Origin of the sequence: Methanohalophilus sp. RSK (assembly GCF_003722075.1) — an archaeon.
Classification (GTDB): Archaea; Halobacteriota; Methanosarcinia; order Methanosarcinales; family Methanosarcinaceae; genus Methanohalophilus.
This window is the reverse complement of sequence record NZ_RDSK01000001.1, coordinates 1-115,343: the sequence shown is the minus strand read 5'-3', so window position 1 is coordinate 115,343 and position 115,343 is coordinate 1. Positions and strand designations below refer to the sequence as shown.

Here is a 115,343-nt window from a genome sequence, read left to right as displayed (position 1 = left end):
TATTGGTGAAAGCAGCTCAAATCATTACTGGCAATTATCCAAATTTAAAAGTAGCAATCGTAGGAGATGGGGAATGTAGGCCCAAATTAGAAAAAATATCGGAAAAACTTGGTTTAAATGGTAATGTATACTTTGCTGGTTACCAGAAAAATGTATGGGAATGGTATAATAAAGCTAAATTTTCGGTTTTAACATCTGAAAGAGAAGGATTCCCATATTCGGTAGTTGAATCACTAAAATGTGGAGTTCCAGTCATTACATCAAATTGTGGTGATGTGCAGGATTTGATAGAAGATGGTTACAATGGGATAATTATTAAAATATATGATGATTATAAATCATTTGCAGATAAAATAATTAATATGTTGGATGATGAAAAAAGAGTAGAAGAATATTCTTTTAATTCCGTAGAATCTATGAAGGATATCAATAATGAAAATATAGCTTCTATATGGAGGGAGATTATAAACTCATTCAAACGAGCATAAATATATTTATAGTACAATGTAATACTTGGTATATGAGTGTTTGAATGAAGGTAACCCTACTGTTCTATTTGAGTGTCTGGGATGCGGTAAACCCTTTGTTAGAACCAAAGTTGGTGGTGTTCCGGAAATAATAAATTCTGATGATTACGGGCTGCTGGTTGAACCAGGCGATTCACAGGATTTAACTGACAAAATCGAAATTGCCTTGAATAAAGAATGGGATGAAGAAAAAATCAAGCATTATGGAAACAATTTCACGTGGGAAAATATAGCTTCGCAGATAGTAAATGTGTATTATTCCGTTAGAAAAACATATAAAAATAAAAGAAATTGAAGAGGCTTGTTATGTCCATAGACGATGATATTATTCTGGTTACAGGAGGAGCAGGCTTTATAGGGAGCCATATTGTTGATAAATTGATAGATAGTGGAAAACAGGTCATTGTTTTTGACAATCTAAGTTCCGGCAATATCAAATTCATAGAGAATTATTTTGATGAACCTAATTTCACTTTTATCAATGGAGATCTACTTAATATCAATGAACTCAAAGAAGCGTGTAAAGATGTTAATTTCATATACCATGTTGCTGCTAATCCTGACGTAAAATTGGGTGCATCCGATACAAGAATACACTTTGATCAAAATATTGCAGCTACATATAACCTTCTTGAAGCCATGCGGATTAATAATGTGAAAAATATTGCTTTTACCTCTACTTCAACTGTATATGGAGAAGCAAAAGAAATCCCAACTCCAGAAAATTATGGGCCATTAATTCCCATTTCTCTATATGGAGCCTCAAAATTAGCCTGTGAAGCTTTAATCACTTCGTATTCCCATACGTTTGATATGAAATCATGGATATTTCGTTTTGCAAATATTATTGGAAAACGAAGCAACCATGGAATTATATTTGATTTTATCGAAAAGCTTAGAAACGATCCAAATCAACTTGAAATTCTAGGAGATGGACAACAAGCAAAATCATATTTACATGTAAAAGACTGTGTTGATGGAATATTCTTTGCAATTTCCAATAGCTCAGATAGTGTGAATATCTTTAATATTGGTTCTAAAGATACGATCAAAGCAACTCAAATCGGTGAAATTGTTGCTGAAGAAATGAAACTAAAAAATATTGAATTCAGCTACACTGGTGGAAAAAGAGGATGGAAAGGAGATGTTCCAAGAATGGCACTTTCGATAGAAAAATTAAGATCTCTTGGTTGGAACCCAACGTATTCATCTGAAGAGAGTGTAAAGGAAACGGTACGCTCCATTATGTCAGGATTATGAGCAAGTCACTGTCGACATAGTTAACATGAAAACAATATCAAAAATAATATATAAATACCGTATATGTGGGTTTTTTAATAATGCCATTCCTGTAACTGCAAATATACATAATTTTTCTTTAAGTGGTATTAATCAGATTGAATGTACATCAAAGGAAATACATAATATATTACTTATAAATATACTATTTTGGTGCGGAAAAGGGTGCATATGTCTAAATTAAAAAATGAAATAAATAGATTATACAAACAGTGTTCACAAAATAGTTTGTTGGAAAATATTGCATACATGATTCCTTTTCTTATAATAATAGCTATTTTGTTCACTTTCATATGGTTTTTTTCTCAGGGAAAAGGCATCACAGGTACCAAAGGTTTATTGATGTTAGGCGCTCCCGCTATACTGTCAGCTTTATTTCTAATAAATTCATATAAAAATACAAGAATCATTTCAAATTCATTTCATACAATAAATATTAGCCATAAACTCCCGACATTAATATTTATTTTTTTGTACTGTCTTTCCATTATAGCTCTACTAATAAATGATGGAAGATCGTTAAGTTACTTTATCTTGTTGACAACAATATATTCTATAATTTTCCTCCAGATAATATCAAAAAAAGATGCCAGCAGTTTGATACTAATAGAAATTAGTTTATGTATGCTCAATCTCATATATGGGGTTGTCTTTAAATACCCTCTTTATTTTGGATATACCGACATATTTTATCATTTGTTTATATCTAAAGTAACATATTTGACAGGTTTCGTAATACCAGCAGAACTATCCTTGTCCTATACAAATTTTCCATTATACCACATACTGGTGGCTGAGAGTTCTTATCTAACGGGTGTAGATATCCAAAATACATTATTTTTAATAACCGCTCCTGTTTTTTCAATATTAGTTGTCTTTGTTTATTATGTTTTTTATCGATCAACAGAAAATTCGAAGATTTCTCTTCTAACATCTATGTTGTTTTCCGTGAGCCCTGTAGTCGTAACCTATGGCGCGTATATTATAACACGAACAATAGCGTTTGTAGGCTTTATCATTATTTTATATTTAATTTATGCAAACCTTGATAAGATGATTACAAGAGCTTTGCTTCTGCTTTTGTCTTTTTTTTTACTTCTTGTTCACCAAGTCTCATTTCCACAAATACTATTTCTATTAATTATTTTAGGATTATGCCAACACATTACACAAAAAAGAACATATATACGGTATGAATATATACAATACTTAAGTTTGATATTAATTTTTTATTGGATTTATATTTCAGTTGGTTTCACCGAGAATCTAATCGATATATATGCCCATTCTGAACTATACGAGACAGTTATTGTACTAGAAGGCTCAATTATAAGAGGCGATACATCTCAGGCAATTTGGCGCAATTTAATCGATTATTTAGACATGTCCATTTTTATATTTTTTTCATTTATAGGAATTGGATATTCATTTTGGAACGACAAAAAGAAGATATATACTCCAGTATTCACTTTATTTTCTTTAATTGTACTGCCGTTGTTTGTACCTAACCCACTTCAAGAATTATGGCAAACCATGGACCTGTTTAGGTTTGATCGATTTATGTTATTAATAAGTCCATTTATGGCTTTTGCAATGAGTTATGGCGTTTTTACATTTTACAAACATTATTCCAAAGCATATTTCAAAAAAAAGTCTGTAATGATAATATTACTCATTGTCTCTTTATCCATTTTTACTTTCATATCGATCACAACAAATATTCAGGATGAAAATATGTTGTCATCCCAAGCTCCACGTGAATATTTTACAGAAGAAGAGTTGGCAGGCTTTAGTCATGTATCAAATTTTGTTCCATTTCAATCTCAGTTATATTCAGATTATTTTACTAAAAGATATTTCGGCCCATATAAATTCTTTAATGGCTCTAATATGTACAACTTACCATATTATGATAGTAATGAAATAGACAAACCCTCTGAAATTTCAAAATATAGTGGATATTGGATAATGCGGGACAAAGCATTTAGCCAAGGTGGCCTTTATATTGGACCTGGTCACAATGAATTGTACATTAAATCAAAAGAGACGAACCGGATATTTACGAATAATTTTAAACAGATGAATCAAATATATTCAAATCCACATATATCCATATATTCAAACACACATATAAGTAGCAATTAAGATATAAGAAGAGTGATATAATTATGAAAATATGTATGATTGGTTTATTCCCATTGCCAGGGCGGTCTCCTTCAGTGGGTCCAGATAATGTAGTATATAATTTGATGAAATATCTTCCAAAGGAAAAAGAAGATATTGCTATAGATGTTGTATCAATAAGAGATGACATAGATGATTATTTTATTAATGCAATATCTTCAAATGTACGAATACATTATTTTCCACGTATCAAGTATATAATTCGATCTATTGGCGATGCTATAATTGTTAGAAATTTTTTAAAAACCCACAAATTTGATATAATACATTCCCATTCTCCTATTGCTTTATCTTTTGTGATGGGGACAAAAACACCGAAAGTTGTGACACTCCATGGGATGTATCACTTAGAAAGAAAACATGTAAATTTGCTATCTAAACAAATATTGAACTACAATTTGTTTGTATTAAAACGTAGAATTATTCCTAAATTAGATGGTTTTGTTGCAATTAGTCCATACGTTATAGATGAACTTAAACATATAGGAGTATATGAAAAAGTAAAAAATATATTTCAGATAAACAATCCTATGGATGAATCCTTCTTTAACGTCCCACAAAATTATAGGGACAATATTATATTTTATCCCGCAACAATCACAAAAAGAAAAAATCAACTAGCTGCAATAAATGCTATTGAATTAATAAAGGATGATATAAATGATGTAAAAATCATTTTTACTGGTGGTTTCGAAAATACATATTTAAAAGAAGTAAAGAATACAATTAATGAAAAAAAATTAACTAGTGTAGTGGAATATCGTGGGAGAGTCACAAGGGATGAAATTCTTGAATTGTATCGTAAAGCATCAATTGTTTACCTTCTTTCAAATCAAGAAACACAACCAATGGCTGTAATTGAAGCAATGGCAACAGGGACACCTGTAATAGCATCAAATATAAAAAGCAATGAGTTTTTAATTGAAGATGGTGTAACTGGTTATATTATAAATCCAAATGATTCGGAGAAAATCGCTTAGTGCACAGTTGAGTTGCTATATAATGAACAAAAAAGGAGAGAATTTGGACAACATGCAAAAAAGAATGCAGAAGAAAAATTTCATTCACCTACAATTGCCAAAAAAACACTGGAAATGTATACAACATTAATAAAAAATTCCTAAACATGTCTATGTAGGTTTCATAATATGAAATGCTTTATGGTATATAATGGCTTCCTCAATTCTGGGAATGGTTCTAATACTCATATAATTGAGCTTGCAGAAAATTTGTCAAAAACAATTGACTTGACTTTATTTATTAGAAAAAGTACTCCATCCACACATTCAAATTTAAATATAGTCAATGTTCCTGTCGCAAACATATTTCCTTTTACAGCAATATCTCATCAGTTTATGTTATTGTTTTACTTATTATACTATTCAATAATTAAAAAACCAGATATCATTTATTGCAGGCAGGATGGATTTTCCTTTTCTCCATCGATAGTAAAAATAATTTTAAGAAAACCTTACATAATTGAAATTAATGGCATATTAAGTGATGAAGGAAAACTACTAAAATCATCTCTATTAGGCAGTAAATTGAAATCTTTTAGTGAAAAGATAAATTATCAATTGGCAGATAGAATAATTGCAGTCACAAATGGGGTGAAAGAAGGGATAATAGAACAATATAACATAAATCCCATGAAAATTGATGTGATCAGTAATGGAGCAAATATAAATTTATTTAAACCCCACAATAGAGAAAAATGTAAGTTGGATTTGGACCTAGCCTTAAATAGAAGTTACATTTGTTTTGTAGGAAATTTAGCTCCATGGCAGGGAGTTGAATATTTGATAAAAGCCGCCCCCATGATTATAGAAAAAAAAACTGATACTATGTTTTTAATAGTAGGTGATGGCATCATGAAAAATGATTGGATGAGACTTGCGGAAAAATTGAATATTTCAGATCATTTCCTTTTTACAGGCAGCGTTCCTTATGAAAAAGTTCCTATTTATATTAATGCGAGTGATGTTTGTGTAGTTCCAAAAAAACCTCTCAATTCGGGATATTCTCCGTTGAAACTTTATGAATATATGGCATGCGGGAAACCAATTATAGCTAGTAATATAAATGGCTTTGGTATATTAAAACAAATTAATGGAGGGCTACTAATAAACTCTGAGGACCCTCAAAAATTTAGTCAATCTACTCTCAAATTATTATATGACATTCCTTTGAGGGACGAAATGGGTATTAATGGGCGCGAATATGTGGAAAAACATCAGAGTTGGGAAGTAGTATCAAAAAAAGTGCTTACTGTTTGCAAAGATATAATTGAAGAGAAATACTAATATGACCATCCTCTCCATCATCGGCGCCCGCCCGCAGTTCATTAAATGTGCACCCCTCTCCCGCACCCTGAGGAAAGACCACCAGGAAATCCTGGTGCACACCGGCCAGCACTACGATCAGAACATGTCCGACGTCTTCTTCAGTGATTTAAATATCCCGAAACCCGACTACAATCTGGCAATTGGATCTGCCTCACATGGGGAACAGACAGGCCAGATGCTGATTGAAATCGAGAAAGTGATCCTGAAGGAAGAGCCGGATATGGTACTGGTCTACGGTGATACAAACTCCACAATTGCAGGTGCTCTTACCGCTTCCAAACTCCATATACCGGTGGCTCATGTGGAAGCAGGCCTGCGTTCCTTTGACAGAACCATGCCTGAGGAAATCAACAGAGTGCTCACGGACCATGTTTCCAATCTACTCTTCTGTCCCACAGAAACCGCAGTGAAAAATCTAAAAGCCGAAGGCATCACCACCGGTGTCCACAATGTGGGAGATGTGATGATGGATGCTGTACTCTACAACAGCAAAATAGCAGAGGAAAAATCCACAATCCTTGGAGACCTGAACCTCAATGCAGGCCAGTACCTGCTTGCTACCGTGCACAGGCCTTCAAACACCGATTCCAGGCAAAACCTGACCTCCATTATCAATGCCTTTGTGGAATGTGGAGAAACAATCGTGTTTCCGGTTCATCCCAGGACTGCCAAATACATGAAGCAGTACGGTCTGTGGGAAAAAGCCAGTGCAAATCTTGTGCTTACAGAACCCGTGGGCTATCTGGACATGCTGAAACTCACAGGTAGTGCAAAGAAGGTGCTGACCGACTCCGGAGGGTTGCAGAAGGAGGCCTACATGCTTGGTGTGCCCTGCATTACCCTGCGGGAGAATACCGAGTGGGTGGAGACCGTGGAGGCGGGCTGGAATGTGCTGGTGGGAGCGGAGTATGGGGAGATTTTGGAGAGTATTGGGGGTTTCAAAGGCAACTCCACACAGGCAGATATTTTCGGAGATGGTAATGCCAGTGGGAGGATCTGTGAGATATTGGATCCCAGGTCCTAATCCATCGGCATCAATATCTTTATTAAGACTCTCTTCTTTTAAAGGACAATCTGAAGATTGTTTGCGGTAATTGGGGATATAATGCCTTCAAAAAGTACCAGTGAAAAAAGATTTGCATCAGATGTCCTGACCCTTGTGGGTGGCACGGGTATTGCCCAGATAGTGGCTATTGCAGTTGCACCTATATTGAGTCGTATATATTCCCCTTCTGATTTCGGGATTCTTGCACTTTTTATGTCTTTGAGCGGGATACTGGGAACAATTGCATGTTTCAGATATGAGATGAGTATAATGCTGCCTGATTCAAAGGAAGAGGCAGATACACAGTTGATATTGAGTATTGTGGTGGCATTTCTTTTTTCGGCCATAACGGCAGTTCTGTTCCTTCTATTCAAAAATCCCATTCTGCAACTATTCAATGCACAGGAACTGGGAAACTATGTATATCTCATCCCACTGTTCATTTTTCTGCAGGGCATGTTTCTGTCTTTGAATTTCTGGAATTCCCGCAATAAGAAATTTAAGAATATGTCCCATGCAAGGATATCTGCGTCCCTTTCACAGGCAGGCACACAGGTGGGGGCAGGAGGGCTCGGATATGTAAGTGGTATATCCCTGATTCTCGGGTCCCTGGTAGGCAAAGTTTTTTCCGTTATAACCCTTGTCCATTCGGCTTTCAAAAAAGGAGTATATGTCAGGCAGGTGAATTTTAAAAGTCTTGGTGCCGGAATCAGGCGATATAAAAAATTCCCACTCATAGATACGTGGTCAACCCTGCTTAACTCTCTGTCCTGGCAACTACCTGTTCTGTTGCTTTCAACCTTTTTCAATTCTGCTATTGTAGGTTTTTATTCACTTGGATTTCGCCTGTTGCAGATGCCCATGAGTTTCATTGGCCGTTCGATCTCGCAGGTATTTTACCAGAGAGCCACTGAATCCAAAAAGGAAGGTACTCTGAATGTACTTGTGGAAAATGTATTCAGAATATTGGTACTGATCGGACTGTTTCCAATTCTCATTCTTACTCTGTCAGGAGATGCAATATTCGGTGTAATTCTGGGGATGGAATGGGTGGAAGCAGGAATCTATGTTCAGATTCTGAGTATCTGGGGCTTCATATGGTTTATCTCATCTCCTTTAAGCACCCTTTATGTGGTTTTTGAAAAACAGGAATTCGGATTAAAGTACAATACATTCAACCTGATCACAAGAGCACTCTCCCTTCTCATAGGTGGATATTTAGGGGATGTATATGTGGCTTTAGGATTATTTGCAATATCCGGGATTTTTGTTTACGGCTACCTTTGTCTTAAGATGCTGCACTATGCAGGTGTCAAAAACTCCACTGCCGGCAAAATAGTATTTTCCAATTTTAAGTTGTTCATCCCGGCTGCACTTTTACTTGTTACGCTAAGGTTATTTAGTGACAATCTCTATTTGATTACAGGAGTGGCTGTTTCTCTCTGTATTACCTATTACCTGTACATTTTGAAAACAGATTCACAACTGCAATCCTTACTGGAAATATTGCCAATGGTGCCGGATTCAATGAAAAAGAGAAAGTGAATCGTCGTAGTATTGTTTATATCAAAATATGATGATAAAGTTTAATGATAATATTCCTATCACTTCAATTTACAATTTCATTTATTTTATTGAACAATTTTTTTAAATCATCTATTTCGGATATTTCATCTTTGCTAACAGTATCTGCAATATATTTACCAAATTCGGGTTTTTTGAGATAATCAATGGCCGCACCACTTTCAGTCTTGTACCTCCCAATCATATCTTTCAAAGATTCTGAAAATTTATCATCGTCTCTTAACCTTTCAATTTGTTCTTCTGTCCATTTTTCATTGTCGATTTTAGGCCAATATTCATTGAGACACCTACATATTATTTCATTAGAGAAAACATCCTCAAATTCCTTTTCACCGACATAAACAATATTGTTTAAAAATTCTTCTCCAATGCCTATTTGTTTTAAACTTTGTTTAGTGATATTTTTTACAGAGGAATCGGTATTAGTATCATTATCTAAAAACATAATTGTAGCTTTACTTTTATTTTGGTTGAACAATTTCAAGGTTTTATCCCATGAGCTGTTCCCTTCAAGATTTATTAAAACCACACCGTCTTCTGGCATGCTTCTCTCGTAGTATTTTCTATAAAGCAATGGTAGGGCATTGTACTCCGTCATACCCTCAATAATCAAAAAACAACGTTCAAAAAAAATACTGCTGTTAGTTATACCTGAAATCTCGGAGATACCATCTAAAAAATCTTTTACAATTGAGTCTTCATCTTCTTCTAGATGCTCTACTCTAGAAACCCCATTTTCATTGATAATATGACCAATTATATTTGCAGGTGCACGATCAATCATTGATATTGAATGAGTACAAATAATTGGTTGAACTGCATTACTTGCATCTTCAGACATATTTTTTAAGACATAGAACATCTCTTTTTGTGCCCTATAATCCAAACTTGAATCAGGTTCATCATAACCCCTAATGACTCTTCTATATGATTTCTGAGATCTAATTTCTCGGTCCCACTCCATTATAGCTAAGCACAGTCTTTTTCTTGAACCTTCTCCTATATTATCTATAGGGTGAAATCCGTTTCCGTAATCCACATTTATGTTTGAAAGGTTGAAGCCCGCTGCAAAATCAATTGTATAATCTCCTCCAATATTTTCAACTTTTCCAATAACACTATTTATTTTGTCCTTTAACTCATCCTCTATTTTTTGATCCAATTCTTTTTCGATTTCATCTTTTTTCAGAGCAAGCTCTTCTTTAAGGACTAAATTACCTACTTCATCACTATCATAGAAAAAAGTCCTGTATACTGAATTCAACGTATTTTTGATTATATTTTGTGGATTGCTATAATCAGAACTGCCATAATATTCAAACAAAGGTAAAAATTCAGCAATGTCTTTCCATTTTACCTCTGCCCAGTCTGACCGTATTTCAAAATTGTCAATGTTTTCATTTGTATAGTTACGAATTACTTCTTGAGCATCAGGAACTTTTGTGTAACCGCTAAGATTGAATTCTTCATAAAGATCTTTAAGTGCAGGTGCTTTTAAAGATTCAATTTGATTTAATTCATCTCTTTCAAAAAGAATTTTTTTAACATAAATTCGAGATTCAACGTTATCTGTATCATTTAAAACAAATTCTTTCTTTAAAACTACTTCATTGTTCACAATATATTCTTCGGGAATATCAGTTTCATTAAGTGGAATAAAGGTAAGCTGTATTTCACATATTTTGTGGATATCATCCCCGATAACATGAAAAAAAGTTGATGGGATAGTGTTATTATTTAAAAAATAATCAAGAGCTTGTAAAATAGATGTTTTGCCACTATCGTTTTCTCCCACAAAAATAGACATATTATAAATAGGAATCTGACCACTATCTTTAAAACATTGAAAGTTTTTTAAGCAAATCGAAGTTAATTGCAACTTAACAAACCTTCTTTGTAGAGTATTTATCTCTTATGTTCTTATGGAAATATTTGCCATGTGAAGAGCTACTCATCAATTCATCATAAGCTCTGGCAGGAACCCCTGAATAACGATATATTCCACCATTATTAAATTCTATTTCAAGAATATTAGTTGCTGAATCGTATCCCACTGATTTCAAATTACTTGATGTTACATGTTTGCGTTGCAATTTTTCACCCAATATAAGAAATATATTAATAGTTAAATATGTTTTCATATTTTTATATACAGTAATTTTAAAATCTATGTCTATTCAACCAGAAAATTTCTTGATAAAAGAGCTTTCTCAATATCCCGGTTTTACTAGCATTCAGCTGAAACGCCATCAACCATAGCATCAGCTACAAGGTCAAAAAGACTCCCTTTGATCTGATTCACCTTTGTCTTAAGATTGCCATCTGACCCTTTGAATATACCATACACATAATAAAAAATACAGAACGGAGGATACTAACCAATATCCTCATTTCACCTCATGCCCATTCTTATCCCCTCTACCAATCCCCTTATACACAAACCCTGCATCAATAAAAGCATCCGGCTCCACCACATTCCGGCCATCCACGATCACAGGATGTGTCTGTCCGGACAATTTCTGCAACTGCTGGGGCTTCAGGGAATAATACTGCCTGTGGCCTGCAAAGACCACCACTGCATCCACACCGTCCAGCACTGCATCCAGGTCCTGAGATATCTCCACATCCGGATACTGCAGGACATGCGGATCGTGTACTTTGACCTCTGCGCCTGCATCGATCAATAGATCACGATAGGGTTCGGCCGGGGTATTCCTGGCGTCATCCGAATTATTGAGGAACGCCCAGCCCAGGATTGCCACTTTGGCATCTGCGATATTCTTATCAATACGCTCCAGGGCCTCCACTGTCAGATTGTACATGTGCTCTGGCATGAAATCATTGATATGGCGGGCTGTGACGTAGAGGGACGGTTCCTGCGGGAAATCCAGGTCTGCCTGTTTGGCGATCTGCAGGCCGCGTTCCAGGTGATAGGTATCCTTGGTCAGGCAGTGTCCGCCCACACCGGCTCCCGGGTACAGGATGGCCCGGGTGATGCCTTCGCCTTTGAGACTGGCCACACCTTCCCGCACGTCATAGACATTGATACCCATGGCTTCACAGTACAGGGCCAATTGGTTGATAGCGGCAATCTGCAGGTCTCTGAACGTATTCTCGGAGGTCTTGGTGACCTCGGCTGCAGTGGCGGACATCGGAATTACACGACCCTTTGTGAGCACCGGCTCGTACAGGTCCACAGCCCGCCGGGTACTGACATCATCGATGCCGCCCACGATACGGTCATGCTCCTGGATATTCTGCAACAGACGACCCACCATGACACGCTCCGGTGCATGAGCCAGGGCGAAATCTTCGCCCGCTTTCAAACCGGATTCCTCTTCCAGGATCTCTCTGGCCATGCCTGTAGTGGTTCCGGGAGTGATGGTGGATTCCAGCACCACCAGCATACCGGGCTGCAGATACTGGCCGACATGGCGAATCCCGGCCTCCAGGGCCGAGAAATCAGGCAGCAGATCCTTCGGGTCCTTGAATGGGGTCTGTATGGCCAGGGTAACCGCATCCATCTCGCCGATACGGGAAAAATCGGGAGTGCACTCGAATTTATCTGCTTCAACTACCGTCTGCAATAAATCCTCCAGGCCGGGCTCCTCGCCTTTCAGCGGGCTGTCCCCGCGGTTGAGCAAATCGATCTTGTAGCCGGAGGTGGCAGAATTGCGCTGGAAACCCAGCACCTTGTCGAACTTCGGGGAATCGGCAAACAGGGCTGCTGCGGGAATGCCCACATAGCCCATACCGATAACTCCTATCTTTTTGATCGGCCCACGTTCTTCAAGTAATGATTGTAATTTATCCATGCTATAACCTGTTTTTAATCAGTAAGTATATTTAGTAAAACGAGACCCTGACATCTCAGGCGCAGACCTCATTCAGGCTGACCTCTCCGGCTGCCACGGGATGCATTAATAATTTGGATTCATGGAATTTTTTCATGACTTCATCTATCTTCCTGGAAACCTCAGGAGTATAATAGGCCTCTCCACACTCTTCACATACATAGGCAGAAACGTCTTTGATGGTAAGCACCGTATCTCCCACTTTCACCACAAACTCGGTCTTCCCTTTAACAAGTCTGCCATGGCAGAAACTGCATTTATCAGGTATCATTGGTTCTCCTTCCTTACTTTGTAGTCTATCCATTTATCCTTTGCCGGCGGGTAAACAGTAATAATTCTGATATGGTCCTTACACTGTCCTGCAACCACATGAAGCGCCTTTTTTGCCACAAACCCCAGTAAAAGGGCTGATGGACAGGGTTCATCATCACTATAATCTTCAATAATCTCACCATTAGATATTGCCTGGATTATATCATCAGTTGAAATATTCCTCTGGAACATTCTTATACGTGCATGATCTGAAATTATGAAATCGCCATTCATCAAATATTCTTCAAGGAACTTTTTGTCAACCGCCATATATTCCACCGGTAATCCAACCTCATTTCAGTATTCGATCTGCACCAGTTTTTCCTCAGTATAGGAACGTATGGCACCCAGACACACTTCCAGGGCATGCCTGCCCTCCTCTCCGCAGGGATGGGCAGATTGTCCATTTGCCACACAATGAATGAAATGACTCAATTCGTTTTTCAGGGGTTCGGCCTTTTCCACCTTGGCATTGCGAACCCAGCCTTCGTCATGGATCTCCACGGTCTGGTCGATATAATCCAGATAGGCCACACCTTCCAGCCCTACCACGGTCAATTTACGTACCTTGTGAGGGGTCAGCCAGTTGACCTCCACCAGCCCTGTCAGATCATGATCCAGGCGCAAATGTACACTGGCATGATCCTCGAAGGGATGGATATCCGCCCCTGCTACCGCATGTACCTGATTGACATTCTTATCATAAAGGTGGGAAATAATATCGATATCATGTACTCCTATATCCAGGATCACACCCACATCCCTGATACGCGGATTATAGGGACCCACTCTGCGTGTGGATATGGATACGATCTTGCCCAGGATACCCGAATCAATAATTTCCTTCAGCCGCAGCACTGCCGGATTGAACCGCTCGATATGGCCCACCATGAGATTCCTGTTAACTCCCTTTGCCTTTGCGATCATGGCATTGGCGTTCTCGATGGTATCCGCGATGGGTTTTTCCACAAGCACATCCAGCCCCGCCTCCAGTGCCTCGAACACCACCTGACGATGTAACTTGGTGGGCACCACAATGCTTACGGCATCCAGATCCTGAGCAAATAATTCCTTATAATCGGTAAAACCTGCAGTATTATACTGTTTGGCAAGGGAATTCACTCGTTGCTCATCCACATCCGCAATCCCGGCAAGTTCCACACCCTCCATCTCATGATAGATACGCACATGGTTCTGCCCCATGGCACCTGTACCCACAACACCTACTCGTAACATCGAATCATTCCCAGTTTTTAATAGTTGTAATTATGTGTTCAATATCTTTCTCATCCACTGCCGGATGTACCGGCAGGGACAGTACCTCTTCAGCAGCCTTTTCAGTTTTCGGCAGATTATCCGTATAACCCAGTTCCCTGTACAGGGGCTGCTGATGGATGGGAATCGGGTAATAAATACCGCAACCTACGCCATTATCCTTCAGATAGTCTGCCAGTTTATCCCGATTCTCCGTCCTGACAGTATACTGGTGATAGACATGTTCACATCCCTCCCTTACAACAGGGGTAGTGATATAGTCAAGGTCTTTCAAACCATCTGTCAAATTTTGAGCATTTTTTTGCCGGGCGGAATTGAATTCATCAATTCTATCAAGTTGAACCAGACCGATGGCTGCTGCGATATCCGTCATCCGGTAATTATACCCCATAAGTTCATGCATATAACGCTGTTTTGAGCCATGCGCCCGGATCATTCGTGCCTTCTCTGCCACCTGCGCATCATCAGTGGTGATCATACCACCTTCACTGGTGGTCATGTTCTTGGTGGGATAGAAACTGAAAGAACCTGTGCCAAAGGAACCCACCCTTTTCCCATTAAAGCCAGCCCCATGCGCCTGGCATGCGTCCTCGATCACTGCAAGATTATGATCCTCTGCAATGTCCCCGATTGCCTGCATGTCAGCAGGCTGGCCATACAGATGAACCGGCATGATGGCTTTGGTTTTAGGAGTGATTTTATCCAGGATAGCCTCGGGGTCTATATTGAATGTATCGGGCCGGATATCGGCAAATACGGGAGTTGCACTTGTGGCAAGGATGGAGTTGCCGGTTGCAATGAAAGAAAAAGAAGACGTTATCACCTCATCCCCCTGACCAATACCATTAGCCAGTAAGGATACATGCAGAGCAGCAGTCCCGGAATTCACAGCAATCGCATGCTCCACCCCGGTATATTTAGCAAAAGCCTCTTCAAATTCCACAACTTTGGGGCCTTGCGCGATCATTCCGGACCGTAACACAGAGGAGACGGCTTCAACTTCCGCTTCTCCAATCAGGGGTTTTGCTATGGGGATCATTAGAATATCATGCCTTCATGAGTAATTTTATAAGTATCGTTGTATTAGACAATTCAAATATTATTTAAAGTTTTCAAATCTGCTGCCAGATCTGTAATTGTAGCCGGCGCGCCTATGGCAAGTTTCCAGGGGGGAACGTCCTTTGTGACAAGCGCACCGCCTGCGACCATTGCCCCTTCTCCAACTTCCACTGCCGGCATCAGGGTGGCATTGGCACCAATGGATGAACCTTTGCGCAGCACAGGTCCCTTATTCTCAAATTGTTTGCGTATGGGATACTTATCATTGGCAAGCACTGCGCAGGGACCAATAAAGACATTATCCTCGATGATGACATCCGTAGGAATGTAAACATTACCCTGGATGCTTACATTATTACCTATCGTTACATTGCCATCGATAATGACATTGGTACCTATGAGCACATTATCCCCGATAGTGGTATTCTCCCGGATTATCACATTGTGCCCGGTCTTGAATTTACTACCCGTGCTCACATTGCTGAAAATAGTACAACCCGGCCTGACAATTGATTCAGGACCAATACTGCAGCCGGGAAAATCAGCATCCTCTATTCGGCGGTCATTGTCCAGGACTTCCATCAGGATGCTGTGTTCGGGATAACCCAATATCGTATTCTCCATGACCTTTGAATCTCTGCCCACTGTGGAGGAGCCGTATATTCTGGAAGATGGATGAATTATTGTGTTTATATTCATGATTTGATCAGGCCCGATTGGACTAAACCTATATGTGATATAATTATTTGGATTCAAAATTTCAGAAAAAGTATCAGACAAGCCCTACCACAATAATACTACAACTCCCAAAAATTAAATTAAGCCTGCACACCAACCTTCTCCGGCCGGTCCCCACCCGCCTGCAAACAACATTTCAGAGTACAGTACAATTTCCTGTCAGCCAGTTTTTCGTCCACTTCAAATGTATTCCCGCATACCGGGCAGATTTTCTCGATCAAACGCATTTTAAACCCTCTCCACCAATCAATTGATACGGATAGATCCGACAATCAAATAATAAAGAAGGGATTAAATTACTTAAATCTAGCCGTATATTATAATATTTTGTGTATATACAGAATAGAACTCTTGTTTGAGGAATAATCCTGAGCCAGAAGTACCGGAAAAATTGATGCAGCCCGGTTAACAAAGCCGCCTCCCGATATGAGATGTGCGACATTGCAGGGTTTGCAGAGATCCATCATATCGGCCAGAATACAGAAAACAGTACCTGTATGCAGACGTGAAAATGTCACGATTTTACCCAAAGAATGACAGCAAAAAAAGAAAAAGATGAGGGGTATATGCACCCCGACCCTACCCGAATAGGACCGGGCAAACATTGCTACCTCACTGATTCATAGCCTCAAGAAGCAGCTACATCCACACCCTCCAGCACTGCAATCCAGATCCCGGGAGACCTCCACATCCGGATACTGCAGGACATGCGGATCGTGTACTTTGGCTTTTGCACCTGCATCGATCAATAGATCATGATCGGGTTCAGCCGGTGTATTCCAGGCGCCATCGGAATCATTGAAGAAAGGCCGATCCGGTATGGTTGCATTAATAATGTGATTCCTCTGCATATTGTAAAACCCGATTATACAATTTATCGTCAATACAGAATCCTGTCTCGTTACGAAGTTTATCTAATTCATCCTGAAGAGACCTAATTCTGCCTTCAGACTTCGCACGCATCAAAATACCAATAATTCCGGTTATCCGCAATCCATACAGGTTCGCTACTCTTCTTGCCTCGGACTCATCCAGAAAAACTACATCAGGTTGCTGCTCAATAGCCAGTGCAATAGTTTCAGCCTCTCCGGCATGCAATTCCCGCTTAAGCAATCAAACCACAGACTCGTTTGCAGGTGCCATAATCTTCACCCAACCCAAATTATAGGCTTTCCTCACCTCAAGAGCACCGGATCTGCCATGGCCTTCCTCAACAACCTCCTTCCACACACCAGGCGCAATGAGAATCCTAGCATAAAATTCTTTTAATAACTCCAGGCGACCAATCCCTGCAGAATGGATCAAAGTGGAGGAATCACTGATGGCTTCGGACATAATCAAGATCTTCATCCAAATTTTGTTCAGTATAGTGACGGGAAATTCCATGTCGCCCCAAAAGTTCCTCGAACTCCCATCGGGTCATCCCGGCAAGAGCACAGGCTTTACCGGATGAAAGTATACCACGTTGATACAATGCCAAAGAAAGTTCTTTGTGCAGTTCCCGATCCAAATCCCCGGGGGGCAAATGAATCGCATCTACAACATCATCAGGTATTTTCAATGCAAATGCACTCATTTTTCTTCCTCTGTTCTTTTATCATGGATTATTCTTCATCTATTCATAATTATAGTTGTCCCCATAAACATCAGAACCAAAAACGGGGATAAGTTTCGGATGACTCTGGATTACAATAACAGGGCAAACAACATCAGCATCAAATTGCGGAAAGGCGAATATGAGTTATATGACTATTTATTGACCTGATGAAACCAGTCATTTCATCACTGAACTCACACACCCCTATTGATATCCACCCGTATCACCACGCCGAAGCCGAATAAGTGAATTCATACTCATCCACGGCTGCCTCAGGCAATCCAATATCCCTGAACATCGTCTTGAAAACTGCAGTATATGTTTCTTCAGGGATCCTTTCTCCGGGAGCAGGTTCCACATACAGATCCACACCACCCAGTTTGTCCACCTTCACAGTATAGGTTGGCCCATCTATCTCATGAACTATTCGGTGATTTGGGACCACGCAATTGATCTTGCCCGCAAGCCGCTCCTCATCGTAAAACATAAGAGCAGTACTGCCTTCTCCGTAGGTCAGTGAAAATTCGGAACTGGTGCTCATCTCCTGCAGGTCAGCATACAGGGCAGAAGGTGCAGCAGGCCTGGATACTTCCATTATTGGCCGGCTCTCTGTTTCGATTTCTGCTTTCATTTCCTGCAGGTGACTCCTGGCTGTTTGCTCATCAAACCCAGAGACTGCAACCATCCTGTCGATAATCCACCCGTCATCTGGCAGGTGCTCTACTTTGAAAGGAGAAAAGTAAGGATCCGGTCGGCTGTAATTGAAGAACGTAATGATTGTCTCATCCTCATCTACAAAAAAGATCTCCATTATCGTATCTGCATTATAGTAATAGGTGCTGAATTTCAAAATATAGTCAGTCCCGAGATGTTGCTCAATTTCTGGAAGGTCATCCGGATATATGCCTGCTGAATCCCGGGGTCTGACATTTATAAAGAATGGACCCCGGTCCTGGTAACCTGCCTCTTTTGCATTCTCCAGTATTTTTTCATGATCTATATCTTCAAAGTGTTTCCCGCCGGTTGTATAAATAGGATGCCTGATCGCTGTCTACCAGTACAAAAAAGAACAATCCATAAACAAGAACTATCATGAAAAGCAGCACAGCCAGGCTCAAAAAACCTTTTTCGTGCCCGAATACGTCTTGTTCCTCCATACCTTCACGGCCAATCCTGCCAGAAAAACAACAAAAACAGCAACAGCAATCAATCCAAATATACCCAGCATACCGAACACTTATCCTGTGACTTTATAAAGAGCCTTCTCCTTTTCCATTCTGCTATCTTGCATTTTCCAATTTCCATTTAAAGTTGTATTAATCCAGAATACCTTATTGTCCTGCAATAATTTCCCCATCTTTTTACAGTTGCTTGTTGCATACGTACATACGGATGCTACGCATCGTAGATGATAGTAGAGTATGGAAGGCATGGATATGCCTGTAAAGGGGAAGGCGCAGAGTCGAGAATGTTTGTTGAATATTGTATCATGTAGAATTATTGCGAATACTTTCTTTCATATATTGCAAATATGAGATGATTTTGCAATAAGCGATTGTTTACATGTATTCCTGACAAATTTTTCAAAATAAGCGTTCTTTTCGCTGAAAAGGTTTTGTGGGATAAATTGGAAGTGGGTTTTTGCTCGCAATAATGCAGATGCTGTTATACACCAGCCACCACTCTAATATATGTGCAAATGCATAAAGTTATGTAATTGGTGATTCTATGAAACGTTACACCGTGGCCATACCAGAGGACCTAAAAAAAGAAATTGATGACCTACCCGATATTAACTGGACCCAGGTTGCAAAAGAAAGTATCGAAAAGAAGATACATCTACTGGAAGAATTTGAGAAATATGAGAGGAGCCGTGGAAACTGATGGCTACAATAACAATTCCTATTGAAGATGAATTCTATCAAAAGATACAGGAACTTTCATGGGTCAGATGGTCCAGGGTAGTGCAGGAAGGGATACGCAAACGCAAGATCTTCGAGATCTATATCCGCAACAATACCATCTCCGAATCTGATGCCGCCTTTTGTGAATCTATCGACTGGCATCCCGTTGACGAATTGCCCGTCAAAGACGAAGTCATTGATAAAATAAAATCCGAAGATAAAAGTTCCCGTGTAAAGGTCAATGATGTAGCCGACATATTCAGGTGATGAAAGTGGGCTACTCCCTATACATATTACCCGCCTGCCAGAAAGATATAAAAAAACTGACCAAGAAAGATCATCAACTGAAGATTATTCTCGAAAAGAAAATTACAGAAATTCTTGATAACCCTACTCGATACAAGCCACTGCGTAACGATCTTACCGGATATTATAGGGTTCATGTCATGAGCAGTTTTGTATTGATTTTTGGAGTGGATACAGTAGAAGAAACAGTAACACTGGTACGATTCTCTCATCATGACGATGCCTACGACAGGTGAATTTCCAAATAGAACACACGACCTGCATCACACACCTGGAAAAATAATTATAAAAATAATGGTTACAAAAATAATGATTATACGCTTCTGTAACCGGCCATCAGAAAGACACATAAAGGCCTACCAGCCATTTTCAATTACGATGGATACTCCAGAGAACAGGGATTTCGAGATCATACCCCCAGAACCCGGGGCAGGAGATAATGTCACCATACGCGGGACATCCTCTGCAGAATCAGTGGATATAGCGATTACCTTTACCAGGACCGTGCCTGTAGAGGGTGGAAAATACAAATATCGTATGCCTGACAAAGAAGTACCGGAAAGACCCAATCGTTTAACGGTGAGAGCCCAAAACGTGAGGGATCTTAAGGTCAGGGTAAAGATATTGTTATGGATGACCAGACGTGCAAGGGCTTCAGAGGATGTGGCGGAAATCTGCGAATGCGATGTACCTTCAGGCAAATACGATATCCGCATCGAAGGCCATGCTGCAGAAGGCCATTCCCAGGTGGAACTCACGGTAGCGGCCAGCCGGACCATAAAAGTTGAGAATGGCAGGTTTGAAGAAACCTTTTCTACCAGGGCCATTCCCGCCGATGAATTTGAAGTGACGGTCGCAGAACAGACTGAAATTATCCAGCTGCACTGAAATTTTCACTCCTGGGAATCCTTCCGAAGATAAGAAGAGAGAATGATGTATGAAATTGCAGAATTCCTGGTAACAGGGATCCTTCTCGGTTTTGCTGCAGGCATATCCCCGGGCCCCCTGATGACCATAACAATTTCCGAAAGCCTGCAACACGGCTCAAAAGAAGGTTTCAAGGTTGCTGTTTCTCCCCTCATAACAGACTTGCTGATAGTATCAGGTGTAATATATATACTACTGCATTTCCAGCAGCAGAATTCGGTGATCGCCCTGATCAGCCTGGCAGGAGCACTCTACCTGACACATCTGGGTATTGCCTCCCTCAGGACCAAAAATATCAGTATCGAAGTAACTAACCTGAAGAAGGAATCCCTGAAAAAAGGCATACTGGCAAATTTCCTGAATCCCCATCCCTACCTGTTCTGGATTGCAATCGGAGGACCCATTCTCTTCAGGGCTGCTGAGGTTGACAGGCTCACACAGATAATGTTTGTAATCGGATTCTATGCCCTGCTTGTAGGTTCAAAAATTGTGATTGCCCTGTTTGTAGGCAAAAGCAGGGATTTTTTGAAAAGCAAATATTATCTTCAGCTGTTTCGAAGCCTGGGAGTGCTGTATCTGCTCTTTGTATTGTTTTTCATAGAACAGGGATTGGAATTGCTGGGCTTGCATATCTGGCGGTAAAGGGTGCAGGTACGGAGCAAGTTCGTGGACAAGAGGAAGCAAAATAGAGCCATTATCTCTCAGCCGTACACAAAATAATTATACACCGCAGACAACATTAATCTGAAGGAGTTTGCTTAGAAATGCCTGTGCCAACCAACCCGGATGCTCAAAATTACAGAAACAAACTACGGGAAATGTTGCCGCAGCTGAAAGATCAATATAATGTAAAGTATATTGGACTGTTTGGCTCCTATATAAGAGGAGAGCAAACTCCGGAAAGTGATCTCGACATTCTGGTGGCATTCAGCAAGACTCCCAGCCTTCTTCAATTCATTGATCTGGAAAATTATCTCTCAGATAACCTGGGAATCAAGGTAGATCTGGTTATGAAGGATTCGCTGAAACCCAATATTGGAAAGCATATACTTAATGAGGTCAGGCCAGTTTGATAATTGCTTGAGATGATCAAATCCATGTTAATCGAATATATACAGGCAGCCCTTGCAAGAACCGAATACGAGATAATTGAGGATGATGAGGAACCATACTATGGATGGATACCTGAACTGGAAGGAGTGTGGGCAACAGGTACTTCCCTTGAAGAATGTCGTGAAAATCTGGAGGAAATAACTGGGGAGTGGCTCATTTTAAGGTTGCGTCGAAATCTCCCCATTCCATCACTTGACAATTGTAAAAATCGCTACCTTCGATAACAATTACACCTCTATTTCGAATCCAAGTGGAGTTTAAGCCGATAAATGTCTGAAAAGAAGGCTGGTACACTTATCTCTCACGAGGAACTGAAATTATGAGTAACTCAGAAAAAGTCCCACCAGGACTGAATGAAATCAAACTCCTGATCAAAGAACACCGGAAAGAGATCAGGCAGGAGTACAAAGCCGGGGTTGTCGGAATCTTCGGGTCCTATGCAAGAGGGGAAAAACCGGGAATTGATGTTGATCTACTGGTCAATTTTGATACCGCAACCACCCTGTTTGGCCTTGTAGGACTTGGCGACTACCTTGAGGAACTTCTCGGATTGCCTGTGGACGTCGTGTCAAAACGAGCCCTGCATCCCAGGATGCAAGCTGATGTCCTGAAAGAGATGGTAATTTTATGGGGACTTTTTTGTATTCCTGCCGCAAAATCTTAAATTTGGGAATGTATATTTCCTATTATGGAGATTGCAATCTCAGACGATACAATACCTGTTGCCGAACTGAAAAAGCAGTTGCCCAAGCAGGTAAATCACAATACGCTCAAGACTATTCTGGAATATCTGGAAGAGAGTAACAAGATTGCAGTAAGCATCAAAGGTATTACCTGGATACATAATGATCACCATAGGCTCAACAGAGCAGTATCCAGAGGCATTGAATTATGAAACAGGCCCGGATCGACAATGCGGCCGATTGTACCAATGGCTGCAGGAGAAGGCATCCTATTCCAGAATGAAAATGCTATTGTGGAAGTAATACAGAAACAATAGAATTATTCTTCACGATACAACTTTTGCAAATTTTCCTGAACATGAGGGATAATATAAGGACTCAATGAGTTTTCAGTAACCAAGTCTACTTTTGTCCCGAGTGAATCTTCCAGTTCATTTTCCATTCTTATATGCTCAATCAAACTTTTCTTTTCAGAAAACCTCACAAGCAAATCAATATCACTACCTTTGGTTTGTTCTCCCCTGGAAAAGGAGCCAAAAAGACCCAGAAAAGCAATATCGTTACGCTGGCAAAATGTTATGAGTTGCTCGCCCACATTCCTTTCAAGGCCCAGAGCCTGTGCAAATTCAAATGGATTATTGATCCGATGAGGATTCGTTTGCATTATTATCACTATTTGAATAGGTCATAATAAGTACATTTTGTCAACAACCTTCCACCCTCAAAGGAAGATTTTGACCGGCAATACCTGCAATCTCAAAAAAGTAGTCAGATTTAAATATAGTCAAATCCAACTATAAACTATGGCGGATCAAATATTCATGGTGGGAGGAGAAGTAGAGCCACCTTTCTTCATCGGTCGAGATGAAATCGTCGAAAAAATCAAACTTGACATCACAACTTCTGCACAAAATAATGTGATAATTGGCCCACGTAGAATAGGCAAAAGTTCTCTGCTAAAAAACCTCAAAAAGAGTGTACAAAAAGAAGTGGTTTTTACATCAGTAAACTGTCGTCAAATCACTGATTATGCCGATTTTTTTCGACTAACTACAAATGCACTAATCAAGGCACATGAAGAAAAAAGCAAAATAAAGGGAATTTCTCAAAAATTCTCATACATATTCAAAGGGAAAATTAGTGCAGCTACGCGGTCAATCACCGAAATCGGGGGCAGTATTGAACATATAGGTAATGTATATCTCCGGTTTCGCGAAGACGAAATTGGTGACCAGGAGCTCATGGCGGAAACCTTCGAATTTATAGAACAGTTTGCAGATGAGGTACAATATCCCATCGTTATTGCTTTTGATGAATTCCAGGAATTAAGTAAATTCAGAGACAATATATTCAATTTGTTAAAAAGCCATATGGACAAACAACCACGTGTCAGATACATATTTTCAGGCTCATCCATATCTTTGCTACATGAAGTATTCCTTACTCCAGATTCTCCGTTATACTTAATGGCCGCTAGAATACAGCTCGATCCGATTAAAAAAGATGATGTAAACAAGTATATAAGGTCCAGACTCGCGATTGAAGATATAGAAATCTCAGATAAAGCCCTTGATAAGATATATGAATATACCGATGGTTTCCCATTCTATTTCCAAAAGCTTGGATTCATTCTTTATCAAATGGCTGTTCTGGAGAAGAGAAATTTTATCGATGACAAACAAGTAGATTCTGCGTTTTCTTCAATGCTCAATGAATTTGACAGTGAATTTGAGTTCAGATATTCCAGTAAATTTAGCAGACAACAGCAGGACATCCTGAAAAATCTATCGAAACAGAAAACAAGAAGAATCAGCGAAATTGCCAGAGATATGGATACCCCTGCTTATTCATTGACAACTTCCATGAAGGATTTGTATAATACGATGACAGTTAGAAAAACTAAAAAAGGAACATATGGAATAGTTGATAATGTTTTTCGCATATGGATCAAAAAAAACATATTGGCCGATGTGAATTGAATATCATCTCCCCTTTTTGATCACTTACTTCACAACTTCCCCCAGTCCCGTACACCTACCCGTTTTAAGCACACACCCCACATTGATACAGGTATTGATCCCCGTATGCACATCATCCCCCATTATAACTCCGAGTTTGCGCCTACCTGAATCCACCTTTTCCCCTTTAACCATAACCCGGATAGTGCGCCCGTCATGCCTGAGATTGGCAACCTTGGTCCCGGCTCCGAAATTACAATCCCGGCCGATCACGCTATCGCCCACATAACTCAGGTGTCCGATATTGGTATTATCCATTACCACACAATTCTTGATTTCTACGGCATTACCGATACGCACATTATCCCCGATGGCAGTGGACGGCCGGATAAAACAGTTCGGTCCTATATCGCAGTTCTTTCCAATGATCACAGGACCGATGATGTAGGCACCATTACGGATAACCGTACCTTCCCCCACGACCACCTCTCCCTTTAAGGTAGCATTGGGTTCCACTTCTGCCTCAATATTGCCGGTAAACCCGGCCAACACATACTTGTTGGCAGTGAGCAGATCCCAGGGTCTGCCGATATCGATCCATGCGTCCCTGAACAATTCATAACCCACAATGGCACCGGAATCGATCAGCATCTGTATGGAATCTGTAATTTCAATCTCCCCGCGAGGTGATTCAGGAGTTTTACGGATATAATCAAAAATTGATTGGGGAAACAGATAGATTCCCGCATTGGCCAGATTGGTCGGAGGGTTTTCGGGTTTTTCCACAATTTGGGTCACTTGTTCCCCGGCAGTACAAATAACTCCAAAATTACAGGGATCCTCCACTTCCTTAACTGTCAATACTGCATCTTCCGCCCTGCCAATCAAATTTTTAATCTGGACAGAACTTATCAGCATATCCCCGTTAAGCACAATGAAACTGTCATCCACATACTCTTCAGCACAGCCGATGGCATGTCCCGTCCCGTTCTGTTCTTCCTGGAGAACATACTCGATACTCACATTTTTCTGCGAACCGTTCCCGAAATATTCCCGGATAGAATTTTCCATATAACCGGTAACTATCACAAATTCCCGGATACCTGCAGCCACAGCCTCATCAATGATATGTTCAAATATGGGTTTGTTCCCGATGGGCAGCATTACCTTGGGTCGCCTGTCCGTTAAAGGACGCATTCTTGTCCCCTGCCCCGCTGCCAGAATAACCGCTTTCACTGTATTGCACCCCTTGCAATACTTGCAACTCTATCAAACAAATCATCCACATCCTTCCTGGCCTCCGCCGTGATCCGGATCTTGGATTCGGTACCTGAAGGCCGCACAAGCACCCAGCCATCCTCCAGATCGACCCGAACTCCATCAATGGTAGTAACATCACCCATCATTTCCAGGGATCGTTTGATCTGCTGCATCGCCTGTTCCTTCCTGTCCTCAGGACATTCGATCGTACCCCTGAGGGTAGGATAATGAGGCAGATCCGCAACCATCTTTGATAACGGGCTGTCTGCGATCAAATTCACAATGCAGGCTGCTGCATAGATACCATCGGGGCAATACGACACGTCCGGGAAAATCCAGCTGCCTGAAGGCTCGCCTCCAAAATAAGCGCCTGAAGCCTTGATCTGTTCTGCCACATATACATCCCCAACCCTGCAGCGCAGCACCTCGGTGTCCCCAAGCACATCATCCACTATCATGGAAGTATCCACAGGCACCACAACTTTTTCCTGTTTATCCTGCAGGGCAAACAGGGCAAGCAATTCATCTCCCGAGACAAAATTACCCTGTTCATCCACAACCATCATCCGATCCGCATCACCGTCATGCGCAATCCCGATATCCGCTTCAAACGCAACCACTGCCTTGATAAGTTGACCCAGGTTTTTTTCCACAGGTTCGGGACTACGTGCCGGGAAATATCCATCCGGCTGGCAGTTCAATGTAATAACCTCGCAACCCAGTTTCCGGAGTAGATAAGGAGTGATCGTACTTCCAGCCCCGCAACCACAATCCACGACCACACGTTTGTGACTGGTATCTGTTTTGCTCAAAATCGCTCTGCAATGCCGCTCAACAAAACCTTCCTTATACTTCACATCTCCCACTTCATTCCAGGCAACGGTTGCATACGCGTTATTCTCAATAATATGTTCAATCCGTTCTTGCTGCTGCGAATCAAAAGCCATACCATCGGGATTCCATAATTTGATCCCCACATCCTCTGCAGGATTATGTGATGCCGTGATCATAATCCCGTAATCATAATCCGCAGTGGCAAAAGCCAGAGTGGGTGTACTCATCAAACCCCCCAGGGTAACTTCACAGCCAGTGGCAGACAAGCCTGCGATCAAAGCCTGCTCGATCATATCCGCAGCGATACGCGGATCCTTACCGATCACAACCGAATCGGCGATTGTACCCACAGCCATACCCACATTCAATGCCAGTTCGGGACCGATTACCTTATTGGCCGGCCCCCTGATTCCCGATGATCCGAAAAGTTTCAAAATACACACTCCTTCATTCCACAGTCACACTTTTGGCCAGATTGCGCGGTTTATCTATCTCACAACCCTTTTCCAGGGCGGTATAATAGGCAAGCAGCTGCAAAGCCACCGAGGACAGGACAGGTGATAGCAGGGGATTGGTAGCAGGGACCGGGATTACAATATCGGCATACTTGCCTATCTCCCGATCTCCTTGATCGGCCACTGCAATAACCTCGGCTCCACGTGCCTTGACTTCCTTGATATTGCTCAGCATTTTTTCATAGGTACGATTCTTTGTAACGATCGCCACCACAGGCGTGCCGTTCTCCAGCAGTGCCAGGGGTCCGTGTTTCAATTCACCGGCAGCATACCCTTCCGCATGGATATAGGATATTTCCTTGAGTTTGAGTGCAGCTTCTAAGGCTGCCGGGTAATTGAGCCCTCTGCCAATGAAATAATAGTCTCGACGATCAGCATACTGTGCTGCATGCTTGCGTATAATATCCCTCTGGTTCAATACCTGCTGCACATGTCCGGGTAATTCCCTGAGCGCCTTGATGACATCCTTACCCTCATCCGGCAGGAGATAGTTACGTCGTCTGCCCATATAGATTGCCAGCATGTAAAGAACAATCAATTGAGCCGTGAACGTCTTGGTCGCAGCCACTCCGATCTCAGGCCCGGCATGGGTATAAACTACATTTTCGGCCTCCCGGGTAATGGTGCTGCCCACCACATTGGTTATCGCGATGGTACTTGATTCATACTGTACCACGTTCCTGATCGCAGCCAGGGTATCGGCCGTCTCCCCGGACTGGGTGATTGCAATGGTAAGGGTATTGCAATCCATCACCGGATCCCGGTAGCGAAACTCCGAAGCGGCACTGACATCTGTATGCATCCCGGCCAGGCTCTCCAGCAGGTATTTCCCGAACAATCCCGCATTCCAGGACGTGCCACAGGCAATTATTTCCACCCTGCCAATATTTCTGAGATGGTCATCTGTAAGTTTCAGCTCAGGTAATTGAACATTACCTTCAAGTTCTGATAACTTGCCGGCAAAAGTCTTCTGGAGGGAACGTGTCTGCTCATGGATCTCCTTGAGCATGAAATGGGCATAACCACTCTTTTCTGCCATCTCCACATCCCAGTCAATTGTGGAAACCTGCTTTTCCAGCAATTGGCCTTCCATATCATAGAACTCTACCTTTTCAGGAGTGATTTTCACGATTTCCCTGTCATCCACAAAAATAACATCACGTGTATGGGCCACAAAAGCCGTGGCATCAGAGGACGTGAAAAATGCATTGTCCCCCAGACCCACTATCAGGGGACTGTCTTTCCTGGCAGCGATCAATGTATCCGGATTATTCTTACTCATGACCGCGATCGCGTAGGAGCCTTCCAGCATTGCCATACTTTTGCGTACCGCCTCGAACAGGTCCAGGGAATTACTGTAAAAATGCACCAGATGGGCAATCACTTCGGTATCGGTGTCCGATACGAATTCATAACCCTGCTCTTCCAGCCACTCTTTAAGTTTGAGGTAATTCTCAATTATCCCGTTGTGCACGACCACGATCTCCGAAGAACAGTGCGGATGAGCATTGACATCATTGGGTATCCCGTGTGTGGCCCAGCGTGTATGCCCGATACCTATATTGCCTTCAATTTCCTCAGGCAAGACCTCTGCAAGATTATCGATACTGCCAGCGGCTTTATAGGTCTGCAGATCACCATTCAGGACACTCAACCCGGCAGAATCATAACCCCTGTACTCCAGCCGGCGCAGGCAATCCATTAGCAAAGGACACGCTGCCTCACGTCCCACATATCCTACAATTCCACACATCCGATACACCTCACAGTACCGTGGAATTTGCAGGCAGATGCCTGTCCACTTTTGTTCCTGATCTCACGGAACAGTTATTGCCCACAAGGGTGCCTGCCTCAGTAAGAGTCCTTGAACCAAATTTACAGTCATCTCCGATAACCACGCCGCTTTTTTCCACAGACACAAGTTCATTTTCGATCTCGATATTCACATCGTTGTCCGCTTCACAGATGGAGTAGGGACCTAAATTACAGTTAAACCCTATAATACTTTCAGAGATATGACTGTGAGATTCCACACGTACATTATCCATCAGGATACTGTTCTGGATATCGGAAAAGGGCCCCAACGAAACATTATTCCCTATACTGGTGGAAGGCAATATGGTCACCTGTGGTCCGATATCACAATTATCCCCGATCTTGACCGGTCCCACAATATATGACCCGGCCCTGATAACCGTATTATCCCCGATCTCCACATTCCCTATCAGGGTAGCGGAATCATCAATCACGGAAGTATCACTGAAATTTGATCCACAGTTTGCCAGTAATCTGGCATTGATATCAAGCAGATCCCAGGCATACACCGAATCCATCCACAGGTTCTTAGTTACAGTGACCCTGACATCACGATCCTTTTTCACCATATTCTGCAGGGTACGAGTAATCTCATATTCCCCTCTCCCGGAGATCTCGGTATTCTCTATCTCTGCAATAATATCCCGGTTAAAGGCATAGATACCGGTATTTATCATATGACTTATCTGGCGTTTGGGTTTTTCAAAGATGCCTTTTACCTTTCCCGCAGCACTCATGACCACTCCATAACCGCATACCGTCTCCCTCGGAGTGGTGAGTACAGTGGCATCCCCTGCATGATCTGCGATCAGTTTACTGATAGTCTCTTTTTCAATGATGTTATCCCCATTGAGTACCAGGAAGGATCCATTATCCTCCCCCAGTGCAGGGATGGCCTGGTTGATCGCATGAGCGGTACCCAATTGTGAAGTCTGGTCCACATAAGTAATCATTGCCCCGAAATCATTGCCGTCGCCAAAATAGTTCATAACCTTCTCCTTCTCATAACCCACAACCAGCACTACCTCCTCGATCCCGTTATCCACAAGCGCGGATATTACGTATTCCAGGATGGGACGATTGGCTACCGGTAACATGACCTTTGAACGGGTATTTGTGAGAGGTGTACATCTGACACCTTCCCCTGCGGCAAGAACGATGGCTTTCATGGAATTAACATGAAACGTGAAAGAATTTATAGGTTATCTTTGGGGAGTGTTATTTACACAGGTGATTTTCGAAATCATCCAAATCCAGGGCTAAAAAGTCCAAATTACTTTTACCTTCAATCTTTTTGGCAATCAGACAGTAATGCTCATTCCAGGTACCTTTAACCTTTTTAGTCTTGGATTTTAGTTCCTGGATTATGCGCAGGGCTTCTTTTTCAGAAAGATGCTTCCATTTCACTTCACAGAATAGGCTGTCACGACTGGATTCATTAAAGCCAATCAGATCAATTTCCGTATCCTTCTTCCACCAGTTTCCTATGCCAGTGAACCTCAGGGGTAATTTCTCTTCCCTGTTAAGTTTGATAAGTAATTCTCGGGCTACATCTTCAAAAGCGTATCCGAAATAGGTGTTTATGTCTCTGTAAACAATAGTTTCTGCCATAGCAGGATCTATCTCAAAGGTTCCATAGTGTTTATAGATGAACCGGAACCAGAAATTGAAGAATTTGTCCTGCAAAAAATAACGAGCGTTTCGTGAACTACCTTCTATTACAGGTTCTTTTTTCTGGACGATTTCATACCTATATACAAGCTCATTCAGGTATTTTGCAACTGATGTCACAGGCATTGCCGTATAATCAGCAATATGAGATGGGGTGGCCTTACCTGCAGCAACTGCCTCCAGGATAGAAAAATAACCTTTATGCTGCGAGCCAAATTCCAGAACCAGTATGTTTTTTGCCTCTTCAGTAAGCATTTGAGTTTCCACAAAAAGTTTCCTGAAAACACTTGTAGCATCGGGATCACTAAATTGTGCTGCAAGGAGAAGATATTTGGGCACCCCTCCCAAAATGAAATATGTTTTCATTGCTTCTTCCATATCGAAATTGTTGATCCCATTGAGAAAAGTATAGCTATCAGCAAAGGTAAACGGCTTTACATTGAAAATATAAGTTGCCCTGCCAAACAGCGGTTCCTTGCTCTCTTCAAAGAGTTTTTTCATCATACCTACAAAGGAGCCTATCACGATGAACATGTGTGAGCTATTGCGATGATTCATATCCCAGTATTTTTGGAATTTAGAAAAAAAGTCCGGGTTGACCTTTGCAAAATTCTGGAATTCATCCAGTATGACCACCAGTTTATCCTGCAACCCAAACAATAATGTAAAAAAATCATCAAAACTTTCCAGTCGAGGACGTATACCGGTTATACTTTCAAGTTCCAGTTCGAGATCATTGAGCAGTAATTCTTCACTTTTTGTTTCTACAAATAGATACAGATGATCTTTGTCCTTCACAAACTCCCTGCTAAGTTCAGTTTTTCCCACCCTTCGTCTTCCGTAAAATACAATAAGAGAGGAGGAAGGCGAATTATAGATCTCCTCAAGTTGTGAAAGTTCAGATTTGCGATCGAAGAAATATACCATACAGTATATTACTGAGTAGTATATATTAAAGGATTGTGGCCATATACTTCAATCCCTTCTTTTAAGATAGAGGTTAATGTAGCGTGCAAACTTTTCCAGATCATCTGGATGGTTTTGCAAAGAAAGATACACTTTTTCCATATCAATATCGGCATACATGTGCAGAAGTTCGCCTCTAAAATCTGCTGCAGGGGAGATTTTCCTGGAAAAATCCTGGGGCAAAATACCATTATCGCCCAAAATCATAAAAATTTCTTTATAGGATTCCGGTTTTTTCAGTGATTGTCGGGAAAATATCATCTCTCCAATATCGATCATGCATTCGAGAGAAACTTCCAGATATCTTTCCACTGCTCCTCTAAGGGTGTGGTCCTGAGCGATATCATCAATACTGCAATCCTGATAGCCTTTGAGAATTTCGATATATTCTGCCAGTGATTCCAGTTTAGAATTTATAGTCGAATTCATTGTGCTCTACCCTTATCATCTAGTTTATAGCCTCACTCATATTCAGTACGGATAGAATATAAAGAACAGGGAGCACAGGACAAACAATCCCCAGGCTATTGGTTTGACTTCGCTGCCCTTGCCACTTACCACTTTAAAAAGGGGAAACAGGACAAACCCTGCACACAGACCAATTCCCAGATTATAGGTAGAGCTCATCAGGATTATGACCGCCATTGCAGGGACCATCTCGGTCAGATCATTCATATCTATCTTTCTTATTGATGTCATCATCTGAAAACCGACAATTATCAAAGCAGGAGCTGTGGCGGCTGCCGGGATTACCGAAAAGAGCGGATAGAAGAACAGGCCCAGCATGAAAAGAAGTGCAACCACAATTACAGTAAGCCCGGTCCTGCCTCCCTCTTTTATACCGGTAGCAGATTCGATATAGACACCTGTGGTAGTGGTTCCGACAATTGCTGCGAATACTGTGGCCAGGGAGTCTGCAAGGAAAGGTTTCTCCATATCAGGAAGATTACCCTCTTCATCCATGTATCCGGCCTCCATGGATACACCCACAAGGGTACCCATCGTATCCATCAGATCCATGGTGAACATTGTAAGGATCACGGCAAAGAAACCCCACGATAAAGCCCCGACAATATCCAGCTGCAGGAAAATGGGTGCAAGACTTGGTGGCATGCTAACCATCGAATCCGGCATCCGGGAAACACCTGTCACAAAGCCCAAAAGAGCTGTGGCAATGATACCTATCAGGATCGCACCCCTAACATTTTTGATCATCAGGAAGCTGATCAAAAGAAATCCCAGTACAGCAAGGGCCACAGGCATTGTATCCAGGGCACCTACATGCAGGGGAGAGCCTTCCACGCCCAGCGATACAATACCTGCATTAACAAGCCCGATAAAGGTTATGAACAGACCCAGACCGGCTACAAAACTGTATTTGAGATTATTCGGCACTGCATCGATCATCCTGTCCCTGAAACCCTTACCAAACGTCCTGATAAATGGTTCGTATGTTTATATCTGGATCCTTCACCAATGGTTGAACATTGAAACTAAGGTAGTAATGTGTTAAAATCATTCTTAATATAAATACGGGGAAGGGGCATGAGATCAAAGGGGCTTAAAGCATTCTGTTATACATTCATAGTTACCTTGTTGCTAATTGGACTGGGAAGTATTGCTGTTGCGGATTCCTATGAAGGGAATATTACAATTAACGATGCAAGCATAGGATTTGCCAATCATACAAGTTCTGACACCGAGGGAAACTGGATAGCTGTTAAGGGTGGAGAAGAATTCCGGTTACCGCATCCAATATCTTTTACCTATCAGGGAATAAATGCAACGGATTTCAATTATGGCAGTACACCCATAAATATAACCATGGATGCAGATGACGATTATGCTGTCACCTATCCCTTTGCAAATCATTCAATGTTCACCGATATACCCGGGCAGAACGATGTAGAGCTTGAGTTTTATGGTTCAGATATGTTTGCCAATGATGATGTTGAACTCTACATCATCAATGTAAACCGGGGAGTTATCAGCGACATTAATCAAAACCTGAAAGATGCAGATCTTGCAAGTATACATGATCTGACTGAAAATGCATACAAAAAATACCCGAACGAACAACTTGATGGAAATGGGGATCTTGAAATTACATGTAATGATCTGCAAGCCGGGGATTACATGGCCCTTATGCTGCTCAATACCAGCCAAATGCAGGAATACGATGCTTTCATCCTTTCTGCCACAGGATTTGAAGTACTGGAATATGATTCAGTAATAACTGCATCCCCGGCTGTTAATTTGGATAAGAATATAAATGTGGATGTCAGCCTGCTGAATGCTGCAAATGATACCAGTTACACCTATGGTGCGGTACTTGTAAAGGATAGTGTGTACAAAGCCGATATTGAAATGCAGTGTAATGGTTCAAGGGACAGCACTAATCTGACAGTGAATGAGATCCCTCTGATCCAGGGATGTAATCTTCTGGGAATTGACTCTTCTAATATTGATCGCAATGATGCCCAGAATAAGATAATAGAAATGATAGGGCCTGATAACGGGACTATTATAATGAAAACTGTAGAGGCAGACCAAACCAGTCTCAGTATAACCACAACCGACCTGCCAGAAGATAAATACGTCCTGCTTACAGGAGTATACAAATCCGGGGAAGGTCTTGTTGCATTCGGCCAGCAGGATGTCTTCATTGCCCCGTACAATCCCTATGATATCAATGAGAATTACACTATTGAAATGGAAGAACTTAGTGTATGTATAGACGACTTCTTTGTGGGGGATCTGTCGATTGTCGAAATTTCAGAATTTGTAACCTACTACCTATCAGGGGTTGAATACTATCGCATCTAACGGTAAATCACACGGAAGCGGTGCTAGAGTTTTTATAACAATACTATACGCATTGCTTATGATTGCTGTGGCAATACCTCTCTCCAGTGCTGCTGTCACAGAACTATCCGTATATCCCGATTATCCGGTTGTGGGAGAGGACATAAAAATAAATGGTACTGCTCAACCGGATGAATCGATCGATATAACCGTTTCTTTTAATCAAACTGTCAATGTATCTGATGGCACTTACAAGTACAGGATAGATGATGTTGAAATTCCCGATGGATCCAATACTTTTCAGGTGAAAGGCGAGAACGTTAAAGACCTGAATGTCCGGGTAAAGATACTTTTCTGGATTACCAGGAGCGCAGACGCTGAATCCGGTGTGGCAACAGTATCCCAATCAAACGTACCTTCGGGAAATTATGATATTATAATTGATGGACAGGCAGAGAATGGAGAATCAACTGTCAACCTCACCATTGATGCATCCAGCTCGATAAAGGCAGATACACAGGGTTACTTTGAAGAGACTTATGCCACTAATTCGATACCACCGGGGATATTTGAATTAAGCGCTGGCGAAATTAATGAGATAATTACCCTATATGAGGAACCGGTCGTAATCCCGCCTGAATACAATGAATATGATGCAAACCAGAACTACATAATCGAGATAGGAGAACTTTCTGCAGGGATAGATGACTTTTTTACCGGCCATCTTTCCATCAATAAACTCTCACAGTTGATAGACTATTTCCTGTCAGGGGACAAATATTACTAAAACTGGTTTTGAAGAAAATAATTGATTCTATACTTTCTTTCTTACCATTCGTACATGTAATCCTTTATACTGCCAGCAAGAAATATACTATAGAGGTGGCGGTATGAAGTTTAAAATAAAACTAATTATATTAGTTGCAATCCTTTTTGCAATAATTTCAATAGCAACTGCAGAAAATACAGAAGCAGAAGAATGTTGTCCAGTAGAGATCCCTTCAGCGATAATCACGGTCGAAGCAAACCCTGTGCCTGGTAGTAATGGGAATTATTTTGATTTACAACTGAGTGATGTTCCTGCAGGTTACGATATAAGTAATGGGACATGGACTGGCTGGTGTGCCGACAGTCGTGTGTTCATTACACCTGAAATATTGTATGATACTAATATCTATTGCAGTGAGAATTCCTCAATGCCTGACTACACGAATGACGATGAGCAGTGGGATAAGGTCAATTATGTAATTAACAGATACCGTGATGGAGCCTATGATTCTCAATTCAGTTCAACTACCAACAATTGGAAAGAAGTCCAGGCTGCAATCTGGAATCTTACAGATACAAATCCAAATTACCAAGGATATTTTACAACGGCATCTCAATATATTATCAATGATGCACATGCAAACGGGACTGAATTTTGTCCGGGTGACAATGAAATTGCTATTGTAGTGATTGATCCTTATGGCAGCGACCCAGATGATCATAAACAATTGCTTTTCATTGAAGTAGATGCCATGGTGGATATCGAGAAGTACACCAACGGAGAAGATGCTGACAACAAAACTGGTCCACTGGTACTTAATGGAAACAATGTTGAATGGACCTACAATGTGACTAATACCGGTTATTACAATTTGACAGATGTCAATGTGACCGATGACAAACTTGGACACATCGGAACCATCCCATTGTTACAGCCTGGTGAATCTCAGGAATTCACAGCAAATGGAATTGCTGGCCTGGGACAGTATGCAAACAATGCAACTGTAGTAGGTACACCTCCATCAGGGCCCAATGTCAGTGATTCAGATCCGAGTCATTATTTTGGAGTTAATCCAACAATCGGGGATTTCCTGTGGAATGATACTGCAAATAACAATGGAATTCAGGAAGCTGGCGAACCAGGAATTGCAGGAGTGAATGTCTATCTATATAACTTCAGTGATGACTCACTCCTGGAAACTACAGTAACAAACGCAAGTGGATACTATAACTTCAGTGTTGCAGCCGGAGAGTATTATATAGAATTCGATTTGCTGCCCGGCCACATTTTCAGTCCAGAAAACCAGGGTACTGACAATGAATACGATAGTGACGTTGATCCTGCTATGGGAAGGACCGGGAAAATAGACGTTCAAACAACCGATTTCAATATGACTTTCGATGCAGGAATGTTTGAAGTGATTCCTGGTATTGATATTGAAAAATCTACCAATGGAGAGGATGCAGATGAAGCACCTGGTCCATACATCAGATTGAACTATGAAGTTGTATGGGACTTCAATGTGACCAATACCGGTAATGTCAATCTGACCGATATTGAAGTGACCGATGATGAACTTGGATCGATTGGAACGATTCCATTGTTACAGCCTGGGCAATCCTATGTATTGACCAGAAATTCAACTGCAAGTTTGGGCCAATATGAGAATACTGCTACGGCTGTAGGTGTGCCACCAATTGGTCCCAATGTAACTGATTCGGACATGAGTCATTACTTTGGACACGATTCGCAACCCAATTTTGACGTGCCAACGGCAAATCCCCTGTTAATCATAGGAATGCTGGGGCTTGCTGGTGCAATGGGTTTGAGAAGGAAAGAAAAATGAGAATGGATTAATCAGATCCATTCTTTCTTTTTAAGAGATCAGCAATATCCATCAGAACCAAGGTACCAGTAATCAATTATTTGAGAAATGTTCCCAACATCTAATTTCCCGGCATAATAGTCATCGATCGCTTTTGACACTTCAGTGGTATCTATCACACAATCCTGGTTGAAGTCGTAAGCATGATAGGAGGAATCAGTTTCTTCCACTACTACAGTCCAGGACCACTCCCTGTAATCTGTAGAAACTCCATCATCGGCTATTACCTTAACCTCATAGGTACCAGGCGAAGATTTTGATGTAGTATAGGAGCAAGTCTGTTCGTTGTTGATCTCTTGTACCTCAACCCCATCCATCAGCCAACGTATATTGCATGGTCGATTTGCAGTTACAATAAATTCCTGCATACTTCCAGAATCTGAAGAAAAATCATCCTGTGGACTGCAACTTTCTATGGAAAGGGGCTCTTTTTCATCTGCTGCAGCAGAGTCGCTCCACCCAAAATCCTGTGTAAACATTGCTGTATTGGAATAGGTAACTCCATTATAGGTATAATCACCTACCCAGATCCCAATACCAATCTCATTATAATCTGGATTTAGGATATTAGTCCTGTGCCCCGGAGAATCCATTAGGTTTTCATGTGCTTTCTGTACATCAAAGGGAACGGTCATCGCGATATTTTCGGCTGTTGTGCTCGATTGATAATTAAAATCCTGCAGACGCTGCCAGTAAGATGTGCCATCATAGGAATCATGAGCAAAATAATTATTTTCAATCATCTCCCTGCTATGTGCACTGCTCGCCTCATTTAACAGAGAATTGAATTGTAAAGGAGATACCCCCTGTTCGACACGTTCTTCATTGATCAAATCCAGCATTTGTTTTTCTTCAGCAGAATACAGATTCTCAGCACCCGCCGGAAATATAAAAAATGTAATTGCCAGCAATAATATTAACACAAATTTTAACTTTTCCACCATATAATCTCCTTGAAATGTCTACTACCAATCTAAAAAAACCTATTATTTGTATCCTACTTAATTATATAAAAATGACGAATACATTTGTCATTAATTCAAAATACAGACCATAAAAAGATGATGAATCCAAATCTAACTGATACAAAAGAAAAGACAATTGATTTTCAAACAGTAAATTAGTATTCAAGGATTTGCTGAAGGGATTGGGAAGCTTTGTCCAGATAATCAGGATGAATTAGCTTTCCCATTGGATATCCTATGATTTCCTCTCTTTTGTATCCCAGGATATTATGGACCTGATTGTTGCAGTCAACAATTATACCATCCGCATCGACAGAGGTGACAAGGTTTGCAGCAGTTTCAAAGATGGAACTGTCGTCCTCTTTGGCTTTTAAAGCCTGTTCGTAGGAGTTGTTGATTTCATTGATCTGGGGTATTACATAAAATAGAAACAAAAGGCCAGTTACAAGAACAAAGAACCATCCTTTATAGGTTTGCAGCAGGCTATATAGCCTTATATCAGAACAGCATTTACATCTCATTTGATCTGTGATGATTTTTTCATCTGATTTTTAGATGATTATTGCAACTTATAAAGTTGCTGGCTTTATAGTAAATTCACTAATCAAAAAGAAAATATTATGAGCAGGATTATCCCGCTCACTTTTACACTTTAGTTTCTTTTCCGCATTATGAGTGTTGTAACAACCATAAAAATGGTTAAACCAGAAATAACGAGGGGATTTTCATCTGGGCACCTTACTTTTCTAATTTGATACAATCTGGAAACCCAACATTGCATAAAGGGTCAATTACACATTTGTTGCTTCTGCAATTATCCTTACCCAAACCCCTAACATGTATAGCCCAATTGCGGCAGTATAAATATCTCCCTGTCAATCTACTCTCCGGGATTAAAACCTCAAGAATTGGGGAGAGAAATAAATGATAGAGAAAGTCGTACTGTACAAACAAGGGAAAAATATTGACCCGGCAATTGTCTTTTCAGCCATTTTGGACAATAAAGGGAAAGTGCGTCGCAACAGGATGTATCGGCTCTATTCGGGCCACGGCTACAATCGGGGGTGAGTGAAAAATCTAAAATGGCCCTTCTACAACCTCCTTCCTGTGTTTTGGATTGTTAAAGCTCTGTTTCAAGGGCTTTTTCTTTTTCTTTTTCTTTTTCCGCTGATACCCTTATGTAGCATCAGTACAAATTTCAGTACATGAAGCAGACAAACAATTTTCCGGACGTTACTGCAGCCCTTGCAAAAAACCGATGTGAAGCCTACCTCATTGTTGCCGATTCTTCCAATGCCGATCTTTATTTTGCCACGAAATTCCTTGCAGGCGACCCTTTCTGTTACATCCAGACCCGCAATTCCAGGGAAATGATGCTCATATCGGATATGGAAAAGGGCAGGGCCCAGAAGGAAAGCAGGATCGAGGAGATCGTGCCTTTGAGTTTCTGTGATTACAAAAAACGCATCAAAGAAACAGCCGACCCGGGCAGGGCCTACGGGGAATGTATCGGCCAATTACTGCAAAAGGAAGGTGTGCGGCATGTAGCAGTACCCCGGGATTTTCCCATTTATACTGCCCAGGTGCTCAAGGAAATGGGTTTTACCGTCAATCCGATCCAGAGTCCCTTACGAAAATTGCGTGAGGTCAAGGAAAAGGGGGAGGTCAATCTTATCAGGCAGGTCCAGCAGGCCAACGAAGAGGCAATGCAGGCAGCCATTGAAACCATCCGGACCGCTGAGATCGATGACAATAAACTCTTCCTTGAAGGTCAACCCCTGACAGCATCCAGGGTACGCAGGATTATTGAACACTCCCTGCTTGATCATGATTGTCGGGCCCATGGAACCATTGTGGCCTGTGGCAAGGGTGCAGCCGATCCGCACTGGCATGGTGAGGGACAGCTGCTGGCAAACGAACCCATTGTGATCGACATCTTCCCGCAGCATAAATTGCATCACTACTGCGGCGACATGACCCGTACCGTTACCAGGGGAGAAGCTACAGAACAATTACAGCAGATGTACGATGCAGTGCTTGCAACCCAGGAAAAGGCTATGGGAATGCTCAAACCCGGTGTCGCAGCAAATGATGTGCATCAGGCGGTCTGTGATGTGTTCGAAGAAAGGGGATATTCCACAGATGCTGAAAAAGGTGAGGGTTACATCCATTCCACAGGGCATGGTGTCGGACTGGAAGTGCATGAAGCACCCTCGATCGGTTTAAGGGAAATACCCCTGCAGCCGGGCAATATCATTACAATCGAGCCGGGGCTATACTACCCACAGATCGGCGGGATACGGCTGGAAGACCTGGTCCTGATTACAGAGAACGGTTACGAGAACCTGAACACTTTTAAAAAGGAATTTGTAGTATAACATTAATCTCCAGAATCATAACAGGTGATGAGCATGCAGGATAAAGTTCAGGAAATTGAGGAGATTCTCGATAAATATCTAACCGCCGGTAAGATTCTGTCACAGGTACGGGGAGAAGCCGCGGATAAAATTAAGGTAGGAGCAAAGCTGCTGGATGTAGCCGAGTTTGTGGAACAGCGTACAATGGAGCTTGGAGGCAAGCCCGCTTTCCCCTGCAATCTTTCACGTAATGACGAAGCCGCCCATGCAACTCCGATGGCAGGGGATACGGAAGTCTTTGGCAAGGATATAGTCAAACTGGATATGGGAGTACATGTAGATGGCTATATTGCCGATGCCGCCCTGACCGTTGACCTTTCAGGAAATAAGGATATGGCAGATGCTTCCAGAGAGGCACTGTATGCAGCCATAGATACTGTCAAAAACGGTGTGAATACTGCAGATATTGGAGCGGTTATCGAGGATACAATCCGTGACAAGGGATTCAAACCGGTTGCAAATCTCACGGGTCACGGTCTTGCACGTTATCAGGCACATACCCCGCCAAGTATTCCCAATCGCCATATCGGACAGGGGATGGAGCTTCAGGCAGGCGATATCATAGCCATCGAGCCCTTTGCGACAGATGGTGCGGGTAAGATCTCAGATGGCAGTTTCACGGAAATCTACCAGTTCATACAGAAAAAGCCCATACGTATGCCTGCCGCCCGCAAGCTGCTCAAGGAAGTGAAAGAGTACAGCACCCTCCCCTTTGCCAAAAGATGGCTGACCTCTCCCAAAATAGACCTTGCCCTGATGCAGCTTGAAAAGGCTGAAATCATCACTTCCTTCCCAGTACTGAAAGAGGTGGGTGGAGGAATGGTATCCCAGGCCGAGCATACTCTGATTGTAACCGAAGACGGATGCGAGATAACTACTCGTTGAGGTGTCTGTTTTGCGTAAACTTGTGGTTGCAATACTTATCCTGCTGATGCTACTTATCCTGATCATGCCCGCATCCGGCCAGATGACCTGGAACAATCACATAATACTCAAAAACAACAGCATGGAATGGAATTACAACGAAAGTTACACAAATTCATCCGCCATTCTTTACAGAGATTATATCGATTCACAGCTGGGAGACGACAGCGGGCTTGTCAACGCCTGGGAAATATTGAAAATGGATGTCAAAGTGCGCAGTTACCTCAAAGGAGAACTGGAAGAGGAGATGGATGTACAGATCAATGGTTCCTCTGAAAATATCCAGGTGACAGATATCGCAGCACAGCTGGATTTTGAAACTCTGGGTGACATCAACAAGACAGACAGGATAGAAAACAGTTACAGTGTCGACTATATTTTTGATGCACCAGTTCTCAATTCCGGCACGAACTTTACCTTCAGGGGACAGAATCACTCAGAAGTGGTGATCGAACTTGCCGATACAGTGGAGATAAATTCTACAGCAGGAATGGAGAACGTTACTGTTTCAGAAGGAGAAAATACTACTTTTGTGAGGGGCAATATCGGGAATACATCATATTTTTCTCTTTAGCTTGAATAACCGGGTGAGCAAAATGATAATAGAACAGATCAAACTGGAAAATGGTACAGCACAGGGTCTCAAATGGGAATTTGAAAACGCTTCCCTGCTCCTGATCAAAGCCGAAAAGGGTTATGTGATGTGTGGTTATCTCAATATGGAAACCGCAGACAAGCTGGGAGATGTGGCTGCTGTGGTAAGCGGAGTGGACAATTTTGAGGATGTACTGCAGGCTTCTCTGAAATCTGTGAGCAAAAAAGCCCTTGATATCGCAGTTGAGGAAGGGATGACCGGCAGACAGGCTCTTGAAAAGATGTTCTAATATGCGTTACGCTTTTGAACTTTCCGGAGACCATGAAGAAATCGCTGCAGACGAGGCTGTGGCCTGTCTGGCTACTGAAGGTCTCAAACCGGTATACACGCAACATTATGATCACTGTCTTGTGGTGGAACTTGAAGAGCCGGATGCCGAAATTAGGTTGGAAAAAATCGCCGGAAAACTGGCCATGTGCCATCATATCCTGCGAGTGGCTTTCATCTGTAAGAATGAACCCGAAACCATTATTTCCAGTGCAGAAAACTGTGACATCAAACCCCATCTTTCTGCGGGCCAGACCTTTGTAGTACGTGCCCGGAAGGTCAATCACCATACTGCCGTGGAAGGCTCTTATCTGGAACAGAGGGTAGGCGGAGCTGTTTTCAGGAAGGGTTACAGGGCCAATCTCAACCAACCCGATGTTACCCTGCGGCTCATACTGACCGAAAAATGCGTGTGTGGCTCTGTCATTGCATCCATAGACCGCAAGGCCTTCCATGCACGTGCACCCCACAAGAAACCCTTTTTCTATCCAGGGGTACTCATGCCCATTACAGCCCGGGCGCTGGTAAACCTTGCAGGGGTAAACAAGGATACCGGACTGCTGGATCCGTTCTGCGGTACTGCCGGCATACTCGTGGAAGCGGCCATGCTGGGCTCAAAGGTAATCGGTCTGGAAGCACGCAATGAAATCATACAGGGAGCAAAATTGAATCTGGAATATTTCGGCGGCGATTATAACCTGTTGTAGGGAGATGCATGTAAATTACCCCTCAAAGACAGCTGTATTGATTCAGTGATCACCGATCCTCCTTATGGCAGGTCTGCCATGATCAAGGCAGAATCCATCCGGCATTTATACGAAGAATCCTTCGCAGAAATGTACAGGGTTCTCAAACCCGGCAGTAAAACAGTAATTGTGTCAGAGATGGAGATTAACAGGATCGCACTGGATGCGGGATTTACCATAGTGAAACAGTACAGCCAGAGAATACACAGAAGCCTGACCCGCAATATCACAATTTTGCAAAAAAATAATCAGTAAAATGTCTTTTTAATTAGATGCCAGTATGCTGCAAGTTCCAGGTCATATTCCTTTCGTTGAGGATATCTGGCTTCTACCAGGTTCCAGAATCTCTTATTGTGCTTAAACTCGATAAGGTGCAAAAGTTCATGATACACAATATATTCTATCAGACTATCCGGCAGATACATCATGTGCCGGTTGAAAACAAGTTTCTTGTTACTGCTGCAGCTGGCCCATTTCCTCTTCATTTTCCTGAAAGTTAAATCCCTGACCTCTACTTCCAGTTCCTGTTGCAGCCTTTGTACAATACTTTCGATTAAACTGTAAAAGTGAGGCTCAGCACGCTTTTTCTCCAGCCTTTTTTCCCCGACTAGAGCAATAACCCGCTGCAAATACAGATGTTTGTTATAAATCCAGTCTGTATTTTTCCCGACAAAGGCTGCAGCATTACCATATCCTTTGGGAACTATTACCCGCAACATTCCGTCCTTAAACTCCAACCTTGCGTATTTGACGGGACGGTGAACTATCTCATAATCTATTACAGCATCCCTGATATGTAACTGCATCATTGAGCCTTTGGTTCTTTAGGCAAAAACTGGTCCATTACCTCGGCTAACACTTGGTGATAAACAAGATATTCCTCTATTCTTTCACGGGAGCGACGCATGGAGTAACCGTCATCAACCCACTGGACCGAATCGCCATAATTCACATCTGTCAGGATAAGTCCGTAGGGTTTTGCAGGTTTAATACCCTCTTCATAGGAAGCAGGGTCCAGCATGTTTTCCAGCCATTCCAGATCCCTCGCACCACTGCCCACAAGCAACAGGACAGTTACAACCTTGCGAATCATTTTCCACAGGAAACTATTGGCCGTGATGTCGATTCGGAGCAGGTTTCCGGCAAGTCTCACATCGATCTTCTCTATTCTGCGAATGGTACTGCGCCCGTTATCCCTGAAACAAAAATTAGCAAAATCATGACTGCCTTCAAGGATGCTGCAAGCGGCTCTTATTTTTGAAATATCGGCATCCATTGCAGGTGTTATGTAGCGATAGGTACGATTTCGGGCATATCTTCTGGGATGAAAATCACTGTCAACTTCAGCACGGGACCATGCCCATATATCCCCCGGTAATTTGGAATTGATCACCCTGGGAATAGCCAGCTTGGGTTTATCGGTATCAAAAGCCACCACCTGTCCCATGGCATGCACCCCGGTATCCGTACGCCCGGCACTTACAAACCTGGCAGAGGAAGGATCCTCGATAATCTCAAGGGACTGCAGGGCTTCAAAAAGTTTCCCTTCCACCGTGGATACTCCGGGCTGTACCTGAGAACCACGATATGAAGAGCCAATATAAGCGATTTTGAGAGCAACTCTCATACAGGATCACTTGTGCCCAATTACACCTTTTTCCTATTATAAATTTCCCACAACGCAAGTACCGCTATTATAAACAGGCATCCGAAGAAAAACCATACGCCTATGTGGGATAGGAAATCCGCAGACACCAGACTACTGGTATCTCCTGCACCTGCAAGGGATTCTGCCGCCATATTACTACCTGCATCTGCAGATTCACCGGCTACCCTGGCAGCTTCTGTGGTTGCATTTGCGGGAGCCTTGGCAGCAAAAAGGGCCGTGTCATTGCTGGTATTGCCAGCCGGCATCTCAGACATCATCGCAGGGGCAACCGGTGGCATGGTCTGACCCAGAGGTTCAAAATCCCTGAGATATTCAATACCCAGTGCTGCAAAAAGAGCCGCTCCTGCCATTGCCACATATTTGCGCAGCATGCCGAGGATACTGGAGCGATCGGTTTTACTGCTACCCGGAACCACCACGATCATTTTTTGCACGGGTTCATATATCTTGATCTCCCTGCCCTTGCGACTCCATTTGGTCTCCTTTACCTGTATGAGTTCGCTCTCCAGCAAGCCATCCAGATTGTACTTGATAGTGGTAAGGGGCATATCAAGCTCTTCGGCTATCGAAGTTGCAGACATGGGCTGTCTTGCGAGTAATTCCAGGATCTTCAGGGATTTCTCATTGGAAAGGGTCTGGGTGATTTTACGTGAATCTTCATTTAAAGGTAAAACCAATACTTTTTCCGTATTGTCATCGTTTTCCATACAAAGGAGTATCAATCAATAAACTAATAAATTTAGTGTAATGTGCGGAACGTTTTGTAGTAATCCTTAGATTTAAATATTACTTCCGACAATGTGATGTAACTTTTAAGGCGATATCATGATCACGAAAAAGCAAATTTCCGACATCCTGAAAGACTACAATACCGATGACCTGGCGATTGCAACGGTATGTTCTCATTCCAGCCTCCAGATATTCCATGGAGCCAGGAAAGAGGGGCTAAAAACAATCGGAATTTGCATAGGTGAACCTCCGCGCTTTTATAATGCCTATCCCTTAGCCAAACCCGATGAGTTCATTTCCGTTGACAGTTACAAGAATATCCCCGATATCGCCCCCCTTTTAAGACAGAAAAACGCCGTAATAATACCACATGGCTCCTTTGTGGAATACATGGGTGCCGAGAAATTCCTTAATCTTGAAGTGCCCAGCTTTGGTAACCGTGCTGTACTCAATTGGGAATCAGACCGCACAAAAGAGCGGGAATGGCTGGAGGGAGCAGGAATCCACATGCCCCGACTTGTAGAACCCGAGGACATCCACGGTCCTGTAATGGTTAAATATCACGGTGCCAAGGGAGGACGGGGTTTCTTCATTGCCAAGAACTATGAGGAATTTTTGGAAAATATCGATGAAAGTGAGAAGTACACCATCCAGGAGTTCATTGTAGGCACACGCTATTATCTGCACTTCTTCTATTCACCCCTCAAGCAAGAAGGATACAACCTCAGTAACGGAACACTTGAACTGCTGAGCATGGACAGGCGTGTCGAATCCAATGCCGATGAAATTTTCCGCCTGGGTTCTCCCAAAGAGCTTGAGGAAGCAAACGTGCAGCCTACCTATGTTGTTACCGGCAATATCCCCCTGGTAGCCAGAGAATCCCTGATGCCCAAGATATTTTCCCTCGGGGAACAGGTTGTAGAAGAATCCCTCGAACTGTTTGGCGGCATGATCGGATCCTTCTGCCTGGAAACGGTTTTTACAGACCAGCTTGAGATCAAGGTCTTCGAGATTTCAGCCAGGATAGTAGCAGGAACCAATATATACACCAATGGTTCGCCATATTCCGATTTCATAGAAGAAGGATTATCCACGGGCAAACGTATTTCCCAGGAAGTCAAACTTGCAGCAGAACAGGAAAAGCTGGAAGTAATCCTTTCCTGAAAAACCCAGGAAGACAATAATTCAGTCTTTCTTTTTTTGTTTTTTATTACTTATGTACCAATAGCCATGCTAAGCTTTGAAAAAGACGACCAAAAAGGAGGGGGTTGTTGAGGAATACTCGATGATGGGGGGATGAGTTTTGGAGGATCAGTACTGCAATACTCAATTGGGGAGTTTGGGGGTATTTTCGCAGTATTCCTCAACTATTCCTCACAAATAATCTATAATATATATAGTTTCTTATTTTTCATTATGTTTTTAAATGTCCAAAGTACTCCATATTAAAACTAGGGTTGACTTTCAATTATTGAGGATTGACGAATCATTTACAAAACCCATATTTTTCTCAACTCTCTGCAGGGTTGTTTCATTTGTGACATTAAGAGTGGCTGCATTATCCTCCAGAAAGGTACCCAGACCGCAGGATTGGTTGAGAATTTGACTGTACCTCTCAGTCACAGGTTGCAGGCCTGGAGATGGACTGAAAGATTGCATTGTTTCTTTGGATTCCCTGCAGTGAGTAGTAAGATTGCCAGCAGCTCTTTCCAGTGCTACCAAGTCCCGGACTTCAAGAGCCTGTTTGATATCGGCATAATCGGAATGAATGACATCGAGTGAACCTTTCATCCATTTCAGGTACTCAACATCTTCCTTGCTTTGAGCCACGGTTTCATTAGCATCATTCACCGTGTCCCCTATGTCAGAACACCCTGAACTAAACAGTACTAAAATTAATAACAAAAAAAGCAGGCTTCTCCTCTGCACGATCTTTCCTCATGCAAAGGAGAGGTGTGAAATACTGATATAATTTACGGGATATACATCATGCAGACGTGTAAACCTTTACGTTTGCAGGACTTTTGGTGATATTACCTTTTTTAACACCGATCAGGGTATCGATTCCTTTGTTGGATGCTATATCCAGTATACGCTGGGTAACAACACCGTCAAATACCACACTTTTCACATTCTCTTCTGAATTCTTCAACGTATTCACAAGGTCACGTACAGGTGTTTCATTGACAACCTTATCATCCTGGTCTAGCAGGCGTGCTCCAAGAGTACCTGCAAGAGATTCCGAATGAGGACTTAAACGTTTCAGAACGGGATGTTGCGAGGATGTAGGTTTTGACCTGGAAGGTTTTGGCTTTTCTTTTTTAATGGGTGGCTCAGCAATCTTTTTAATTTTGGCAGCGGGATTTCTGGCACGATCTGGTTTGACCCTTTTTTCACGTTTTGGAACCCTCGCAATACGGCCACCCTTTTTAGGACCTGAAGAGCTGGGTGTTTTGGCTTTTTCAGCAGGTTGATCGATAGAATAGGCTTCCATTGCCTGTTCTACCGGTACTTTCTGGCGAAGGGCACGTATGATTTGCCGCTGTACAAGATCCTCAACACTTTTACCATCAGGAGCACGTGCCACATAATCGATATCTGCTACCTGCAGCAGTTCCTTGATAATAAGCTTGCCTCCCCTGTCACCATCGGTAAATGCAGTTACGGTCTTTTTCCGTGTAAGTTCTGCAACCTCAGGAGGCACATTGGTACCACCCACACAGATTGCATTCTTAATACCATAACGCAGCAGGTTCAGTACATCGGCACGTCCTTCTACCACTACAATGGCATCGGAATCGAGTACATTGGGACCGCAGGGTATGTTCTTTTTCTTGCCAAAGAACTGCATCTCCTCAACGCGTACGGATTGACGTACTTCGTCAGCGATTTCCTGGGATTCAGGCAGGTTGGCATCAAACATACCTGTGAGAATGAACTTGGCCCTTTCAACTATGTGTTTGCGTTTGGTCGCACGCACATCCTCTATATTGCTAACTTCGATATTCGCAGAACAGGGACCTACCCTGTCAATGGTTTCCAGGGATGCTGCAAGGATTGATGTCTCTATCCTGTCCAGACTGGAAGGAATGTGTATGTTACCTTTGGTCTTTCCACCCTTGGTGCTTACAACGACTTCGATCCTACCGATCCTGCCGGTCTTCTGGAGATCACGCAGATCAAGATCAGACCCCAGCAAACCTTCAGTCTGTCCGAAGATAGCTCCTACAATATCAGGGCGCTCTATCACCCCGTCAGCATTGATTTTTGAATGAATGATATACTTTGTTGTATCAGTACTTTGCATTGTTGATTCACTCCTTATTCTTAGAGAATGCAGTAAAATAGCGATCAGAACAAAGTAAAACAGAATCAATATTTCCAGAAGTCACCACATCAAGCCCGGATAATGCCGGCTCTATGTTTTTGTCCCCCACGGACAAATGTTGTACCAACAGTCCGAATAGACACATAAGACTGCGAACTAACTTGTTTAAGTTCAATTTTGCTTGTGTGATTGGATCTTATATAAATTATCCAATGTTATATAACCGACCCTATCGGAAATATATGCTTCTATGAGTGATGAAATCTGATAATGCTTCCGTTTTATTGATCATTGGCCACCCATATTGGCAACCAATCGTAATGATCCTAATTTATCTGCATTGGCTGATTATTCATTAGATCATAACACCTAATGAAATTTGATAATCTTAATAATGATCATACATTTATAATGATCAATTCTAGTTGGATTTTGTCCTTTAAGAACTTTATGGTACTTACCAAAGAACAAAAAAGCAGACTTAAAGAAAAGTGTATATACATCTCCAGTAGAAATACGGGGGTCTGCTGCTAATTCTGTTTTTTTAGATCGTCAGAAAAACTTATTCATCTGCAACTTCTATGTACTCAGGTAAAACTTCTTTGCTGAGTGCTATCTCGTCGTTGGCACAGAGGAACTCATATCCATCTTTTGCAGCACTGGCTGCATCTATCTTAAGTATAACCGGATTATCGGTATGCACCGAAGCCGCCTGTCTTGCTCGCTGGCTGGTATTACTCAGATGAATATAGGTCTGCCTGTAAGGTTTGATGCCGTTTTCCAGAAGCATATCAACCTCTTCCTGACTGACACCATAATAGAGTACATCAGAATCATACAGGGGATAATCAAGATCCACATCTATAGAATGGCCATAGCGAGCACGTATGAAAGAGTCATCAATTTCATATCTCTGTTTGGGATCAGATTCCACAAGGGACACCAGACGCAGCTTCCCTGCCCACTTGTACCGTTTTTTCATTGCCTCACAAAAAGCATCAAGCTCGATCCACCCCTGGGCATCCATATCAAGCCCTACATCATCCGGAAAATGCCTGAGGACACCGGAAACGAAACGCCCCAGTCTCATCTCATGCTCATCATCGAGCATAAATTTACCTCTATCCCCGCATTGGGGGCATTCCTCACCACGGAAATAGCCGTGTTCTTCACACTTTCGGATCATGATATCAGGAAAAGGATGGAACTTATGGTTAATTATATTATCGGAATGACAGGTTTCGTTAGGTTTATCACATCCGCCCTGCAATGAAGACTAAACCAATCATTGTTTATAAAAAATTACAGGTGTGCTGATGGACGATATTGATACAGTATATGAAAAACTGGAAGGCATAATTTCCAGGGAAGAATTTGAAGCAAAGGTAGAGGAGAAAATAGAGGAAATGCATAACCTCTGTGATGTCCAGACAGCCGCCCTGCTGGTAGCACATAACCTCGGTGCTACGGATGCGGGCGTTGAAATGATTAAGATTGCGGATATAAATGAGGCATCCTCAAATGTGAATTTCACAGGAAAGGCCGTCTCTGTTTTTGAGCCAAAGGAATTCAGCCGTGACGACGGCACCACAGGCAGGGTTGGAAATATTATAGTGGCAGACGAAACAGGTTCGATCAGGGTAACCCTCTGGGACGATCTTGCAGACCTTTTAAAGACCGGTGATATCAGTGCCGGTAAGAGTTACAATATCAGTGGTTATGCCAAAGAAGGTTATTCAGGAATTGAAGTCAATATCGGCAGGGGAGGCGGCATTTCTGAAAGTGAGGAAAATGTCGAGGCAAATATCAACCTCTCAGGTATCTCGGACATAAAGGATGGGGATTCTGATGTAAATGTCGTTGGAATGGTCCTGGATGTATCAAATGTGCGTACATTCCAGAAACGCGATGGTTCTGAAGGACGGGTACGCAACATAACAATAGGCGACGAAACCGGCAAGATCCGGATTACCCTGTGGGATGGGCGTACCGAACTTGCAGATAAACTGGAAACCGGGGATAGTGTGGAAATAATCAATGGTTATGCCCGGCTTAACAACTACAGCCAGGAAGTAGAGATACAGGTAGGAAACCACAGCAGTCTGCGCAAAACCGACAGGGAAGTGGAGTTCGAAGAAGATTATACCCCGATTGCCGACATAATCCCCGGCCAGCCCTACTCAGTCAAAGGAGCAGTGTCCGGTATGGGAGACCTCAAGGAATTTACCCGCAGCAATGGCAGTGAAGGGAAGGTTTCCAATATATATGTCTCCGATGAAACGGGCAGGATCAGGATTGCTCTCTGGGATGAAAGGGCCGAACTTGTGGACAAAGTCGATATAGATACACCGATCAAGATCATCGATGCTTTTGCTAAATCCGGTTTCAATGAGGAAGTGGAGCTCAATGCCGGAGGACGAAGTAAAGTAATGGTTGACTGAAAAAGTGAGTTTTGTCTTCAATTTTGCTACAGACATAGCTGTATCGATAAAGTTTAAGTAATCGCTTGACAAAATACATTTACCCCCTTTGTGTTTTTATGGTCAAAATCACATTGGGGGCCTCTTGTTATAAAAATGATAATGTATTAGTGGAAGTTAGAGGAAAGGGTTTCTACAGAGCCCATTTCCCTATAAATAATATTTGGTATCAATAACCTTCAGGCATGCTTATTTTCATGTTCAACACTTCACCATATTCTATATGAAGTTCTTTTGAATGCAAAATGAACATCTATATAAGGCATAAACAGAAATATTCTATATAGGAGTGTGATGCAATGGTCGTGCAGGAGCATAACAGCGAAGACTCGTCTTATGGGGGAATCGAGAGTCAAATACCTGTGGGGGATCTTATGTCCCACAATGTTGTGAGCTTAGATGCTACCTGCAACATTTTTGAGGTTGCCAGGGATATGATGGCTAAAGGTACCGGCAGCGTCATAATAAGCAGGGAAAATAAACCTATTGGCATAATCACAGAGCGTGATATTGTTGGCAAGGTGGTACAACAGGACCAAACACCCAGCTCTGTCCCGGCAACAGAGATCATGTCATCTCCGATTATAATGGTAGAGGGTTCTACTACCGTTATAGACGCATCCAGGCTGATGGTAAAATCGAATATACGTAGACTTGCAGTCAATAAGGGGGACGATATTGTTGGTATTATTACAGATAGGGACATCCTTACAATTTCTCCGGGTCTTAATACTATTTTAGAGAACCTCATTGAAATGAACCGGGAAACAGGGATTCCTGAAGAGAGCTATCTGGAAAGAGGAATATGCCAGCGTTGTGGTTCATATGTAGATGAACTCACAAACATAAACGGGCTGGCCCTTTGTGAAGACTGCAAGGAAGAAGAAGGATACTACGACTAAAAAACCATCAAACCAACGCCGCAAATCAAGGGGGATTTTTGCACGCAGATAAATGAAACTATGTCAGGGGATGCAGTATATCTGCACGAAAGTGACACTGTGACCCATGCTCGCCAGTTGATGAGAGATCATTTTCTAAGAGGAATTCCTGTTGTGAACGACAACGGGAAGGTTTCGGGAATGATCACTGATCAGGATATATTGAAAGTGACATCCACAAAATCAAATGTCACTGTTGCCGGTTTTGTGAACCCGGTCCCACAGATAACACCTGAGACTGATATTCAAAGGGCCGCTTCCTTGCTACTGGAAGCAAAACTTGAAAGATGTCCTGTGGTTAAAAGTTCGATTGAACAAAACCTGGCAGGAATTGTAAGCAATACCGATCTTCTTGGCAAAATGGTGAATCAGGATTTATCAAAATCTGTCAGGGAGATAATGACCTGTCCGGTCACCACATGCACACCGACAGATAACATCGGGGAAATATGGTCTGCTATGCTTGAAAATAATTATACAGGCCTGCCGGTGGTCTCAAAGAAAGATAAACTGATGGGTATGGTTACCAGGAGAGACCTGATAAAATCGGGATTTGCACGTATCGGTGTCAGGGAAAAAGACGGCGGTATACACAACCAGCCAGTTGAGAAAGTAATGTCAACACCTGCCTACAGCATCAAGCAGGATACATCGGTAAAAGAATGTACAGAAAAAGTCCTGCATTATGATATCGGCAGATTAACAGTGGTTGTTGAAGACAAACCCGTAGGCATCGTAGACAGAAGCGACCTACTCAGGGCCTATACCGAATAAGTAGGCTTTGTAGAGATGATATAACACAATATACCGGGTGGTATAGGTGAATTCAAAGGATAAAACACGTATTCAAAAAGAGGATAAAATGAGTTCCAGACAAAAAAATACCGGTAATCCAGGAGGAACAGATATCAGCAAGGATCCAAAGGCCTACAGCATGGAGAGTACAATGGACAGGGGAAATATCAACTTCAAGGCTCATATAGCCCAGCATGAGGGAAGTATGCTGGCCGTTGCAACAAAAGATGTAATTTCCTCAAATCCCACTACTCCCATAATAGATATCATTAAAAAAATGAGCAAGATGCATTTCAAGCATATGCCTATTGTCAATGCAGGGACATCAAAACTTGAAGGTATAATCACTTCAGTGGATATAATGGACCTATTGGGTGGAGGAGAAAGAAGCCTTTTTGTGGAGAAAAAATTCAAGGGGAACCTGCTTTCAGCTATAAATGCACAGGTGCGCTACATAATGGAGCATAATGTCCACAGTTTGAGGAACGATGCACACATTGAAAAGGCCTTTGAGTTGATGATAGACAAACATATTGGATGCATCCCCGTAGTGGATAATGATGGTCATCTGGAAGCAATATGCACAGAAAGGGATTTCCTTACTTTTATAAAAGGAGTGCTGACCGGGAAAAAGGTCGAAAAATGGCAGACCAGAAATGTCAAAACCGCAGATGCAGCAATTTCCATATGGGATGTTGCCAGGACAATGGTAGAAAATGAGTTCAAAAGAGTACCCATTGTCAGGGACAATATACTTGTCGGAGTTGTCACATCATCCGACATCCTCAGTTATCTGGGAACCGGGGAAGCTTTTGAAAAACTCACCACAGGTAACATCCATGAGGCTTTTGACAGCCCGATTAACTCTCTCTTGCATAATGACCTTATCTGGACAATACCGGATGCAGACCTCGGGGAAGCAGCGGAAATTATGCTTGAAAAAGGAATCGGATGCCTTCCTGTAATAAAAGATGGTAATCTAGAGGGAATCCTGACAGAAAGGGATATCCTGCTTGCACTGGCAGACAAACAATAAAATTTCTTACGGAGGATAGGAAAATGAATGTATCGGATATAATGAGTTCTCCGGTCTATGTGATCGGAACAGAGGAACCTGTATCACACGCAAGGAACCTGATGTTTCGTCACAAGATCAGTACTTTGATAGTTGTTGAAGAAGAGGAAATAAAGGGAATTGTCACAAAAAGCGATATTAGCAGCCGCCTTGCACAGGCAGAACCAATGTGGAGAAGGCGTCCCATTGACAAGATCCCGGCAAAAATGGTGATGACTGCTGAACCAATTATCACTATTTATCCCGATGCATCCGTATCCCAGGCCATCAACCTGATGCTGGAAAATCAGATCAACAACCTGCCGGTGTTCAAGAACAAACTTCAGGGAATCGTAACAATAGGGGACATAGTCCGTTATGTAGCGGGTAATACTACAACAACTAAAATTTCCGAAGTGCTTACCGATGACGCTGTGGAGGTGCACCGCCATCACACAATCAACCATGTAATAGATGAAATGGAAAAGCACAGGGTCAGTAAAGTAATAGTGATAAACGATGTCGGGGACACCGTCGGTATGATATCCACCAGGGATATTGCTCTTAGTGTCATGGAGGATAATGAAGGTAAAATGCAGTCAAAGAATATCAAAATGGCACGTAAACCCACTCCTGGAGGTGAAAAAACATACAGGTATGTAAAAGATGTACCTCTGGTAGCAGAGGATATAATGGTCCAACTTGACGGGGTTGTAAATATCGAAGATAAACTCTCAGATGCGGCCAAAGTAATGGTAGAAAACAATCGTACAGGCCTTCCTGTAGAAAAGGAAGGAAAGATAGTAGGAATCCTGAGCAGAATCGATATAATAAGGGCTGCTTAAGCAGGTAAATTCCCAGGAGATGTTTATTATGCAGGTAAAGGACATAATGGTACAACCAATAAGCGTAGATAAAGCAGACACTATTTCTCATGCACTGGACATAATGGAAAAGAACGATACAAGAAGACTGCTGGTTACTCACAGTGATCAGCTTGTAGGTGTCCTGACCATGAGAAACCTTACCAAAGAACTGGGAACCCGCAAGAAGGGGGCCAAACCTGCCTCTTCCCTTCATGTGGCCACTGCTGTATCGGACAATTTCGTGAAAGTTCTGCCAGATACCGATCTTGATGATGCCATTACTCTGATGAAAAAGAAAGGCGGGGTTCTGATAGTCACCGATAACGAGGATATAATGGGCTGGGTTACTCCCCAGGAAATCCTTCAAAACCTGTATTTCGATGGTTTTGCCGGTGAAATGATGATAAAGGAACCTGTAGTCGTCAATCCGGCCGACAGGGTAAGTCATGTAAGGCACATAATACTCGAGAACAATATGGGCAGGTTCCCTGTAATGGATAGCGGTGAACTGCTGGGTATAATTACCGAACAGGATATTGCCAAAGCGATGAAAGCCTTCCGGGAACTTGTATCCGGAAACCAGCAGGATTCCAGGATCAAGAATCTGATTGTCGAGGATATAATGCAAATGGGTGCCAAGACCGCCTACACCAACACACCGGTTGTCGAGGTGGTTGATATGATGCTCAAGAACAATATAGGCGGAGTACCGGTACTCAATCTGGAGGAGGATTTCGCGGGCTTTATCACCCGGCGTACCCTTGTTGATACGCTGGTAAAATGAAGGCAAAGGATGAAAGGTTCGCAGAAACCAGAACTTGATATGGAAAAGACAGCCCGTTTTTTAGGGCTGTCAGTCTCCAGGCTGGAAAGGCTGCTTGAAAAAAGGCTCCTATCAAGAAACTGGGGAAAGTATACGAATTTGTTCAGGTTTGAAACTTCCGTCTCAGGTATAGAAAGGGGAAGTGTGCTCCTGCAAAAGCGCGATGGGAAACTGGATTTAATCTTGGGTTTCCCGAAAATACAACGTGCGATGCTGCTTGGACCTTCCATAAATAACCACTTTTCAGAAATTGATAAACTCATAGTCGAAGAAAAGATGAACGGCTATAATGTCCGTGTAATTGAAAACGCAGGGAAACTTATCGCTTTCACCCGCAGCGGGCATATCTGTCCCTATTCCACAGAAAAGGTCAATTGTCTTTTAGACACCTCCTTTTTCAGACAGTATCCTGACCTGGTAGTGCACGGGGAGATGGCAGGACCCGAGAATCCTTATGTCTCCAAAAATGTCTATGATACACAGACACTGGATTTTTTTGTTTTCGATATACGCCATAAAAAGACTGGACAGCCCCTGCAGGTCAGACAAAGAAGAGAATTGGCCGCCTCATTTGGTTTTAAGCAGGTTCCTTTCCTGGGAGAGTTTGCAAGAAAAGAGGCTGCTGAAAAGATCATGCAAATTATAAAAAAACTGGGAGATGTGGGACATGAAGGGGTTGTCATCAAGGATCTGGATATGGATGTGTCACCTATCAAATATACATGTTCTGAGAGTAATTGCGCCGATCTTGAACATGCTTTCAAGTTCTACAACGAGGTGGGACGGGATTACCTGTATTCCAGGGTAGTCAGGGAAGGTTTCCAGACCGTGGAATGGAATGAGGACGAAGAGGCAATGGATCAACGATCTTTAAGGCTTGGCAGAAGCATTATCTCTCCTATGGCCGATTCTGTCCGAAGGGTTGGCAACGGTGAAAAACTCTATGATGAGGTTACCCTGCGGTTTCAGAATCCGCAAACCCTGCAGGAATTTGAGGAATATTTCCGCCGGCTTGGCATAGATGCTATTTTTGACCAGGTGGGGTATTCAGGGGGAGAACTTATGGTTAACCTGCAAAAACTCAACCAGAGTACCACCGACAAGACCGAAGCAATGTGGCAAGGCAACCTCTGGTGAATTACCCAGGAGGTATAACCATTGGTCAACTACCCCTCCCTAACGGAAGGAGTCTCCTGTTTCAAAAGAGATGAAATACAAAGTTTCAAGAAAATCATATGCCATATCCATTAGATTGAAGTCACATCAATCCATAAACGAGTTTGATAGCCATTATCCACAAAACCACACCAAAAATCTGTTTGATTGTTTCTGATCTCATTTTGCTATGCATTAGATGTGAACCTACCTGCCCTCCTATGAATGCAGCTAGAGCTGTATAAATCATGAGATTCATGTCCAGATGTCCCGTAGTCAGGTGACCAAAGAACCCTGAGAAAGAAGAGAACAATACAATGAAAGCTGATGTAGCAGAAGCACGTTTTGCCCCATAACCAAGTGCTATCAAAATAGGGAATATGAATACGCCACCACCAATTCCAAGAAGTCCTGCAATAACACCAATTGAAAAACCGAGAGAAATACCGGTTAGACTTTTTCTTTTATCTGTAGAGCTGGATGAAATTTGAGCATCTGCATCTTTTTTCCCAGAGAATAACATTCTTACTCCGGCAAAAACCAGCACAGTGCTGAGTATCCACAACAATATTTCAATGGAGACAAACTTAGTAAAGTAGGCACCAAGAGGTGCTCCTATAGTGGAAGCTATTACAAAAGGAGCTGCTACGTGGAAGTCTATCATTTTTTTCCTGTAATACGTAATTGCTGCTGAACTGGCAGTTATACCATTGAGAAGCAAGGCGGTAGGTATTGCTATGAGCATATCGATGCCAAGCCAGTAGAATAAAGGTACATATACCAGGGATCCGCCTAGACCGAGCATTGAAAAAATAACAGCCAAAAAAAAGATAATTGCAGCAATTATGATGACATCCATATGACCAATTCCAGATTTTGTAGCAATATATTATGTAAAAATGGTAAGTGCAATTGCACCTAAAGCTTATACACTTTTTTCAAACATAGCTGACAGACTATCTTGTCGTCAAGCATATGTGCATCTTTTATTTGTCAGCACAGGGTTTACAAAGCATTTTACCATTAACATTCTGCAGTTTATGAACAAATGTACGTTCACCGCATTCCTCACACAATCCTGTATCAAAAACTCCTTTTTTCTTTTCAAAAGGATAATCGAAAACCGGACCAATAGCTAGGAAGTTTTCTTCAGGTATGCTTAGTATTTTGTTAACCAATGGCTCAGCAATATCAGAATTAATGTCCTGTGGCAGTACACCTATTTTCCTCTGTTCAACAAACGGAGATTTTAGCATGTTTCCAAAGAATTCAGGTTTTATGTATGCTCTGACTGCCTTTTGATTAATGGTATCGATGAGTGTAAAGGCCATTTTGCCATAGTAGGTCTTCTCAATATTGCTTTTTCCATAAGTACACCCAGTAATAGCCATAAGGCCATCAACAAAACACCCAGCTGCATGATCATTTCCGGTCTCTGCAATCAGATAGAGCTCCTTATCTTTCGATCTGTCAACCCCTAGTGCATTCATAGCGGCAGCTCCTATTCTCATTCCAAGCGGCATAGCAGGGCACCTATGGCCATGAAAAATAAATCCTGTTTCAAGATAGTCATTTACATCAATCATTTTAGCATCCTCTTTTTGCTCTTGATACACCAAGTTTTTCCATGGCTGCCCAGGCAAGTCTCAACCCAAGTGGCATTCCTGGACAACGGTGTCCGTGGAATTTGAATCCAAGTTCAAGCGTTTCATCTTTACTCATTTCCATATTTAATATCTCCATGGTTTATTTGTACGTTTGTGGGATTGACCCGCAAAACCGACAATTTACAATTGGTTTACCTATACTTAAAAGTAGCGGTTTCAAATATATTTGAAATGCCGTGGATGTTCAATGTATGCCACCATGGAATATGAAATTTTTAAAAACGAGCCAACTCCCACCTAAATAGCAAGAGTCTTGAATAATATCGGCCAACAAGTACGATAATAAGTGCAGTATTCTCACACCTTTCTAATTCACGTGAAGCTCAGCAAGGAGTGGGTGCTGTCAAACCTGGTGAAGTAACACATTTATGCACCAAGCACCTGTTAGTGCATAGGTGTAACAATGACTAAAATCGCAATTATCGGAAGTGAGGGAAGCGGCAGGACTTCCCTGGCGGCAAAACTGGGTAAAAAAGGCACATCTGCAGATATCACCATGTATGATTATGCCAAGAACGATGTAGTGATGACAACAATCGATGCCAATGGTTACCCCAAATCCGTCAAACCCCTTGTCACTGCCCTGGAACTTTCCGACATAGCCCTGCTCTGTATTCCACCGCAAGGCCCTGATGCCTTTGCCGGGGAATGTATCATGGCCCTGGATCTCATGCAGTACAGGCACGGGATTGTGGTGCTCACCAAAGCGGATACCTCATACCCCTACGCCCAGGAAGAACTCCAGAAAAATTTACAGAAAATCCTATCCCCGACCACTCTGGCAAACTGGGAATTTGTAAACCTGTCCACCCAGTCCTTCGAAGGCCTGGATGAGATCAAGGAAAAGATCTTTGAACTTGACGAGCAGGTCAATTCTGAATATGAAAAACTCAACGATAAACCTGTCCGTATAACTGTTGACCAGTCTTTCAATGTCACGGGAATTGGCTGTGTGGTACTGGGAATTGTGGAACAGGGTACGGTGAATGCAAAGGATAAACTGACAGCCTACCCTGCTGACAAGCCTCTGGAAGTAAGGTCTATCCAGATGCATGATGAAGATGTAAAAAGTGCTCCTGCAGGCGCCAGGGTCGGCCTTGCCCTAAAAGGTGTCCAGTCAAAGGATATTGAGAGGGGTTTCATTATTTCTGGAAAAGAAGAGGTTGCTGAATCCCTCGTACTGGAATGTACCCTTTCCTCCTTTGCTTCTCCTCTCAAGATATCCGATGTACCCCATATTTTCACAGGCCTGCAGTCATCGCCCATGCGTATTGAGAAAATCGAGATTGATGGAACGGAAGCCGAGCAGGTAAATGCCAGCCAGCAATGCACACTTCATTTAAACGGCTCCCATGAAATAGCCTACAGGCAGCAGGACAGATTCATAATCACGAACCTGGATGCAAAACAGCGGTTTACAGGTTACGGCTTCGTTAAAGAATAATTATCTTCTGCCAAGTACCTCGATGCCTTTTTCCCCAAACCGGAAAGCCTGTCTGGATATGGGATGAGGCACACCTCTCATTTTTATGATCTGGAGAGAGCGATCTTCATCATCTGAAGCCGGGTTATGGAATAATATCACACCATCGGCAGCGAAATGCTCGGAAGATACGCGTACGGGAGTTGGATGATCATCTATAAGAAGAGTTGTGCAACCCAGCGCCTGTAGATTACGCACAAATCGCGCCATTTCCATTTTTTCCAGGCATTCGTCCTGATTGGAAAAACGTATGGATGAGAGGGGGTCCACTACAACCCTTTTGATATCATTGGCCGCAACATGTGCAGCTATTTCCTTGAAAACAGTTGAGGCAGAGGGAGGTTCTCCTTCCACAGGATAGGGATTCATGTCGGATTTTGGAACTATGACTTCCTTTAGTTCATCCATATACCCATATTCCATTTCCGGGCCCAGGTCTGCAAAGAATATTTTTTTCATTTTCAGCAAGGCCGGCAGGTTGAGGGAGTAAGTGGAAATATCGGCTACAAGATGCTCGGAATTTTGCATTAATGTGACATAGAGACCTGCAGCTCCGAAAGACGCCCCGTGTGTCAGATACTGCATACCAAAGGTACTTTTACCACTTCCCGGGGAGCCATTCAATAGATAGACCCTCCCCTGTGGCAAGCCTCCTCCTATCAGTTCATCAAACCCTTCAATTCCAGTCTCTGCCTTCATCACTACCCTCAAATAATATATGCAAAACCTTCTAGGTATCCAATGCATACATCAGGTTATATTAAACTAAATGAATATTATACTTTAGAAGTATATTAAAGTTATAGTTAATATTACCAAAAAATGGTCGGAATATGTCATCCAAACCAAATTCCCTGATAAAATGGCCTGCTTTTCTGTGGTGTCTGAAAATATTTACTTATTCAGCCACATTGACAGCTTTACTGGCACTGGCAACTTATGCAATTATGACGATGCTGGCAGAACCTGTAACTATAAATGAGACTATTGAGAAAGCCACATCCGCAGCAACTTCAAAAGTCCATCGGGGCGCAGGATACGTGGGAATTAACTGGTCGATATTCCTTTTTAATAGCCTCGCTGCTCTTACCGCTTCGGCAGGGACAGCAATTTTTGTCTATTTAAATCGCTTCCTGTTGAAAGATATAACATCCCGCAGGCAGCATCACAATTATGCAAAAATCTCCATTGCAATGGAAAAAGACCTCTATCCGATCTACAGGTTACTGGAGTGGCCTGCTGAGCGCTTTTTTGGATTCCGATCCTTCAATACCCAATCAGCAGAAAATTCAGTATGGAATTATACAGGCTACAGCAGGTATCATTTCCAGCTGCTTACAGCAATAGTCCCATTTTCAGTTCCCCTCCTCGTAGCAGCCGCCAACGGGGCCATTCTGGGAATGCTTTTTGCTTTCCACCTATTCAATGGAGCTTTTTCAGGTTACCACCTGGCCGGAATCAATGGACTTGTGGGTGGAATTGTCTATAATGTTACTTTTTTCATATCCGCAATCCTTCCCCATGGGATAATCGAAATTCCGGTCATCCTTGTCAGTACTTCCATCGGGTATGTAATTGCAGATTCCAACTGCCGGCTTGTAAGGGACAAAAATCTTTTCGTTTCCGATAATATAGCAGACCTGGAGGCAGATATAGCAACAGAGGAAAGGAATACAGGTACAATCCTGTTTTCCCCCTTATTCTGGAAGATTTACTTATTGTTTGTACTATTGCTTCTAATAACTGCTTTCATAGAGACAGAGGTTACACCCGATATAATTACCCGGGCCCTTTCAATAGTAGAACCGTTTGTAACCTCACTACTCAATTCCTGAAAGTATCAAGGGCTTCTGCTACATTACCAAGCAGGGTAGAAGCTATTTCCGGAGTCGGCCAGGAGCCCAGACCACAATCCGGCCCGACATATTTGACCCGGTCCCCGAATATTCCATAAGCATGTTCCAGACGCTTGAGGATTGTAGCGGGAGTTTCCATGTCAGTTACCAGTTCCTGGAGCATTGCAGGCTTCTGCCAGGCATTGGTTGAATATTTTTCATTGAGAGTGGCTACAAGATTGAAAATATCCGTTCGCGCCACACCAGCCCTGAGGAAAGAATCTGTTTCCTCGAGCACCTTTTTATCAATCAGTTCCAGATAGGTGGGACTGGCTGCTGATTCCACACCAATTACATTGATACCTGATGTACGACAGGCAAGCTCGTAGTACAGCGGGGAATGCAGGTGGATCTCTACGTCCACTCCCTTGCGGGAAGCGGTTGCAGAGGCTTTTTCCAGTGCATTTATAATTTCATCATCATCAAACATGACCTGCGGGTTGATACCGATACTGGGCTCATCAATGGATACGGTATGTACATTGAAATTGGATGCGTCATCAATTGCATTGGTTACAAATTTGTCAATGCTTTGTCCAAAAAGTTCCAGTATGTCATCATAGGAAGTTCCACCGAATTCCTGCAAGTATAATTCCAGTGGCCCGGTCACACAAACACGGACATTGGGTTTTATACCGGTTTCTGTTCGATACTCTTCTGCAGCTTTTTCTATCGCTTCAAGTTCAATAATCTTCGCACAACTTGCCTTTACGTCAAAGGGACCCTCTATGCATTCAGGATTATCAAGGATTGAAAGGAATTGTTTATTCATATCCTGAAACTGAGGATAGGTTGCAACGTCCACACCGGCATCCAGTTTTTGCCGGAATGTGGATTTGATGACATCAAAAGCCGCAGGTTCATGTGCGGGTATTGCTTCTCTTAACCACTCTGCACTTATTCCTCCTTGAAGAGGGAAACTGCCGATATCATCGAAAATCAGTTCAGTCATGCTTTCCAATGAGCAAGCTTCATTAATAACAATTGCGCAATATTCAATGTAGGAGAATAGGAAGCAAAATGCAATCTGTACTCAGAGAAAATTTACTCAATGTTCTAGCCGGAAAAGAGGAAGGGCTGATACCTGTACTATCGGTGACCCAGACAGCCACAAACGGTCTGATGGAAACTACCGGAGCGTTCTGGCCACAGGCTCACTCCAGCGCATTTCAGATGGCAGAACTCTCTCTGGCAGCACATACTATCGGGGGACTGGAAGCAATACGCTACCCCTTTTGCCTGACAGTCCTTGCCGAAGCGCTGGGATGTGAAATTGACCTGGGAACCATAAATAAGCCTCCTGAAGTGATATCCCATCCTTTTGCCGAAAAAGAGGAAAAACCCGATATTCCCCCCGATCTTTATAACAGGGCAAGGGTACCTGTGGTACTGGAAACCACACGCAGGTTGAAAAACCTTGCACCGGATGTACCGCTGATTGCAGGAATGGAAGGCCCTGCTACATTGGTTTACCATATTATAGGAGCACAGAATTACCTGAAGTGGGCTCTTTTCAAGCCTGAAACCTTCAAGATGTATATCAGGGAAGCAACCTGCATTTGTGAAGGGTATGCAGAATTACTTTTTGAAGCCGGAGCCGATGTGATCTGCCTGGATGATACGGTTGCCGGACCGGAAACGCTCGATTGTCTGTTATTCGAGACCCTTATCAAACCGTCATATCAGCATTTTACCCATTCAATTGAAGGGCCGGTTGTTATGCATATGTGTGGTAATACGACAGCCATCCTCTCCTCACTAGCAAACTGCGGGTTTAAAGGAATCGGTATTGAGGAAAATGTCAGTGTAGCTGAAGCAAAATCCCAGATCGGCTCAAGGACCATTCTCATAGGGAACATATCAACGACAAATACCCTGCTTTACAGTACACCGGATGAGGTTGAGGAGGAAGCATTCAAATGCCTGGAGGAGGGAGTGGATATACTGGCTCCGGGCTGTGGTCTTGCACCTGAAACCCCGGTTGTGAACATCAGGGCAATGGAACAGGCAAGGGATAAATATCTGAATGATTTTGAATAAATTATAATTTCTAGATTTATGATCTGTGTTATAAAAAATTTTTAACATATATAAAAAACGGTTTTGTTTTTAGCAAGTGCTAATTATAGAATGCACATTTCAAAGATATAATAAATTATTGTCACCATACGCATTATCTATAATTCAATACCAAAAAGAAAGTATAAACTACAAGAAGCAATAATATAAAGCCCATAACAATTTTGTATTTTTTTTCCATATCAACCAGTCCAATTGGATAAGCTGCATGCGCCAAACTTCACTGAATTCAACATTATAAAATAACGCTTTTACTACATATGCTTTATTGCTAAGTGAAAATATGTTATCCGTTTGAATAACATAAAATTTCAGATATCAAAATTTGAATGCTTAGAAAACAAATTGACAGTAACTTTGAATCGGATAGAAATTTCAGTTTTTAAAATATTAAGCAAACATAAAATAAAGATATATCTCCAGAATAAGGATAGCAGGAATACCCACTTTGAACTTCCAGCGGCGAACCTTATGCTTAAAGACATACATGCCTGTCAGGATACCCACGCTGCCCCCTGCAAAGGCGCAGGTGAAAAGGAATTTCTCCGATATGCGGTAGGCTCCCTTTACAGCTTTTCTCTTATCAATTCCCATTATAACAAAAGAAAAAAGACTGGCAAGGCCAATATAGGCCACTACCAGCTGTTCGAGGACAAACATGGGTGTCACATTGATTCCGGAGCACCCATACCCAGGGTTTCCAGTACATTGGCCAGCGCTATCCGGGCACAGTCCACAAGACCCAACCTGGCGTTCCTGAGTTCTTCAGTCTCGGCACCCAGCACCGGGGAGAAACGGTAGAACTGGTTGAAGGCATCTGCCAGTTCCCTGCCATAGATAGCGATTATATGAGGTTTGAGATCGTCTGCAGCCTGTTTCAATACTTTATCAAACAAAGCAATTTGTTTTATCAGGGTAATCTCGGACTCATCGGTCAGTACTGAAGCATTGGGTTTTGACTCGGGATCCCATATTCCCTCCTCACCGGCCTTTTTGAGAATACTGCTTGCACGGGCATGGGAATATTGTATAAAGGGTCCCCCCTGTTTTTCAAAATCCAGGGCCGCTTTCCAGTCAAATACCGTGGATTTTTCCGGAGAAACTTTGATTATATCATACCTGACAGCACCGATACCGACCATACCGGCCACCTCTTTCATAAATTCAGGTGACATTTCTGGGCGGCGTTTTTCAACTTCCTCGAAGGCTCTTGCTTGTACCTTGTCCAGCAATTCATCAGCGGTGATGAACTGACCCCTTCGGGTACTCATGGAACCCTCTGGCAGGGATACAAATTCAAAGATTACAATGTCGGGTTCCTTTAATCCGACAGCATTGAGAGTGGCTTTGAGCTGGCCGGAGATAAGTTTGTGATCCGCTCCCAGAATATCAATTATCCGATTTGCCTGCCTGGCTTTCCATTCATGATAGGCAAGGTCTCGTGTAGTATAAAGGGAAGTACCATCACTGCGTTGCACAACAAGGGTTTTTTCAAATCCGTAATCGGAAAGATCCACCACAAGGGCTCCATCATCCACATCGGTGCGACCGGTTTTTCGGATTTTATCCACGATATCCGACACTTTCCCCGAGCGGACAAAACCGGATTCATTAACAAAAGAATCATGATGGACATTCATACGAAGTAAGGTACTGCGGATACCTTTTACAGCAAGGTCCACGGCATCATCAAAGCGTTTTATGACCTCCTCATCCCCGGATTCCACAAGCTGCATCAAATTATCTATATGTTCAACCTTCTGGGGATCGTCTTCAAGCCTTGCATTGGCTTTGATATATACATTGGCAATAGCGTGATCCGATTTGAGATCGGGATCCATTTCGAAATGTTCCAGGGCCCAGGAAACTATGGCAATCTGCCTGCCCATGTCATTCACGTAATACTGGGCATCCACATCATACCCGGCTTTTCTCAGAATCCTGGTCAGGGTGTCACCTATTATAGAATTGCGTATGTGGCCCACATGCAGGGGACCATTGGGATTGGCCGAGGTGTGTTCCAGCAATATCTTTCCTGAATAAAAATTGCCGCCAAAAGCTTCCTTTTTGCTCCTGACTGTCTCAAAGGTACGGTCAATATAGGTTCTACTGGCCTTGATATTGATGTAGGGGCCGGTAGTCCCAATACTTTCGATCAGACTATTTTCCCGAAGCTGGCTATTTTCCACGATCCGGTTTGCTACTTCCACCGGACTTTTCCTGGCAACTGCGGCCAGCTTGAAAGCAGCCCTGGAAGAGAGGTCTGCGTGCTGGGAAGGTTCGGGGGCTATCTCCACCGGTTCAAAACCCGCTCTTTGTACGGCATTTTCCAGTACCGATACTACCTGGTTAACAAATTCAAGATACAAATGATCACCTTACATACCTGTATTATACCGCAAAATCGCAACAATGCCACCAAAAGCATTGAGAAGCTGGCCGCCTTCCTCAAAATCAGTTGATATAAAAGCCACCTCACTTCCCATCTGATCGCTCAGTTCCGAGAGTTCATCCACAATATCTACTCTTTCAACAACTTCCAGGGAAGATCCGCATTTGGGACAGTTGCCAAAGTCATCTACACTTTCCTGGTCCGGTTGATTTTCCCGGGTTATATTATCTTCATAATCCCCGGTAGTACACCTGATCTTTATTCTTTCAGACCTCAGATCCTCGGATATCAGCAGTGTCTCCACGGCCCCTATCATCAGGTTCTGACGCACTACTTCCTCACCATAGGCAGCTTTTCCGGAATCGGATACCAGTTCCTTGAAAAACTTTTGCATCAAATTCTTTTCCACCATCAGGTCCAGGTCCTGCAACCGCTCACTTGCGGCATTGACAAGTTCCTGCAGACCCGACTCATCGGTGTAGGCCACATCAAAGAGGCCCAGTATTTTCTTTTGCAGCTCATGATGCAGGAATTCTCCTGATTGGAACTCTTCCTTGGTCGGGGAAGGCCCACCCAGCAATATTCCCTCGAAATCCTTCATATCAACCGTCATGAAAATTTCACTGGCCGCGTCTCCTATACGCTTGTAGAAATCATGTATCGCTATAAGCCTCAGCTGCTGGAAACGCTGAGCACTCTGACCACCTTTTCTCTGTTTACCCGGCACTGTTGAGGTAAGATTTCGGTAGGATTCTATATGTTTACCTGTAAGTAAACCAATTGTGGCTTCCCTTCTGTCAAGCACAAGCAAACCGTAGGTCTTGGCCTCCTTGAGCATTCCTTCCAGTGGTTCGAGGAAAAAGTCAGAGTCGCAGTGATACTTGTAGATAGTAAGAGGTTGTGGGGGCTTTATGATAGTGGTTTCCATATTGGTTTTATCCGCACCTACATCCACAGCTCCGGTAAAATATACTATACCGTTTTCCGGGATCTCGAGATACTTAAGACGGGAAAGCAGGGAATCAATCGCAGACTGTACATTAGTCTTGGTGACCTTGGATTTGATGTTAGAAGCCTGACTGTGTTCGGTCTTAAGCTGTGAAGTTACATCGGACAGCTGTTTGTCAGGCGGTATGTAAAGGGATATGAGTTCAGTACCCCTTCCCTTTTTATTTCGGAGGGATTCAAGTTTTTTCTTGAATTCATATTTTTCATGAGCAGATTGTTCGGCCATTGTAAGGATACTCCATAATCAAAAATTAATCAAAATGTCGGGATATTCGCTATGCTCTAGGCTTACCATATAAGCCATTATTATAAATATAAGTTATGACAGTGCGTCAAACGGGCAATTTAGAAGCAACAACACTTTCATCACGACAAAGCATGACAACACGACTTATTTCAACCTGATCGCCAACTTCATAACCCAATTCACAACCAAGCTGATTTGCAAAATCAAGGACTTCTTCATGGCCTGGCATGGCATCCCTTTCAAGCCGGTTTCTGGAAAAACCCAGGTGCATATAGGCTTTGACCTCAATAATATCAGGCTGTGCCTTTCTGATAAGGTCCGCATAACCTTTCACATCAAACATATTAACTCCTTTTATGAGAGTAATACGGATAGCAGTCCTGCATTCTTTATCCTTAAGGACACTGAGGGATTCATTTATATTATCCCATAAACCGGGATCTTTTGGAGAACAAACCTCCATGTAGGTCTGCCTGTCAGGAGCATCCAGGCTCATGTAGAGCTGGGAAGGGTTTATGCGTTTGACCATTTCGACAACAGTGCCGTTGGTTACCACAAAGGTACTGACACCTCTGCTGCGAAATTCTTCGATCAGTCCATCCAGATAAGGATAAAGGGTGGGTTCACCTGACAGGGAGATAGCCACATGTGTAGGTTCATTGGCCTGTTGCCACAATTCTCTTGGGACCGAACCTCCAAAACCGGAAATCAGGTTGCGCTGACACTCTATTGAAGACCCCATTATTTCCACTGGAGAATCCCATTTTTGAGGAGTTGGGACATCAAGCTCAACCGGCCTCCAGCAGTGCAGGCAGCGCTGGTTGCAGCACAGGGTAGGAGTCATCTGCAAACATCTGTGGGAAGCTATCCCATAAAAACGGGCTTTATAACATTCTCCTTCCTCACGCACAGCCCGTCTCATCCACAGACATGTCTTGACAGCTGAATGGGATCCTGCAAGTCTGTATCCCTGTTTTTTTATTAATGTATCAATATCAGGTAATAAATCTGAAGCCATCCGGACTAACTCTTAACTGGCATTATATAAAATGCACGTTCAAAACTGCAGCATGGTCGGCTGGAAAGTGGCAAGGTCGACCACCGGAACCCTTGCAGGTTCGGGTACCACATTCACCCGCTTCTGGAATTCGGTCTGATCCTGCCAGGTTCCTGAATTAATGAGCAGGGTGCCCCTGTACTGCTTCACCCCTACGGTATGGACATGGCCACAATGCAGTATATCGGGTATGTGATCGATAACAAAATGGTCAGTCTTCTCCGGAGCTATAGAAACCCTGCTGCCATAGGTCGGGGATAGATGGCGACGTTTTACCATTTCAAGCATTGCCTTTTCAGGTTCACTGTAGGAAATTCCCTGTATATTTGCCACAAAATCATCTATTGAACGGCCGTGGTACATCAACACAAGCACCCCATCCAGATCCACCAGTGCCGGGTTACCCACGAATTTTATCCTGGGATCAAACATCTTCCTGATACGCTCCGGGAATGTGGGCTGGGGCTCGGCCTGGCGCACAGCATCGTGGTTACCGGGACCAATAACTACTGTGATATCAGAAGGTATCTGGTTGAAATAATGGGCAACTTCCTCATACTGATCATAAATATCCGGTATGGTAAGCTCATTTTCCTGTCCCGGATAAATACCCACCCCGTCTACAATATCACCAGAAACCACAATATAACGTAATTGCTGTGCTATTTTGTTAAGCTCAGGATTGTCCGATTGCCTTGTGACAAAAGTCATGAAATCGTCCCATTGCTCCTGCAGGAAGGTATTACTGCCTATATGCACATCTGAAATGAAAAGGGCTTTTCCCTGGCTACCGTTTTTAGATAAACCCATATTGGGCAGATCCGGAAAAACAAGTTTTTTGGCTATCAGGAGTTTGCCGTCATTGGTGAGATTGCCACTTACTCCCACCACATCATCCAGGACAAGTTTATTAGATCCCTCATAAATATCCTTATCATTCATACTGAAAAGGACCTGGAAGGAACCCGTAGGGTCTTCAAAACGTACCAGCCGATGACCATTGGATGTATTTTTAATCTCAGATACCATACCGATTATGGAAATCTCATCCCCGGGCACACGTCTTTTGCCTTTCAGGCTTTCCATGGGTCTGGCATTGACCCTGCCCCTTATCATTTCACTCAGCCGACTGTAACGGTTGCGGAAATACTGCACAAATTCCATGTATTCCCCCACACAGGTGGAGCAATCGGTTATATCGGAAAGCACAGAAATGGGATTTGCAGAACTTGTATTTGTGACAGGTTCCTGTTTGCATGGAAGCTCTGCCTCTTTTACTTCTTCAAATCCCGTGAAATCAATATCATCAACATCTATAACAAATACCGAATCATCCACATTTCCCAGTATGTGATTTACAAGGGCACGGGGATTGTTGTGAGAAGTTATAAGCTCGGCTGCCTGAGGGCTTACCTGGTAGCCTGCTTCAAGCAAATCGGAAAGAAGAGACATTTCTTGCATTACAGACCTCTATATTGATAATGTAGTTACAAGAATTTTCCTGTATAACAATACTTTGGTAAACATTATTTTACCAGAAATAAACCAATAAGTTTAACTTGATACAGACAAATTCAGTTTGCCAATCCGGAGAAATATTCATGCAAATCGGGGAAATAATTCATACTTTTAAAAACAGCGATAATTTTTGGGTAGGAATCGCACGTGACGGGTTATCGGTACTGGCTATTCTTGCAGTTATCGGCATCCTGTCCCAGCTATTCTTTGGAATGTGGACTCCAATGGTCGCGGTGGAATCAGGAAGTATGGAACCCCACATGTACAGGGGAGACATAATCTTTATTGAAGATCTTGACAGGACACAGATAGAAACATTCCGGGATGCGCCTGCGAACTATATCTCATTTGAAAAAAAAGGAGATGTCATCTTATACCGACCCTACGGCCAGAAGGGAGTGACCCCGGTAATCCACAGGGCCATGTATTTTGTTGAAGAAGGCGAACCAATGTGGGAAGGGGGACCTGTAGCTCCGTATGATGGTTACATAACCAAAGGGGATAATATGAAAACGAACAGGTACTATGACCAGCAGGGCCAGATCAGTTATCTTTCTCCTGTAAAAGAAGAATGGATAATCGGAGTTGCCCGTTACAAGATTCCATATATTGGATATATCCGACTCCTCCTATCCTGATGAACATATTTAGTCCTTTATTTCATCTCCTTGAGCTTGTCAATTGCTACCTCTGCAGCTTTCTTTCCTGAAAGAAGCATTCCTCCGAATGTTGGGCCCATACGTGGCAGTCCATGTACTGTCGCGACAGCCATTCCGCAGGCTATAAGGCCGGGATAAACCTCCCCGGTATTCTCAACCAGTACGTTCTCTGATTTTGAAACCCACATTCCGTCAAATCCCTTGGATTCCACAATACCACGGTTTACAAGGGACTCCACAACCACAGCATCATGTCCTGTTCCATCTATAACAATCTTCGATTCGATGGCTACCGGATCCACGCATGTAATTGCCCTTGGAAGCGCCCCCACAGGTGTCCAGTTTATCACCGCGCCTGCAACTTTTCCGTTACGTACGACTACATCATCGAATTTGGTCATATTGATGATCTTGACCCCGGCATCACATGCAGCAGCAATGAGTTTTGAACATGCATGAGGGCCGTTTGCCACGTAAAGTCCTTCCTCAAATTCCTTATACGGAACCCCGATCTCATCGAAGACCTGTTGGGCAGGGGCACGCACCGTGAGTTTGTTCATAAGATAGCCTCCTATCCAGAACCCTCCGCCAAGATAGTTGTTGGCTTCTATGATTACCACGTCGACACCTGCAGCTGCGAGCTCCTTTGCTGCCATAAGACCACTGGGGCCGCCACCTATTATTATCACATCGGTATCAATACAACTTGTAAACTCCTCTGTGAACTCTTCAACTATTGCCTTTGTAACCTGTTTTTCATCTATTGGATAAAATATGCTCATTTTACCTATCCTTCGTTTATTTTTCATACTGTTAACATTGTTAAGCAGTGATGGGCCCAATGAGCTAATCCAATATATTGGTTTCGAATGAGAGGTATTAAACCAGGACCTTCTCCTGTAGAGAAAAAGGGACCTACTGTTAATCCGATACAGTCGCCTATAAGGGACATAGCCGACTGCTGCTGTCTATGGAACAAAAAGTGAAAATAATTACAGATGCATCTGTGCTGTCAGCACCGGTTTGAAATCGGCCAGCATATTGAGGCGATAATCCTCAAGCAATACCTTTTTGGTACTTTCCACAGGCACACTCAGGATTATTTCCTTGGTACGCCCGTATCTGCCTTTGCTTACAACTATAGCATTGAGGATACCCAGCATATCAAGTTCTGATATGAGATCAGTAACCCTTCTCTGGGTCAGGATATCCATATCCACATTGCGGCATAACTGCCGATAAACGTTATACACCTCACCCGTTGTCACATTACGGTGGCCATTATTGCGCAGCAGCATCACACTATAGAGAGCAAGCTTGGACTGGGTAGGAAGAGTACGGATAACCTCTACTATACGATCCACTTCGATCTTTTCCTGGGCCTGCCTGACGTGTTCTTCCTCGATAATGTTCTTCTTCTCCCGTTCGGCTATTTCCCCGGCAACCCTCATAAGGTCAAGAGCACGCCGTGCATCCCCGTGTTCCTGTGCCGCAAAAGCAGAACAAAGAGGAATTACCATATCATCCATACTGTTTTCCTTATAAGCAATAGCAGCACGCTGCCTGAGAATATCACTTATCTGTTCGGCATCATAGGGTGGAAAGATAATTTCCTCCTCCCCCAGAGAACTTTTTACACGTGGATCCAGAAATTCAGTGAACTTCAGGTCATTGGAAATGCCTATCATGCTTACCCGGGCATTTTTAAGATCTGTATTCATCCGGGAAAGATTATAGAGGACATCATCCCCTTTCTTGATCAATTTATCAATTTCATCAAGAATTATTATGATCACCTGTTTGCGGGAATCCACTGCCTCTTTAAATCGGAAGAAGACCTGATCTGTAGGCCAACCTGTCATAGGGACATCTTCACCAAACTGTTTTGCAAGATTGGCCAGTAACCTGTACTGTGTATCTATTACTTCACAGTTTATGTAAAGCACATTACATTGTACATTGAGATGATCACTTTTCCTTTCAAGTTCAATACCCACATATCTAGCAACAGCAGTTTTACCTGTACCTGTTTTTCCATAAATGAGAACATTAGAAGGTGTATGACCCCTCAAAGCTGATACCAGTACCGTAGCAATATTATTTATCTGGTTACTACGATGAGGAAGATTTTCCGGTGTATACGCGGGCCTCAACACTTCCTTATTCTTAAAAAGGGATTCTGTCTCCAATAACTCTTCAAATAACCCATCAAGTGAACCATTATCCATCCAAACACCTTCTATTTGTAATATGACAATACCGTATAATCGTTTTTTTAGTAGATTGAAACCAAAGCGGGTACCTCCTCTTAGCAATATTTGGTATATGCAAAAGGACGTAATTTTCCTCTGTTAGTACTCTAATGGAAATATAGGTATCTATTCTTAACAGTTATGGTAAACACCCCTTTGTTTCAACTGCACGTATAAAAATAGTTAAAAAGTTGTAGAAACATCTTTAAAATGTTAAAAGGAACAAAAAAGGTAGACCCCTTTGTTTCGTTTGGAACATTTATAAAGGGGAGAGACCCTATGATTTCAACTGGAGATAAGGAAAAAATATGAAATACATATTTTTAATATGTTGAAAAAATATAGCAGTGTAAGTAGAGAGGTTTTAATATATAAAACTTTGTTTTACAAAAATCCCTTTTTTTCAAATTGAACTATGTTTCCAATAGAAACTATGGGGTCCCCCTCTAGCAATTCCTGAAATTTAAAAATATGAAAATCAAATATAACTCAAAACGATTATAATTCAAAAGCTCTTCTAGGAAAAGGATTCCCATGTATAGCAATGGTATCACAAGAGATTTAGTTCTAAAGGAATTATCTCAAAAAAAAAACAGGGATAGTGATTACAGGAAAGTTTTGAGTTCCATGTGTACCTATCCTCATGAAATAGCATAGTATGCCCATTGTACTTTCATCGAAGCTAATATGGGAGATCCAGGTCTTTTTCAGGGGACATTTGAACTGGAAGAACAGGTCATGCAGATGCTGGGTGCCATGTTGCATCTTCCGGATGCCTGTGGTTATATCAGTACAGGAGGCACTGAATCAAATATCCAGGCCGTAAGAGCTATGCGTAATCGTAATAGATCAATTGTAAATCCCAACATTGTTGTTCCTGATTCAGCTCATTTTTCCTTTGATAAAGTTGGTGATCTTTCAGGTATAGATATACGCAGAGCAACTCTTTCTGACAATTTGCAGGTGGATACGGATGCAGTTAATTGCCTGATAGATAACAATACTGTAGGATTGGTGGGTATAGCCGGCACTACCGAGTTTGGGCAGGTAGATCCTCTTGAAACTCTTTCTGATATAGCTATCGAAAAGGGTTTACCTTTCCACGTAGATGCGGCTTTTGGGGGTTTTGTACTGCCTTTCCTCAAAGCTAAATATAAATTTGATTTTGAAATTGCGGGTGTATCTTCTGTTACAATAGATCCTCACAAAATGGGTTTAAGCACCATTCCTTCAGGAGGATTACTTTTCCGCAACAGTCTTGATCTTGACAATCTGGCAGTAAAGACACCTTATCTTACTATAAGTAGTCAGTATTCCCTGACAGGTACCCGTAGTGGAGCAGCTGTAGTATCTACCTATGCAGTCATGCGCCATCTTGGAAGGAAAGGTTATGGTACCATTGTACAACGGTGTATGGATATGACTGACAGGCTTGTTGCAGGGGCCAGGAATATAGGAATCCGGCCGGTGATAGAACCTGTTATGAATATCGTGGCTCTGGATGTAGAGTCACCAGTTGATATTCAAAACAGACTTTACGAGGATTTTGGATGGCGTGTTTCTCTTACGAGAAATCCACAGGCACTAAGATTGGTTATCATGCCCCATCTGGATAATGAGATTATAGATATGTTTCTTGCGGATCTGGATACTGTTGTAAACCAATCTTGAAAATAAAAAATAAAAGGGTGCCTGTATCACGGTTGAGGGGATGATCGATGGCACCTAGCCTTGAAACTTGTAAAGGCGTGTGCCCATCGAATCCGTGACTATTTCCTAATAGGTCTCCAGGGATATATATTTTGAAACCAAGCGGTGTGAAAGTATTATTCGTCAGGTACTCATTCACATCACTAAAACTAAATAACTAAATAATAGGAACTTAAAAAGGTTCAGTTATGAAAACTTCTTTCAAAATCGGGAGTGTAATGGGTATCCCTATATTGATCCATATCACTTTTCTTATTGTACTGTTTCTCTTTGCATTTGTTTTTTCAAGTGTACCCGAACCCGTTGGATTTGCAGATGTCCAGCCTGCCCTATTAGGTTACGGCTTGTCCCTCTTGATAACAATCCTCCTTTTTACGTGTGTCCTCTTGCATGAGCTGGGCCATTCTTATTTTGCAAAAAAATATGGGGTTAAGATAGATAACATCACTCTTTTTTTGATAGGTGGTGTATCTTCCATGGAAGAGATGCCCCGTGAACCCGGCCAGGAAGCAAAAATGGCTTTTGCAGGACCACTTGTAAGTTTTTTGATTGGTGGTATCCTGTTTGGACTAAATTTTGTGATAGATACGGTAGTTACAGGTTATGCTACCACCATACCTTATCGTATTGCTTATATCCTTGCTTCCATCAATATTGTGTTGGGGGCATTCAACTTAATTCCTGCTTTCCCAATGGATGGGGGTAGGATTTTGCGTGCATTTTTTGCCCGCCATATGAATTATATACAGGCAACCCGTAACGCAGCGAATGTCGGAAAATTTTTTGCTTTTATGCTGGCACTTTTGGGTCTTCTTTCCGATCCCTGGAATCCCTGGCTTTTATTGATTGCAGTATTTGTTTATATGGGAGCCTCAGGTGAGGAACGTTCCACTGCTGTTACTCGTACCCTTGAAAATGTCCAGGTAAAAGATGTGATGAGCAGTGATATTATCTCAGTATCTCCCGAGATGAACCTGGAAGAGCTTGTACAATTCATGTTTGACCATAAACACATGGGTTATCCCGTGATTCAACACAATGTTTTAAAAGGCATTGTTACGTTTACGGATGTACATAAGGTAACGCAACTTGACAGGATAAGTACCCTCATTTCCGATGTAATGACAAGGGATGTGGTTACTATTTCACCTGCTGCTGATGCATCGGAAGCCTTTAAGGTCCTGACCAATAATAACGTGGGTCGCCTCTTAGTAATGGAAGATGGAGAGGTTATAGGTATCCTTTCAAGAACAGACCTTATGCATACAATGACACTTCTAAGTGAGTAAAACAGGGATTTTAATGGCTAATGACCCGTATATTACTGATTCCCGACAGGAAACCATGAGCTACAACTATAACAGCGCCACTACCTCTTCAGAAGCTCGGGAACACGATTTTTCAACAGATTCCACTTCTGAAAATGTAGCTCCTGCTCCTTCCAGGATAAGCCTGGTGGGAACGGCCCATGTTTCGGAAAAAAGTATCCGTGAAGTAAAGGAGACAATTCACAACCAGCAACCTGATGTGGTGGCGGTTGAACTTTGCAAGGGCCGCTATGATGCCCTTAAGGGTAAGACCCAAACTTCGGATATATCTGTTAAGGAACTGCTTGCAGAGGGTAAGATCTATTTTTTCCTGGTCCATATGCTGCTGGCCCATGTCCAGAAAAGGATAGGGAAGGATATGGGAGTACAGCCCGGTGCTGAAATGTTAGCTGCGATTGAAGCAGCAGAGGAAATAGGGGCTGACGTTGCCCTTGTGGACCGGGATATCCAGGTAACTCTCCAGCGTTTCTGGGGAAAAATGGGTTTGATCGAAAAAACAAAAATGGTAGGAACCCTGATAGCCGCAGCCCTGGGAATTGGAGGTGGCGATGAGATTGATATAGATAATATCACCGAACAGGATACAGTTACAGTCCTGATCGAAGAATTACGTCATACATCCCCCAATGCTGCAGAAGTACTTATCGATGAGAGGGATGCCTATATTGCAGGCAGCCTGGCAAGAACGGCTGCAGGTGGCGGTAAAAATATAGTGGCTGTGGTGGGAGCAGGCCACAGGAGTGGTATCGAGAAATATCTCTCCAATCCCAGGACCATACCCCCATTATCCTCGCTGGTAACCCTGCCCAAGAAGCGTTTCAACCTGATGAAAGTTTTCGGTATCGCTATTGTGGCACTGGCACTTGCAACATTCATGTTGATAATCCTTTCAGGGACTTCCATTGAACTCCTGTTGATTGCTTTTGGCTGGTGGTTCATCATAAACGGTACCCTGAGTGCTATAGGAGCAACCATTGCAGGGGGACATCCCTATTCTATAGCGACATCTTTTGGTGTAGCCTGGCTGACTTCCTTGAATCCCATGATGGCTGCAGGCTGGTTTGCAGGTCTTGTGGAAGCAAAACAGCGCCATCCCACGACTGCTGATTTCAAAGCCATGATGGATACAGAATCTTTTGCAGAGGCACGTCAAAACAGGTTTTTCAAAGTAGTTCTGGTGGCAGCCCTGGCAAATATCGGAAGTGTGGTAGGGACTTTCCTGGGAGCCTGGGTTATGATACAGGTTACGGGAGTGGACCCGCTGGAATTGATACGCAGTTCCCTTTCTTCTGGGTTGGCCATGCTGGGTCTTTAAAATAAATTATAGGTAACTTTAGTTGCGGGAAAACCAGTTCCAGATTTTCCCACTTTCCTCCCTGTCAACATCAGCGATTGCAAACCGGTTTCCACCTCTTGATGATAGTACGGAAACCCCGATTGTGTCCAGATCACTCATGCGCTGGAAAGGATTGGAACTTATCTGCATAGTCTGGATATGGTCTCTCAATACGAATACATGATAGCGGTGAATATTGCGGAATCTGAGTGTTAATTGTTTTTCCAGGATCGCAGTTCCTCCTGTATTGTAGCGGGAAAGCCCCAATAAGAAGACAGGAGGCAGAATCAAAAGGGAGATCCATCCGTAGGGAACCAGCTGGAGCAATAAAACAATCACAATAGCTGGAACCAGTAAACGTATAATATAGCGTTTCTTTGACCTTAATGGCAGGGGTTGCATATTTTCAGGAATAGTGTATTCGGGGAACATGTTGTCCATGAATTTTGACAGTTCTTTTACATGCAGCAGGGGATATAATGTAGTCACGTAATCCTGCTTTTCAGAGCTGCCTCCGGCAACCTCTGCATAGATAGAACACAGGCGAAGGGGCTGTCGCAGCAAACTATCCTTTACAGACAGGGCCTGGATTCGTTTCATATTCAGGTTGTATTCCTTTTGTTCAATAAGGCCGTAGGATATCCGGATATCATCTTCCTGGCGTTGCAGGGTAAAATTGGCGTATTGGACTGCAAAAACCAGGGTTGATATGATCCATGAAAGCAGCAATAATCCAAATATTAGTATCAGGAGTAGACTGATATTGATATTGTTCCGGGGAATTACCTGCTCAAGCACGAGTCCCAGGTAGCTTTGAGGAATATATGGATAAAGCTGGGATAATGCAGCCGCTATAAGGGAAAAAAGTAACATGAACCGTCCTGAAGTGGCTCCTGCCAGGAGCAGGTTCCGTAAGGGGATATTGTAAGTATTTACAGTATCTACTTTTGAATTCCCGGTTTCTGATTCCCCTGTATGATTTTTGCCGGACTCGCTTGTTGTATGGTTTTCTAAATAGGTCTTTATGTTCTGGCTTTCCTGCAGGGTTACAGCAGTGAGGGATAGTTCTGCTTCTGTACTGCCGGCTGTTTTGACATGTAAACTCGTCACACCCAGGAGTTTTTGTATAAAATTCGTGATCACATTGACCGTCTGGACTCTCTCTCTCTTGATTGACCTTTCCTTTTTAAACAGCAATCCCTTTCTTATGTGCAGGTAGCCGTTTTCATACTGATAGGTGAAAAGATACCATTTTGCTGTAGAATATGTAAGGGTGACGATCAAAGCGATAGCAGCCAGAAAAGGAATGTCCACACTGCTCAATTCATCCCTTAGGGATAATGCAAAGAAGAACACCGGTGGTATTGCATATATTATGCTTTTGAATGTCTCCAGGATTATCATGAAGGGATGCTGGCGCTTATATTCAGACATCTTCATCACTTACTCTTGCAAGAGCTGCTATTTCTCCCATGAGCTCTGCAGCTTTTTCCCTTGATAAAGCGGGAATGTAATGGTCTGTAGCGGCTGTGGAGATCCTTAATGTTGCCAGCCCGAAGAATCTCATCACAGGGCCGTGTTCAGTATCAACATGTTGAATCCTGACCATAGGTATAAGAGTTCTTCTGATAATGAAAATACCGTTCTGGATATCTACTTCATTTTCTCTTATTTCATAGCGCCAGAAACGTATCCTGAGCTGTGGTGCAATTATTGCCGACCATAATGTGAATACTGTCACCAGTGCTATAGCTATCCAGCCCCAATCCCGTGGCAAATCCCATGCAGGACCTATCAGAAAAATGTAAGTTAATGGAATTGAAAAGGCGACAATACCTAGCAAGAGCCCGCTTACAAACCAGGATTTCAATGCACGTGAATCGATACGCTCAGTGGGTTCACTTTCAAGCATCATTACCGAATCCGAAAAAGGAAAAAAGAGGACCCCGTCTCATACGAGGTCATGGAGATTGAATTTGTAGGGGCCAAGGTTTCCGCCGTAGTTGCCTGCGGAGATCTTTTTGATACCCGGAACCTTTACGGATGCCTTTATACCGGCGGATATTGCGCTGGAAATTGCTTCCTCGCTGACACCGTTGATAACGATCTCGTAAACTGCTCCCACACCTTCGGGGATCTGGGTATCCTCGATCTGGTCCCTGATGGAGGGGCAGAACTTTTCGTTTGCGGTTGCCTTGAGGAAAGTGTACTTGTTGGCACCTGGTTTGGAACCACTGGCCACGATACCACCGGGGAATGGGGTGATGGAGCCTTCGACCTTTTCTATGGCTTCAACTGCTGCCTCTGCGGCATTGAGGCCACTCATCTGGCAGTCGCCGAAGATGAAGAAGTTTCCGCCTGCTACACCTTTTACTCCACCCATGGAGTGCTCGGTAATAAAATCGCCTTCCATCATTGGGATCTTGTAGGCTTTCCTGCCACCGACTTCGGTTTCGGATTCTGTACCGTCTGCGAAGAATTTGAGCTTGAAACCAGTGTCAAACTGTTTTTCAGCATCCGGGAGACCGTTGTACATTGCTGTTGTGGGAGCGGTCAGTACACACTGGCCCAGTCTTTCCAGGAGCTGTTCTTCCAGGGATTTGTAGCCGAAGGTGCAGAGCTGGATGTAAACACCAGGTCTTCCATCAGGGGTTTCATCAGGACTGGCAACCCTTTCGATACCGCCTTCTGCGGGACACATGATGACAGAAGTACCAAAACCTGTAGCTTCCTGTGCAGCTACCCTTGCCCATTTTTCGTTCACGGCTGTGATCAGTACTCTTCCGATCTTTATCGGGAATGCTTCTGCAAAAGTATCTTCGATTTCTACTCCGTTAATTTCCATAATGACACCTGCTCTTTAATTAAGGGTACAAAGGAGATACTGTTTGCAGTACAAATAATCTTCGACGTTGTAGATATCGTGAGGTTTAAAGTATTTTATATAAGTTAATAACTATTTGCTATTTTTATTTCATATTAAACTATATAATGATTAACTCTGTTTAAATACAAAATAGATGCCTAAGAAGAATCTACATGTAAATAATTATTTAAATCACTGAGGATGATTTAGCAAAGTAATTCTGGTAAGAGGACTTGGTGACGGGGTTCTAGGCGGAGGGCTTAATGTCCTTCTGTGGGTAGGTTATATATTTGGGCTTGCTTTATATGCTAAAGGATTATCCTACTATGCTATGACTTTTCTTCCTTCCGGGTCAGCTCAGATTTGGTCCAATGTCTTTTCTACATCAATAATACTTGTTTTTACTTTAATAAATTTCATAGGTGCAAAAGCTGTAGGTAAATCTGAAGTTTTTATTGTATCAATAAAAGTAGGTATTCTCTTGCTTTTTGCCCTATCAGGAATGTTTTTTTATTGAACCTTCAAATTTGTCATTATCAACTTTTTCTGGTACGTCACATATCCTTTTTGGCGCAGGCATGTTATTCCTTGCTTACCAAGGTTTTGGTCTGATTACTAATGCAGCTGAAGATATGGACAATCCTCAAAAAACCCTTCCAAGAGCCCTTTATTTGAGTGTATTGATAGTCATATTCATTTATGTACTTGTAAGTCTGGCAGTTGTAGGCAATCTTTCCCTTCCGGAAATATCCCAAGCTAAAGATTATGCACTAATTTCTTGAATCTTGCGGGTATCGGGATGATAGCAAGTGCTTCTTTATTAATAATATATATAGCTGTAAATTATGGTCACTTACATTTATATAAAGAAACTGGAGCCAAACCTTATTTGATTTGGGCTTCCCTTGTAAGTAGTATAGTATTTTTTTGTATCCTTGTATATTACCAGTTGAATAAATCTGCAGCAACTCTTATTCTGGTATCTTGTTTTATTACAGAAGCTATATATAGGAAATATTGCAATAGATCGATAAAGATACGAAATTGACTAAAAAATCATCCTTAATAATTTACTACTGTTTTAGATTGGAAGTGTAATCTTATGTCAGCAGGTGGTTCGAAGAAGTGTATTGAATATTTATCTGCAGTTTCTGTGTTCACAAACAATACTTCATTACAATAAAATATGATATATTTATAAATATATAAATTGCTAGAATCATAGAATCCAAAAGGATATATACAAAACTTGTTCTACTCTTATTGTGGGGAAATTGACTTACTAGACAATCTTTCTAGTTAAGGGGTTTGGATAATTTTGGATAATGATAGTATGAAGACTTCTGAAGGTGTTAAACAGGAAGACATAGCTGTCACTTCAGTAGACGAGATGTTTAAGCGACTTTCTTCTTCTAATAATGGACTATCTGTCTCGGAATCCCAAAAAAGAATTCAAAAATACGGATATAACGAGATTATAGAGAAAAAAGCAAGTCCATTAAAAAAAATTTTTGGATATTTTTGGGGTCCCATTCCGTGGATGATTGAAGTAGCTATTATTCTATCATTGATAATACAAAAATGGGAAGATTTCATAATAATTTCTATTCTTTTGTTATTAAATGCAGTTGTAGGGTTCTGGCAAGAGAATAAAGCCGACAATGCTATTGAGCTATTAAAGAAAAAAATGGCTTTGAATGCCAAAGTGAAACGCGATGGTAAATGGTCTGAAATCCCTTCACGTGAGCTCGTTCCTGGAGATATTGTAAGGGTGCGTTTAGGAGATATTGTCCCAGCGGATGCTAAACTAATAGATGGAGAATATTTAGAAATCGATGAATCTGCATTAACAGGTGAATCCCTTCCTGTGGAAAAACATGTTTCAGATATTGCTTATTCCGGTTCTGTTGTTCAACAGGGTGAAATGGATGCACTTGTGATTTCTACAGGCATGAATACATATTTTGGAAAAACTACCAAGCTGATAGCAGAAGCCAAAACTCAAAGTCATTTCCAAAAAGCTATAATTAAGATCGGGGATTATCTCATTGTCCTTGCATCGCTTCTGGTGGTAATTATTTTTCTTGCGGCACTGTTTCGCCACGAAAGCCTATTAGATACTTTACAATTTGCTCTTGTGCTTACGGTTGCGGCTATTCCTGCAGCATTGCCGGCAGTTCTATCTGTTTCAATGGCAGTAGGAGCCATGAATCTTGCTAAAAAGGAAGCTATTGTCAGTAAGCTTACCTCCATAGAAGAAATGGCTGGAATGGATGTACTCTGCTCCGATAAGACCGGTACTATTACCCAGAATAAGCTCGCTTTGGCAGATGTGGTATCTTTTGATGGATTTGATAGTACAGATGTATACCTGGCAGGATTACTTGCATCAAGAGAGGAAGACCGTGACCCTATTGATAATGCAATAATCTCCAAGATCAATACTATAAGAGACATTACAGATAAATCTGAAAAATATCAGGTAATGGATTTCAAGCCTTTTGATCCTGTTATAAAGCGCAGCGAAGTTACAGTTGAAAGTGATCAAGGTGAAAAATTCAGGTTTGCAAAAGGGGCACCTCAGGTTATATTGAAAATGGCAGATACTGATAAACAGATGATAGAGCAAGTTCAAGAAACTGTGGACACTTTTGCTTCAAAAGGCTATCGTGCACTTGGGGTGGCAAAAGGTGATATGGAGGGAAAATGGGACGTATTGGGTATAATTGCTTTGTACGATCCACCATATGATGATTCAGCTGAAACGATAATGAATGCACAATCCATGGGTGTTGACATCAAAATGGTTACTGGGGACCATCTTGCTATCGCCAAACAAATTGCAAAACAAGTTAAGCTAAACACAAATATTGTTACTGAATCTTCTATTTTTGACAAATCCGATGAGAAAGCTGGGAAATGTATTGAAAAAGCTGATGGATTTGCCCAGGTATTTCCAGAACACAAATATCATATTGTTGAAGTTTTGCAAAAAAGAGGACACATCATGGGAATGACAGGTGATGGTGTAAATGATGCGCCTGCTTTGAAAAAAGCTGATGTAGGTATTGCAGTTGCAGGCGCTACAGATGCAGCAAAATCCGCAGCAGATATCGTATTTACCAAAGCCGGTCTTTCAGTGATTGTTGATGCTATCAAAGAAAGCCGTATGATATTTCAACGTATGAAAAGTTATTCCATTTATCGGATTGCTGAAACAGTACGAGTCCTGTTTTTCATTACGCTATCTATCTTAATTTTTAATTTCTATCCGGTAACTGCTCTTATGATAGTTCTGCTCGCTTTATTTAATGATGCTCCGATAATGGCGATTGCTTATGATAATGTCAGATATTCCAACCTGCCTGATAAATGGAATATGAGGGAAATTTTGAGTATGGCTACTTTTCTGGGTATAATAGGAGTTATATCTTCTTTTCTTATTTTTTATATTGGCGAACATGTATTAAATTTGGGCCAAGGTGCAATTCAATCTTTCATATTCCTTAAACTTGCAGTTGCAGGACACTTGACAATTTTTTTGGCTCGTACAAAAGGACCTTTCTGGTCCATAAGACCTAGTGGCATCTTATTCTGGTCAACGATAATCACAAAATTAATAGCGACTTTAATTGTGGTATATGGAATATACATTACTCCCATAGGTTGGGGACTGGCCTCTTTTGTATGGGTTTATTCCATAATGGCTTTTGTAATTACTGATTTTTTGAAAATTCAGTTTTATAAATTATTGGACGAGAGTGGATTGAATCTGTGGAAGAGAGTTTAAGACAGTAAGCTGGTGTATATCATAAATTTAGATTTAAAATCGCTTATAAAAGAGGGAGGAAAGTGATGAAAAGTATTGGGGGTATTAACTTTTGCGTTGATTTTCGTCATAATATTTTCAGGATTAACATCTGCAAAAGTAATAAGTGTAAATGATGGTGGGGACAGTGATTACCTGAAAATAGAGAATGCTGTAAAAAAGGCAAATGTTGGTGACACGATATTAGTTTACAATGGAACTTATGTGGAAAATATCAATATCAATAAAGAATTGACCGTAACGTCGTTTTCTGAAAATGCTGATGATTGTATTGTTAGAGCTGAAGATCCAATAAATAATGTTTTTAATATTACTTGAGATTGTCGGAAAAGCCCATATTCAAGAAAATTATAACATATCCATTAAATACAGTGCAACACAGCATAGCGTTTTACTTTCAGTCATTGCTTGAAATGTTTCGATTTCACCACTTTTCCGACAGTCTCATTACTTCAGATAATGTTACCGTGAAAGGTTTTACAATAAGTGGAGTTGAAGGTCCTGAAAAGGCTGGAATTTATCTAGATGAAGTAAATAATTGTACAATAAGCAACAATATTTTGTTAAACAATCATAATGGTATAGGCGTTGTTTTGTCTGTCGGGAATATGATTGAAGAAAATAGTATTATTGCAAGTGGTTTTGATGGAATTTTCGTAGAGCGTTCGAATAATAACATCCTTGAAAATAATACTATTCAATTTAGTGAATGGAACGGTATGCTTTTTGAATCATCTGCTAGTAATGAAATATTCTTTAATCACATAAGCTTTAACAATCGAAATGGGATATATTTTATATCTTCTACTAATAATATAATCGGGAATAATAATATATCTTCTAATACCCAAAATGGATTATTATTTGAAGATTCTATCAATAATACAGTAAAAGAAAATTTATTATTGAATAATAGTAAAGGCATAAATGAGGCAGAATATGCTGAAAATCATATTTACCGGAATCAGGTCAACGACAAAGAAGTTTCAACTATACCTTTTCCTGGGTTTACGATAGTATTTCTTGTGATTTTGGTAGTATTCATAGTTAAGAAAAAATATAGAAAATGAAATCTTGTAGTTTCATTTGGTCATAATATTTTAGTCAATTTCCGCTATCTATTGGAGTTCAATCAAGGGATAACAACTTTGCATTTACAGCAACAATAACCGTACTCAGCGACATAAGCACCGCTCCCACAGCCGGAGACAGCAGGATTCCCTATCCCGCCAGCACCCCTGCTGCAAGTGGGATGGCAATGGCATTGTAACCTGTGGCCCAGAACAGGTTCTGCTTCATTTTCCCGTAGGTTTTTGCTGAGAGATCCAGAACAGTTATTATATCCAGAGGATTGCTGCGTACCAGCACAATATCCGCCGTCTCCACAGCCACATCCGTTCCAGCCCCTATGGCCACGCCCAGGTCTGCACGGGCCAGGGCAGGTGCATCATTCACACCATCACCTGTCATTGCCACACGCAGTCCACGGTCCTGGATATCCCTAATCTTCCCCTCTTTTTCCTGTGGAAGCACTTCAGCAAAATACTCGTCAAGGCCTATACTTTCCGATACCCAGCCAGCTACATTTTCATTATCCCCGGTAAGCATCATGCAGCGTATACCTCTCTCTTTCAGGGCAGCTATTGCCTGTTTTGATTCAGGACGTATAATATCTGCAAGGGCTATAGCACCTATCAATTTATCCTCCTCAACCACGAAAACAACAGTCTTACCCTGAGATGTTAACCCCTCTGTTTCAGCTGCGTCAGGTTCGAACCCCTGGTCAGCTATATAGGAGCCACTTGCAACTGTGATCTGCCTGTCCTCAACTGTTGCGTACGCTCCCTTGCCGGGGATACTGTTGAAATCCTCAATAGGATATTTTTCCTCTGCTGATTCCACAATACCCCGGGCTATGGAATGTTCCGATTCAGCTTCTACTGAAGCAGCCAGTTTCAGGATTTCCTCTTCTGATACATTCTCAAAGGGAATTATGTCGGTGACCCCGAATTTTCCTTCAGTCAGGGTCCCGGTCTTGTCAAAAACCACCGCATCGACCTCATGGGCTTTTTCAAAGGCAGCCCTGTCCTTGATCAGCAGTCCGTTGTTGGCGGCCAGTGCAGAGGATACTGCAATCACAAGGGGAATTGCCAGGCCAAGGGCATGGGGACATGTGATTACCATCACTGTAACCGCTCTTTCCAGGGAAAAGGCAAAATCATAACCTGCCAGATTAGCCCAGGCAAAAAGCGTTACAGCACCTGCACTTAAGGCTATGATAGTCAGCCACAGGGCGGCTCTGTTGGCCAGGTCCTGTGCACGGGAGCGACTTTCCTGGGCCTGTTTTACAAGTTCAATTACCTGGGAGAGGAATGAATCGGAACCGGTTTTTTCGATAATAATCTCCAGGGACCCTTCCCCGTTGATGGAACCTCCAATTACTTCATCGTCTTTTTCTTTGGATACCGGAGTGGTTTCCCCGGATAACATTGCTTCATTGACCGAGGATTGCCCTTTTGCCACCCTGCCATCAGCAGGAAGCTTTTCTCCCGGTTTGACCAGCAACCTGTCCCCATTCTGTAAATCGTTCAGTGCTACATCCTCTACCTCACCATTTTTTCCCAGACGATGGGCTTTTGAGGGCATGAGTTTTGCCAGTTCCTCAAGAGCCATGGAGGCTCCCATTACAGATCTCATCTCGATCCAGTGGCCCAGGAGCATGATGTCGATAAGGGTTGCCAGTTCCCAGAAAAAGAATTTGCCTGCCAGACCGAAAACCACAAGGCTGCTGTAAATATAGGCCACACTGATGGCAACGGCAATCAATGTCATCATGCCGGGCTGGCGGGATCTGAGTTCATCCAGCAGACCGGTAAGGAAGGGCTTGCCACCGTAGAAGAAGATCAGTGTGGAAAAGGCAAAAAGCAGATAAGAGGTACCTTCAATTGTCGGCAGGCTCACTCCTGCACTTTCCAATGCCTGTCTGATGATCGGTGACAGGAATAAAACCGGTAATGTAAGAACTACAGATACGAAAAAGCGTTTCCTGAAATCTTCCAGCATCATTGCATGATGCGAATGTCCATTATTATCCCCATGCTCCATTTTCATTTCTCCTCAAGTCTCTCCCCGCAACGTTTACAGTAGGCAGCATCCAGATCATGTCCCTGAAAAGCACAACCCGGGCATTTTTTTGAAAATATATTTCCTTTTGTCTGTTCATTTACTTTTTTATTGTCTTCCTCTTTGGAAACTCGTATTATCGATTGTGTGATTATCCCTGTAGGTACAGCGATGATAGAATAACCGATGATCATTACCAGTGAAGCGATGGTCTTTCCCAGGAATGTGGTGGGTATAATATCCCCGTAACCTACCGTTGTTATGGTAACGATTGCCCAGAAAATACTCTGGGGAATACTGGTGAACTGGGGATTGGAACTTTCAACCACATACATAACAGAACCCAGAATTACTACCAGATTCAAAACAGTGAACAGGAATAATGTAATCTTACGCTGGCTCTCCTGCAGTGCCCGTATCAGCAGGTCGGCTTCTGAGAGGTACTGCACCAATTTAAGTATCCTGAATATCCGCAACAGTCTCAGGATACGTATTACAAGGAGGTATTGACCGCCGGGCAGGATTACTGTCAGGTAGGTAGGCAGTACTGCCAGTAGATCTATCACACCAAAAAAACTGGTTGCATACCTTTTTTTGTCTCTGACACATATCAGTCGCAGCATATATTCGATGGTAAAAAGAATGGTGAAATCCCATTCCAGCATGTAGAGAGTATGATGGTGAACAGCGGTTATGGATTCCACGGTGTCCAGCATTACAATGACAACACTTCCCAGGATGGCAATTATCAGTGCTATATCGAAGGCCTTTCCAAGAGGTGTATCTGCCTCGAAGATTATATCATACAGGTCTCTTCTCCAGCCTGCATGAGAGGGCCTGTTTTCATGTGGGTTGTATTTTTTCATGGCTAACCTCTGGAAATTCCTCTCCCTAATTTCTCATGGTCTTCACGATGGTTATAATTTACTCCGCTGGTGGCCGAACATTTATTAATAATCAGCCAGATATGAGATATGTCTCAATTTTGAGATGGAGTATCTCACATGCATTTAATTCCAGCACTGAAAGAACTGGGCCTTTTAGGCGGATTGAATCATCCGGTTAAACTATCCTCAGCTGAGTTTGCAGAATACATGGCAACCAGTTCCAAAACTTCAGCCAGGATTCTCAAATCCCTGGAAGATGAAGGCTATATTGAGAGGCGTATTGTGCCTGGTGGACAGGAAGTGCTCCTTTCGAAAACTGGACGGCAATTGCTGAAAAAGGAGTACGAAGATTACAGACATATATTCACCGAAACCGTTGAAAAACAACCGATTCAGATGCGGGGATATATTGTAAGCGGGCTTGGTGAAGGTCACTACTATATTGGCCAGGAAGGCTACCAGCGCCAGTTTGGGGACAAACTTGGGTTTTCCCCTTACCCCGGAACTCTCAATTTGCGTCTGGATGACCTTAGCCTGAAGTTCAGGGATAAACTTGCAGAAAGTGCTGTGATTCCGATCTCCGGTTTTACAAGTGGGGAGCGTACTTTCGGTGCATGTCATTGTTTTTGTGTGAAAGTTGAGGGTTTTGAGGCAGCAGTTGTGGTTCCCGACCGGACCCATTATCCGGCTGATCTGCTGGAGATAATCTCTCCCGTGAAATTGCGTGATGAGCTTGATCTGAAGGACGGAGATGAGGTTGAGGTTACCGTTGATTATTGATTGGAGGTATTTAGTATGGACAATTTAAAATTTTCAGACCCCGAAGTGAAAAAGGGTGTTGAGGCGGTTGAGCGGGGAGAAATGGTATTTATATTTGATTCGGACAGCCGGGAAGGGGAGACGGATTTTGTTATTGCGGCTTTTGCTATTACTCCTGATGATGTACGCTGGATGCGTCGCGATGGCGGGGGCCTGATCTGTACTGCCCTGGCCGATGAGGTCTGTACGACGCTGGGTCTACCTTTCATGGCGGATCTGCTGGCAGAAGGGGCAGGCAGATGGCCTGCAATTGGTAATACCGTGGAGCAGGCCGGTGACCTGGCATATGATAGTCGTTCATCTTTTTCCATCTGGGTCAATCACAGGGACACACGTACGGGTATCCCGGATAATGATAGGGCCCTGACAATCAACAAGCTGGCTGAGATTTCTGAAAAGGGTAGAAACGGTGAAGCCGTTGTTTTTGGAGATGAGTTCCGTGCGCCGGGCCATGTTGCATTGCTACGGGCAGCTGAAGGACTTGTGGAAAACCGCCGGGGCCAGACCGAGCTGTCGGTTGCTCTTGCACAGATGGCCGGTATAACCCCTGTCATGGTAGTCTGTGAAATGCTGGACGATACCAACGGCAAAGCCCTTTCAAAAGAGGATGCCAGGACCTATGCCCAGTTGCATGGGTGTGTTTTCCTGGAAGGTGCCCAGATCACAAAAGTCTATAAGGAATGGGTAGCCCGGCAGAAAAAGTGATATAGGGAAAGTTCCTATTAGAACCAATCCCGTGGGACCGTAGGGTAGCCTGGTCCATCCTGCAAGGCTGGGGGTCTTGCGACTGGAGTTCAAATCTCCGCGGTCCCACCATACATCAACTCCTTTTTTAAATATTAAATGATATTTCTGTGGCTTTGTCCATTTTCCCTATATTAATCCTTACAGAATTCCAAATCCACTCAGGAAGGGTGGTAAACTAACAAAGATTAATATGAGTGATCTTAATAGTTGGGTTATGAATTTGTTTTGTATAGTATAATTTTATGGGGAATATGGATGAAAATAATCATCATAGGTGCAGGGGAAGTTGGCTATCATATAGCAAAATCGTTGTATCTGGAAAATGATATTGTTGTCATCGACGAGGATGAAAATGCCTGTCAGAGAGCGGATGAACTTGACGTTCAGGTAATCACGGGGAATGGTGCAAACGCCGCAATTCTTGAAAAAGTATTGATTGGTGCCGATCTTCTTCTGGCTTTAACAGGTGATGATGAGATAAATATTGTCGCCTGTATGACAACTAAATTGATAAAGCAATCCAGTAAGACCTTTAAGACCATGGCACGGGTCAGTAATCCTGATTATATAGACAGGCCGGTAGCCAAACGTACTCAGGTTGGTATCGATGTAATGATATGCCCTGAACTCGCGCTTGCATCGGAGATTGCTGATATTCTTTCTATACCTTCTGCGATTGATTCGGAGTCATTTGCCGATGGAAAAATAAAAATGATGGAATTTGTTGTCAAAGCAGACAGCCATCTTGTAGATAAACATATCCGTGATATAGGCTTATTTGACTGCTGTATTGTAAGCGCCCTTTTCAGGGGTTCACAAATTATTATTCCCCATGGTGACGATCTTATCCGTGCAGAAGATCACATTGTCATTATCGGTGAAAAATCTGCAATGAAAGATATATCTTCCTTTTTTGGAAAGATCAAAAAAAATACTGCTATGATTATTGGTGGCGGAATCGTTGGACTTTATCTGGCACAGTTGCTTGAAACGACTGATATGAAAATAAAGATTATAGAAAAGGACAGATACCGGTCTGAAATGGTAGCTGATCACCTCAAAAAAACTCTTGTACTTTTGGGGGATGGTACTGATCTTAGTCTCCTCAGGGAGGAGGGTGTGGGGGAAATGGATGTGGTAATATCTGTTACAGACAGTGATGAAAGAAATTTGCTCTGCTCTCTTTTGGCCAAACAAATGGGTACAAAGAAAGTGATAGTAAGAGCGGACCATTTTGATTATGTACCTTTATTTGAAATGGTTGGGGTAGATAGTGCTGTGAGTCCCATGGAAGCAACGATTAATGAAGTGCTCAAACTCACGATGGGTACAGGAATAGAGGCTCTGACAACTATTGAAGGAGATAAGGCTGAAATTGTGGAGTACACGATTTCTAAAAAATCAAAAATAAACGGTAAATTAATCAAGAATGTGAGCTTTCCGGAAGGTTCAATTGCAAGTATGGTTATCAATGACGACTCAACTATTGTTCCCCGTGGAAATTATAAAGTAAAAGAAGAGGACCATATTCTTGTATTTTCTATACCTTCTGTACTTCCAGATGTAGAAAAACTGTTCAAATGAGGTATTTGCATGAAATTCAAAGTTGTAATGGGTGTTCTGGGTACTTTACTATGGCTTCTTGGATTATTGATGCTCATACCTCTTTTTGTAGGCATGTATTATGGTGAATCCCCCCAGACATTCGCTATAGCTTTTACGATAACAATGATAGCAGGTACGGTTTTTGCTTTCAGGATAGAGCCTGCAAAAGAAGACTGGGAGCTTAAGGAAGGTTTCATGATTGTTGCTTTTGGGTGGCTGGCAGCAGCAATTTTCGGTGCAATCCCCTTTGTTCTTGAAGGAATGACTCCTATCAATGCTTTTTTTGAATCCATGTCCGGTTTTACTACTACCGGAGCTACGGTGATGGTGGATATTGAGAGTCATAGTAGAGGTCTTTTATTCTGGAGATCCATGATCCAGTGGCTTGGAGGAATGGGTATAATTATGCTGTTTATAGCCATCCTGCCCAAATTGGGTATTGCCGGTCGGCAGATGTTCAGGGCTGAAGTACCTGGTCCCCAGGAGGACAAATTGCGTCCTCGCATTAGAGAGACCGCAAAGATCCTATGGATGGTATATGTGGCTATTTCCGTTGTAGAATGTATAGCACTCTACCTTGCCGGACTAAACCTGTATGATGCTGTCACTCACACTTTTACTACCATGGCATGTGGGGGTTTTTCGCCCTATGCAGATAGCATAGCTGCTTTTAATAGTCCGGTTGTAGAAGGCATAATATGTTTCTTTATGTTCCTTGCAGGTGCAAATTTTGCATTGCATTACAGAATGTTCTATGTGGATAAGGGTAGTCTTTTAAAAGATGACGAATTCAAATTCTATACGTTAATTGTTGCAATTGCAACTTTAAGTCTTACTCTTCTTCTTTTCAAAGATCATATCTATGATCTGGGTACTTCTTTCAGGTATTCTGTATTTCAGATATTATCTATTTTAACAACTACCGGGTACGCAACGGTTGATTTTAATCAATGGGCAGATTCAGGCAGGATGCTTTTATTTATAGTGATGTTTTTTGGCGGATCTGCCGGCTCAACCGGGGGTGGGGTTAAGATTGTGCGTATCCTGCTTCTTTTAAGGTATGCAAACAGGGAACTTTTCAAAGCTGTTCACCCTAAAGCTGTGCGTATCATTCGTTTCAATGGAAAAGCAGTATCTGATGATGTAATGCATTCCATTGTATCTTTTGTTATAATTTATTTCATCATTTTTTTCATAAGCTCTGGTTTGCTTACGATAATGGGAATGGATGTGTTCAGTTCATTGAGTGCATCCATAGCAACCCTGGGTAACATTGGACCGGCTTTCAATCTTTTCGGACCGATGGCAAATTATGACCTGTTGCCGTTTATGGGTAAATTATTGCTTGTGTTGAATATGTGGATTGGCAGGTTGGAAGTATTTACAGTGATGGTAATGCTAACTTCGGCTTTCTGGAAAAAATGAAATATAATAAACCCTATTTCATTTTATTATGAATGATGTGGTGATGGCATATTGAACCTGTAATCGTTGCGAAAAATCTACACAAGAAATTTGGAAGCTTTGTGGCTGTTGATGATGTCAGTTTTGAGGTAAATAAAGGTGAGCTGTTCGGTTTTCTGGGACCCAACGGAGCCGGCAAGACTACTGCAATGCGGATTATACAATGTGTATCTCCTCCCGGCGGAGGCAGTCTCAAAGTCTTTAATATGGATGTAACACGTGACCAGCGCAAAATTAAAAACTTAATGGGAGTTGTACCCCAGGAAAACAATCTCGATATCGATTTTTCCGTTTACAAGAATCTCTACGTATATTCACGCTACTTTGATATTCCCAAAAAGAAAGCCGAACAAAAAATTGAGGAATTGCTGGATTTTGTGCAGCTCAATGAAAAAAAGGATACTATGACCGATCTTCTCTCCGGTGGCATGAAAAGGAGACTTATTCTGGCACGGGCGCTTGTGAATAAACCTCAATTACTGATCCTGGATGAACCCACAGTGGGCCTGGACCCCCAGTCCAGGCACGTGATGTGGGATAAACTGCGCAGTCTCAAAAAACAGGGAGTTACCATTGTAATGACTACCCATTACCTGGAAGAGGCCGCTCAGCTATGTGACAGGCTGGTTATAATGGATTATGGCAATATTCTTGTGGAAGGCAGCCCGTCATCGATAATAAAAGAGCATATTGGTACAGATATAGTAGAAGCGGAAAACACTCCTGAAGTGATAGCCTGTCTTGAAGGCAGCAATGCAAGGTATGAACAGGCAGGGAATATGGTCCAGATATATACCAATGATCCTCACGGTATTACTGAACATCTTTTCAGTGAATGCAGTTTGGATAAGATTACCGCAAGGGCTGCAACACTGGAAGACGTATTCCTTAAACTTACAGGGAGGAAGTTGCGGGAATGATGTCGTATTTTGCCCTGCCGGATATTACCCCGCGTGTCCTGAAAGTCTGGATGCGTAACCGGGATGTGTTCATGACCACCCTGAAGGTGAATTTCCTGCCACCCCTGGTGGAACCTATCCTGTACCTGTTTGCCCTGGGATTTGGATTGGGGAACTACATCAATGAAATCGAAGGTGTACCCTATACAAAGTTCATTGCCCCTGCTCTGATATCGGTTTCCATGATGTTTGCCGGTTTTTATGAATGTACCTTCGGCTCCTATGTGAGGATGTATTACCAGAAAACCTTTGATGCCATTATTGTGACCCCTCTGAATATAGATGAGGTAATAGCCGGGGAACTTCTTTGGGGAGCGACGCGGGGTGTGATCAATGCCAGTATTATCCTGCCGATCCTGTCAATTTTTGGCCTGGCTGTCTATCCGCATTCCCTGCTGGTAATCCCCTTTGCCTTTCTGGCAGGATTGATGTTTTCCTGTATTGCCATGTGTTTTACGGCAATCACTCCCAATATTAATTCCCTGACATATCCCTCCATCCTGCTAATTACACCCATGTTCCTGTTCAGCGGGACTTTTTTCCCGCTATCCCTGCTACCGGAAACGGTACAGTACATCGCCCTGGCAATCCTGCCCCTGGCACATATAGTGATCGTTGTCAGGTCCTTGATGAGTGGTATAATAGAGGCTTCCCTGCTACTGAACATTGCCTGGATGCTTGGAGCAACCCTGCTGGTTTTCCTGCTGTCAATAAACCTTATGAAAAAGAGGCTTATAGTGTAATAGACCAAGAATTACACGTTTGCCGGATAGATTACCAATGAGCAAGATTACACCTGCGATGCAACAATATTATGCTGCCAAGGAGCAACATCCCGATTCCCTGATATTTTTCCGTATGGGGGATTTCTATGAATCTTTCGGGGAGGATGCAAAGACCATCGCACAGGAACTTGACATAACTCTCACCACCCGTGGTAAGGGAAAGGACGGGGAAAAAATGCCATTGGCAGGAATTCCCTATCATGCGGTGGATAATTACCTGCCCAGACTGGTCCGGAAAGGCTACAAGGTCGCTGTATGTGAACAGCTGGAAGATCCCAAAAAGGCTAAAGGAGTTGTCAAACGGGGAGTGGTGCGTGTGGTCACCCCCGGAACTGTTATCGATCCTTCCATGCTTTCTGATCCCTCGAACAATTACCTGATGGCTATTGCCGGCAGGGGTCAGGATTTTGGTGTGGCCTTTTTGGATGTATCCACAGGAGAATTCCTGACTACCCAGATCAACGATCAACCTCCCTTTGACGGGATTGCGGGAGAGGTGGCACGGATGCGACCTGCCGAATGTATTGTCCTTCCCCAATTAAGGGAAAATGAGGAATTACAAAGCAGGTTGGCAGAGTTGAGGCTCTCTACCAATGAATTTGATGCTGCTTCCACGGATCCGGACTCTGCAAACAGGCATTTATGTGAACATCTGGGCGTCTCCACCCTGGAAGGCATGGGTTGTTCCGACCTCCCCTTTGCAAAAATGGCGGCCAGCTGTGCCCTGGAATATGCCCTGGAAACCCAGATGCGTGAATTAAATCATGTCCAATCCCTTCATACCTATTCCTCCTCCGAATTCATGATACTGGATTCCATTACACTGCGTAATCTGGAGGTTGTGAAAAATGTCAGGGGAGATGGAAAGGATACCACTATTCTCCAGGTACTGGATGAGACCAAAACGCCCATGGGCAGCCGCCTGCTTCAAAAGTGGATCCTTAAACCCCTGCTTGACGTCTCCCATATAAATAAACGGCTGGATGCTGTGGAGGAATTGTCTGATAACACCCTGTTGAGATTTGATGTGCGCTCCCATCTCTCCTATGTAAAGGATGTGGAGAGACTTGTGGGCAGGGTGGTTTATGGTAATTCCAATGCCAGGGACCTTGTTGCTCTCAAAAAATCCCTGCAATCTGTGCCCTCTCTCTTGGAAACCCTGAAGGGGGAGCATAAGGCAATGCTTGCCCGGATAGTACAGGGAATGGAAGATTTCAGGGAAATCGATACTCTTACCGAACTGATTGACCGGGCTATAGTGGAAGAGCCACCTCTGTCCGTGCGTGAGGGCGGTTTGATCAAATCCGGCTACAGTGAGGAACTGGATGAACTGAAGGAAATTTCCAGTAATGCCAAATCCTGGATTGCCTCATTCCAGCAGAAGGAGAGGGACAGGACCGGGATCAAATCCCTCAAGGTAGGCTACAACAAGGTGATAGGTTATTATCTGGAGGTTACCAAACCCAATATTTCCCAGGTGCCTGATGATTACATCCGCAAACAGACCATGACCAATGCCGAGCGTTTTTACACCCCCCAACTCAAGGACTGGGAAGGTAAAATCCTGTCTGCCGATGAGAAAAGGGTGGCACTGGAATATGAACTGTTCAATGAAGTCATCTCGGTGGTAGCAAATCATTCGAAACAGTTGCAGGAGATGGCAGTCTTGCTGGGAGAGCTGGACGTTTTGGCCTCCCTGGCAGAGGTTGCGGTGAACAATAATTATGTGCGTCCTTCCATTACCGATGATTGCAGGATACTGATACGGGAAGGCAGGCATCCTGTTGTGGAAAATTCAGTTGAGGGAGGATTTGTTCCCAATGACGTGGAAATGGATTGTTCTGATGACCAGTTCCTCCTTATAACCGGTCCCAATATGGCGGGTAAATCCACCTACATGAGACAGGTCGCCCTGATTGTCATAATGGCCCAGGCGGGATCCTTTGTACCCGCTTCCCATGCCTCAGTAGGTATCGTGGACAGAATATTTACCCGTGTGGGGGCTTTTGATGACCTGGCAAGCGGGCAGAGTACTTTCATGGTGGAAATGGTGGAACTTGCCAATATCCTGAACAATTCCACTGCGAAAAGCCTGGTGCTGCTGGACGAGATCGGCAGGGGGACCAGTACCTATGACGGTTACAGCATAGCAAAGGCCGTTGTGGAGTATATCCATAACAAGGGCCGCCAGGGTGTACGCTCCCTTTTTGCTACCCATTATCACCAGCTGACCGAGATAGCTGAATCGCTCAAGAGGGTTAAGAATTATCATATAGCGGTCAAGGAGGACGGAGATGATCTGGTGTTTTTACGCAAGATAATGCCCGGTGCCACTGACAAAAGTTATGGTATCCATGTAGCCAGACTTGCAGGGGTTCCCCACAAGGTGACCAAAAGGGCGCAGTCGATCCTGGAAGATATTGAAAGTGAGAGTGTGATCAGCAGGGAAAGTGAAGGTTCCAGGAAACGTAAGAGTGGTGCCAAATATACCCAGCTTTTGCTGGTAGATCCGGAAAATAGTGGGGAGAAGGATTTTGATCCGGTTGCAGAGGAAATAAGGGACCTGGATATCAATAACCTCACTCCAATGGAAGCGTTGAACAGGCTGCATGCTATACAGAAAAAACTGAAGGAGAGTTGATTATGGAAAAGCCGGAGCATATCCATTTACTTGATGAGGCCACGATCAACCAGATCGCTGCAGGAGAGGTCATAGAAAGACCTGCCTCTGTGGTCAAGGAGTTGATAGATAACTCTCTGGATGCAGGAGCATCGGATATTCGAGTGGAAATAGAGGGGGCAGGATCAAAGAGTATCACCGTGATAGATGACGGCAGCGGAATAGGCCGGGACGAAGCTCTGCTGGCCTTTACCAAACATTCCACAAGCAAGATCGAAAGCAAGGATGACCTCCACAGGATAATTACCCTGGGTTTCAGGGGCGAGGCGCTCTCCTCTATTGCGGCTGTTTCCAGAGTAGAACTTATCAGCAGAACCGCGGATTGCCTTTCGGCTGTAAAAATCGGGGTGGAAGGAGGTTTAGTTGGGGAGGCAACAGAGACCGGATCTTCGGTGGGTACACGTGTAGAGGTAAGGGACCTGTTCTATAATACACCGGCCAGGCGCAAGTATCTCAAGAGCAAAAGGACCGAACTTTCCCATATAACTGATACCGTAACCCGGCAGGCCCTTGGTAACCCCGGGGTTGCTTTTACTTTGCTAAATGAGGGTAAGGTGGTGCTGCGTTGCGGCAAAGGTGAACTATTCGACAGGATGGTACAGGTACTGGGAGCAGATGTTGCAAGACAGTTGATACCCCTGGAATACAAGGATGACCTGTTATCCCTTTGGGGTTATATCTCAAAACCGGGATATTACCGCAGCAATCGTGAGATGAATTATTTTTTCATTAATGGAAGGAATATATCGTCCCCTGCTATCAGTAATGCCGTGAGGCTGGGATACTATACCATGCTGCCCAAAGGCCGCTATCCTGCCGCGGTACTTAATGTGAAGATCAATCTGGAGGAGGTGGATGTCAATGTCCATCCGGCAAAACGTTATGTCAGGCTGAGCAGGGAATATGAAATAATGGATGGTATCACGGCGGCTGTTGAGCAGGCCCTCAAACAGGAGAAACTGGTGCCCGAGGTAAAGCCGTCCCGTACCATGACCATGCAGTCATCCCTGGCATCTCCTGAGAAACCAACTTCAAAGGAATCCGTATCTGCTGAATCTCCTGTTATCCGGGAAAAGACCTCGAATTACACTGCCCCTCCCAGAGATACCCAGCGCCGGCTCAAAAGCTCAGAAAGGGCTATGGCAGAAGAAAAAGCTCAGCCGGAAAGGGTGGGATCGGGTGTGTCAGAGGCACATATCCTGGGGCAGGTCAATGATCTATATATAGTGGCTGAGACCGATGAGGGACTTTTGCTGATAGATCAGCATGCTGCGCATGAGCGAATAATGTATGAACAGATATCCAGGAGAGTAAAACACGACTGGCAGGAACTGATATCTCCTGTGACAGTTGATCTGTCCACCAGGGAAAAAGTGTTGCTCGAAGAATACATCCCCTATCTGGAAGACCTGGGATTTTCCCTGTCAGAATTTGGTACGCAGACCTATGTGATAACAACCGTTCCCACTGTGATGGGAAAGATAGAGGATCCTTCGGTTGTGTACGATCTACTGGCCGATCTCTTTGCCCGGGGCAGGGTAAAGGAGAAGAAGGGTATGGAAGACATGTTATGCAAGACAATGGCCTGCAGGAGTGCCATTAAGGCAGGGGCGCCCTGTAATATGGAACAGATGCAAAATTTGCTGGACCAGCTTGAAAAGACCGAGAATCCCTATACATGTCCCCACGGGCGACCCACAATGATAACCCTGGGCAAAGCAGAACTGGATAAGCTGTTCAAGCGCACGGGTGTATGACGCTAATTTTATAACTGTAATAAACGGAGTAAATGACAATGATCGATTCTGTGAATAAATCCAAAATTCCCGACGAGTGGCTTGACAAGGCAGCCATGCCACGAGAGGAACTCATGGAGGGTATAAAGAACGGAAGGCTCGTAGTTTTAAGTGACGGTTCAGTTCTCAAGAGAGGTTATACCACCGGGACAACCGCGGCTGCGGCTGCCAAAGCGGCTGTGCTTTCCCTGCAAGAGCAAGTTAAGACCGTTTCCATACCAACTCCTGTGGGCCTGCGTGCATCTATTGATGTGAAGGAAATTAGCAAGGGTTATGCGATGGTGACCAAGGTCAATAATGATCATGAGTCCGATATTACCCGGGGGCTTGAGTTTGTAGGGAATGCCCGTGAAGCAGATTCAATTATAATTAATGCCGGTGAGGGTATAGGCACAGTGACACGTGGGGGCCTGCAGGCTAAAAAAGGCCACCCTGCTATCAATCCCAAACCCCTGCAACAAATAAAGATGGCCGTATTTGAAGCTGTTGAACAACTGGGTCTTAGGGGCGCGGAAGTGGAAATATCCCTGCCCCGAGGGGAAGAAATAGCACGACAGACCCTGAATTCCACTATCGGTGTGGAGGAAGGCATTTCTATTCTGGGTACCACGGGGTTTGTAGAACCCTGGAATGACCATCTCGGAGAAATGAAAGGAGACCTGATTCGGTGTTCCGATAAAGTTGTCCTCACCACCGGCCGCATAGGTATTCGTTATTCCACAATGCTGTTTCCCGATTACACGGTTGTACTTGCAGGCAGCCGCATTTCCGAAGCACTCGAGGCTGCCACAGGCGATGTCATAATCTGTGGCCTGCCCGGGCTTATTATCAAATGGGGTGACCCGGATGTACTTGAGGGTACGGGGTTTGCTACGGTTGCCGAAATGGTGGAGATGGAACCTGAAGGGCAGCACCTGAGCAGGGCCTTTGAAAAAACCGTGGAAAAGGCAAAGGGTGCCCGGGTTGTGATCGTTGAGCGTGACGGTACTGTGCTTATGGATAGCGGGGAAAAGAAATGATAGTTGTGGGTGTGGGAGTGGGGCCCGGAATGCTCACAGAACAGGCCATCGAGACAATCGAAAATGCAGGTGAGGTGTATGGTTCTCCGCGATCCCTTGAACTCGCCGGTCCATATATAAAGGGCAAACCAAAGAAGATTAAGGATTACAAGAACCTGCACCTGCTGGGCGAAGATACTGTAGTGCTTTCCACCGGGGATCCCATGTTTTCGGGTCTGGGCAAGTTTGCCGGAGAAGGGGACAGTATAATTCCGGGTATATCCTCGATGCATGTTGCCTGTGCCAGGACGAAAACGAGTATGAATGGGTTAGCGGTGATTACCGCTCATGGCAGGGACCCCGGTCCTGCAATAGAGGCTTTTGTTACTGAAATTAAACTGGGGAAGAATGTCCTCCTGCTTCCTGCCGGGACTTTCGGGTCCGTGGAAGTTGCCGAAATTCTAGAGGAAATGGGGGTGCAGGCCAGAATATACGTATGTGAAAAACTGGGTTATCCTGAAGAAAGTATAATTGAGGGCACAGTTGACAATCCTCCGATGGCTCAATCGGCTCTTCACTGTTTGCTGGTTGTCAGATAACAATCCAGCAATTTTGTTTTATTTTTATTATTTAAAAAATTTGACTAACCGGCAGGTCTTTGTTTTATATTGTAATCAAGTTTGGTTTATTAAACAACAAGATATTTATACAATAAATTCTCTATGGAATCTATCAACTAACATGTTGTTTAGTTAAGTTTACTTGTAAAATGTTGCAATTAGGAGTGATATAGTATGCATATTATGGAAGGATTTTTGCCCTCCCCATGGTGGCAATTGTGGTTTGTATTCTCTATTCCGGTTATAATGTTCGGTATGTATCGCCTCAACAAACTGGTCTCTGAAAGACGTGATCTCCTGCCTTTACTTGCAGTAGCAGGAGCGTTCATATTCGTCCTGTCCTCCCTGAAGTTACCCTCTGTTACGGGCAGTTCCTCCCACCCTACGGGAACGGGAATGGCCGCTATACTGTTTGGCCCGGCAGTCACAGCGGTACTGGGTGTAATTGTCCTGCTGTATCAGGCTCTTTTCCTGGCCCATGGAGGATTGACAACCCTGGGTGCAAATGTGGCTTCAATGGGTATTATAGGTCCGCTAGCTGCATATTTGATCTATAAGGCGGGTATGAAGGCCAATATTAATTTCTATGTGGTGGTTTTCCTTGCGGCCACCTTTGCGGATTGGATTACCTATGTAGTAACATCCACCCAGCTTGCCCTGGCGTTCCCGTCACAGACTGGTGGATTTATGGGATCTCTCCAGGCCTTTTTGGCGATATTTGCCACAACCCAGGTACCGCTGGCGATCATGGAAGGTGCTCTGACTGCATTGATATTCAAGTACATTATACAGGTCAAGAGCGATGCCCTTGTGGAATTGAAAGTAATCTCTCAGGAAACTGTTAACAAGCTCAGGGGGATTACTGCATGAAGATCGGCAAAGGTGAGATCATATTCGCTGTGATCGCGGTATTCTTTGTGGCATCCTTTTTCTACGGGATGGCTGCAAACCCGGGTTCCGAGTTCGGGGGTGCAGACGGTGCTGCCGAGGGAGTGATCACTGATGTAACGGGTGGTTATGAGCCCTGGATAGGCAATCTGGGGTTTGAGCCTCCGGGGGGGGAAACCGAAAGTCTCCTGTTCGCACTGCAGGCAGCCATCGGGGCAGCTGTGCTAGGATATTTCTTTGGTTACTATAAGGGTAAAGGCCGCTCTGACTGATTTGCCTTTAACTTCCTTTCCTTTTTTTGACGACATATATTAATATCTAAAAATCAATTTTGCGCACTACAATTCACACGGAACGATTTATTATGACCAAGATGCTTGATGATTATGCACTGCTCAGCCCCCTGCGTTATACCAATAACTGGCTGAAAATTGGGGTGGTTGGCTTTGGGATTCTTATGGGTATATCTTCCCAAGCTCCGCTTGTGCCTTTTTCTATAGCCATCTGTATGTCGCTGGCAACGCTTATTTTTGGTAGAGTACCTCCGAAATTCTACCTGAAGCTCCTGATGGGACCTGCAGTTTTCGTTGTGTTTAGTATAATCATTATCGCCTTCTTTTTTGGTGGTGGTCCTGAACTTTTTGGTTTCAATGTGCTGGACTATCATCTGGGTGTAAATACCGGTGGGCTGTCAATGGCTTTCCTGGTATTTTCCAGAACCCTGGGTGGAATGTGCTGTCTGTTCTTCCTGGCACTGACAACCCCCATGGTGGAGCTTTTTTCGGTACTAAAAAAAACGGGATTACCTGATTCTTTCATCGAGCTGTCAATGATGATGTACAGGTACATCTTTGTGTTTCTGGATGTTGCGTGGTGTATCAAGCATGCCCAGACAGTAAGGCTGGGTTATCATGATCTGAAGACATCCCTGCATTCCATGGCCATGCTCTGTTCGACACTTTTTTTGAGGTCCTGGGAGCAGGGAGAAAAAACGTTTGTGGCAATGAATGCCCGCTGTTATGACGGGAAAATGATGATTTTTGAGGAAAAAAGGCCGGTGAATTTTTCAGAAGTTGCATTGAGTCTTACTTACATGGTTGCAATCGTGGGGGTATGGTACGTTTCTAATGGTATGCTGGAGGTTAGTTTTTGGTAATACTTGAAACACGCGGACTGAAATATTCCTATCCCGACGGGACCCATGCTGTTAAGGGTGTGGACATCAAATTGAGAAAAGGCAAAAGAATTGCTTTTGTAGGAAAAAACGGATCGGGTAAATCCACCTTATTTTTGTTGCTTAACGGTACTCTCAAGCCTGCTGAGGGCAGGATATTTTATGATGGCAAGGAACTGGCCTACGATCAGGCATCCTTAAGAGAAATAAGAAAAAACGTTGGTATTGTTTTCCAGAATTCCGATGATCAGGTATTTGCACCTACTGTCTACCAGGATGTGGCTTTTGGGCCGGTCAATCTTGGCTACAGCAAGGCAGATATTGAAAAGAAGGTAGACGGGACCCTGGAATATTTCGGCCTGAGCGGACTTAAGGATAAACCTCCGCATCATCTGAGTGGAGGCCAGAAAAAGAGGGTTGCTATTGCGGGTATCGTGGCTATGAATCCCCAGGCTATTATACTGGATGAACCACTGGCAAACCTGGATCCCGTAGGGGCCGACGAACTTCTGGATGTACTGCACGAACTCAATCATATGGGTACCAGTCTGATAATTTCCACCCATGATGTTGATCTGGCCTACAGCTGGGCGGATTATGTTTTCTTCATGGTGGACGGGGAGGTTATCGGGGAAGGTACTCCGGATGAAGTATTCCAGGATGATGAACTGTTGCGGCAGGCCCACCTGAAACGGCCGGTGACCTTTGATATATATAAGGAGATTGAAAGGCGCGGGCTTGCCCATGGCAACAGGCAGCCCAGGACCGTGCCGGAAATCGTGGACACTCTCAAACCACCGGAATTGATGTGGGTGGAAGTGCCTCCGGAAACCCGGGAAGGCGACATATTGAATCTGGGTGTACTGCATGGTGAATATGCCCTGCAATGTCCTTATGAAGCAGTCAATGCCCGTGTTCTGCATATCCATGAGGGTGGCTGGGCGATTGTGGAACTTACCAGGCATGGAATAAAAGCCGGGGGTATCCTGATCTATGATATGGATAGGTTCGATCCGGCTGATTTTGATGGATTCCTGGAAAAAGAGAATATTGATATTGTGGGTGCCATGGGTAAAAAAAGCAAACTTATGGCTGAGAAGAATTCGTTATGTGTCGATATATCAACCGGGGTTATTGATCGTACTATCCTGATGGCTCTGTGCGGCAAAAGGTGTATGATATTGACAAGCGGGGGTATGATCCCCCATTCAATGCAAAGAATTAATGAATATATTGATAGAAGTGGCATAGCCCTGAATGTCACTGTGGTAAATGGCCATTGATATTGGGATAATCTCTTTGTATAAAAAGAAGATATTCTAGATTGGGATTGATTGTGTTTTCTGAAGGAGAGTTTAACGATCAGTATTCGGCTGAGGCAGAATATTCAGACCTTGATGAGAAGTGCAGCCGGATTTTTGTGAAAGATATAATGGAGGTCCGGCCCGTTGTTATAAACGCAGATGACCCTGTGGAGAAGGTACTTGAAGTATTTAATGAAAAGGAGTTCCATACCTATCCAGTGGTGGAGAAAAATGGTGATTTTCTGGGTATAATTGACCAGAATATTATCCTGCAGTTATTAACCCACCGTGTGTCCCGGCTTGATCATACTCATCTTATGGCAGTGAAATCCCTCAGTGAATTTGCCCGGGGAATTATGATTCCTCATCCTGTCACCATTCCACCTGAGATGGATCTATGTGAAGTAGCAGAAATAATGATAAAACATAAAGTGGACCGTTTCTGTGTGGTTGATAAAGATAAACTTGTGGGCATAATATGCAAACCGGATGTTATTAAGGCAATCTACAGTTTAAGGGGTTAATAGATGGAGTTTTTATTCCAGATCCTCATTATTTTACTATCTGCCAGATTGTTGTCCGAGATTTCTGAAAGAGTTGGTATGCCAGGTATACTGGGGGAAATTCTGGCAGGTATATTGCTGGGGATAGCGGTTCTGGAAAATACTGATACAATTTCTTCTGTTGCACAGCTGGGTGTCATTTTTCTCTTATTTATTGCAGGCTACAAGGAAGTTCATATTGAGGATTTGAAAGCATCTTCTAAAAAAGCGATCATTGCAACCATTTTCCAGATATTGATAGCTTTTATAGCCGGTTTTGGACTGGGATATTATTTTGGGCTGGGCAATCTGGAAAGTCTTGTTCTGGCAGTGGCTTTCAGTCCAACAAGTATAGGAGTTACTGTAAAAACATTATTAGATATGGATTATTTATCCAGTAAACCCGGCTCAATGATGTTAAGTTCGGCGATTTTTGATGATATTATCAGCATTTTCCTGGTATCTATTGTTAGTACCATGGCACAGTATAATTCAATCTTTTCACCCATGCAATTTCTTACAATGATAGGCAAGCTTATGGTATTCGTTGGTGTAATGTATTTCCTGGCCCGTTATGTCTTATCCCGTCTTTTTGGACATGTAAGAAAAATGCATGCAAGAGAGTCCATATTTGCTACTGTAATATTGGTCGCACTGTTTTCTGCCTATTTTGCAGAAGCGATGGGATTACATGCCGTTATCGGTGCTTTTGTGGGGGGTGTAATGCTTTCAAATATACCTGTTGCCAAGATCGAGGATGTACAAAGTAAGGTTTCGGGATTGGCTTATGGTATGCTTACACCGGTTTTTTTCGTATATATAGGAATGTCTGTTGATCCGATGTCTCTGGGAGCTGCAGGTATTTTTACTGTATTGATTGTGATTTTAGGTTTACTGGGTAAACTTGTGGGTGGTTTTGCAGGTGCTAAAACGGTTGGTTTTAATTTTTATGAAAGTCTTATATTCGGCGCAGGGATTATGCCCAGGGCAGAGGTTACTCTTGTGACGATTTCTATTGGCAGGGAGATGGGCATAATAGGAGAGGAAATATTTTCGGCAGTTGTATTGCTGTCTGCTGTTTCTATCTTTGTTGCCCCCATGTTGCTTAAATTTGCTATACAAAAGGACAAGGAGAACAAGAGTTCTGCTTCAGGCTGATCTTTGCCTGCATTTATGACTGCAGTGAACTACCCCTGAGCTAAAGACCAGGGGTTTTACGCTGCGTCCTATAACAGAGACGAAATCTTTTCAGCCGTGGTCCTGATGGTGGCAGTTTCTATCATTATCTCACCTGTTGTACTCAAGTTTGCAATACAAAAGGACAAGCAGAAAGACACTTATAACCCTGTGGGTTGAAGCCTGAATCGTATTTTACTGCAATAAAGATTTAATATAGTATGTACCAAAGTTAATCTGGGAGCTGGCAGGTTATGAAATTATCAGAGCAGGGTTGTATGCAATTGCCCGAAAATATCGCAGATTCTGAAGGGCTTGGAAGAGCTGAAGTTTCTGCCAAACTCCAAAGGCAAGGGTATAATGAGCTGGAAGAGACGGAAAAAACCACTCCGCTTAAGATTTTTGTTGGCCAGCTGGGTAATGTTATTGTATGGGTGCTGGCTGCAGCGGCCCTGCTCTCCCTGTATATAGATGAAGTGGTAAATTTCTGGGTGATTCTAGGGCTTATTATTTTTGTGATCTTACTGGGTTTTGTGCAGGAATACAGGGCTGAAAAGGCCATGGAATCCCTCAAGGGGATTGTGCGGCCAAAGACCACTGTCTTACGTGAAGGTACCCTGCGCCAGGTTGCGACACGGGAAATTGTTACAGGGGATATTCTGGTACTGGAAGCCGGTGACAGTATACCTGCAGATGCCTGTGTCTTTGAATTGCAGGAACTTAAGGTGGATGAATCCGCATTGACCGGGGAAAGTTTGCCTGTGGAGAAGAACCTGAACGAGCCTCTTTATGCCGCAACCCAGGTTGTCAGGGGTAAATGCAGGGCTGTGGTGATGGCCACGGGTATGGCTACGGAACTGGGGTCGATCGCTTCCCTGATCCAACCTGCAAAGGAAGTTACTCCCCTGCAAAGGGAGGTCTCGGCATTTTCCAAAAAACTGGCATTCGTGGCCTTGCTGGCATCGGGGATGGCTTTAGGGCTGGGTATTTTTGCCGGTGCTCCTGTCGAGGAGATGCTGATCATTGCCCTGGCCCTGGCAGTGGCTGCGGTGCCTGAAGGCCTTCCTCTGACCCTGACGATCACGCTGGCTTACGGGATGCGCCGCATGGCTGGCAAAAACGCCATCATCCGCAAGATGCTTGCGGTAGAGACCCTGGGTTCGACCTCGGTGATATGTACGGATAAGACCGGGACCCTGACGCGTAATGAGATGACGGTTGAAAAGATTTGGACCATGGAAGGGTTGTTCGAGGTTACGGGTTCGGGTTATGGAGCTGAAGGGGAATTTGTGCTTGACGGGAATAATTTCAATCCCGAAGATTCCACACTGGAATTGATGTTGAAAGGGGCAGCCCTTTGCAACAATGCATCCCTGAATCAAAACGGCAATTCAGAGGATGTGGTGGGAGATCCCACAGAACTGGCCCTGCTGGCGGCTGCTTCAAAAGCGGGTATCCGCAGGGAGGAGTCTGCGGGGGAGCATGAAAGGTTGCATGAGATCCTTTTCACTTCTGATAGAAAAATGATGACGACAGTCCATCGGGAAAAAGAGGGATCAATTTCCTTTACCAAGGGGGCTGTAGAGGTTGTGCTTGAGCGCTGTGATCACATTCTTAAAGATAATGAGCGGGTGCAACTTGACCGGACCACCAGGGAGACCATTCTGGAAGAAAACAGCAGGCTTGCCTGCGGAGCCTACAGGGTGATTGCAATTGCCCGCAAGGATGTGGGGGATAAGTGGGATGAAACTGAGCTGGAAGAAGGGATGACCTTCCTGGGCCTGCTGGCAATGACCGATCCGGTAAGGGAAGGTGTTACTGAGGCTATCAGTTTGTGTCATCAGGCAGGTATCAAAGTGGTGATGATTACGGGGGACAATGTAAAAACCGCCCTGGCTATCTCTGACAAACTGGGAATTCCTGCAGAGCAGCCTGATAATATTTCAGATCCCGAGGGTATACTGGCTGACGGGGCGATTACAGGAGACGAACTGGCGGGTTTGAGTGATGAAGCCTTTGCAAAGATCGCGGAGCATATTCATGTGTATGCCAGGGTTATGCCAGAGCAGAAATTGAGAATCGTTAAAGCCCTGCAGGCAGAGGGACATGTTGTTGCCATGACCGGGGACGGGGTGAATGATGCTCCTGCGCTTAAAAGGGCCGATATCGGTGTGTCGATGGGGCTGAAGGGCACGGATGTGGCCCGCCAATCCAGTGATATGGTGCTGCAGGATGATAATTTTGCTACTATTGTGGAGGCTATCAAAAGAGGCCGGACCATTTATGATAATATTGAGAAGTTTACAAGTTACCTGGTCTCAGGTAATTTCAATGAGATTATACTGATCATGCTGGGCATATCCCTGCTGGGCTATGAACTGGTCCCCCTGCTTGCCCTGCAGATCCTTTTTATCAATATGTTCGGCGAGATCATGCCTTCAATTGCGCTGGGCCTTGATCCGGCAAGAGAAGAGGTGATGCACCGCAGCCCCCGGCCTGTGGGGGAAGGAATCCTGGCCGGCAGGAAACTTGTACTTGTGGGTTCTGTGGCCGGGGTGATGGGCCTTGCCTGTTTTGCTTCCTTCTTGCTTGCAGACCCGACCGCAGACCTGGAGCGGGCACGCACAATCGCGTTTGCTACGGTGGTGAGTATGATCCTGTTTGTGCCGTTTGCTTTCCGCTCCCTTGAGATATCTGTGCTGAAAACCGGTTTCAGGAATAAATTGATCATTGCAGGGGTTTTGAGCACACTGCTCCTGACACTGGTGGTTATGTATGTGCCTTTCCTGGCTGTTGTATTTGACCTGCAACCCCTGGGTCTGCAGGACTGGTTGTTGCCCCCTGGCTTTGCGGCAGTTACACTGGGATTTGTGGAAGTTTTGAAGGGGTTGCTGTTCAGGAAGAATTACGGGTGAAAAGGTTTAGATATGTTTATACAATATAAAATAAATATATTTATGGAGACGGTGAACAATCATGAATTACAGATGTCCCTTATGTGAAGGTAAAATGAACAGGTGGAGATATCCAACCCTTAAGCGCCACGATCAGTTTGGACGCAACCTGGTAGTATACAAGTGTATTGAATGTGGAAATGAGGAAATGTATCCCGACCTTTAAGGGTCAGGATCTTAGAAGTGTGTGTATACTTCTTCGTGGGGATGGATCACGAAGCCTTCTTTTGTCACATCATAGGGGTGGACTTTTTTACTGTGATCCGAGCCCCGCATCTTGTAGATCTCGACACTGCGGCTGCGGACGTTGTCATGCATGTCATAGTAGAGGGAGAATGTACCATCGGTGACGAAGTTTTCCACACCGAACCGGGAGGGCTGGTTCTCGTCGATTACCTCACAGGTCATCAGGGATGTCAGACCGATTATTTCCAGGGTGGTGCTGAGTTTGAGCAATTCCACGCGTATCCGGGCGGCTTCATGCAGGTAGAAGCTGATGGATGTGGTGGAATCTATCAGGGCCCTTTTGGCATCGATCTCTTCCTGGGTGGCGATGATCTGGTCCATCATTGAGCGAATGTCGAAGGGACGCACGTCCACATATTTTTCCTGGGAAGGGATTCCGATCTTTGTCGAACAGGCATCGATTATTGCGAGTTTATTCTCTTCTTCCAGGGCCTGCAGGTCCCAGCCAAAACGCATCATGTTCTCACGGATCTGTTCGGGCCGCTCTTCAGTGGCCACGATAATCCCGTTTTCCCCGTACCGGGTGATCCCGTTATAGATATACTGGGTTGAGAAAATGGTTTTCCCGGCACCGGAAGTACCGGATACCAGATAACTCCTGTCACGTACAAGGCCTCCTCCGCACAATTCATCAAACCCGGGAATCCCGGTCTTGACCCTGTTCCCTTCGTCTTCAGTGGAAATCTTCTCTGCGCCTGTAAACATTTAGCATCGCCTTCCTCATGTAAGCCGGGTAGTACCCCTCATAAGTTTAAGTATAGTTATTTATTCATCCTGTTGGATTTTGGGGCATTGTGAAATTAATGCTCCATATATCAAATAGTATTAATGTGGTTTTATTTATATATAGGTGCCGTATAGTTAGAAACTATCGTTACAAACTGCGATATACTGGAAATCACCTATACATTTTGTCGAATAAACCAACCATTTTGTGCGGTCCTGTCAGGGCAATATCCGCCCAAAATGCAACCCACAAAGTCTGAAGTCGACAATATGTCAAGTATCAGTTGTATTTTCAACGGCCCCTTTATTAAATCGAACAAAAATTGTTCGGCATATGACGTGAAATACATCGATATTTACCAGTAAAAAAGGCGTTTTTTGACCCTCGAGACCACAAAAGATTTAATAAGCAATTTTCTTATTAGAGGGTTGCAAACCAATATGACGGGATCAAGAGGGTGATGAGTTCCCTTTCGTCAATGAGCGTAATGTTCACCGATGAAAGGTTGATTTGACGTACATGTGTACGTTTTATTGTTTATCAATCACTCTTTACCTTGACCATATATCTACAAATTAACTAACGGAGGAAAATAATGAAAAGACTAACAGCAATTTTAATGGCTGCCCTTATGGTCTTAACAGTATTTGCTGGCGTAGCAAGCGCTGCAGATTCTGTGGCGATCAGGGGACCAATATTTGACGAAGCTGCCAATTTTTCTGATTGGAGATCCAACTCTTCAAATGGAACTTGGGAAATTAATGCACAGAACTTTGCCGGCTTCTGGTATGACATCGATGATGGTCTTTCCAGTGAAACCATCACGATATACGCAAACGGTACAACTAGTGACAGAAAACTCGATGAAGCTGAAGATGCTCTCATATATGAGGCAGCAATTGAGTCTGGTATTGCACCAGAATACAACTTCAGTGTTGAAGATGCTGTCAACACCCCTCTTACCTTCGAGAAGATTGGCTTCATGGCTGAGGAATATGTCCCAATCGTCGAGGGCGATGCATCCATGCTCTCCAAACTTCTGATGGACGACGATACAAGTTACACCATCAGAACCGGTGAAGCCCTTGAACTCGGTGAAGGTTATGTATTAACTCCACAGCAGATCGATGTCGACGGTAACAAGGTCTGGCTCGAGCTCACCAAAGACGGTGAATTCATTGATGATGCAGTAATCAGTACATCTAATGCTGATAAAGAAGAGAAAACCTGGTATGTTGAACAGGAAGTTCTCGGAGAAGATGTTGATACGCTTGTAATCCATGTCGATGAAGTATTCCAGGGTCAGGTTGACAGTCTCGCTGTAATCGAAGGTATCTGGCAGATCTCTGACGATGCCATGGAAGTTGAAGTAGACGATGAATTCGGTAAAATGATTGTCGATGAAGATGGTGGTTCTACTGGTACAATCGTAATGAGTCTCGACGAGTCCATTACACTCGATGCAGATGACACATATGACCTCATGGAAAATTTGAAATTTAAGGTAGCAGATGATTCTGCAGATTTGAGATTCTATCTCATGCAGGAATACACTGAACCAGGTACATATGAAATCCGTGGTACTGTTGCTGAAGCACCAGGACCTAATGGTACCATTAGCTGGACTGCAAATGATTCAACTTATTCATTTTCTGGATTCTGGTATGACCTTGATGAAGATGATACTTCAGAAACCTTGAATGTATGGGGACTTAACAACAATACTGACAGAAAACTGGATGATGATCCAGTAGAGTTGAACTACACAACTTCAATCGTAAGTGGTATTGCACCAGAATACAACTTCAGTGTTGAAGATGCTGTCAACACCCCTCTTACCTTCGAGAAGATTGGCTTCAGGGCTGAGGAATATGTCCCAATCGTCGAGGGCGATGCATCCATGCTCACCAAACTTCTCATGGACGATGACACCAGCTACACCATCAGAACCGGTGAAGCTCTTGAACTTGGTGAAGGTTACGCAGTGACCCCACAGCAAATTGACGTTGATGGTAACAAAGTATGGCTTGAACTCACCAAAGACGGTGAATTCATTGATGATGCAGTAATCAGTACATCTAATGCTGATAAAGAAGAGAAAACCTGGTATGTTGAACAGGAAGTTCTCGGAGAAGATGTCGATACGCTTGTAATCCACGTTGATGAAGTATTCCAGGGTCAGGTTGACAGTCTCGCTGTAATCGAAGGTATCTGGCAGATCTCTGACGATGCCATGGAAATTGAAGTAGACGATGAATTCGGTAAATTGATTGTCGATGAAGATGGTTCTACTGGTACAATCGTAATGAGTCTCGACGAGTCCATTACACTCGATGCAGATGACACATATGATGTAACTGATGAAATCATGTTCAAGGTTGCAGATAGTGATACACTGAGATTCTACCCATTCGTCGAGAAGACCATCGAAGGCGAAATGGAAGAAGAACCTGTTGAGGAAGAACCAGTCGAGGAACCTGAGGAGAACGTGACCGAAGAGGAACCTGTTGAAGAGGAACCTGCTGAGAACGTAACCGAAGAGGAACCTGCTGAGAACGTAACCGAAGAGGAACCTGCTGAAGAGGAACCTGAAGAAGAACCTGCAGGAACCCCAGGGTTTGAAGCAGTCTTCGCAATCGCTGGACTTCTGGCAGTTGCCTACCTCGTAAGGAGAAACTAAGCAGACTTGAATGATAGAAGGGACTAATCCCTTCTACTTCTTTTTTCTTTTTTTGGTTTGTGTTTTACTCTTTTTTGATCTGCTCGTTGCGGATTACTTTTAAATATCTGAATCTAAATTATAATCCATCCGCTTTGGAAAAGGGATCTTTTATGAAAATGAGAATAGTAGCATTGCTTTTGGCCATTACAATAATAATGCTTGCAGTGTCGGGATGTACCGATACAGGCGGTACAGGTGAAGAAATCGATAATCCTGAGATCGGGTCTGTTGCAGATGCAGTGTCACTTGACGAAGTGCCGGCAGGGTTTGAGATGATAGGTGAGCGTCAGCTGGACTCTGGAAGTGTGCTGGATGGTGTGGGCAGTGAAGAGACGGTAGTTCAGGCCACGCAGGGAATCTACAAAAACGGGGATAGTGTGGAAGTCCATGTCAATGCGATTGAATGCACTGACACGGATGCTGCCCAGACCCTAGTCAACGACTACAAAAACGAATTCAATCCAATGGCACAGGGAGAGAGGTTCACCGAGCACTCCATCAATGACCACTTTGCCACACGCATCATCTGGCATGTGACCGAGGGCGGGGAGGACGTGCCACGTTATGCCTATGTCTGGAACAATGAGAGCATGGTAATCCAGGTCAGGGGAACTACCTCGGATCCCAACCTGCTGTTTACCTTTGCACAGGCCACAGGTTACTGATGGGGAGGGTTTTTCTCCCATCTTCTTTTTTTTATTGCTATGATTGCTACCATGGAGAATAACAGGTAGTCAGGAAGTGAATACCTCAATTAATTTCTCTTCGACTTGTCGCATCTTTTCTGAACTCAGTGTACCTGATTTTGCAAGAATTGTATCCACATCCAGGGTCATTATCATGTTAGTTTTTACAAGACTGGATGCTGGTAATGATCCTTTTGCGAAATCTTTTGAGCTCACTTGTATTGCATATTCGTCATTGCGTATCATTTGACTTGTAATTTGACACACAATCACATTGGTCCCTCTATGACAGGCAACTACCAATATTGGTCGGGTTTTTAACTTCGACATATCTGTATAGGGAAACGGTATAACCACCACATCCCCTTTCCTGAACGTTCCTGCCATTGGTAAAATACCTCATGATTCGGTCTGTTCATTTTCCAGGGCATGTTCAAGCAGATTATCCCATGCTTGATCTTCCTCTGGTGTATCCCACTCTTTGGCAAACGACGGCTGGGATGTTAAAGCACATTCTAATTTTTCCAATACGTATGAGAGGGGGCGAATCTCTATATGATCCGCGTATGCCACAATTGCGGCATGTGAGCCTTCCGGGAATGTGCTGTTTCGCAGATTCTTGGGTATGACAATTTGCCCTTTTGAGGACACTGTCATTTCTTTGAATCCAATTATTGCTTCCATTCCAAATTCTCCTTTTTATTTTTTATAATGATATTTCTCATTTCCCTTTGGATTTATGTAAGACAAAATCTTTGGTAAAATTTCATCTTACTCTGTATTGCTCAGGAATAATACATAAATTTATGGTACCAGATTTTCAATCTGGAAAAATACATGCCATTTGTGATTTGTCTATCCAGAATCACATTGGGAGCCCTCTTCTTATAAAAATAATAATGTATTAGTGGAAGTTAGAGGAGAGGGTTTCCACAGAGCCTATAATCGATACTTTTTAATACCACTTTTACCTTCTGTATGTGCTACCAGGCCCGGATAGCCTAGTTGGTTGGGGCGCCAGACTCATAGGGTAAACGATTGGGTGCTCCCATGTCTCCTGAGACATCTGGAGGCCGCGTGTTCGAGTCACGCTCCGGGCACTTTTTTTTAAAAAGTAAGACTTGTTTTTAGGTTTGCCCGGGATGTATTTTTATTTGATTACTGTTTCTGTAAAAATCAAAATTAGTAAGCGGACCAAACGAAGTTCTATCTGTAAAATCTCTGAAAAGGTAGAAAAATGAATCGAAAAGAATATGAGAGATTTATAATTTTTCAAGTCTTCTCATTAGTTCTCTATTCCTTTCCATGCTCTGCTCAAAGCGTTTTTGTTCTTCTGGAGTAAGAGCAGATACCTTCTTATTTTTACATTTCATATATGGATAAGATACACTCTGCTTCATGTTATACCTCCACTAATAAGGTTATGAGCCCTATAAATATTATATGTGTAATGCTTTTTGTATGTCAAACACATCTGGTATGTTACACACCTTAAAGCTAACTATAACCTATTATTTTGCAAATAATTATCGTTGGTGGTGCTATATACTTCAATGTGGGTTTACAATCACATCTTCCTGTGCTATACGTCTCTCTCTGTTTCCAGAATTCTGGATTCCTGAAATTCTTTCTCCACCAATTTATTGTTTAGTTTAGGTAAGAAGGAGTTAATCAGAAATCTCGTAAATTTTAATAGATATTTTCACTTCAGCCCGGCTTGCTACACATTTAATAGTTTTAACAAATAAACAAAAATAGGCTAATTAAATTTGACATATTGATATTAGTACTCAAAAATAGGGTTTGTACAACTCTATCAAACTTAAGTCGCATAATATAAGGGTTTGCTCTGGTACTTTAAAATATTCTATTGATATTTTGTACATATTAATAAAAATATATTGATCCAACGGTATTAATATGCCTAAATAATCCTGCTTTCAAAAGGTATATATATCAAAAGCGATATTCATGAGTTCCCGCACAATACGTGTGTGGAAACATAATCACCTTCATATCAATGGAGACAGGAGATAACAATTCTGTCTGACTCACGCAATGGCAGTTCGGT

116 protein-coding genes, 2 tRNA genes and 2 pseudogenes (1 of these 120 running past the window's edge) are annotated in these 115,343 nt (G+C 43.0%); 68 read left to right on the top strand and 52 right to left on the bottom strand.

Annotated features, from left to right (window positions below):
- From EFE42_RS00580 to EFE42_RS00545, 8 genes are all read left to right on the top strand, one after another.
- Positions 1–488 carry the final stretch of a glycosyltransferase gene (locus tag EFE42_RS00580; protein ID WP_123135405.1) on the top strand. 619 nt of this gene lie to the left of the window's left edge, so only the last 488 of its 1,107 coding nucleotides appear in the window; the start codon falls outside the window, past its left edge; the stop codon is at positions 486–488.
- Positions 489–513: 25 nt separating this feature from the next.
- Entirely contained in the window at positions 514–822 is a 309-nt protein-coding gene (locus tag EFE42_RS00575) for a glycosyltransferase (RefSeq protein ID WP_123135404.1), read from the top strand.
- A gap of 11 nt (positions 823–833) precedes the next feature.
- Positions 834–1,787: an NAD-dependent epimerase/dehydratase family protein gene (locus EFE42_RS00570; RefSeq protein WP_123135403.1), complete on the top strand. Its 954-nt coding sequence runs from the start codon at positions 834–836 to the stop codon at positions 1,785–1,787.
- Between the two features lie 210 nt (positions 1,788–1,997).
- Positions 1,998–3,971 (top strand): hypothetical protein, encoded by a 1,974-nt coding sequence (locus EFE42_RS00565; RefSeq protein WP_123135402.1) that lies wholly within the window; start codon positions 1,998–2,000, stop codon positions 3,969–3,971.
- A gap of 23 nt (positions 3,972–3,994) precedes the next feature.
- On the top strand, positions 3,995–4,990 hold the full coding sequence (locus EFE42_RS00560) for a glycosyltransferase family 4 protein (protein ID WP_123135401.1): 996 nt from the start codon (positions 3,995–3,997) through the stop codon (positions 4,988–4,990).
- Positions 4,991–5,170: 180 nt separating this feature from the next.
- Positions 5,171–6,313 (top strand): glycosyltransferase family 4 protein, encoded by a 1,143-nt coding sequence (locus tag EFE42_RS00555; protein ID WP_158599148.1) that lies wholly within the window; start codon positions 5,171–5,173, stop codon positions 6,311–6,313.
- 1 nt (position 6,314) lies between these two features.
- Positions 6,315–7,379: a non-hydrolyzing UDP-N-acetylglucosamine 2-epimerase gene (gene wecB / locus EFE42_RS00550; protein WP_123135399.1), complete on the top strand. Its 1,065-nt coding sequence runs from the start codon at positions 6,315–6,317 to the stop codon at positions 7,377–7,379.
- Between the two features lie 81 nt (positions 7,380–7,460).
- Positions 7,461–8,945, top strand: coding sequence for an oligosaccharide flippase family protein (locus tag EFE42_RS00545; RefSeq protein WP_123135398.1), 1,485 nt, complete (start codon positions 7,461–7,463; stop codon positions 8,943–8,945).
- 64 nt (positions 8,946–9,009) lie between these two features.
- Here EFE42_RS00545 and EFE42_RS00540 read toward each other — a convergent pair whose 3' ends face one another.
- The 15 genes from EFE42_RS00540 to EFE42_RS10420 form a co-directional block, all read right to left on the bottom strand.
- The gene (locus EFE42_RS00540; RefSeq protein WP_158599147.1) at positions 9,010–10,863 is read right to left on the bottom strand and encodes an ATP-dependent endonuclease; all 1,854 of its coding nucleotides are present in this window, start codon (positions 10,861–10,863) and stop codon (positions 9,010–9,012) included.
- Between the two features lies 1 nt (position 10,864).
- Entirely contained in the window at positions 10,865–11,047 is a 183-nt protein-coding gene (locus EFE42_RS00535; protein WP_199724059.1) for a KTSC domain-containing protein, read from the bottom strand.
- A 324-nt stretch (positions 11,048–11,371) separates the two neighbouring features.
- Entirely contained in the window at positions 11,372–12,799 is a 1,428-nt protein-coding gene (locus EFE42_RS00530; protein WP_123135396.1) for a nucleotide sugar dehydrogenase, read from the bottom strand.
- A gap of 55 nt (positions 12,800–12,854) precedes the next feature.
- Positions 12,855–13,109 (bottom strand): type II toxin-antitoxin system MqsA family antitoxin, encoded by a 255-nt coding sequence (locus EFE42_RS00525; protein ID WP_123135395.1) that lies wholly within the window; start codon positions 13,107–13,109, stop codon positions 12,855–12,857.
- Complete coding sequence (locus EFE42_RS00520; RefSeq protein WP_123135394.1) at positions 13,106–13,420, bottom strand: DUF4258 domain-containing protein; 315 nt, start codon at positions 13,418–13,420, stop codon at positions 13,106–13,108. Before EFE42_RS00520 ends, EFE42_RS00525 begins: the two co-directional genes overlap by 4 nt.
- Before the next feature lie 27 nt (positions 13,421–13,447).
- Entirely contained in the window at positions 13,448–14,386 is a 939-nt protein-coding gene (locus tag EFE42_RS00515; protein WP_123135393.1) for a UDP-N-acetylglucosamine 3-dehydrogenase, read from the bottom strand.
- A gap of 4 nt (positions 14,387–14,390) precedes the next feature.
- A complete protein-coding gene (locus EFE42_RS00510) occupies positions 14,391–15,464 on the bottom strand; it encodes a DegT/DnrJ/EryC1/StrS aminotransferase family protein (protein WP_123135392.1) in 1,074 nt (357 codons plus the stop codon).
- 53 nt (positions 15,465–15,517) lie between these two features.
- Positions 15,518–16,183, bottom strand: a complete 666-nt coding sequence (locus tag EFE42_RS00505) for an acyltransferase (RefSeq protein WP_123135603.1) — start codon at positions 16,181–16,183, stop codon at positions 15,518–15,520.
- Between the two features lie 119 nt (positions 16,184–16,302).
- Entirely contained in the window at positions 16,303–16,449 is a 147-nt protein-coding gene (locus tag EFE42_RS10590; RefSeq protein WP_199724058.1) for a hypothetical protein, read from the bottom strand.
- Positions 16,450–16,842: 393 nt separating this feature from the next.
- The gene (locus EFE42_RS00495; protein WP_123135390.1) at positions 16,843–17,073 is read right to left on the bottom strand and encodes a hypothetical protein; all 231 of its coding nucleotides are present in this window, start codon (positions 17,071–17,073) and stop codon (positions 16,843–16,845) included.
- Complete coding sequence (locus tag EFE42_RS00490; protein WP_123135389.1) at positions 17,051–17,335, bottom strand: DUF3368 domain-containing protein; 285 nt, start codon at positions 17,333–17,335, stop codon at positions 17,051–17,053. Before EFE42_RS00490 ends, EFE42_RS00495 begins: the two co-directional genes overlap by 23 nt.
- Positions 17,336–17,557, bottom strand: coding sequence for a hypothetical protein (locus EFE42_RS00485; RefSeq protein ID WP_123135388.1), 222 nt, complete (start codon positions 17,555–17,557; stop codon positions 17,336–17,338). It abuts the gene before it with no gap.
- Positions 17,538–17,798: a UPF0175 family protein gene (locus EFE42_RS00480; RefSeq protein ID WP_072561019.1), complete on the bottom strand. Its 261-nt coding sequence runs from the start codon at positions 17,796–17,798 to the stop codon at positions 17,538–17,540. The genes EFE42_RS00485 and EFE42_RS00480 overlap by 20 nt, the downstream gene beginning before the upstream one ends.
- A 244-nt stretch (positions 17,799–18,042) precedes the next feature.
- Positions 18,043–18,630, bottom strand: a complete 588-nt coding sequence (locus EFE42_RS00475) for a hypothetical protein (protein ID WP_123135387.1) — start codon at positions 18,628–18,630, stop codon at positions 18,043–18,045.
- 193 nt (positions 18,631–18,823) lie between these two features.
- Positions 18,824–18,976 (bottom strand): hypothetical protein, encoded by a 153-nt coding sequence (locus tag EFE42_RS10420; RefSeq protein WP_158599146.1) that lies wholly within the window; start codon positions 18,974–18,976, stop codon positions 18,824–18,826.
- A gap of 571 nt (positions 18,977–19,547) precedes the next feature.
- On the opposite strand from EFE42_RS10420, the gene EFE42_RS10585 reads away from it, so the two are divergent.
- The 9 genes from EFE42_RS10585 (at position 19,548) to EFE42_RS00435 (ending at position 22,964) form a co-directional block, all read left to right on the top strand.
- Positions 19,548–19,703, top strand: a complete 156-nt coding sequence (locus EFE42_RS10585) for a hypothetical protein (RefSeq protein WP_199724057.1) — start codon at positions 19,548–19,550, stop codon at positions 19,701–19,703.
- Complete coding sequence (locus EFE42_RS00470) at positions 19,703–19,990, top strand: hypothetical protein (protein ID WP_123135386.1); 288 nt, start codon at positions 19,703–19,705, stop codon at positions 19,988–19,990. The genes EFE42_RS10585 and EFE42_RS00470 overlap by 1 nt, the downstream gene beginning before the upstream one ends.
- The gene (locus EFE42_RS00465) at positions 19,990–20,265 is read left to right on the top strand and encodes a type II toxin-antitoxin system RelE/ParE family toxin (RefSeq protein ID WP_123135385.1); all 276 of its coding nucleotides are present in this window, start codon (positions 19,990–19,992) and stop codon (positions 20,263–20,265) included. The genes EFE42_RS00470 and EFE42_RS00465 overlap by 1 nt, the downstream gene beginning before the upstream one ends.
- Positions 20,266–20,323: 58 nt before the next feature.
- A complete protein-coding gene (locus EFE42_RS00460) occupies positions 20,324–20,917 on the top strand; it encodes a hypothetical protein (RefSeq protein ID WP_148039230.1) in 594 nt (197 codons plus the stop codon).
- Positions 20,918–20,959: 42 nt separating this feature from the next.
- Positions 20,960–21,598, top strand: a complete 639-nt coding sequence (locus tag EFE42_RS00455; protein ID WP_233564667.1) for a LysE family translocator — start codon at positions 20,960–20,962, stop codon at positions 21,596–21,598.
- A gap of 122 nt (positions 21,599–21,720) precedes the next feature.
- Positions 21,721–22,029, top strand: a complete 309-nt coding sequence (locus EFE42_RS00450) for a nucleotidyltransferase family protein (protein WP_123135382.1) — start codon at positions 21,721–21,723, stop codon at positions 22,027–22,029.
- Positions 22,030–22,053: 24 nt separating this feature from the next.
- Complete coding sequence (locus EFE42_RS00445; protein WP_123135602.1) at positions 22,054–22,293, top strand: type II toxin-antitoxin system HicB family antitoxin; 240 nt, start codon at positions 22,054–22,056, stop codon at positions 22,291–22,293.
- 95 nt (positions 22,294–22,388) lie between these two features.
- Positions 22,389–22,733 (top strand): nucleotidyltransferase family protein, encoded by a 345-nt coding sequence (locus EFE42_RS00440; protein WP_123135381.1) that lies wholly within the window; start codon positions 22,389–22,391, stop codon positions 22,731–22,733.
- Between the two features lie 24 nt (positions 22,734–22,757).
- Positions 22,758–22,964 (top strand): hypothetical protein, encoded by a 207-nt coding sequence (locus tag EFE42_RS00435; protein ID WP_199724067.1) that lies wholly within the window; start codon positions 22,758–22,760, stop codon positions 22,962–22,964.
- Positions 22,965–23,071: 107 nt separating this feature from the next.
- Here the strand turns inward: EFE42_RS00435 and EFE42_RS00430 are convergent, their stop codons facing one another.
- A complete protein-coding gene (locus tag EFE42_RS00430) occupies positions 23,072–23,416 on the bottom strand; it encodes a nucleotidyltransferase family protein (RefSeq protein WP_123135380.1) in 345 nt (114 codons plus the stop codon).
- A gap of 139 nt (positions 23,417–23,555) precedes the next feature.
- Between EFE42_RS00430 and EFE42_RS00425 the strand changes: the two genes are divergently transcribed.
- Positions 23,556–24,731 (top strand): ATP-binding protein, encoded by a 1,176-nt coding sequence (locus EFE42_RS00425; protein ID WP_123135379.1) that lies wholly within the window; start codon positions 23,556–23,558, stop codon positions 24,729–24,731.
- Between the two features lie 24 nt (positions 24,732–24,755).
- Here the strand turns inward: EFE42_RS00425 and glmU (EFE42_RS00420) are convergent, their stop codons facing one another.
- The 7 genes from glmU (EFE42_RS00420) to EFE42_RS00390 are packed head-to-tail and all read right to left on the bottom strand — an operon-like array spanning position 24,756 to position 33,211.
- On the bottom strand, positions 24,756–25,946 hold the full coding sequence (glmU, locus tag EFE42_RS00420) for a bifunctional sugar-1-phosphate nucleotidylyltransferase/acetyltransferase (RefSeq protein ID WP_123135378.1): 1,191 nt from the start codon (positions 25,944–25,946) through the stop codon (positions 24,756–24,758).
- Positions 25,943–27,238 carry a phosphoglucosamine mutase gene (glmM, locus tag EFE42_RS00415; RefSeq protein ID WP_123135377.1) on the bottom strand — a complete coding sequence of 432 codons (1,296 nt, stop codon included), beginning with the start codon at positions 27,236–27,238 and terminating at the stop codon, positions 25,943–25,945. Before glmM ends, glmU (EFE42_RS00420) begins: the two co-directional genes overlap by 4 nt.
- A gap of 13 nt (positions 27,239–27,251) precedes the next feature.
- Positions 27,252–29,072 (bottom strand): glutamine--fructose-6-phosphate transaminase (isomerizing), encoded by a 1,821-nt coding sequence (gene glmS, locus EFE42_RS00410; RefSeq protein ID WP_123135376.1) that lies wholly within the window; start codon positions 29,070–29,072, stop codon positions 27,252–27,254.
- A gap of 10 nt (positions 29,073–29,082) precedes the next feature.
- Positions 29,083–30,303 carry a bifunctional sugar-1-phosphate nucleotidylyltransferase/acetyltransferase gene (gene glmU, locus EFE42_RS00405; RefSeq protein WP_123135375.1) on the bottom strand — a complete coding sequence of 407 codons (1,221 nt, stop codon included), beginning with the start codon at positions 30,301–30,303 and terminating at the stop codon, positions 29,083–29,085.
- Positions 30,304–30,352: 49 nt separating this feature from the next.
- Positions 30,353–31,732: an ATP-binding protein gene (locus EFE42_RS00400; RefSeq protein WP_123135374.1), complete on the bottom strand. Its 1,380-nt coding sequence runs from the start codon at positions 31,730–31,732 to the stop codon at positions 30,353–30,355.
- 48 nt (positions 31,733–31,780) lie between these two features.
- Positions 31,781–32,200, bottom strand: coding sequence for a DUF86 domain-containing protein (locus tag EFE42_RS00395; protein ID WP_123135373.1), 420 nt, complete (start codon positions 32,198–32,200; stop codon positions 31,781–31,783).
- A 42-nt stretch (positions 32,201–32,242) separates the two neighbouring features.
- A complete protein-coding gene (locus EFE42_RS00390) occupies positions 32,243–33,211 on the bottom strand; it encodes an NCS2 family permease (RefSeq protein WP_255419043.1) in 969 nt (322 codons plus the stop codon).
- 105 nt (positions 33,212–33,316) lie between these two features.
- Between EFE42_RS00390 and EFE42_RS00385 the strand changes: the two genes are divergently transcribed.
- The 3 genes from EFE42_RS00385 to EFE42_RS00375 all read left to right on the top strand — a co-directional run bounded on the left by EFE42_RS00385 (position 33,317) and on the right by EFE42_RS00375 (position 37,191).
- Complete coding sequence (locus tag EFE42_RS00385) at positions 33,317–34,597, top strand: TIGR04279 domain-containing protein (RefSeq protein WP_123135372.1); 1,281 nt, start codon at positions 33,317–33,319, stop codon at positions 34,595–34,597.
- Positions 34,598–34,655: 58 nt separating this feature from the next.
- On the top strand, positions 34,656–35,363 hold the full coding sequence (locus EFE42_RS00380; protein ID WP_123135371.1) for a hypothetical protein: 708 nt from the start codon (positions 34,656–34,658) through the stop codon (positions 35,361–35,363).
- Between the two features lie 103 nt (positions 35,364–35,466).
- A complete protein-coding gene (locus tag EFE42_RS00375; RefSeq protein WP_123135601.1) occupies positions 35,467–37,191 on the top strand; it encodes an SdrD B-like domain-containing protein in 1,725 nt (574 codons plus the stop codon).
- Between the two features lie 38 nt (positions 37,192–37,229).
- Here EFE42_RS00375 and EFE42_RS00370 read toward each other — a convergent pair whose 3' ends face one another.
- The gene (locus EFE42_RS00370) at positions 37,230–38,174 is read right to left on the bottom strand and encodes a CAP domain-containing protein (RefSeq protein WP_123135370.1); all 945 of its coding nucleotides are present in this window, start codon (positions 38,172–38,174) and stop codon (positions 37,230–37,232) included.
- A 176-nt stretch (positions 38,175–38,350) separates the two neighbouring features.
- Positions 38,351–38,716, bottom strand: coding sequence for a PAS domain-containing protein (locus EFE42_RS00365; protein WP_123135369.1), 366 nt, complete (start codon positions 38,714–38,716; stop codon positions 38,351–38,353).
- Between the two features lie 403 nt (positions 38,717–39,119).
- Here EFE42_RS00365 and EFE42_RS10415 point away from each other — a divergent pair, with 403 nt between their 5' ends.
- From EFE42_RS10415 to EFE42_RS00340, 6 genes and pseudogenes are all read left to right on the top strand, one after another.
- Entirely contained in the window at positions 39,120–39,263 is a 144-nt protein-coding gene (locus tag EFE42_RS10415) for a hypothetical protein (RefSeq protein WP_158599145.1), read from the top strand.
- Between the two features lie 137 nt (positions 39,264–39,400).
- Positions 39,401–40,573, top strand: coding sequence for a Xaa-Pro peptidase family protein (locus EFE42_RS00360; protein WP_123135368.1), 1,173 nt, complete (start codon positions 39,401–39,403; stop codon positions 40,571–40,573).
- 33 nt (positions 40,574–40,606) lie between these two features.
- Entirely contained in the window at positions 40,607–41,497 is an 891-nt protein-coding gene (gene map, locus EFE42_RS00355) for a type II methionyl aminopeptidase (RefSeq protein WP_123135367.1), read from the top strand.
- Positions 41,498–41,507: 10 nt separating this feature from the next.
- Entirely contained in the window at positions 41,508–42,110 is a 603-nt protein-coding gene (locus EFE42_RS00350) for a hypothetical protein (RefSeq protein ID WP_123135366.1), read from the top strand.
- Positions 42,111–42,132: 22 nt separating this feature from the next.
- Complete coding sequence (locus EFE42_RS00345) at positions 42,133–42,420, top strand: YunC family protein (RefSeq protein ID WP_123135365.1); 288 nt, start codon at positions 42,133–42,135, stop codon at positions 42,418–42,420.
- Between the two features lies 1 nt (position 42,421).
- A pseudogene (locus EFE42_RS00340) lies at positions 42,422–43,459 on the top strand (methyltransferase domain-containing protein).
- Here the strand turns inward: EFE42_RS00340 and EFE42_RS00335 are convergent.
- Genes EFE42_RS00335 through EFE42_RS00325 form a run of 3 tightly spaced genes read right to left on the bottom strand, consistent with a single transcriptional unit; the run spans position 43,453 to position 45,580 of the window.
- Positions 43,453–44,013, bottom strand: a complete 561-nt coding sequence (locus EFE42_RS00335; RefSeq protein ID WP_123135364.1) for a M48 family metallopeptidase — start codon at positions 44,011–44,013, stop codon at positions 43,453–43,455. The pseudogene EFE42_RS00340 and the gene EFE42_RS00335 sit on opposite strands and share 7 nt — an antisense overlap.
- Positions 44,010–44,831, bottom strand: coding sequence for a tRNA pseudouridine(38-40) synthase TruA (gene truA / locus EFE42_RS00330; protein ID WP_123135363.1), 822 nt, complete (start codon positions 44,829–44,831; stop codon positions 44,010–44,012). The genes EFE42_RS00335 and truA overlap by 4 nt, the downstream gene beginning before the upstream one ends.
- A 20-nt stretch (positions 44,832–44,851) precedes the next feature.
- On the bottom strand, positions 44,852–45,580 hold the full coding sequence (locus tag EFE42_RS00325; protein ID WP_123135362.1) for a transcriptional regulator: 729 nt from the start codon (positions 45,578–45,580) through the stop codon (positions 44,852–44,854).
- Positions 45,581–45,698: 118 nt separating this feature from the next.
- On the opposite strand from EFE42_RS00325, the gene EFE42_RS00320 reads away from it, so the two are divergent.
- Complete coding sequence (locus EFE42_RS00320) at positions 45,699–46,766, top strand: formate--phosphoribosylaminoimidazolecarboxamide ligase (RefSeq protein WP_123135361.1); 1,068 nt, start codon at positions 45,699–45,701, stop codon at positions 46,764–46,766.
- Positions 46,767–47,066: 300 nt separating this feature from the next.
- On the opposite strand, the gene EFE42_RS00315 is transcribed toward EFE42_RS00320, so the two are convergent.
- From EFE42_RS00315 to EFE42_RS00305, 3 genes are all read right to left on the bottom strand, one after another.
- Entirely contained in the window at positions 47,067–47,453 is a 387-nt protein-coding gene (locus tag EFE42_RS00315) for a hypothetical protein (protein ID WP_123135360.1), read from the bottom strand.
- 136 nt (positions 47,454–47,589) lie between these two features.
- Positions 47,590–48,909, bottom strand: coding sequence for a DNA primase DnaG (dnaG, locus tag EFE42_RS00310; protein WP_123135359.1), 1,320 nt, complete (start codon positions 48,907–48,909; stop codon positions 47,590–47,592).
- 583 nt (positions 48,910–49,492) lie between these two features.
- A complete protein-coding gene (locus tag EFE42_RS00305) occupies positions 49,493–50,116 on the bottom strand; it encodes an RNA 2'-phosphotransferase (RefSeq protein ID WP_123135600.1) in 624 nt (207 codons plus the stop codon).
- Positions 50,117–50,246: 130 nt separating this feature from the next.
- Here EFE42_RS00305 and EFE42_RS00300 point away from each other — a divergent pair, with 130 nt between their 5' ends.
- The 7 genes from EFE42_RS00300 (at position 50,247) to EFE42_RS00270 (ending at position 57,026) form a co-directional block, all read left to right on the top strand.
- Positions 50,247–51,371: an OB-fold nucleic acid binding domain-containing protein gene (locus tag EFE42_RS00300; RefSeq protein WP_123135358.1), complete on the top strand. Its 1,125-nt coding sequence runs from the start codon at positions 50,247–50,249 to the stop codon at positions 51,369–51,371.
- A gap of 338 nt (positions 51,372–51,709) precedes the next feature.
- Positions 51,710–52,312, top strand: a complete 603-nt coding sequence (locus EFE42_RS00295; RefSeq protein ID WP_123135357.1) for a cyclic nucleotide-binding/CBS domain-containing protein — start codon at positions 51,710–51,712, stop codon at positions 52,310–52,312.
- Between the two features lie 60 nt (positions 52,313–52,372).
- Positions 52,373–53,125 carry an HPP family protein gene (locus EFE42_RS00290; protein WP_123135356.1) on the top strand — a complete coding sequence of 251 codons (753 nt, stop codon included), beginning with the start codon at positions 52,373–52,375 and terminating at the stop codon, positions 53,123–53,125.
- A gap of 46 nt (positions 53,126–53,171) precedes the next feature.
- A complete protein-coding gene (locus EFE42_RS00285) occupies positions 53,172–54,182 on the top strand; it encodes a CBS domain-containing protein (RefSeq protein WP_233564665.1) in 1,011 nt (336 codons plus the stop codon).
- A 23-nt stretch (positions 54,183–54,205) separates the two neighbouring features.
- A complete protein-coding gene (locus EFE42_RS00280) occupies positions 54,206–55,045 on the top strand; it encodes a CBS domain-containing protein (RefSeq protein WP_123135355.1) in 840 nt (279 codons plus the stop codon).
- A gap of 28 nt (positions 55,046–55,073) precedes the next feature.
- Entirely contained in the window at positions 55,074–55,850 is a 777-nt protein-coding gene (locus tag EFE42_RS00275) for a CBS domain-containing protein (protein WP_199724055.1), read from the top strand.
- Positions 55,851–55,859: 9 nt separating this feature from the next.
- Positions 55,860–57,026, top strand: a complete 1,167-nt coding sequence (locus EFE42_RS00270) for an RNA ligase (RefSeq protein WP_123135353.1) — start codon at positions 55,860–55,862, stop codon at positions 57,024–57,026.
- A gap of 121 nt (positions 57,027–57,147) precedes the next feature.
- Here EFE42_RS00270 and EFE42_RS00265 read toward each other — a convergent pair whose 3' ends face one another.
- From EFE42_RS00265 to EFE42_RS00255, 3 genes are all read right to left on the bottom strand, one after another.
- Positions 57,148–57,903 (bottom strand): sulfite exporter TauE/SafE family protein, encoded by a 756-nt coding sequence (locus tag EFE42_RS00265; protein WP_123135352.1) that lies wholly within the window; start codon positions 57,901–57,903, stop codon positions 57,148–57,150.
- Positions 57,904–58,030: 127 nt separating this feature from the next.
- Positions 58,031–58,630: an FmdE family protein gene (locus EFE42_RS00260; protein ID WP_123135351.1), complete on the bottom strand. Its 600-nt coding sequence runs from the start codon at positions 58,628–58,630 to the stop codon at positions 58,031–58,033.
- A 1-nt stretch (position 58,631) separates the two neighbouring features.
- Complete coding sequence (locus tag EFE42_RS00255) at positions 58,632–58,772, bottom strand: FmdE family protein (protein WP_123135350.1); 141 nt, start codon at positions 58,770–58,772, stop codon at positions 58,632–58,634.
- Between the two features lie 342 nt (positions 58,773–59,114).
- Between EFE42_RS00255 and EFE42_RS00250 the strand changes: the two genes are divergently transcribed.
- The gene (locus EFE42_RS00250) at positions 59,115–60,155 is read left to right on the top strand and encodes an EF-Tu/IF-2/RF-3 family GTPase (RefSeq protein ID WP_123135349.1); all 1,041 of its coding nucleotides are present in this window, start codon (positions 59,115–59,117) and stop codon (positions 60,153–60,155) included.
- On the opposite strand, the gene EFE42_RS00245 is transcribed toward EFE42_RS00250, so the two are convergent.
- A complete protein-coding gene (locus tag EFE42_RS00245) occupies positions 60,156–60,893 on the bottom strand; it encodes an ATPase domain-containing protein (protein ID WP_123135348.1) in 738 nt (245 codons plus the stop codon).
- Positions 60,894–61,027: 134 nt separating this feature from the next.
- On the opposite strand from EFE42_RS00245, the gene EFE42_RS00240 reads away from it, so the two are divergent.
- Positions 61,028–62,029, top strand: a complete 1,002-nt coding sequence (locus EFE42_RS00240; protein ID WP_123135347.1) for a stage II sporulation protein M — start codon at positions 61,028–61,030, stop codon at positions 62,027–62,029.
- Here the strand turns inward: EFE42_RS00240 and EFE42_RS00235 are convergent.
- Positions 62,019–63,041, bottom strand: coding sequence for a methionine synthase (locus EFE42_RS00235; RefSeq protein WP_123135346.1), 1,023 nt, complete (start codon positions 63,039–63,041; stop codon positions 62,019–62,021). The two genes, EFE42_RS00240 and EFE42_RS00235, sit on opposite strands and share 11 nt — an antisense overlap.
- A 68-nt stretch (positions 63,042–63,109) precedes the next feature.
- Between EFE42_RS00235 and mtaA the strand changes: the two genes are divergently transcribed.
- Positions 63,110–64,129 carry a methylcobamide:CoM methyltransferase MtaA gene (gene mtaA, locus EFE42_RS00230; RefSeq protein WP_123135345.1) on the top strand — a complete coding sequence of 340 codons (1,020 nt, stop codon included), beginning with the start codon at positions 63,110–63,112 and terminating at the stop codon, positions 64,127–64,129.
- 429 nt (positions 64,130–64,558) lie between these two features.
- On the opposite strand, the gene EFE42_RS00225 is transcribed toward mtaA, so the two are convergent.
- The 5 genes from EFE42_RS00225 to EFE42_RS00205 all read right to left on the bottom strand — a co-directional run bounded on the left by EFE42_RS00225 (position 64,559) and on the right by EFE42_RS00205 (position 70,333).
- Positions 64,559–64,828, bottom strand: coding sequence for a DUF1294 domain-containing protein (locus EFE42_RS00225; RefSeq protein ID WP_123135598.1), 270 nt, complete (start codon positions 64,826–64,828; stop codon positions 64,559–64,561).
- A gap of 5 nt (positions 64,829–64,833) precedes the next feature.
- Positions 64,834–66,537 carry an arginine--tRNA ligase gene (argS, locus tag EFE42_RS00220; protein WP_123135344.1) on the bottom strand — a complete coding sequence of 568 codons (1,704 nt, stop codon included), beginning with the start codon at positions 66,535–66,537 and terminating at the stop codon, positions 64,834–64,836.
- A 9-nt stretch (positions 66,538–66,546) separates the two neighbouring features.
- Positions 66,547–67,794 (bottom strand): peptide chain release factor aRF-1, encoded by a 1,248-nt coding sequence (gene prf1, locus EFE42_RS00215; protein ID WP_123135343.1) that lies wholly within the window; start codon positions 67,792–67,794, stop codon positions 66,547–66,549.
- A 106-nt stretch (positions 67,795–67,900) separates the two neighbouring features.
- On the bottom strand, positions 67,901–68,833 hold the full coding sequence (gene twy1, locus EFE42_RS00210) for a 4-demethylwyosine synthase TYW1 (protein WP_123135342.1): 933 nt from the start codon (positions 68,831–68,833) through the stop codon (positions 67,901–67,903).
- A gap of 39 nt (positions 68,834–68,872) precedes the next feature.
- Positions 68,873–70,333 carry a DNA-directed DNA polymerase II small subunit gene (locus tag EFE42_RS00205; protein ID WP_123135341.1) on the bottom strand — a complete coding sequence of 487 codons (1,461 nt, stop codon included), beginning with the start codon at positions 70,331–70,333 and terminating at the stop codon, positions 68,873–68,875.
- A gap of 140 nt (positions 70,334–70,473) precedes the next feature.
- Between EFE42_RS00205 and EFE42_RS00200 the strand changes: the two genes are divergently transcribed.
- The gene (locus tag EFE42_RS00200; protein ID WP_123135340.1) at positions 70,474–71,028 is read left to right on the top strand and encodes a S26 family signal peptidase; all 555 of its coding nucleotides are present in this window, start codon (positions 70,474–70,476) and stop codon (positions 71,026–71,028) included.
- 17 nt (positions 71,029–71,045) lie between these two features.
- On the opposite strand, the gene EFE42_RS00195 is transcribed toward EFE42_RS00200, so the two are convergent.
- Positions 71,046–71,831 (bottom strand): sulfide-dependent adenosine diphosphate thiazole synthase, encoded by a 786-nt coding sequence (locus EFE42_RS00195; RefSeq protein ID WP_123135339.1) that lies wholly within the window; start codon positions 71,829–71,831, stop codon positions 71,046–71,048.
- Between the two features lie 210 nt (positions 71,832–72,041).
- Positions 72,042–73,277 carry an ORC1-type DNA replication protein gene (locus EFE42_RS00190; protein ID WP_123135338.1) on the bottom strand — a complete coding sequence of 412 codons (1,236 nt, stop codon included), beginning with the start codon at positions 73,275–73,277 and terminating at the stop codon, positions 72,042–72,044.
- A gap of 696 nt (positions 73,278–73,973) precedes the next feature.
- On the opposite strand from EFE42_RS00190, the pseudogene mfnA reads away from it, so the two are divergent.
- From mfnA to EFE42_RS00175, 3 genes and pseudogenes are all read left to right on the top strand, one after another.
- Positions 73,974–74,972, top strand: a pseudogene (mfnA, locus tag EFE42_RS00185) (tyrosine decarboxylase MfnA); the annotation flags it as partial.
- Positions 74,973–75,199: 227 nt separating this feature from the next.
- Entirely contained in the window at positions 75,200–76,300 is a 1,101-nt protein-coding gene (locus EFE42_RS00180; RefSeq protein WP_123135336.1) for a CBS domain-containing protein, read from the top strand.
- 13 nt (positions 76,301–76,313) lie between these two features.
- On the top strand, positions 76,314–77,654 hold the full coding sequence (locus EFE42_RS00175) for a TraB/GumN family protein (RefSeq protein ID WP_123135335.1): 1,341 nt from the start codon (positions 76,314–76,316) through the stop codon (positions 77,652–77,654).
- An 18-nt stretch (positions 77,655–77,672) separates the two neighbouring features.
- Here the strand turns inward: EFE42_RS00175 and EFE42_RS00170 are convergent, their stop codons facing one another.
- Genes EFE42_RS00170 through fhcD form a run of 3 tightly spaced genes read right to left on the bottom strand, consistent with a single transcriptional unit; the run spans position 77,673 to position 80,520 of the window.
- Entirely contained in the window at positions 77,673–79,109 is a 1,437-nt protein-coding gene (locus tag EFE42_RS00170) for a PH domain-containing protein (RefSeq protein WP_233564664.1), read from the bottom strand.
- Complete coding sequence (locus EFE42_RS00165; RefSeq protein ID WP_123135333.1) at positions 79,102–79,590, bottom strand: PH domain-containing protein; 489 nt, start codon at positions 79,588–79,590, stop codon at positions 79,102–79,104. Before EFE42_RS00165 ends, EFE42_RS00170 begins: the two co-directional genes overlap by 8 nt.
- Before the next feature lie 36 nt (positions 79,591–79,626).
- Positions 79,627–80,520: a formylmethanofuran--tetrahydromethanopterin N-formyltransferase gene (gene fhcD, locus EFE42_RS00160; protein ID WP_123135332.1), complete on the bottom strand. Its 894-nt coding sequence runs from the start codon at positions 80,518–80,520 to the stop codon at positions 79,627–79,629.
- 599 nt (positions 80,521–81,119) lie between these two features.
- On the opposite strand from fhcD, the gene EFE42_RS00150 reads away from it, so the two are divergent.
- From EFE42_RS00150 to EFE42_RS00135, 4 genes are all read left to right on the top strand, one after another.
- A complete protein-coding gene (locus EFE42_RS00150; protein WP_123135330.1) occupies positions 81,120–81,323 on the top strand; it encodes an amino acid permease in 204 nt (67 codons plus the stop codon).
- A gap of 536 nt (positions 81,324–81,859) precedes the next feature.
- Positions 81,860–84,331 carry a plasma-membrane proton-efflux P-type ATPase gene (locus tag EFE42_RS00145; RefSeq protein WP_233564663.1) on the top strand — a complete coding sequence of 824 codons (2,472 nt, stop codon included), beginning with the start codon at positions 81,860–81,862 and terminating at the stop codon, positions 84,329–84,331.
- A 75-nt stretch (positions 84,332–84,406) separates the two neighbouring features.
- Positions 84,407–84,688 carry a hypothetical protein gene (locus tag EFE42_RS00140; RefSeq protein ID WP_123135328.1) on the top strand — a complete coding sequence of 94 codons (282 nt, stop codon included), beginning with the start codon at positions 84,407–84,409 and terminating at the stop codon, positions 84,686–84,688.
- Positions 84,689–84,783: 95 nt separating this feature from the next.
- Positions 84,784–85,440: a nitrous oxide reductase family maturation protein NosD gene (locus EFE42_RS00135; protein ID WP_255419042.1), complete on the top strand. Its 657-nt coding sequence runs from the start codon at positions 84,784–84,786 to the stop codon at positions 85,438–85,440.
- A gap of 151 nt (positions 85,441–85,591) precedes the next feature.
- Here the strand turns inward: EFE42_RS00135 and EFE42_RS00130 are convergent, their stop codons facing one another.
- Both EFE42_RS00130 and EFE42_RS00125 read right to left on the bottom strand, forming a co-directional pair.
- Positions 85,592–87,475 carry a copper-translocating P-type ATPase gene (locus EFE42_RS00130; RefSeq protein WP_370448637.1) on the bottom strand — a complete coding sequence of 628 codons (1,884 nt, stop codon included), beginning with the start codon at positions 87,473–87,475 and terminating at the stop codon, positions 85,592–85,594.
- A 2-nt stretch (positions 87,476–87,477) separates the two neighbouring features.
- Complete coding sequence (locus EFE42_RS00125; RefSeq protein WP_123135326.1) at positions 87,478–88,359, bottom strand: ion transporter; 882 nt, start codon at positions 88,357–88,359, stop codon at positions 87,478–87,480.
- A 138-nt stretch (positions 88,360–88,497) separates the two neighbouring features.
- Between EFE42_RS00125 and EFE42_RS00120 the strand changes: the two genes are divergently transcribed.
- From EFE42_RS00120 to EFE42_RS10410, 19 genes are all read left to right on the top strand, one after another.
- Positions 88,498–89,160, top strand: a complete 663-nt coding sequence (locus EFE42_RS00120; RefSeq protein ID WP_123135325.1) for a winged helix-turn-helix domain-containing protein/riboflavin kinase — start codon at positions 88,498–88,500, stop codon at positions 89,158–89,160.
- 15 nt (positions 89,161–89,175) lie between these two features.
- Complete coding sequence (ribB, locus tag EFE42_RS00115) at positions 89,176–89,904, top strand: 3,4-dihydroxy-2-butanone-4-phosphate synthase (RefSeq protein ID WP_123135324.1); 729 nt, start codon at positions 89,176–89,178, stop codon at positions 89,902–89,904.
- A gap of 33 nt (positions 89,905–89,937) precedes the next feature.
- A tRNA-Pro gene (locus tag EFE42_RS00110) sits at positions 89,938–90,015 on the top strand.
- A gap of 186 nt (positions 90,016–90,201) precedes the next feature.
- Positions 90,202–91,530: a Trk system potassium transporter TrkA gene (trkA, locus tag EFE42_RS00105; protein WP_123135323.1), complete on the top strand. Its 1,329-nt coding sequence runs from the start codon at positions 90,202–90,204 to the stop codon at positions 91,528–91,530.
- Between the two features lie 9 nt (positions 91,531–91,539).
- Positions 91,540–92,976: a TrkH family potassium uptake protein gene (locus EFE42_RS00100; RefSeq protein WP_123135322.1), complete on the top strand. Its 1,437-nt coding sequence runs from the start codon at positions 91,540–91,542 to the stop codon at positions 92,974–92,976.
- A 101-nt stretch (positions 92,977–93,077) separates the two neighbouring features.
- Positions 93,078–93,935 carry an ABC transporter ATP-binding protein gene (locus EFE42_RS00095; protein ID WP_158599143.1) on the top strand — a complete coding sequence of 286 codons (858 nt, stop codon included), beginning with the start codon at positions 93,078–93,080 and terminating at the stop codon, positions 93,933–93,935.
- Positions 93,932–94,717: an ABC transporter permease gene (locus tag EFE42_RS00090; protein WP_123135320.1), complete on the top strand. Its 786-nt coding sequence runs from the start codon at positions 93,932–93,934 to the stop codon at positions 94,715–94,717. Before EFE42_RS00095 ends, EFE42_RS00090 begins: the two co-directional genes overlap by 4 nt.
- A 37-nt stretch (positions 94,718–94,754) precedes the next feature.
- Positions 94,755–97,400, top strand: coding sequence for a DNA mismatch repair protein MutS (gene mutS / locus EFE42_RS00085; protein ID WP_123135319.1), 2,646 nt, complete (start codon positions 94,755–94,757; stop codon positions 97,398–97,400).
- Positions 97,401–97,402: 2 nt separating this feature from the next.
- Positions 97,403–99,196, top strand: coding sequence for a DNA mismatch repair endonuclease MutL (gene mutL, locus EFE42_RS00080; protein WP_123135318.1), 1,794 nt, complete (start codon positions 97,403–97,405; stop codon positions 99,194–99,196).
- Between the two features lie 38 nt (positions 99,197–99,234).
- A complete protein-coding gene (locus EFE42_RS00075; protein WP_123135317.1) occupies positions 99,235–100,254 on the top strand; it encodes a cobalt-precorrin-5B (C(1))-methyltransferase in 1,020 nt (339 codons plus the stop codon).
- A complete protein-coding gene (locus tag EFE42_RS00070) occupies positions 100,251–100,832 on the top strand; it encodes a cobalt-precorrin-7 (C(5))-methyltransferase (RefSeq protein ID WP_123135316.1) in 582 nt (193 codons plus the stop codon). Before EFE42_RS00075 ends, EFE42_RS00070 begins: the two co-directional genes overlap by 4 nt.
- Positions 100,833–101,027: 195 nt before the next feature.
- Complete coding sequence (locus EFE42_RS00065; RefSeq protein WP_123135315.1) at positions 101,028–101,723, top strand: energy-coupling factor ABC transporter permease; 696 nt, start codon at positions 101,028–101,030, stop codon at positions 101,721–101,723.
- Positions 101,720–102,013, top strand: a complete 294-nt coding sequence (locus EFE42_RS00060; protein WP_123135314.1) for an energy-coupling factor ABC transporter substrate-binding protein — start codon at positions 101,720–101,722, stop codon at positions 102,011–102,013. The genes EFE42_RS00065 and EFE42_RS00060 overlap by 4 nt, the downstream gene beginning before the upstream one ends.
- 92 nt (positions 102,014–102,105) lie before the next feature.
- A complete protein-coding gene (cbiQ, locus tag EFE42_RS00055) occupies positions 102,106–102,897 on the top strand; it encodes a cobalt ECF transporter T component CbiQ (protein WP_123135313.1) in 792 nt (263 codons plus the stop codon).
- Positions 102,891–104,198 (top strand): energy-coupling factor ABC transporter ATP-binding protein, encoded by a 1,308-nt coding sequence (locus tag EFE42_RS00050; RefSeq protein WP_123135312.1) that lies wholly within the window; start codon positions 102,891–102,893, stop codon positions 104,196–104,198. The genes cbiQ and EFE42_RS00050 overlap by 7 nt, the downstream gene beginning before the upstream one ends.
- Before the next feature lie 53 nt (positions 104,199–104,251).
- Entirely contained in the window at positions 104,252–104,743 is a 492-nt protein-coding gene (locus tag EFE42_RS00045; protein WP_233564662.1) for an HPP family protein, read from the top strand.
- Between the two features lie 3 nt (positions 104,744–104,746).
- A complete protein-coding gene (locus EFE42_RS00040; protein ID WP_123135311.1) occupies positions 104,747–105,919 on the top strand; it encodes a cation:proton antiporter in 1,173 nt (390 codons plus the stop codon).
- A 272-nt stretch (positions 105,920–106,191) separates the two neighbouring features.
- Positions 106,192–108,852, top strand: a complete 2,661-nt coding sequence (locus tag EFE42_RS00035) for an HAD-IC family P-type ATPase (RefSeq protein ID WP_123135310.1) — start codon at positions 106,192–106,194, stop codon at positions 108,850–108,852.
- 61 nt (positions 108,853–108,913) lie between these two features.
- A complete protein-coding gene (locus tag EFE42_RS10410; RefSeq protein WP_158599142.1) occupies positions 108,914–109,057 on the top strand; it encodes a hypothetical protein in 144 nt (47 codons plus the stop codon).
- An 11-nt stretch (positions 109,058–109,068) separates the two neighbouring features.
- Here EFE42_RS10410 and EFE42_RS00030 read toward each other — a convergent pair whose 3' ends face one another.
- Positions 109,069–109,842 (bottom strand): ATPase domain-containing protein, encoded by a 774-nt coding sequence (locus tag EFE42_RS00030; RefSeq protein WP_123135309.1) that lies wholly within the window; start codon positions 109,840–109,842, stop codon positions 109,069–109,071.
- 617 nt (positions 109,843–110,459) lie between these two features.
- Here EFE42_RS00030 and EFE42_RS00025 point away from each other — a divergent pair.
- Together EFE42_RS00025 and EFE42_RS00020 are read left to right on the top strand one after the other, a co-directional pair.
- Positions 110,460–112,544, top strand: a complete 2,085-nt coding sequence (locus EFE42_RS00025) for an S-layer protein domain-containing protein (protein ID WP_123135308.1) — start codon at positions 110,460–110,462, stop codon at positions 112,542–112,544.
- 152 nt (positions 112,545–112,696) lie between these two features.
- Positions 112,697–113,251, top strand: coding sequence for a hypothetical protein (locus tag EFE42_RS00020; protein WP_123135307.1), 555 nt, complete (start codon positions 112,697–112,699; stop codon positions 113,249–113,251).
- 69 nt (positions 113,252–113,320) lie between these two features.
- Here EFE42_RS00020 and EFE42_RS00015 read toward each other — a convergent pair whose 3' ends face one another.
- Both EFE42_RS00015 and EFE42_RS00010 read right to left on the bottom strand, forming a co-directional pair.
- Positions 113,321–113,659 carry a type II toxin-antitoxin system PemK/MazF family toxin gene (locus EFE42_RS00015; RefSeq protein ID WP_123135306.1) on the bottom strand — a complete coding sequence of 113 codons (339 nt, stop codon included), beginning with the start codon at positions 113,657–113,659 and terminating at the stop codon, positions 113,321–113,323.
- Between the two features lie 12 nt (positions 113,660–113,671).
- A complete protein-coding gene (locus EFE42_RS00010; RefSeq protein ID WP_123135305.1) occupies positions 113,672–113,956 on the bottom strand; it encodes an AbrB/MazE/SpoVT family DNA-binding domain-containing protein in 285 nt (94 codons plus the stop codon).
- Between the two features lie 306 nt (positions 113,957–114,262).
- Between EFE42_RS00010 and EFE42_RS00005 the strand changes: the two genes are divergently transcribed.
- A tRNA-Met gene (locus tag EFE42_RS00005) sits at positions 114,263–114,372 on the top strand.
- 162 nt (positions 114,373–114,534) lie between these two features.
- Here the strand turns inward: EFE42_RS00005 and EFE42_RS10405 are convergent.
- Entirely contained in the window at positions 114,535–114,672 is a 138-nt protein-coding gene (locus EFE42_RS10405) for a hypothetical protein (protein WP_158599141.1), read from the bottom strand.
- Positions 114,673–115,343: the final 671 nt, after the last annotated feature.

Bases quoted from the DNA above. Each gene is read 5' to 3' on its own strand.
- EFE42_RS00250 (WP_123135349.1), top strand. From the start codon at position 59,115: ATGACTAAAATCGCAATTATCGGAAGTGAGGGAAGCGGCAGGACTTCC.
- EFE42_RS00430 (WP_123135380.1), bottom strand. From the start codon at position 23,416: ATGCAAACGAATCCTCATCGGATCAATAATCCATTTGAATTTGCACAG.
- EFE42_RS00395 (WP_123135373.1), bottom strand. From the start codon at position 32,200: ATGAATTCGACTATAAATTCTAAACTGGAATCACTGGCAGAATATATC.
- EFE42_RS00295 (WP_123135357.1), top strand. From the start codon at position 51,710: ATGGTCGTGCAGGAGCATAACAGCGAAGACTCGTCTTATGGGGGAATC.
- EFE42_RS00010 (WP_123135305.1), bottom strand. From the start codon at position 113,956: ATGGAAGCAATAATTGGATTCAAAGAAATGACAGTGTCCTCAAAAGGG.
- EFE42_RS00515 (WP_123135393.1), bottom strand. From the start codon at position 14,386: ATGTTACGAGTAGGTGTTGTGGGTACAGGTGCCATGGGGCAGAACCAT.
- EFE42_RS00400 (WP_123135374.1), bottom strand. From the start codon at position 31,732: ATGGTATATTTCTTCGATCGCAAATCTGAACTTTCACAACTTGAGGAG.
- EFE42_RS00030 (WP_123135309.1), bottom strand. From the start codon at position 109,842: ATGTTTACAGGCGCAGAGAAGATTTCCACTGAAGACGAAGGGAACAGG.
- EFE42_RS00240 (WP_123135347.1), top strand. From the start codon at position 61,028: ATGTCATCCAAACCAAATTCCCTGATAAAATGGCCTGCTTTTCTGTGG.
- glmS (WP_123135376.1), bottom strand. From the start codon at position 29,072: ATGTGTGGAATTGTAGGATATGTGGGACGTGAGGCAGCGTGTCCTTTG.
- EFE42_RS00365 (WP_123135369.1), bottom strand. From the start codon at position 38,716: ATGAGATGTAAATGCTGTTCTGATATAAGGCTATATAGCCTGCTGCAA.
- wecB (WP_123135399.1), top strand. From the start codon at position 6,315: ATGACCATCCTCTCCATCATCGGCGCCCGCCCGCAGTTCATTAAATGT.
- EFE42_RS00505 (WP_123135603.1), bottom strand. From the start codon at position 16,183: ATGAATATAAACACAATAATTCATCCATCTTCCAGAATATACGGCTCC.
- mutL (WP_123135318.1), top strand. From the start codon at position 97,403: ATGGAAAAGCCGGAGCATATCCATTTACTTGATGAGGCCACGATCAAC.
- EFE42_RS00455 (WP_233564667.1), top strand. From the start codon at position 20,960: ATGATGTATGAAATTGCAGAATTCCTGGTAACAGGGATCCTTCTCGGT.
- EFE42_RS00380 (WP_123135371.1), top strand. From the start codon at position 34,656: ATGATTGCTGTGGCAATACCTCTCTCCAGTGCTGCTGTCACAGAACTA.
- trkA (WP_123135323.1), top strand. From the start codon at position 90,202: ATGAAAATAATCATCATAGGTGCAGGGGAAGTTGGCTATCATATAGCA.
- EFE42_RS00370 (WP_123135370.1), bottom strand. From the start codon at position 38,174: ATGGTGGAAAAGTTAAAATTTGTGTTAATATTATTGCTGGCAATTACA.
- EFE42_RS00480 (WP_072561019.1), bottom strand. From the start codon at position 17,798: ATGAGTGCATTTGCATTGAAAATACCTGATGATGTTGTAGATGCGATT.
- EFE42_RS10590 (WP_199724058.1), bottom strand. From the start codon at position 16,449: ATGCGTTTGATCGAGAAAATCTGCCCGGTATGCGGGAATACATTTGAA.
- EFE42_RS00425 (WP_123135379.1), top strand. From the start codon at position 23,556: ATGGCGGATCAAATATTCATGGTGGGAGGAGAAGTAGAGCCACCTTTC.
- EFE42_RS00255 (WP_123135350.1), bottom strand. From the start codon at position 58,772: ATGGAAATGAGTAAAGATGAAACGCTTGAACTTGGATTCAAATTCCAC.
- glmU (WP_123135375.1), bottom strand. From the start codon at position 30,303: ATGAAAGCCATCGTTCTTGCCGCAGGGGAAGGTGTCAGATGTACACCT.
- EFE42_RS00060 (WP_123135314.1), top strand. From the start codon at position 101,720: ATGAAGATCGGCAAAGGTGAGATCATATTCGCTGTGATCGCGGTATTC.
- EFE42_RS00270 (WP_123135353.1), top strand. From the start codon at position 55,860: ATGAAAGGTTCGCAGAAACCAGAACTTGATATGGAAAAGACAGCCCGT.
- EFE42_RS00375 (WP_123135601.1), top strand. From the start codon at position 35,467: ATGAAGTTTAAAATAAAACTAATTATATTAGTTGCAATCCTTTTTGCA.
- EFE42_RS00040 (WP_123135311.1), top strand. From the start codon at position 104,747: ATGGAGTTTTTATTCCAGATCCTCATTATTTTACTATCTGCCAGATTG.
- EFE42_RS00460 (WP_148039230.1), top strand. From the start codon at position 20,324: ATGGTTACAAAAATAATGATTATACGCTTCTGTAACCGGCCATCAGAA.
- EFE42_RS00290 (WP_123135356.1), top strand. From the start codon at position 52,373: ATGTCAGGGGATGCAGTATATCTGCACGAAAGTGACACTGTGACCCAT.
- EFE42_RS00020 (WP_123135307.1), top strand. From the start codon at position 112,697: ATGAAAATGAGAATAGTAGCATTGCTTTTGGCCATTACAATAATAATG.
- EFE42_RS00265 (WP_123135352.1), bottom strand. From the start codon at position 57,903: ATGGATGTCATCATAATTGCTGCAATTATCTTTTTTTTGGCTGTTATT.
- EFE42_RS00070 (WP_123135316.1), top strand. From the start codon at position 100,251: ATGATAGTTGTGGGTGTGGGAGTGGGGCCCGGAATGCTCACAGAACAG.
- EFE42_RS00175 (WP_123135335.1), top strand. From the start codon at position 76,314: ATGGCTAATGACCCGTATATTACTGATTCCCGACAGGAAACCATGAGC.
- EFE42_RS00165 (WP_123135333.1), bottom strand. From the start codon at position 79,590: ATGATGCTTGAAAGTGAACCCACTGAGCGTATCGATTCACGTGCATTG.
- twy1 (WP_123135342.1), bottom strand. From the start codon at position 68,833: ATGGCTTCAGATTTATTACCTGATATTGATACATTAATAAAAAAACAG.
- EFE42_RS00275 (WP_199724055.1), top strand. From the start codon at position 55,074: ATGCAGGTAAAGGACATAATGGTACAACCAATAAGCGTAGATAAAGCA.
- mtaA (WP_123135345.1), top strand. From the start codon at position 63,110: ATGCAATCTGTACTCAGAGAAAATTTACTCAATGTTCTAGCCGGAAAA.
- EFE42_RS00260 (WP_123135351.1), bottom strand. From the start codon at position 58,630: ATGATTGATGTAAATGACTATCTTGAAACAGGATTTATTTTTCATGGC.
- EFE42_RS00205 (WP_123135341.1), bottom strand. From the start codon at position 70,333: ATGCAAGAAATGTCTCTTCTTTCCGATTTGCTTGAAGCAGGCTACCAG.
- EFE42_RS00280 (WP_123135355.1), top strand. From the start codon at position 54,206: ATGAATGTATCGGATATAATGAGTTCTCCGGTCTATGTGATCGGAACA.
- EFE42_RS00235 (WP_123135346.1), bottom strand. From the start codon at position 63,041: ATGACTGAACTGATTTTCGATGATATCGGCAGTTTCCCTCTTCAAGGA.
- mutS (WP_123135319.1), top strand. From the start codon at position 94,755: ATGAGCAAGATTACACCTGCGATGCAACAATATTATGCTGCCAAGGAG.
- EFE42_RS00120 (WP_123135325.1), top strand. From the start codon at position 88,498: ATGCATTTAATTCCAGCACTGAAAGAACTGGGCCTTTTAGGCGGATTG.
- EFE42_RS00190 (WP_123135338.1), bottom strand. From the start codon at position 73,277: ATGGATAATGGTTCACTTGATGGGTTATTTGAAGAGTTATTGGAGACA.
- EFE42_RS00195 (WP_123135339.1), bottom strand. From the start codon at position 71,831: ATGAGCATATTTTATCCAATAGATGAAAAACAGGTTACAAAGGCAATA.
- EFE42_RS00555 (WP_158599148.1), top strand. From the start codon at position 5,171: ATGGTATATAATGGCTTCCTCAATTCTGGGAATGGTTCTAATACTCAT.
- EFE42_RS00450 (WP_123135382.1), top strand. From the start codon at position 21,721: ATGCCTGTGCCAACCAACCCGGATGCTCAAAATTACAGAAACAAACTA.
- EFE42_RS00485 (WP_123135388.1), bottom strand. From the start codon at position 17,557: ATGTCCGAAGCCATCAGTGATTCCTCCACTTTGATCCATTCTGCAGGG.
- EFE42_RS00180 (WP_123135336.1), top strand. From the start codon at position 75,200: ATGAAAACTTCTTTCAAAATCGGGAGTGTAATGGGTATCCCTATATTG.
- EFE42_RS00520 (WP_123135394.1), bottom strand. From the start codon at position 13,420: ATGGCGGTTGACAAAAAGTTCCTTGAAGAATATTTGATGAATGGCGAT.
- EFE42_RS00525 (WP_123135395.1), bottom strand. From the start codon at position 13,109: ATGATACCTGATAAATGCAGTTTCTGCCATGGCAGACTTGTTAAAGGG.
- EFE42_RS10585 (WP_199724057.1), top strand. From the start codon at position 19,548: ATGAAACGTTACACCGTGGCCATACCAGAGGACCTAAAAAAAGAAATT.
- EFE42_RS00090 (WP_123135320.1), top strand. From the start codon at position 93,932: ATGATGTCGTATTTTGCCCTGCCGGATATTACCCCGCGTGTCCTGAAA.
- EFE42_RS10420 (WP_158599146.1), bottom strand. From the start codon at position 18,976: ATGGAGGAACAAGACGTATTCGGGCACGAAAAAGGTTTTTTGAGCCTG.
- EFE42_RS00545 (WP_123135398.1), top strand. From the start codon at position 7,461: ATGCCTTCAAAAAGTACCAGTGAAAAAAGATTTGCATCAGATGTCCTG.
- EFE42_RS00435 (WP_199724067.1), top strand. From the start codon at position 22,758: ATGGAGATTGCAATCTCAGACGATACAATACCTGTTGCCGAACTGAAA.
- EFE42_RS00245 (WP_123135348.1), bottom strand. From the start codon at position 60,893: ATGAAGGCAGAGACTGGAATTGAAGGGTTTGATGAACTGATAGGAGGA.
- EFE42_RS00065 (WP_123135315.1), top strand. From the start codon at position 101,028: ATGCATATTATGGAAGGATTTTTGCCCTCCCCATGGTGGCAATTGTGG.
- EFE42_RS00025 (WP_123135308.1), top strand. From the start codon at position 110,460: ATGAAAAGACTAACAGCAATTTTAATGGCTGCCCTTATGGTCTTAACA.
- EFE42_RS00510 (WP_123135392.1), bottom strand. From the start codon at position 15,464: ATGATCCCCATAGCAAAACCCCTGATTGGAGAAGCGGAAGTTGAAGCC.
- EFE42_RS10405 (WP_158599141.1), bottom strand. From the start codon at position 114,672: ATGAAGCAGAGTGTATCTTATCCATATATGAAATGTAAAAATAAGAAG.
- EFE42_RS00345 (WP_123135365.1), top strand. From the start codon at position 42,133: ATGATAATAGAACAGATCAAACTGGAAAATGGTACAGCACAGGGTCTC.
- EFE42_RS00465 (WP_123135385.1), top strand. From the start codon at position 19,990: ATGAAAGTGGGCTACTCCCTATACATATTACCCGCCTGCCAGAAAGAT.
- EFE42_RS00565 (WP_123135402.1), top strand. From the start codon at position 1,998: ATGTCTAAATTAAAAAATGAAATAAATAGATTATACAAACAGTGTTCA.
- EFE42_RS00125 (WP_123135326.1), bottom strand. From the start codon at position 88,359: ATGAAAAAATACAACCCACATGAAAACAGGCCCTCTCATGCAGGCTGG.
- EFE42_RS00530 (WP_123135396.1), bottom strand. From the start codon at position 12,799: ATGGATAAATTACAATCATTACTTGAAGAACGTGGGCCGATCAAAAAG.
- EFE42_RS00135 (WP_255419042.1), top strand. From the start codon at position 84,784: ATGTTTCGATTTCACCACTTTTCCGACAGTCTCATTACTTCAGATAAT.
- EFE42_RS00325 (WP_123135362.1), bottom strand. From the start codon at position 45,580: ATGGAAAACGATGACAATACGGAAAAAGTATTGGTTTTACCTTTAAAT.
- EFE42_RS00100 (WP_123135322.1), top strand. From the start codon at position 91,540: ATGAAATTCAAAGTTGTAATGGGTGTTCTGGGTACTTTACTATGGCTT.
- cbiQ (WP_123135313.1), top strand. From the start codon at position 102,106: ATGACCAAGATGCTTGATGATTATGCACTGCTCAGCCCCCTGCGTTAT.
- EFE42_RS00225 (WP_123135598.1), bottom strand. From the start codon at position 64,828: ATGTTTGTCCTCGAACAGCTGGTAGTGGCCTATATTGGCCTTGCCAGT.
- EFE42_RS10415 (WP_158599145.1), top strand. From the start codon at position 39,120: ATGATAGAGAAAGTCGTACTGTACAAACAAGGGAAAAATATTGACCCG.
- prf1 (WP_123135343.1), bottom strand. From the start codon at position 67,794: ATGGCCGAACAATCTGCTCATGAAAAATATGAATTCAAGAAAAAACTT.
- EFE42_RS10410 (WP_158599142.1), top strand. From the start codon at position 108,914: ATGAATTACAGATGTCCCTTATGTGAAGGTAAAATGAACAGGTGGAGA.
- EFE42_RS00170 (WP_233564664.1), bottom strand. From the start codon at position 79,109: ATGTCTGAATATAAGCGCCAGCATCCCTTCATGATAATCCTGGAGACA.
- truA (WP_123135363.1), bottom strand. From the start codon at position 44,831: ATGAGAGTTGCTCTCAAAATCGCTTATATTGGCTCTTCATATCGTGGT.
- EFE42_RS00440 (WP_123135381.1), top strand. From the start codon at position 22,389: ATGAGTAACTCAGAAAAAGTCCCACCAGGACTGAATGAAATCAAACTC.
- EFE42_RS00475 (WP_123135387.1), bottom strand. From the start codon at position 18,630: ATGGAGATCTTTTTTGTAGATGAGGATGAGACAATCATTACGTTCTTC.
- EFE42_RS00360 (WP_123135368.1), top strand. From the start codon at position 39,401: ATGAAGCAGACAAACAATTTTCCGGACGTTACTGCAGCCCTTGCAAAA.
- EFE42_RS00150 (WP_123135330.1), top strand. From the start codon at position 81,120: ATGTTATTCCTTGCTTACCAAGGTTTTGGTCTGATTACTAATGCAGCT.
- EFE42_RS00035 (WP_123135310.1), top strand. From the start codon at position 106,192: ATGAAATTATCAGAGCAGGGTTGTATGCAATTGCCCGAAAATATCGCA.
- EFE42_RS00385 (WP_123135372.1), top strand. From the start codon at position 33,317: ATGAGATCAAAGGGGCTTAAAGCATTCTGTTATACATTCATAGTTACC.
- EFE42_RS00320 (WP_123135361.1), top strand. From the start codon at position 45,699: ATGATCACGAAAAAGCAAATTTCCGACATCCTGAAAGACTACAATACC.
- EFE42_RS00305 (WP_123135600.1), bottom strand. From the start codon at position 50,116: ATGATCCGAAAGTGTGAAGAACACGGCTATTTCCGTGGTGAGGAATGC.
- EFE42_RS00335 (WP_123135364.1), bottom strand. From the start codon at position 44,013: ATGATGCAGTTACATATCAGGGATGCTGTAATAGATTATGAGATAGTT.
- EFE42_RS00445 (WP_123135602.1), top strand. From the start codon at position 22,054: ATGTTAATCGAATATATACAGGCAGCCCTTGCAAGAACCGAATACGAG.
- EFE42_RS00200 (WP_123135340.1), top strand. From the start codon at position 70,474: ATGCAAATCGGGGAAATAATTCATACTTTTAAAAACAGCGATAATTTT.
- ribB (WP_123135324.1), top strand. From the start codon at position 89,176: ATGGACAATTTAAAATTTTCAGACCCCGAAGTGAAAAAGGGTGTTGAG.
- EFE42_RS00015 (WP_123135306.1), bottom strand. From the start codon at position 113,659: ATGGCAGGAACGTTCAGGAAAGGGGATGTGGTGGTTATACCGTTTCCC.
- EFE42_RS00560 (WP_123135401.1), top strand. From the start codon at position 3,995: ATGAAAATATGTATGATTGGTTTATTCCCATTGCCAGGGCGGTCTCCT.
- EFE42_RS00470 (WP_123135386.1), top strand. From the start codon at position 19,703: ATGGCTACAATAACAATTCCTATTGAAGATGAATTCTATCAAAAGATA.
- EFE42_RS00130 (WP_370448637.1), bottom strand. From the start codon at position 87,475: ATGGAGCATGGGGATAATAATGGACATTCGCATCATGCAATGATGCTG.
- EFE42_RS00300 (WP_123135358.1), top strand. From the start codon at position 50,247: ATGGACGATATTGATACAGTATATGAAAAACTGGAAGGCATAATTTCC.
- dnaG (WP_123135359.1), bottom strand. From the start codon at position 48,909: ATGCAAAGTACTGATACAACAAAGTATATCATTCATTCAAAAATCAAT.
- EFE42_RS00075 (WP_123135317.1), top strand. From the start codon at position 99,235: ATGATCGATTCTGTGAATAAATCCAAAATTCCCGACGAGTGGCTTGAC.
- EFE42_RS00495 (WP_123135390.1), bottom strand. From the start codon at position 17,073: ATGCAGAGGAATCACATTATTAATGCAACCATACCGGATCGGCCTTTC.
- fhcD (WP_123135332.1), bottom strand. From the start codon at position 80,520: ATGGAAATTAACGGAGTAGAAATCGAAGATACTTTTGCAGAAGCATTC.
- map (WP_123135367.1), top strand. From the start codon at position 40,607: ATGCAGGATAAAGTTCAGGAAATTGAGGAGATTCTCGATAAATATCTA.
- EFE42_RS00570 (WP_123135403.1), top strand. From the start codon at position 834: ATGTCCATAGACGATGATATTATTCTGGTTACAGGAGGAGCAGGCTTT.